Annotated in this window: 107 protein-coding genes and 1 riboswitch (2 of these 108 only partly in view); of the genes, 62 read left to right on the plus strand and 45 right to left on the minus strand. The window is 69.4% G+C overall.

Annotation, left to right across the window (positions count from 1 at the left end):
* Positions 1–603, plus strand: the 3' portion of a protein-coding gene (locus GVV86_RS00265) for a redox-sensing transcriptional repressor Rex (RefSeq protein WP_159800724.1). 111 nt of this gene lie to the left of the window's left edge; only the last 603 of its 714 coding nucleotides appear in the window; its start codon lies beyond the left edge, outside the window; its stop codon occupies positions 601–603.
* Between the two features lie 10 nt (positions 604–613).
* On the opposite strand, the gene GVV86_RS00270 is transcribed toward GVV86_RS00265, so the two are convergent.
* Positions 614–1,360 (minus strand): hypothetical protein, encoded by a 747-nt coding sequence (locus tag GVV86_RS00270; protein ID WP_159800726.1) that lies wholly within the window; start codon positions 1,358–1,360, stop codon positions 614–616.
* Positions 1,361–1,610: 250 nt separating this feature from the next.
* Positions 1,611–2,162 carry a YceI family protein gene (locus GVV86_RS00275; RefSeq protein WP_159617842.1) on the minus strand — a complete coding sequence of 184 codons (552 nt, stop codon included), beginning with the start codon at positions 2,160–2,162 and terminating at the stop codon, positions 1,611–1,613.
* A 172-nt stretch (positions 2,163–2,334) separates the two neighbouring features.
* Between GVV86_RS00275 and GVV86_RS00280 the strand changes: the two genes are divergently transcribed.
* Genes GVV86_RS00280 through ccsB form a run of 5 tightly spaced genes read left to right on the plus strand, consistent with a single transcriptional unit; the run spans position 2,335 to position 7,256 of the window.
* Entirely contained in the window at positions 2,335–3,006 is a 672-nt protein-coding gene (locus GVV86_RS00280) for a histidine phosphatase family protein (RefSeq protein WP_159800728.1), read from the plus strand.
* Positions 3,007–3,054: 48 nt separating this feature from the next.
* Entirely contained in the window at positions 3,055–3,666 is a 612-nt protein-coding gene (locus GVV86_RS00285) for a TlpA family protein disulfide reductase (protein ID WP_246669849.1), read from the plus strand.
* 6 nt (positions 3,667–3,672) lie between these two features.
* Complete coding sequence (locus GVV86_RS00290; protein ID WP_246669821.1) at positions 3,673–4,470, plus strand: cytochrome c biogenesis CcdA family protein; 798 nt, start codon at positions 3,673–3,675, stop codon at positions 4,468–4,470.
* 51 nt (positions 4,471–4,521) lie between these two features.
* Complete coding sequence (resB, locus tag GVV86_RS00295; protein WP_246669822.1) at positions 4,522–6,234, plus strand: cytochrome c biogenesis protein ResB; 1,713 nt, start codon at positions 4,522–4,524, stop codon at positions 6,232–6,234.
* A complete protein-coding gene (gene ccsB / locus GVV86_RS00300) occupies positions 6,231–7,256 on the plus strand; it encodes a c-type cytochrome biogenesis protein CcsB (RefSeq protein ID WP_159800730.1) in 1,026 nt (341 codons plus the stop codon). The genes resB and ccsB overlap by 4 nt, the downstream gene beginning before the upstream one ends.
* A 132-nt stretch (positions 7,257–7,388) precedes the next feature.
* Here ccsB and GVV86_RS00305 read toward each other — a convergent pair whose 3' ends face one another.
* A complete protein-coding gene (locus GVV86_RS00305) occupies positions 7,389–7,910 on the minus strand; it encodes a PLD nuclease N-terminal domain-containing protein (protein WP_159800732.1) in 522 nt (173 codons plus the stop codon).
* Positions 7,911–7,940: 30 nt separating this feature from the next.
* Here GVV86_RS00305 and GVV86_RS00310 point away from each other — a divergent pair, with 30 nt between their 5' ends.
* The gene (locus tag GVV86_RS00310) at positions 7,941–8,240 is read left to right on the plus strand and encodes a DUF4229 domain-containing protein (protein WP_159617838.1); all 300 of its coding nucleotides are present in this window, start codon (positions 7,941–7,943) and stop codon (positions 8,238–8,240) included.
* A gap of 18 nt (positions 8,241–8,258) precedes the next feature.
* Here GVV86_RS00310 and GVV86_RS00315 read toward each other — a convergent pair whose 3' ends face one another.
* The 4 genes from GVV86_RS00315 to GVV86_RS00330 all read right to left on the minus strand — a co-directional run bounded on the left by GVV86_RS00315 (position 8,259) and on the right by GVV86_RS00330 (position 11,791).
* Positions 8,259–9,143, minus strand: coding sequence for a 1,4-dihydroxy-2-naphthoate polyprenyltransferase (locus GVV86_RS00315; protein WP_159800734.1), 885 nt, complete (start codon positions 9,141–9,143; stop codon positions 8,259–8,261).
* Positions 9,144–9,209: 66 nt separating this feature from the next.
* Positions 9,210–10,346 carry an AMP-binding protein gene (locus tag GVV86_RS00320; RefSeq protein ID WP_159800736.1) on the minus strand — a complete coding sequence of 379 codons (1,137 nt, stop codon included), beginning with the start codon at positions 10,344–10,346 and terminating at the stop codon, positions 9,210–9,212.
* Positions 10,347–10,353: 7 nt separating this feature from the next.
* The gene (locus tag GVV86_RS00325; protein ID WP_159800738.1) at positions 10,354–11,307 is read right to left on the minus strand and encodes a 1,4-dihydroxy-2-naphthoyl-CoA synthase; all 954 of its coding nucleotides are present in this window, start codon (positions 11,305–11,307) and stop codon (positions 10,354–10,356) included.
* A gap of 46 nt (positions 11,308–11,353) precedes the next feature.
* Entirely contained in the window at positions 11,354–11,791 is a 438-nt protein-coding gene (locus tag GVV86_RS00330; RefSeq protein ID WP_159617834.1) for a VOC family protein, read from the minus strand.
* A 678-nt stretch (positions 11,792–12,469) separates the two neighbouring features.
* On the opposite strand from GVV86_RS00330, the gene GVV86_RS00335 reads away from it, so the two are divergent.
* The 6 genes from GVV86_RS00335 (at position 12,470) to GVV86_RS00360 (ending at position 17,532) form a co-directional block, all read left to right on the plus strand.
* Positions 12,470–13,036, plus strand: a complete 567-nt coding sequence (locus GVV86_RS00335) for a dihydrofolate reductase family protein (protein WP_159617833.1) — start codon at positions 12,470–12,472, stop codon at positions 13,034–13,036.
* A gap of 9 nt (positions 13,037–13,045) precedes the next feature.
* Positions 13,046–13,684 (plus strand): class I SAM-dependent methyltransferase, encoded by a 639-nt coding sequence (locus GVV86_RS00340; RefSeq protein WP_159800740.1) that lies wholly within the window; start codon positions 13,046–13,048, stop codon positions 13,682–13,684.
* Positions 13,685–13,927: 243 nt separating this feature from the next.
* Entirely contained in the window at positions 13,928–15,136 is a 1,209-nt protein-coding gene (locus GVV86_RS00345) for a thiolase family protein (RefSeq protein ID WP_159617831.1), read from the plus strand.
* Positions 15,136–15,918: an enoyl-CoA hydratase/isomerase family protein gene (locus GVV86_RS00350; protein WP_159800742.1), complete on the plus strand. Its 783-nt coding sequence runs from the start codon at positions 15,136–15,138 to the stop codon at positions 15,916–15,918. The genes GVV86_RS00345 and GVV86_RS00350 overlap by 1 nt, the downstream gene beginning before the upstream one ends.
* Positions 15,915–16,766, plus strand: coding sequence for a 3-hydroxyacyl-CoA dehydrogenase family protein (locus GVV86_RS00355; protein ID WP_159800744.1), 852 nt, complete (start codon positions 15,915–15,917; stop codon positions 16,764–16,766). Before GVV86_RS00350 ends, GVV86_RS00355 begins: the two co-directional genes overlap by 4 nt.
* Positions 16,767–16,797: 31 nt before the next feature.
* Positions 16,798–17,532 carry a tyrosine-protein phosphatase gene (locus GVV86_RS00360; RefSeq protein ID WP_159800746.1) on the plus strand — a complete coding sequence of 245 codons (735 nt, stop codon included), beginning with the start codon at positions 16,798–16,800 and terminating at the stop codon, positions 17,530–17,532.
* A 32-nt stretch (positions 17,533–17,564) separates the two neighbouring features.
* Here the strand turns inward: GVV86_RS00360 and GVV86_RS00365 are convergent, their stop codons facing one another.
* From GVV86_RS00365 to GVV86_RS00375, 3 genes are all read right to left on the minus strand, one after another.
* On the minus strand, positions 17,565–18,482 hold the full coding sequence (locus tag GVV86_RS00365) for an SGNH/GDSL hydrolase family protein (protein ID WP_159800748.1): 918 nt from the start codon (positions 18,480–18,482) through the stop codon (positions 17,565–17,567).
* Positions 18,483–18,514: 32 nt separating this feature from the next.
* Positions 18,515–19,258, minus strand: a complete 744-nt coding sequence (locus GVV86_RS00370; RefSeq protein WP_159800750.1) for a hypothetical protein — start codon at positions 19,256–19,258, stop codon at positions 18,515–18,517.
* A 443-nt stretch (positions 19,259–19,701) separates the two neighbouring features.
* A complete protein-coding gene (locus GVV86_RS00375) occupies positions 19,702–20,061 on the minus strand; it encodes a PaaI family thioesterase (RefSeq protein WP_159801162.1) in 360 nt (119 codons plus the stop codon).
* Between the two features lie 196 nt (positions 20,062–20,257).
* Here GVV86_RS00375 and paaZ point away from each other — a divergent pair, with 196 nt between their 5' ends.
* Positions 20,258–22,345, plus strand: coding sequence for a phenylacetic acid degradation bifunctional protein PaaZ (paaZ, locus tag GVV86_RS00380; RefSeq protein WP_159800752.1), 2,088 nt, complete (start codon positions 20,258–20,260; stop codon positions 22,343–22,345).
* Positions 22,346–22,440: 95 nt separating this feature from the next.
* On the opposite strand, the gene GVV86_RS00385 is transcribed toward paaZ, so the two are convergent.
* From GVV86_RS00385 to GVV86_RS00395, 3 genes are read right to left on the minus strand one after another with little or no spacing between them, the layout of a single operon-like run.
* On the minus strand, positions 22,441–23,058 hold the full coding sequence (locus GVV86_RS00385) for a TetR/AcrR family transcriptional regulator (protein WP_159617823.1): 618 nt from the start codon (positions 23,056–23,058) through the stop codon (positions 22,441–22,443).
* 27 nt (positions 23,059–23,085) lie between these two features.
* Complete coding sequence (gene paaK, locus GVV86_RS00390) at positions 23,086–24,426, minus strand: phenylacetate--CoA ligase PaaK (RefSeq protein ID WP_159800754.1); 1,341 nt, start codon at positions 24,424–24,426, stop codon at positions 23,086–23,088.
* On the minus strand, positions 24,423–24,923 hold the full coding sequence (locus tag GVV86_RS00395; RefSeq protein ID WP_159800756.1) for a hotdog fold thioesterase: 501 nt from the start codon (positions 24,921–24,923) through the stop codon (positions 24,423–24,425). Before GVV86_RS00395 ends, paaK begins: the two co-directional genes overlap by 4 nt.
* Before the next feature lie 138 nt (positions 24,924–25,061).
* On the opposite strand from GVV86_RS00395, the gene GVV86_RS00400 reads away from it, so the two are divergent.
* The 4 genes from GVV86_RS00400 to GVV86_RS00415 all read left to right on the plus strand — a co-directional run bounded on the left by GVV86_RS00400 (position 25,062) and on the right by GVV86_RS00415 (position 27,345).
* Complete coding sequence (locus tag GVV86_RS00400) at positions 25,062–25,673, plus strand: PadR family transcriptional regulator (RefSeq protein WP_159800758.1); 612 nt, start codon at positions 25,062–25,064, stop codon at positions 25,671–25,673.
* Positions 25,670–26,125 carry a hypothetical protein gene (locus GVV86_RS00405; protein WP_159800760.1) on the plus strand — a complete coding sequence of 152 codons (456 nt, stop codon included), beginning with the start codon at positions 25,670–25,672 and terminating at the stop codon, positions 26,123–26,125. The genes GVV86_RS00400 and GVV86_RS00405 overlap by 4 nt, the downstream gene beginning before the upstream one ends.
* A gap of 161 nt (positions 26,126–26,286) precedes the next feature.
* Positions 26,287–26,880 (plus strand): dihydrofolate reductase family protein, encoded by a 594-nt coding sequence (locus tag GVV86_RS00410; protein WP_159800762.1) that lies wholly within the window; start codon positions 26,287–26,289, stop codon positions 26,878–26,880.
* Between the two features lie 171 nt (positions 26,881–27,051).
* Positions 27,052–27,345 carry a DUF1540 domain-containing protein gene (locus GVV86_RS00415; RefSeq protein WP_120168038.1) on the plus strand — a complete coding sequence of 98 codons (294 nt, stop codon included), beginning with the start codon at positions 27,052–27,054 and terminating at the stop codon, positions 27,343–27,345.
* 137 nt (positions 27,346–27,482) lie between these two features.
* Here the strand turns inward: GVV86_RS00415 and GVV86_RS00420 are convergent, their stop codons facing one another.
* On the minus strand, positions 27,483–29,675 hold the full coding sequence (locus GVV86_RS00420; RefSeq protein WP_159800764.1) for a S9 family peptidase: 2,193 nt from the start codon (positions 29,673–29,675) through the stop codon (positions 27,483–27,485).
* A gap of 199 nt (positions 29,676–29,874) precedes the next feature.
* On the opposite strand from GVV86_RS00420, the gene paaA reads away from it, so the two are divergent.
* Genes paaA through GVV86_RS00450 form a run of 6 tightly spaced genes read left to right on the plus strand, consistent with a single transcriptional unit; the run spans position 29,875 to position 34,532 of the window.
* Positions 29,875–30,861 (plus strand): 1,2-phenylacetyl-CoA epoxidase subunit PaaA, encoded by a 987-nt coding sequence (gene paaA, locus GVV86_RS00425; RefSeq protein ID WP_159800766.1) that lies wholly within the window; start codon positions 29,875–29,877, stop codon positions 30,859–30,861.
* Positions 30,858–31,205 carry a 1,2-phenylacetyl-CoA epoxidase subunit PaaB gene (paaB, locus tag GVV86_RS00430; protein WP_159800768.1) on the plus strand — a complete coding sequence of 116 codons (348 nt, stop codon included), beginning with the start codon at positions 30,858–30,860 and terminating at the stop codon, positions 31,203–31,205. Before paaA ends, paaB begins: the two co-directional genes overlap by 4 nt.
* The gene (paaC, locus tag GVV86_RS00435; RefSeq protein WP_159800770.1) at positions 31,202–32,026 is read left to right on the plus strand and encodes a 1,2-phenylacetyl-CoA epoxidase subunit PaaC; all 825 of its coding nucleotides are present in this window, start codon (positions 31,202–31,204) and stop codon (positions 32,024–32,026) included. The genes paaB and paaC overlap by 4 nt, the downstream gene beginning before the upstream one ends.
* Before the next feature lie 5 nt (positions 32,027–32,031).
* Positions 32,032–32,562 carry a 1,2-phenylacetyl-CoA epoxidase subunit PaaD gene (gene paaD / locus GVV86_RS00440; protein WP_159617813.1) on the plus strand — a complete coding sequence of 177 codons (531 nt, stop codon included), beginning with the start codon at positions 32,032–32,034 and terminating at the stop codon, positions 32,560–32,562.
* A 1-nt stretch (position 32,563) separates the two neighbouring features.
* Entirely contained in the window at positions 32,564–33,724 is a 1,161-nt protein-coding gene (gene paaE, locus GVV86_RS00445) for a 1,2-phenylacetyl-CoA epoxidase subunit PaaE (protein WP_159800772.1), read from the plus strand.
* 25 nt (positions 33,725–33,749) lie between these two features.
* On the plus strand, positions 33,750–34,532 hold the full coding sequence (locus GVV86_RS00450) for an enoyl-CoA hydratase/isomerase family protein (protein ID WP_159801164.1): 783 nt from the start codon (positions 33,750–33,752) through the stop codon (positions 34,530–34,532).
* Between the two features lie 80 nt (positions 34,533–34,612).
* Here GVV86_RS00450 and GVV86_RS00455 read toward each other — a convergent pair whose 3' ends face one another.
* A complete protein-coding gene (locus GVV86_RS00455; RefSeq protein WP_120167838.1) occupies positions 34,613–35,056 on the minus strand; it encodes an Lrp/AsnC family transcriptional regulator in 444 nt (147 codons plus the stop codon).
* Between the two features lie 208 nt (positions 35,057–35,264).
* Here GVV86_RS00455 and GVV86_RS00460 point away from each other — a divergent pair, with 208 nt between their 5' ends.
* The 3 genes from GVV86_RS00460 to GVV86_RS00470 are packed head-to-tail and all read left to right on the plus strand — an operon-like array spanning position 35,265 to position 39,036.
* The gene (locus GVV86_RS00460) at positions 35,265–36,395 is read left to right on the plus strand and encodes a thiamine pyrophosphate-dependent enzyme (protein WP_159800774.1); all 1,131 of its coding nucleotides are present in this window, start codon (positions 35,265–35,267) and stop codon (positions 36,393–36,395) included.
* The gene (locus tag GVV86_RS00465) at positions 36,392–37,501 is read left to right on the plus strand and encodes an alpha-ketoacid dehydrogenase subunit beta (RefSeq protein ID WP_159617810.1); all 1,110 of its coding nucleotides are present in this window, start codon (positions 36,392–36,394) and stop codon (positions 37,499–37,501) included. Before GVV86_RS00460 ends, GVV86_RS00465 begins: the two co-directional genes overlap by 4 nt.
* Positions 37,498–39,036, plus strand: coding sequence for a dihydrolipoamide acetyltransferase family protein (locus GVV86_RS00470; protein ID WP_159800776.1), 1,539 nt, complete (start codon positions 37,498–37,500; stop codon positions 39,034–39,036). Before GVV86_RS00465 ends, GVV86_RS00470 begins: the two co-directional genes overlap by 4 nt.
* Before the next feature lie 62 nt (positions 39,037–39,098).
* Here GVV86_RS00470 and GVV86_RS00475 read toward each other — a convergent pair whose 3' ends face one another.
* Positions 39,099–39,896, minus strand: coding sequence for an NYN domain-containing protein (locus tag GVV86_RS00475; protein WP_246669850.1), 798 nt, complete (start codon positions 39,894–39,896; stop codon positions 39,099–39,101).
* A 173-nt stretch (positions 39,897–40,069) separates the two neighbouring features.
* Here GVV86_RS00475 and GVV86_RS00480 point away from each other — a divergent pair, with 173 nt between their 5' ends.
* Positions 40,070–41,566: an ATP-binding protein gene (locus GVV86_RS00480; protein WP_159800780.1), complete on the plus strand. Its 1,497-nt coding sequence runs from the start codon at positions 40,070–40,072 to the stop codon at positions 41,564–41,566.
* Between the two features lie 60 nt (positions 41,567–41,626).
* A complete protein-coding gene (locus tag GVV86_RS00485; protein ID WP_246669823.1) occupies positions 41,627–42,490 on the plus strand; it encodes an MBL fold metallo-hydrolase in 864 nt (287 codons plus the stop codon).
* Here GVV86_RS00485 and GVV86_RS00490 read toward each other — a convergent pair.
* Entirely contained in the window at positions 42,481–43,440 is a 960-nt protein-coding gene (locus GVV86_RS00490; RefSeq protein WP_159617806.1) for a phosphatase PAP2 family protein, read from the minus strand. The two genes, GVV86_RS00485 and GVV86_RS00490, sit on opposite strands and share 10 nt — an antisense overlap.
* Before the next feature lie 160 nt (positions 43,441–43,600).
* Between GVV86_RS00490 and GVV86_RS00495 the strand changes: the two genes are divergently transcribed.
* Positions 43,601–44,620 carry an o-succinylbenzoate synthase gene (locus tag GVV86_RS00495; RefSeq protein ID WP_159800782.1) on the plus strand — a complete coding sequence of 340 codons (1,020 nt, stop codon included), beginning with the start codon at positions 43,601–43,603 and terminating at the stop codon, positions 44,618–44,620.
* Positions 44,621–44,632: 12 nt separating this feature from the next.
* Here the strand turns inward: GVV86_RS00495 and GVV86_RS00500 are convergent, their stop codons facing one another.
* Positions 44,633–45,325 carry an aspartate/glutamate racemase family protein gene (locus tag GVV86_RS00500; protein WP_159800784.1) on the minus strand — a complete coding sequence of 231 codons (693 nt, stop codon included), beginning with the start codon at positions 45,323–45,325 and terminating at the stop codon, positions 44,633–44,635.
* A 191-nt stretch (positions 45,326–45,516) separates the two neighbouring features.
* On the opposite strand from GVV86_RS00500, the gene GVV86_RS00505 reads away from it, so the two are divergent.
* A complete protein-coding gene (locus GVV86_RS00505; RefSeq protein WP_159800786.1) occupies positions 45,517–47,574 on the plus strand; it encodes a PhoX family protein in 2,058 nt (685 codons plus the stop codon).
* Between the two features lie 12 nt (positions 47,575–47,586).
* Here GVV86_RS00505 and GVV86_RS00510 read toward each other — a convergent pair whose 3' ends face one another.
* Both GVV86_RS00510 and GVV86_RS00515 read right to left on the minus strand, forming a co-directional pair.
* Positions 47,587–48,195, minus strand: coding sequence for a flavodoxin family protein (locus GVV86_RS00510; RefSeq protein ID WP_159800788.1), 609 nt, complete (start codon positions 48,193–48,195; stop codon positions 47,587–47,589).
* 128 nt (positions 48,196–48,323) lie between these two features.
* Positions 48,324–49,094 (minus strand): CHRD domain-containing protein, encoded by a 771-nt coding sequence (locus GVV86_RS00515; protein ID WP_159617801.1) that lies wholly within the window; start codon positions 49,092–49,094, stop codon positions 48,324–48,326.
* Positions 49,095–49,320: 226 nt separating this feature from the next.
* On the opposite strand from GVV86_RS00515, the gene GVV86_RS00520 reads away from it, so the two are divergent.
* On the plus strand, positions 49,321–49,602 hold the full coding sequence (locus GVV86_RS00520) for a hypothetical protein (protein ID WP_159617800.1): 282 nt from the start codon (positions 49,321–49,323) through the stop codon (positions 49,600–49,602).
* 107 nt (positions 49,603–49,709) lie between these two features.
* Here the strand turns inward: GVV86_RS00520 and GVV86_RS00525 are convergent, their stop codons facing one another.
* The 5 genes from GVV86_RS00525 to GVV86_RS00545 form a co-directional block, all read right to left on the minus strand.
* Positions 49,710–50,048 carry a YnfA family protein gene (locus tag GVV86_RS00525; protein ID WP_159617799.1) on the minus strand — a complete coding sequence of 113 codons (339 nt, stop codon included), beginning with the start codon at positions 50,046–50,048 and terminating at the stop codon, positions 49,710–49,712.
* 406 nt (positions 50,049–50,454) lie between these two features.
* Positions 50,455–50,769, minus strand: a complete 315-nt coding sequence (locus GVV86_RS00530; protein WP_159617798.1) for a DMT family transporter — start codon at positions 50,767–50,769, stop codon at positions 50,455–50,457.
* A gap of 10 nt (positions 50,770–50,779) precedes the next feature.
* Positions 50,780–50,848: riboswitch (guanidine-III (ykkC-III) riboswitch) on the minus strand.
* A gap of 124 nt (positions 50,849–50,972) precedes the next feature.
* Positions 50,973–51,371 carry a RidA family protein gene (locus GVV86_RS00535; protein WP_201291314.1) on the minus strand — a complete coding sequence of 133 codons (399 nt, stop codon included), beginning with the start codon at positions 51,369–51,371 and terminating at the stop codon, positions 50,973–50,975.
* 176 nt (positions 51,372–51,547) lie between these two features.
* Positions 51,548–52,225: an MBL fold metallo-hydrolase gene (locus GVV86_RS00540; protein WP_159800790.1), complete on the minus strand. Its 678-nt coding sequence runs from the start codon at positions 52,223–52,225 to the stop codon at positions 51,548–51,550.
* The gene (locus GVV86_RS00545; RefSeq protein ID WP_159800792.1) at positions 52,222–53,364 is read right to left on the minus strand and encodes an S-(hydroxymethyl)mycothiol dehydrogenase; all 1,143 of its coding nucleotides are present in this window, start codon (positions 53,362–53,364) and stop codon (positions 52,222–52,224) included. Before GVV86_RS00545 ends, GVV86_RS00540 begins: the two co-directional genes overlap by 4 nt.
* Before the next feature lie 208 nt (positions 53,365–53,572).
* Here GVV86_RS00545 and GVV86_RS00550 point away from each other — a divergent pair, with 208 nt between their 5' ends.
* The 3 genes from GVV86_RS00550 to GVV86_RS00560 all read left to right on the plus strand — a co-directional run bounded on the left by GVV86_RS00550 (position 53,573) and on the right by GVV86_RS00560 (position 59,913).
* Positions 53,573–56,644, plus strand: coding sequence for an AfsR/SARP family transcriptional regulator (locus GVV86_RS00550; protein ID WP_159800794.1), 3,072 nt, complete (start codon positions 53,573–53,575; stop codon positions 56,642–56,644).
* Between the two features lie 100 nt (positions 56,645–56,744).
* A complete protein-coding gene (locus GVV86_RS00555; RefSeq protein ID WP_159800796.1) occupies positions 56,745–57,797 on the plus strand; it encodes a class I SAM-dependent methyltransferase in 1,053 nt (350 codons plus the stop codon).
* A gap of 298 nt (positions 57,798–58,095) precedes the next feature.
* Positions 58,096–59,913 carry an immune inhibitor A domain-containing protein gene (locus GVV86_RS00560; RefSeq protein WP_343033049.1) on the plus strand — a complete coding sequence of 606 codons (1,818 nt, stop codon included), beginning with the start codon at positions 58,096–58,098 and terminating at the stop codon, positions 59,911–59,913.
* Positions 59,914–59,975: 62 nt separating this feature from the next.
* Here GVV86_RS00560 and GVV86_RS00565 read toward each other — a convergent pair whose 3' ends face one another.
* The gene (locus tag GVV86_RS00565; RefSeq protein WP_246669824.1) at positions 59,976–60,233 is read right to left on the minus strand and encodes a hypothetical protein; all 258 of its coding nucleotides are present in this window, start codon (positions 60,231–60,233) and stop codon (positions 59,976–59,978) included.
* A 241-nt stretch (positions 60,234–60,474) separates the two neighbouring features.
* Between GVV86_RS00565 and GVV86_RS00570 the strand changes: the two genes are divergently transcribed.
* On the plus strand, positions 60,475–61,014 hold the full coding sequence (locus GVV86_RS00570; protein WP_159800797.1) for a DinB family protein: 540 nt from the start codon (positions 60,475–60,477) through the stop codon (positions 61,012–61,014).
* A gap of 96 nt (positions 61,015–61,110) precedes the next feature.
* Positions 61,111–62,829 (plus strand): 2-succinyl-5-enolpyruvyl-6-hydroxy-3-cyclohexene-1-carboxylic-acid synthase, encoded by a 1,719-nt coding sequence (gene menD, locus GVV86_RS00575; RefSeq protein ID WP_159800799.1) that lies wholly within the window; start codon positions 61,111–61,113, stop codon positions 62,827–62,829.
* Here the strand turns inward: menD and GVV86_RS00580 are convergent.
* The 4 genes from GVV86_RS00580 to GVV86_RS00595 form a co-directional block, all read right to left on the minus strand.
* Positions 62,826–63,602, minus strand: a complete 777-nt coding sequence (locus GVV86_RS00580) for an amino acid ABC transporter ATP-binding protein (RefSeq protein ID WP_159800801.1) — start codon at positions 63,600–63,602, stop codon at positions 62,826–62,828. The genes menD and GVV86_RS00580 overlap by 4 nt on opposite strands.
* Positions 63,602–64,387, minus strand: a complete 786-nt coding sequence (locus tag GVV86_RS00585) for an amino acid ABC transporter permease (RefSeq protein ID WP_159617789.1) — start codon at positions 64,385–64,387, stop codon at positions 63,602–63,604. Before GVV86_RS00585 ends, GVV86_RS00580 begins: the two co-directional genes overlap by 1 nt.
* A gap of 81 nt (positions 64,388–64,468) precedes the next feature.
* Positions 64,469–65,263 carry a transporter substrate-binding domain-containing protein gene (locus tag GVV86_RS00590; protein WP_159617788.1) on the minus strand — a complete coding sequence of 265 codons (795 nt, stop codon included), beginning with the start codon at positions 65,261–65,263 and terminating at the stop codon, positions 64,469–64,471.
* Between the two features lie 127 nt (positions 65,264–65,390).
* Entirely contained in the window at positions 65,391–66,731 is a 1,341-nt protein-coding gene (locus GVV86_RS00595; protein ID WP_159800803.1) for an isochorismate synthase, read from the minus strand.
* A 102-nt stretch (positions 66,732–66,833) separates the two neighbouring features.
* On the opposite strand from GVV86_RS00595, the gene GVV86_RS00600 reads away from it, so the two are divergent.
* From GVV86_RS00600 to GVV86_RS00615, 4 genes are all read left to right on the plus strand, one after another.
* Complete coding sequence (locus GVV86_RS00600; protein WP_159617786.1) at positions 66,834–67,601, plus strand: demethylmenaquinone methyltransferase; 768 nt, start codon at positions 66,834–66,836, stop codon at positions 67,599–67,601.
* Positions 67,601–68,917, plus strand: a complete 1,317-nt coding sequence (locus GVV86_RS00605) for a geranylgeranyl reductase family protein (protein WP_159800805.1) — start codon at positions 67,601–67,603, stop codon at positions 68,915–68,917. The genes GVV86_RS00600 and GVV86_RS00605 overlap by 1 nt, the downstream gene beginning before the upstream one ends.
* Positions 68,918–68,926: 9 nt before the next feature.
* Entirely contained in the window at positions 68,927–70,021 is a 1,095-nt protein-coding gene (locus tag GVV86_RS00610; RefSeq protein WP_246669825.1) for a polyprenyl synthetase family protein, read from the plus strand.
* A 453-nt stretch (positions 70,022–70,474) separates the two neighbouring features.
* The gene (locus GVV86_RS00615; protein WP_159800807.1) at positions 70,475–70,666 is read left to right on the plus strand and encodes a hypothetical protein; all 192 of its coding nucleotides are present in this window, start codon (positions 70,475–70,477) and stop codon (positions 70,664–70,666) included.
* A 215-nt stretch (positions 70,667–70,881) separates the two neighbouring features.
* Here the strand turns inward: GVV86_RS00615 and GVV86_RS00620 are convergent, their stop codons facing one another.
* From GVV86_RS00620 to GVV86_RS00665, 10 genes are all read right to left on the minus strand, one after another.
* The gene (locus GVV86_RS00620) at positions 70,882–71,259 is read right to left on the minus strand and encodes a hypothetical protein (RefSeq protein WP_159617783.1); all 378 of its coding nucleotides are present in this window, start codon (positions 71,257–71,259) and stop codon (positions 70,882–70,884) included.
* Positions 71,260–71,414: 155 nt separating this feature from the next.
* The gene (locus tag GVV86_RS00625) at positions 71,415–71,885 is read right to left on the minus strand and encodes an HIT family protein (RefSeq protein WP_159800809.1); all 471 of its coding nucleotides are present in this window, start codon (positions 71,883–71,885) and stop codon (positions 71,415–71,417) included.
* A 1-nt stretch (position 71,886) separates the two neighbouring features.
* A complete protein-coding gene (locus GVV86_RS00630) occupies positions 71,887–72,312 on the minus strand; it encodes a hypothetical protein (protein WP_120167907.1) in 426 nt (141 codons plus the stop codon).
* Positions 72,313–72,389: 77 nt separating this feature from the next.
* The gene (locus GVV86_RS00635; RefSeq protein WP_159617781.1) at positions 72,390–73,010 is read right to left on the minus strand and encodes a trimeric intracellular cation channel family protein; all 621 of its coding nucleotides are present in this window, start codon (positions 73,008–73,010) and stop codon (positions 72,390–72,392) included.
* A gap of 21 nt (positions 73,011–73,031) precedes the next feature.
* Complete coding sequence (locus GVV86_RS00640; RefSeq protein WP_159617780.1) at positions 73,032–73,460, minus strand: ATP-binding protein; 429 nt, start codon at positions 73,458–73,460, stop codon at positions 73,032–73,034.
* Positions 73,453–73,785 (minus strand): STAS domain-containing protein, encoded by a 333-nt coding sequence (locus GVV86_RS00645; RefSeq protein WP_120167913.1) that lies wholly within the window; start codon positions 73,783–73,785, stop codon positions 73,453–73,455. The genes GVV86_RS00640 and GVV86_RS00645 overlap by 8 nt, the downstream gene beginning before the upstream one ends.
* The gene (locus GVV86_RS00650; RefSeq protein ID WP_159800811.1) at positions 73,769–75,721 is read right to left on the minus strand and encodes a glycosyltransferase family 2 protein; all 1,953 of its coding nucleotides are present in this window, start codon (positions 75,719–75,721) and stop codon (positions 73,769–73,771) included. The genes GVV86_RS00645 and GVV86_RS00650 overlap by 17 nt, the downstream gene beginning before the upstream one ends.
* Positions 75,718–76,866, minus strand: a complete 1,149-nt coding sequence (locus GVV86_RS00655; RefSeq protein ID WP_159617778.1) for a PP2C family protein-serine/threonine phosphatase — start codon at positions 76,864–76,866, stop codon at positions 75,718–75,720. The genes GVV86_RS00650 and GVV86_RS00655 overlap by 4 nt, the downstream gene beginning before the upstream one ends.
* A gap of 125 nt (positions 76,867–76,991) precedes the next feature.
* The gene (locus tag GVV86_RS00660; protein ID WP_159800813.1) at positions 76,992–77,486 is read right to left on the minus strand and encodes a hypothetical protein; all 495 of its coding nucleotides are present in this window, start codon (positions 77,484–77,486) and stop codon (positions 76,992–76,994) included.
* Between the two features lie 144 nt (positions 77,487–77,630).
* Entirely contained in the window at positions 77,631–79,061 is a 1,431-nt protein-coding gene (locus tag GVV86_RS00665; RefSeq protein ID WP_159800815.1) for a PucR family transcriptional regulator, read from the minus strand.
* A 176-nt stretch (positions 79,062–79,237) separates the two neighbouring features.
* Between GVV86_RS00665 and GVV86_RS00670 the strand changes: the two genes are divergently transcribed.
* The 5 genes from GVV86_RS00670 to GVV86_RS00685 all read left to right on the plus strand — a co-directional run bounded on the left by GVV86_RS00670 (position 79,238) and on the right by GVV86_RS00685 (position 84,971).
* Positions 79,238–80,677, plus strand: coding sequence for an aminobutyraldehyde dehydrogenase (locus tag GVV86_RS00670; protein ID WP_201291315.1), 1,440 nt, complete (start codon positions 79,238–79,240; stop codon positions 80,675–80,677).
* A 10-nt stretch (positions 80,678–80,687) separates the two neighbouring features.
* A complete protein-coding gene (gabT, locus tag GVV86_RS00675; protein WP_159617775.1) occupies positions 80,688–82,055 on the plus strand; it encodes a 4-aminobutyrate--2-oxoglutarate transaminase in 1,368 nt (455 codons plus the stop codon).
* 302 nt (positions 82,056–82,357) lie between these two features.
* Positions 82,358–83,398: a nitroreductase family protein gene (locus GVV86_RS00680; protein WP_159800817.1), complete on the plus strand. Its 1,041-nt coding sequence runs from the start codon at positions 82,358–82,360 to the stop codon at positions 83,396–83,398.
* Entirely contained in the window at positions 83,395–83,916 is a 522-nt protein-coding gene (locus GVV86_RS18570) for a phenylacetate--CoA ligase family protein (RefSeq protein WP_246669826.1), read from the plus strand. The genes GVV86_RS00680 and GVV86_RS18570 overlap by 4 nt, the downstream gene beginning before the upstream one ends.
* Positions 83,913–84,971: a phenylacetate--CoA ligase family protein gene (locus GVV86_RS00685; protein ID WP_246669827.1), complete on the plus strand. Its 1,059-nt coding sequence runs from the start codon at positions 83,913–83,915 to the stop codon at positions 84,969–84,971. The genes GVV86_RS18570 and GVV86_RS00685 overlap by 4 nt, the downstream gene beginning before the upstream one ends.
* Positions 84,972–85,038: 67 nt before the next feature.
* Here GVV86_RS00685 and GVV86_RS00690 read toward each other — a convergent pair whose 3' ends face one another.
* Positions 85,039–85,791, minus strand: a complete 753-nt coding sequence (locus tag GVV86_RS00690; RefSeq protein WP_159800819.1) for a TetR/AcrR family transcriptional regulator — start codon at positions 85,789–85,791, stop codon at positions 85,039–85,041.
* A 132-nt stretch (positions 85,792–85,923) separates the two neighbouring features.
* Between GVV86_RS00690 and GVV86_RS00695 the strand changes: the two genes are divergently transcribed.
* The 5 genes from GVV86_RS00695 to GVV86_RS00715 all read left to right on the plus strand — a co-directional run bounded on the left by GVV86_RS00695 (position 85,924) and on the right by GVV86_RS00715 (position 93,503).
* A complete protein-coding gene (locus GVV86_RS00695) occupies positions 85,924–87,351 on the plus strand; it encodes a flavin monoamine oxidase family protein (protein WP_159800821.1) in 1,428 nt (475 codons plus the stop codon).
* Positions 87,348–88,892 carry an APC family permease gene (locus tag GVV86_RS00700; protein ID WP_159800823.1) on the plus strand — a complete coding sequence of 515 codons (1,545 nt, stop codon included), beginning with the start codon at positions 87,348–87,350 and terminating at the stop codon, positions 88,890–88,892. The genes GVV86_RS00695 and GVV86_RS00700 overlap by 4 nt, the downstream gene beginning before the upstream one ends.
* A 388-nt stretch (positions 88,893–89,280) precedes the next feature.
* On the plus strand, positions 89,281–90,300 hold the full coding sequence (locus GVV86_RS00705) for a glycosyltransferase family 4 protein (RefSeq protein WP_159800825.1): 1,020 nt from the start codon (positions 89,281–89,283) through the stop codon (positions 90,298–90,300).
* 98 nt (positions 90,301–90,398) lie between these two features.
* Complete coding sequence (locus tag GVV86_RS00710; protein ID WP_159800827.1) at positions 90,399–92,525, plus strand: amylo-alpha-1,6-glucosidase; 2,127 nt, start codon at positions 90,399–90,401, stop codon at positions 92,523–92,525.
* A 135-nt stretch (positions 92,526–92,660) separates the two neighbouring features.
* Positions 92,661–93,503: a universal stress protein gene (locus GVV86_RS00715; protein ID WP_159800829.1), complete on the plus strand. Its 843-nt coding sequence runs from the start codon at positions 92,661–92,663 to the stop codon at positions 93,501–93,503.
* 49 nt (positions 93,504–93,552) lie between these two features.
* Here the strand turns inward: GVV86_RS00715 and rarD are convergent, their stop codons facing one another.
* Positions 93,553–94,554 carry an EamA family transporter RarD gene (gene rarD / locus GVV86_RS00720; protein ID WP_246199716.1) on the minus strand — a complete coding sequence of 334 codons (1,002 nt, stop codon included), beginning with the start codon at positions 94,552–94,554 and terminating at the stop codon, positions 93,553–93,555.
* A gap of 169 nt (positions 94,555–94,723) precedes the next feature.
* Between rarD and GVV86_RS00725 the strand changes: the two genes are divergently transcribed.
* From GVV86_RS00725 to pntB, 6 genes are all read left to right on the plus strand, one after another.
* Positions 94,724–96,145: an FAD-dependent oxidoreductase gene (locus GVV86_RS00725; protein WP_159800831.1), complete on the plus strand. Its 1,422-nt coding sequence runs from the start codon at positions 94,724–94,726 to the stop codon at positions 96,143–96,145.
* A 59-nt stretch (positions 96,146–96,204) separates the two neighbouring features.
* Positions 96,205–97,533, plus strand: a complete 1,329-nt coding sequence (locus GVV86_RS00730) for a GAF domain-containing protein (RefSeq protein ID WP_159800833.1) — start codon at positions 96,205–96,207, stop codon at positions 97,531–97,533.
* A gap of 139 nt (positions 97,534–97,672) precedes the next feature.
* Entirely contained in the window at positions 97,673–99,196 is a 1,524-nt protein-coding gene (gene exaC, locus GVV86_RS00735; protein WP_159617764.1) for an acetaldehyde dehydrogenase ExaC, read from the plus strand.
* A gap of 9 nt (positions 99,197–99,205) precedes the next feature.
* Positions 99,206–99,631: a DUF779 domain-containing protein gene (locus tag GVV86_RS00740; RefSeq protein ID WP_159800835.1), complete on the plus strand. Its 426-nt coding sequence runs from the start codon at positions 99,206–99,208 to the stop codon at positions 99,629–99,631.
* A 205-nt stretch (positions 99,632–99,836) separates the two neighbouring features.
* A complete protein-coding gene (locus GVV86_RS00745) occupies positions 99,837–101,393 on the plus strand; it encodes a Re/Si-specific NAD(P)(+) transhydrogenase subunit alpha (RefSeq protein WP_159800836.1) in 1,557 nt (518 codons plus the stop codon).
* Positions 101,394–101,425: 32 nt separating this feature from the next.
* Positions 101,426–102,904, plus strand: a complete 1,479-nt coding sequence (gene pntB / locus GVV86_RS00750; protein WP_246199714.1) for a Re/Si-specific NAD(P)(+) transhydrogenase subunit beta — start codon at positions 101,426–101,428, stop codon at positions 102,902–102,904.
* Between the two features lie 50 nt (positions 102,905–102,954).
* Here the strand turns inward: pntB and GVV86_RS00755 are convergent, their stop codons facing one another.
* Positions 102,955–103,596: a TetR/AcrR family transcriptional regulator gene (locus GVV86_RS00755; RefSeq protein WP_159800838.1), complete on the minus strand. Its 642-nt coding sequence runs from the start codon at positions 103,594–103,596 to the stop codon at positions 102,955–102,957.
* Between the two features lie 134 nt (positions 103,597–103,730).
* Between GVV86_RS00755 and GVV86_RS00760 the strand changes: the two genes are divergently transcribed.
* Positions 103,731–104,774 carry an agmatine deiminase family protein gene (locus tag GVV86_RS00760; RefSeq protein WP_159800840.1) on the plus strand — a complete coding sequence of 348 codons (1,044 nt, stop codon included), beginning with the start codon at positions 103,731–103,733 and terminating at the stop codon, positions 104,772–104,774.
* Positions 104,774–106,495: an amidase gene (locus GVV86_RS00765; RefSeq protein ID WP_159800842.1), complete on the plus strand. Its 1,722-nt coding sequence runs from the start codon at positions 104,774–104,776 to the stop codon at positions 106,493–106,495. Before GVV86_RS00760 ends, GVV86_RS00765 begins: the two co-directional genes overlap by 1 nt.
* A 45-nt stretch (positions 106,496–106,540) precedes the next feature.
* Here the strand turns inward: GVV86_RS00765 and GVV86_RS00770 are convergent, their stop codons facing one another.
* Entirely contained in the window at positions 106,541–107,515 is a 975-nt protein-coding gene (locus GVV86_RS00770; RefSeq protein ID WP_159800844.1) for an aldo/keto reductase, read from the minus strand.
* 126 nt (positions 107,516–107,641) lie between these two features.
* Here GVV86_RS00770 and GVV86_RS00775 point away from each other — a divergent pair, with 126 nt between their 5' ends.
* From GVV86_RS00775 to GVV86_RS00785, 3 genes are all read left to right on the plus strand, one after another.
* The gene (locus GVV86_RS00775) at positions 107,642–108,280 is read left to right on the plus strand and encodes a TetR/AcrR family transcriptional regulator (RefSeq protein WP_159800846.1); all 639 of its coding nucleotides are present in this window, start codon (positions 107,642–107,644) and stop codon (positions 108,278–108,280) included.
* A 75-nt stretch (positions 108,281–108,355) separates the two neighbouring features.
* Entirely contained in the window at positions 108,356–110,902 is a 2,547-nt protein-coding gene (locus GVV86_RS00780) for an MMPL family transporter (protein ID WP_159800848.1), read from the plus strand.
* Between the two features lie 262 nt (positions 110,903–111,164).
* Positions 111,165–112,688 (plus strand): amino acid permease, encoded by a 1,524-nt coding sequence (locus tag GVV86_RS00785; protein WP_159800850.1) that lies wholly within the window; start codon positions 111,165–111,167, stop codon positions 112,686–112,688.
* 98 nt (positions 112,689–112,786) lie between these two features.
* Here the strand turns inward: GVV86_RS00785 and GVV86_RS00790 are convergent, their stop codons facing one another.
* Positions 112,787–112,807, minus strand: the end of a protein-coding gene (locus tag GVV86_RS00790; protein WP_159800852.1) for a catalase. It continues 1,467 nt past the right edge of the window; 21 of the gene's 1,488 nt are visible here — the last part of the coding sequence; its start codon lies beyond the right edge, outside the window; it ends in the stop codon at positions 112,787–112,789.

A 112,807-nucleotide genomic window follows, 5' to 3' on the forward strand; every position in this document is an offset into this window, starting at 1 on the left:
CTTCTGGCCGAGGGGATCGAACGGGTCTCCTCCGAGGTCCTCGCGGACGCCGCCGGAGTCAATTCGGCGATCCTGCGCAAGGATCTCTCCTACCTCGGTTCGTACGGCACCCGGGGCGTCGGCTACGACGTGCAGTACCTGAACCGCCAGATCTCCACCGCGCTGGGGCTCACCCTCGACTGGCGGGTGGCCATCATCGGCGTCGGCAACCTGGGCCGGGCGCTGGCGGGCTATACCGGGTTTGCCTCGCGCGGGTTCGAGATCGTCGCGCTGGTCGACGCGGACAAGATGATTGTCGGATCGGAGGTCGGCTGGCTGCGGGTGAGTGCCGTCGACGACCTTGAGACGGTCCTGGAACGGACCCGGGCGAACATGGCGGTCCTCGCGGTGCCGGCACCGGTCGCCCAACAGCTGTGCGACCGGCTGGTGGCCAGCGGGATCACCAGCATCCTCAGCTTCGCCCCCGTGGTGCTCCAGGTCCCTCCGCAGGTCCAGCTGCGGAAGGTCGACATGTCAACGGAGCTGCAGATTCTTGCCTACCACGCCCAGCGGGCGCAGGACGCGGCCATCGAGTCGATCACCGACGCCCGCTCGGCGCAGTAGGCGGCGGCCTTCAGTAGCGCGGAGCGGCGGGCTTGAAGTACTCGCCGGCGGGCTTCAGGTAGCACAGGACGACGCCGGCGACGACGAGGATCAGCACGAGGGTCGAAAGGAGACCGACCGGGGTGCCGCCTGCGAGGCCGAAGAGGAATCCGAGGACGGACAGGGCCGCCAGGACGGTCAGCGTGATTCGCGCCCAGTTCTTTCCCTTGCGGATCATGAACGCGAGCAGGACGTAGAGGGCGGCGAACAGAAGCCCGACGACGACACCTACGGTCGTGGCGATCCCGCTGACGGACTCGGGGGAGACCCCCGAGCTTTCGAACTGCTCAAGCTGTTGCGGGGTCAGGCTGGCCAGGGGATTGAGCGAGCTGACGACCGTGCTGACGAGCCCAAGGACGGCCGCCGCGATGATGAGCCAGAAGGCCAGGACCACCCGCTGGGGTGCGGGGCCCTTGGCGGTGGGCGGCATCGAGGCGGAGCCCGGGTACGCGTAGCCGGAGGGCTGGGCTGACTGGTAGCCGTACGGCTGCTGCCCATAACCCTGCTGCCCGGGGGAGGCCGGGGGATTCTGACCGTAGGACTGCGGAGCATTCTGCCCGTAAGCGGGCGGAGGGTTCTGCCCGTAGGCGGGCGGGGGGTTCTGCCCGGGGGACGGCGTCGGGTTCTGCCCGTACCGCGGCTGGCCCTCGTTCTGGCCGTACCGTGGCCCGTCCGGGTTCTGCGGGGTGGAGTTGGGGTTCTCGTCAGGTGTGCTCATTGCCGCATCCGTTCGTCAGGCGTGCAGGGTAGGACAAGCCGGCACCTGCCGTGTCGCGGCCCGCCGGATCTTGCGTTCACCCTACCGCGCCGGCGGGCAGAGTCGAGGGTTTGATCCGGCGCGCCCGGCGCTTCGGCACCGGCGTCCCGGCCGCGTGCTGAACGGAGCCGAACGCAGCGCGCCGCCGGCGTTCCCGAAGGCCCGCCGGCGGCGCAGTGTCAACCGGGTGGAAGACCCAGGCTGGAGTGGATCAGTTGGCCGAAGGTGCCACGAAGGCGGCGTCAACCGAGATGGTGACCTTGTCGCCGACGAGCACTCCGCCGGCTTCGAGGGCTGCGTTCCAGGTCAGGCCGAAGTCCTTGCGGGAGATCGTGGTCTGGCCCGAGATGCCCGCACGGGTGGCGCCGAAGGGATCCACAGCGACGCCGTTGAACTCGGCGTCAAGGACCACAGGCTTGGTGATGCCGCGGATCGTGAGATCCCCGGCGATCTTGTAGGTTTCACCCTTGGTCTCGACGGAGGTGGAGGTGAAGGTCATCTCCGGGAAAACCTCGGCGTCGAAGAAGTCGGCGCTGCGCACGTGGGCGTCGCGGTTCTCGTCACCGGACTGGAAGGACACGGTCTTGATGGTGGCGGTGACCTTCGAGTCCCCGAGCGAGGAGCCGACGACCATCGTGGCGTCGACGTCTGCGAAGCTGCCGCGGACCTTGCTGATGCCGGCGTGGCGCACAGTGAAGCCGATCTCGCTGTGTGAGGGGTCGAAGGACCAGGTGCCGGTGGTGAGGCCTGTGGGGATGCTCATGGATGTTTCTCCTTGATGGAAGCGGAAAGCTTATGACTATGTAAACATGTTTTTGCATGTTTTATTCCTCGGGGGTCCCGGTCCGCTCCCGGGGCGCGCTCCGAGGCTTCGAACCCTGCCGTGCGGGCTGTCCGGATTTAGTCCGGTGGCGGAACTCTGAGAAACTAGGCAGATGCCCCTTGCAACCGTCCACCTGGTGCGCCACGGTGAGGTCCACAACCCTGAGGGCGTCCTCTATGGACGCCTCCCCGAGTTCCACCTGTCCGAACTGGGACGCCGGATGGCGGACCAGATGGCCGCCCACTTCGAAAAGCGGCGCAGCGATGGGGCGAATATCGTCTACCTCGCGGCCTCCCCGCTGGTCCGGGCCCAGGAGACGGCGCAGCCGCTCGGGGTAGCCTTGGGCCTGCCCGTGCACACCGAGGAGCGCATCCTTGAGGCCGAGAACCGGTTCGAGGGGATGTCGAGGGTGAAGAACAGGCTGCGGAATCCCCGGTACTGGCCTTTGTTGACCAACCCCTTCCGCCCTTCCTGGGGGGAGCCGTACTCCCGCCAGGTCGAGCGCGTCATGGCCGCCGTACAGTTCGCCCGTACCCGAGCCCTGGAACTGGGCGGCGACGCGGACGGTCCGGTCGAGGCGGTCCTCGTCAGCCACCAGCTGCCCATCTGGGTGACGCGGCTGGCGGCTGAGCACCGCCGCCTCTGGCATGACCCCCGGCAGCGCGAATGCACCCTCACCTCGGTCACGTCGCTCGACTTCTCCGGCAGCGACATCACCCGCGTCCGGTACGAAGAGCCGTGCGCGGACCTGCTGCCCGGAGCGGCGAATATTCCGGGAGCATAGTAGAATTACTACACGCTGTAGAAATATCTGAAAGAAGCCGTGAAGCCTCTGATCCCCGCCCTGGCCCGCCGCCCGTGGTCCGCGTTCCGCGCCGCCGCGGTCCTCGGCGTCTCCGTTTCGCTCGGCCTCGCCGGCTGCGCGGCGGATGATCCGCTGGCCCAGCAGGCCGCCGCCGGGGACAACAAGAACTACATCGCCGGAGACGGCTCGGTCACCGAGTACGCAGCCTCCGACCGGGGGGAGCCCGTCGACCTCTCCGGGAAGCTTTTCGACGGCACCCAGGTGGCAAGCTCCGACTGGGCCGGCAAGGTGACCGTCCTCAACTTCTGGTACGCCGCCTGCGCCCCGTGCCGCAAGGAGGCCCCGGACCTCGTCGCACTCTCGGATGAATTCGGGCCGCAGGGAGCGCAGTTCTACGGAGTCAACATCCGCGACGAGCGGGCGACCGCGGAGGCCTTCGAGCGGAACTTCGAGATCCCCTACCCGAGCTTCAACGACAAGGACGGCGGCGTCCTGCTGGCAATGACGAGCTACGTCCCTCCGCAGGCGGTGCCCACCACCCTGGTCCTGGACAAAGAGGGCCGGGTGTCGGCGCGGATCCTGGGACTGGCCGAAAAGAGCACACTCAAGGCCCTCGTCCGCGATGCGCTCGGGGAGTAAGGCACCATGACCCCGGCACTGGCTGCGACCGTGGGGCGCGCCCTGGCTGCCGGCAACGCCTTTGCCGACGCCGTGCTGAGCGGATCGATGCTCCTCGCCCTCCCTGTCGCCCTGCTGGCCGGGCTCGTCTCCTTCGCCTCGCCCTGCGTGCTGCCCCTCGTGCCGGGCTACCTGGGCTACGTCACCGGACTGACCGGTGTGGACCTCGAGCAGCAGAAACGCGGCCGCATGTTCGCCGGCATCGCCCTGTTCGTCCTCGGCTTCTCCGCGGTCTTCATGGCCTACGGCACGCTGTTCGGCCAGCTCGGGGCCTGGCTGAGGGTCTCGCAGGACTGGCTGATCCAGCTGCTGGGCATCGTGGTGATTCTGCTCGGGATCGTCTTCCTCGGCGGCTTTGCCCTGTTCCAGCGGGAAAGCCGGCTCCACGCCCGCGTCCCTGCAGGCCTGTGGGGTGCGCCCCTGCTGGGCATGACCTTCGGACTGGGGTGGGCCCCGTGCATCGGCCCGACCCTCGGCGCGGTCCAGCTCCTCGCCATCTCAGGCGACGACGCGAGCGCGCTCCGGGGCGCCGTCCTCACCTTCGTGTACTGCCTCGGCCTGGGCCTGCCGTTCCTCTTCATCGCCCTGGGCATCCGGCGGGGAATGGGCGCGCTGCGGTTCTTCCGGCGCAACCGGCTGATCCTGCAGCGCTCCGGCGGAGGCCTGCTCATCCTTGTGGGAGGGTTGATGGTCACCGGTATCTGGAACAGCTGGATCACCAGCATCCAGGACCTGCTGGTCAGCAATGTGGTCCTTCCCATCTAACCCGTCCGCAGCACGACGCAGAAAAGCGATCCCCACGAGAAGCAGGTCACGTTGAACAAGGACACGGCACGTACCACGGGCGCGACGCCCGACGCCGCCCTGCCCGCGCTCGGATTCACCGGCACCCTGCGGTGGGCATGGAAGCAGCTCACGAGCATGCGCATCGCGTTGTTCCTGCTGCTGCTCCTGGCCGTCGCAGCCGTTCCCGGATCGCTCTTCCCCCAGCGCTCGGCGAATCCGGCCGTCGTCACCACCTACCTCCAGGACCACCCGGACAGCGGCCCGATCCTCGACTGGTTCCAGCTGTTCGACGTGTACTCCTCGGTGTGGTTCTCCTCCATCTACCTGCTGCTGTTCATCTCCCTGATCGGCTGCGTGACCCCGCGCGCCATCGCCCACGCCAAGGCCGTCCGGGCCAAGCCGCCGGCCACCCCACGGCGGCTCTCGCGCATGCCCGTGTACGGCACCCTGGAGATCCCCGCCGGGCAGACCCCCGGTGCCGCCATCACCCCGGCCTCCGCGGTGGCCGACGCCGCCGCGCTCCTGAAGAAGCGCGGCTACCGCGTCGACGTGCGCGACGCGGACGGCGATCGACCGTCCGTGGCGGCCGAGCGCGGGTTCAGCAAGGAACTCGGAAACCTCGTCTTCCACAGCTCCCTGATCGGGGTGCTGGTCAGCGTCGCCGTGGGAGGCCTGTTCGGCTACAACGGCCAGAAGGTGATCGTCGAGGGCGACACCTTCGTGAACACCCTGGTCGGCTACGACGCCTTCACGCCCGGCACGAATTTCTCCGATGACCAGCTCGAGCCCTACTCCATCCGCCTCGACGCCTTCGACGTGCAGTTCGACCGGGCCCAGGAGAGCCACTACGGCCAGCCCCTCGACTTCACCGCGAGCCTGACCACCCAAGACGGGCCCGACGCCGAGCCCAGGAAGCAGACCCTCAAGGTCAACGCCCCCATCGACATCGGCGGCACGAGCGTGTACCTGGTCGGCAACGGCTACGCCCCCGTGATCACCGTCCGCGACGGCGAGGGGAACATCGCCGTGCAGGGACCGGTGGTCACCATCCCCTCCGACGGGCTCTACACCTCACTGGCCGTGATCAAGGCCCCCGATGCCCGGCCGGACCAGCTCGGTTTCGTCGGATTCTTCCTCCCGACCGCCTTCGTCGACGAAAAGGGCGTTTCCTTCTCCCGCGACCCCGACCCCTTCAACCCCCAGCTCAACCTCAACTCCTACGCCGGGGACCTTGGCCTCGACGGCGGGGAACCGAAGAACGTCTACGTCCTCGACACCGACAACCTGACGGAGCTGAACAGCCGCAACAGCGACAACGGGGGCATCGTGCTGGGCCTGGGCGAGACCTACGACCTGCCCGAAGGGAAGGGATCCATCACCTTCGACGGGCTGAAGCGCTACATCGCCGTGGACATCCACCACGACCCGGCCCAGCTCGGGGCGCTGGTCTTTTCGGTCCTCGCCCTCGTGGGCCTGAGCGCCTCGCTGTTCATCGGCCGGCGGCGGGCTTGGGTGCGGTCCGGAGAGCACCCGGACGGGCGGGTCCTCATTGAGTACGGGCTGCTGGCCCGCGGGGAGGATCCGAGGCTTCCTGCCGAGGGTGCCGCGGTGGAGAAGCTACTGACCAGCCACTGGCTGGCGCACCCGGACAAAGCAGGGGAAAATCAATTGCAGCCCGCCGGGGCTACCGCCGCCGGAACGGGCGCCGGGACCGACGGCGACAACGGTAAGGACAACGAATGAAAAGCGTTAATGCCGAACTGGGCGCCACCAGCGAGCTCTTCATGCTCCTGGCCTCCATCGCCTATGTGGTGGCGCTGATCTTCTTTGTGCTCGACCTGGTGAAGTCGAGCCGCACCATCGGTGCCGTCGAGGCCCGGCTGGCCGCAGGCCAGGCTCAGGTCCCGGCGCAGGCAAAGGTCCTCGCCGGCGCCGGCGGCGCCTCCGCGCCCGCTCCTGCCGGCGCGGCCACGGCCGACACCTCGATGGACTACAGCGCCGGCCCCCGCCGGTCCTCGGCCCGGATCGCCGTGGCCCTGACCGTGGTCGCCACCGCCATCCACGGCGCCGCGGTCCTCACCCGCGGCATCGCCGCGGACCGGGTGCCCTGGGGCAACATGTACGAGTTCTGCACCACCGGTGCGCTCGTCGTCTCCCTGATCTTCCTGATCACCCTGACCCGCAAGGACCTGCGGTTCGTCGGATCCTTCGTGGTGGGCCTCGTGGTCATCATGCTCTGCGCCGCCACCGTGGGGTTCGCGACCCCCGTAGCCAACCTCATTCCCGCGCTGCAGAGCTACTGGCTGATCGTGCACGTCTCCATCGCCGTGGCCTCCTCGGCCCTGTTCACCCTCACCTTCGCCATGTCGGTGCTGCAGCTGGTCCAGACCTCCCGCGAAGCCCGCATCGCGGCCGGCGGGCCCGACAAGGCCGGCTTCATGCGGCTCGTGCCGCCGGCCCTCAGCCTGGAGAACCTCTCCTACCGCCTCAACGCCATCGCCTTCGTCGGCTGGACCTTCACCCTCATCGCCGGGGCAATCTGGGCTGAGGAGGCGTGGGGCCGGTACTGGGGCTGGGACACCAAGGAGGTCTGGACCTTCGTGATCTGGACCGTGTACGCCGGTTACCTGCACGCCCGCGCCACCAAGGGGTGGACCGGAACCCGAGCGGCCTGGCTCTCGATCGTCGGTTACCTGTGCATCGTCTTCAACTTCACCATCGTCAACATCTACTTCTCGGGGCTTCACAGCTACTCCGGCGTCTAAGCCGCGTAAGGCGCAGGCGGTACCGCAACAGAAAGCCGCACCCGCCCGTTCGTTGACCACGAGCGGGCGGGTGCGGCTTTTTCTCTGCGGCGGCTTGCCGGGTGTGTGGGGCTGCGGCCGGGGGGGCGCGGGCTACGGGTTGTTGGGCCGGTGCGCGCCCGTGCTGCCCGTCTCGTCGGCGTCGTCGTCGGGGTCGGTGGCCGGTGCGGGATCCGAACCGTGCGCGGGGGTGCCGCCGGCGGGGGCACCGCCCGCGGGGGTTCCCGCTGCGGAAGTGGCGGTTCCGCCGCCCTTCGCGCCGCCCTTCGACTGGGCTTCGCGGGCCTTGAGCTCCTCTTCCTTGCGTTTCAGTTCCTGCTCGCGGGCCTGCTGCCGGCGCCTGGTCTCGAGGTTCTGAAGGAACTGGGGATCGTCATCGGGCGCGGTCGGCTGCCGCGGGGCCGGGCGGGGAGGACGGGTGCCGCGCGTCGGCCGCGGCCTGCCGAACAGGAACCACAGGCCGGCTCCGACGAGGGGCACCACCAGGATCGTGATCAGCCAGGCGGGTTTCGAGATACTGCGTACCTCGTTGGATCGGGTCATGGCGCATTCGATCAGCGCGTAGACGATGACGGCGACTCCGAGGAGCACCAGGAACAGCAACAGGCGGGGCATACTCCAATTGTAGGCGAGTAAACTTGGAGGGTGCCCTTCCTCAAATTCACTGCCCTGCGCCTGCTCCTCGTCGTCGTCTTCTTTGTGATCTGCGTGGTTCTCGGGCTCGGTGCGGTGCTCTCCGCCGTCGTTGCCGCCATCCTCGCCTGGTGCGTGACCTACCTGTTCTTCCGCCCGCTGCGCGACGCCGCCGGCGCTTCCCTGCAGCGGCGGTTCAAGGACGGCGCCCCGCGGGCGAGCAACTTCATGGAGAAGGACGATGCCGCCGCGGAGGACTCTATCGACCCCAACGCCCCGGTGAACGCCGACCGCAGGCCGCGCGACGTCTGACCGGAGGTCTCCCTGCGCCTAGGCGAGGACCTCGGTGAGCACGATGCCGAGGGCGAACAGCAGGCTGAAGCCGAGGTTGATCAGGCTCGTCTGCTTGAGCACCGGGATGAGGCTGCGCCGTTTCTTGCCCTTGAGCATCAGCCAGCTGGGCATCAGGCCGGCCGGAACCAGCAGGAGCACCAGCAGCACCCACGGGTGGTTGTCGATGAGGAACAGCGGCAGCAGGACGGCCGCGGCCAGCATCATCACGTAACTGACCCTGGCCGTGCTGTCGCCCAGGCGCACCGCCAGGGTGAGCTTGCCGGCCTCCCGGTCGGTCGGGATGTCCCGGACATTGTTCGCCATCAGCAGCGCCATGGCGATCAGGCCGGTGCTGATTGCACCCACCCAGGCCGGTCCGCTCAGCTGACCGGCCTGCGTGTAGGTGGTGCCGAGGGTCGCGACGAGGCCGAAAAAGACGAAGACGAAGACGTCCCCGAGGCCCAGATACCCGTAGGGGTTCTTGCCTCCGGTGTAGCCCCAGGCCGCCGCGATGCAGCCGACGCCCACCAGCAGGAGGAACCAGGCCTGCGACAGGATGATCAGGGCCGCCCCCGCCACCATGGCGAGCGCGAAGCAGGCAAATGCCGCGTGCTTCACGTCACGGGCCCGGGCGGCGCCGGAGCCGGTGAGCCGTAGCGGGCCCACCCGGACGTCGTCGGTGCCGCGGATGCCGTCGGAGTAGTCGTTGGCGTAGTTGACGCCCACCTGCAGCAGCACCGCCACGGCCGCGGCGAGCACGGCGTTGAGCGGCCGGAATGCGCCGAGCCCGAACGCGGCGGCACTGCCGGCGATCACCGGCGCCAGGGCCATGGGCAGGGTGCGGGGGCGGGCTCCTTCAAGCCACTGAGCGGCAGTCGCCACGGTGTGTTCCTTCACTGGTTGTGCTGGCGGGCCGGTGGCCCGAAACGGTTGGCGCGGTGTCCGGCGCTAGGAGTCCCGCTGTTCGAGCAGCGCCCGGACGGACTGCCGGTCCGGCTTGCCCCCCGGCAGCAGCGGCATCGCCTCGAGGGCCAGGACGGTCTTGGGGGCGGCGTGGGCCCCGAGTTCCTCTGCGACGTGCCGGCGGACCACTTCGGCTTCCACGGTGCCGACCACCGCGGCGGCCACCGAGGTGCCCCACTCGGAACTCGTGATGCCGAGGACCAGGGCCTGGTTCACTCCGGAGATCCCTTCGATGACCTCCGCGACGACCGCCGCGGAGACCTTGAGGCCGCCGGTGACGATGACGTCGTCGAGGCGGCCGTGCACCTCGACGGTGCCGTCGGCCGTGAGCGCCCCGGCGTCGTCCGTCCGGAACCAGCGCCGGCCCGAGTTGAAGACGAACCGTTCACCGGTCAGCTCCGGGTCGCCCAGGTAGCCCTCGGCCAGCACGGGGCCGCTGATCCACAGCCGGCCGCCGTCCTCGCGGACCTCCACGCCGTCAAGGGGCCGCCCGTCGTAGACGCATCCGCCCGAGGTCTCGCTCATCCCGTACGTCTCCACAATGTTCAGGCCGTGCCGGCGGGCCTCGCCGCGCAGGCCAGATCCGAGCGGGGCGCCGCCCAGCAGGATCGCGTTGAACCGCTTGAGCGTCTTCAGGGTCTGCGGTGTGGGGTTCTGGAGGAGCCGGTGCAGCTGGGTCGGCACGAGGGAGGTGAACCGGACGCGGTCGGTCAGCTCGCCGGCCGCGGAGGTGAACGCGTCCGCCGTGAAGGCCGTGGCGGGGTCCATCGCCCAGGGCTCCGTCCCGGCGTACAGGGACCGGACGAGCACCTGGAAGCCCGCGACGTGATGCACGGGCAGGGTCAGCAGCCACTGGCCCTCGGCGCCCAGCGCGATCGCCGTCGCCATTGAGGACGCGGCGAGCGCATCGACGCTCAGCATTGTCTTCTTCGGCGCCCCGGTGGAACCGGAGGTGCTGAGCACGGCGGCGATCTCGTCGTTGGGCAGCTCGCCGGTGAAGTGCTGGCCGAGGGCGGCATGCGGTGCGACGGCCGGTCCCTCGCCGGCGAGGGAGGCCGCCAGGGGCTTCAGCAGTGCCTTCGGGTCGAACGCGGGAGGGGTGTAGATCGGCAGGAGTTCCATGCGCGTCCTAGAAGTAGTAGGGGAAGGCGGACCAGTCCGGGTCGCGTTTGGCGAGGAAGGCCTCCTTGCCCTCCACCGCCTCGTCGGTCATGTAGGCCAGCCGGGTGGCCTCGCCGGCGAAGACCTGCTGGCCGGCCAGGCCGTCATCGGCGAGGTTGAAGGCGAACTTCAGCATCCGGATGGCCTGGGGGCTCTGCCGGGCGATGTCCGCGGCGTACTCCAATGCCGTCCGCTCCAGGTCGTCGTGGTCGACGGCTTCATTGACCGCCCCCATGGCCACCATGTCCTCGGCCGAGTACTCCCGGGCCAGGAAGAAAATCTCGCGGGCCTTCTTCTGCCCGATCTGGCGTGCGAGCAGGGCCGAACCGTAGCCGGCGTCGAAGCTGCCCACGGTGGCGTCGGTCTGCTTGAAGCGGGCGTGCTCGCGGGAGGCGAGGGTCAGGTCGGCCACCACGTGCAGGCTGTGGCCGCCGCCTGCGGCCCAGCCGTTGACGACGGCGATGACGACCTTGGGCATGGTGCGGATGAGCCTCTGCACCTCGAGGATATGGAGCCGCCCGGCACGCGCCGGATCGATGCTTTCCTTCGTTTCGCCCTCCGCGTACCGGTACCCGTCGCGGCCGCGGATGCGCTGGTCGCCCCCGGAACAGAACGAGTGGCCGCCGTCCTTGGGGGAGGGCCCGTTGCCGGTGAGCAGCACCGTGGCGACGTCAGGGCTCATGCGGGCGTGGTCGAGGGCGCGGTACAACTCGTCGACGGTCCCGGGGCGGAAGGCGTTGCGCACCTCGGGGCGGTTGAAGGCGATGCGCACCGCGGGCAGGTCCCTGGGCACGCTGCCGTCGGCGGTCCGCTGGACCTGGCGGTGGTAGGTCAGGTCGGCCAAATCGTCGAACCCTGAGACGGTGCGCCACTGCTGCGGGTCGAAGGTATCGGAGACCTGGACGGGAAGATCGGATGTCACCAATCGAGTCTAACGGCGCGCAACCGCCCGGGCATGCCGCGGCGGCTCAGGAGATGCAGAACTCGTTGCCCTCCGGATCGGTCATGGTGTACCAGACGAGGGGCCCCTGGCTTGCCTCGTAAAGGAACCGGGCGCCGCGGGCCACCAGGGCCTCGCGCGCGGCGTCCTTGTCCGTCCCGGTCAGGTGGATGTCGAGGTGCACCCGGTTCTTGACGCTTTTCGGCTCGGGAACGGGTTGAAAGACCAGGCGCATCCGGTCTTTGCGCTCCAGTTCACCGGCCCTGCAGACCGCCGCCCCGCCCGTCCAGACGCGGGCGCCGTTGTGGGAAGTGACGTCGGACTCCTTGGCGTATCCGGCCGCCAGCATCTTGTCGATGAAGCCCTCGTCGACCGGTTCGACGATCCAGCCCAGGGTTTCGGCCCACCAGTCCGCCTGAGTATGGGGGTCGGCACAATCAATCGAGATCTGAATATTGTGTTCCATGCCGACACGGTAACGCCGGCTCCGGGGCCAGCGGAAGGAAACCGCGGACAGGCCGTGTCCTCAAATGCCGAACCGCCCCCGCGCATTTTCCGCGAATTGGGGTGCCCTCGCGGACACTGAGCACAACCGCCCGGTGGAGTGGGGAGGAGTCAAAAAAATGCTCCCGGCCCGCTCATTGTCCGGATCAGCCGGTGGTCGGCGATCAGTCATCTTTGCATTAGAGCGAAAACATTGGAAAAACTGCCGGGATACCCTGCCCCGGAATGTAGAAACCAATTCCTGGAGGGGGCATTATTCAGTCCGCGGAAAGTATCGCCTCTGCCGCCCGGAGAAACCGGTGCCCGGCAGCGGGAGCGCTCAGTTTGAGGACGGCACCGCGGCCGTCGGCAGTGCGCGCCGCCGCGACGTATGACGCTGTTCCACCCGGTGATGGTGAGGGGACGGTGATCGCCCAGTCGCGTTCAATCCCGCCGATGAGGCTCTCAAGCCGGTCCAGCCACTGCTTCCGGCACTGCCGAGCCCGGCCGCTCTTGCCACCACGTGAGGCGCTACGTTCCGCGCGAATCCGGTTCACCATCCGGCACCGGCCGGCGCACCCGGTGATGGCCCCTCGCCAGGTCCGGCCGGGGCCCGTAAAGTCCGCGGTGGCGGCAACAGGAGTCCGGCGTTGGAGGGATCATGGCAATTCTGGTTTTCACGGGGATCACCTCCCTGGACGGGTATGTCGCCGACGAGGCGGGCTCCTTCGACTGGAGCGTCCCCGACGAGGAGGTACACGCGTTCATCAATGACCTCCAGCGGGGCGTGGGCACGCACCTGTACGGTCGACGGCTCTATGAGGTGATGCTCGCCTGGGAAACCCTGGAGACGGCCGGCCACCCGGCCGCCATCGCCGACTTCGCGGACATCTGGCGGGGCACCGACAAGATCGTCTACTCGAGGACTCTGCCGGCCGTGGCCAGCGCCCGGACCCGGCTGGAGCGCACCTTCGACGCGGCGTCCGTGAGGCGCCTCAAAGCCGGCGCATCCCGGGACCTGGCCGTGGGAGGGCCGGGCCTCGCAGCCGGGGCGATCAGCGAAGGGCTCGTCGACGAGATCCACCAATTCATCTCCCCGGTCGTCGTGGGTGGCGGGACGCGGTTTCTGCCCGGCGGGGTGCGCCTGGACCTGGAGCTGTTCGATGAACGCCGGTTCCGCAACGGGGTCGTGTTCCTGCGCTACGGCGTCCGGAGTTCCACCGGCTAGCCTCGGTCCATGGAACCCGATGTCCTCGCCACCCGTGCCGCCTACGATCTCGTGGCGGACCGGTATGCCGACCTTCTGCGCTTTGAGCTCGACGGGCTTCCCCTCGAGCGCGCGCTGCTGGGCGCGTTAGCGGAGCTGGCCCGATCCAACGACGCCGGACCGCTGGTCGACGTCGGGTGCGGACCCGGCCGGATCACCGCCCATCTCGCCTCGCTGGGCGTCCCGGTGCGGGGGATCGACCCGTCGCCGGGGATGATTGCCGCCGCGCGCCGGGACCACCCGTCGCTCGCGTTCGAGGTGGGATCCATGGAGCGGCTGGACCTTGCCGACCGATCTGCGGCAGGCATTCTGGCCTGGTACTCGCTCATCCACATCCCGCCTCCGCGGCTGGAGGCGGTCCTTGCTGAATTTTCCTGCGTCCTGGTGCCGGACGGCCCGCTGCTCCTCGCCTTCCAGGCCGGGAATGAAAAGCGGCGGATCACCGAGGCCTACAGCAGCCGGGTCAGTCTCGACGCTTACCGGCTCGACCCGGCGGTCCTCACCGAGATGCTCTCCCGGCACGGGTTTGCGCTGGTTTCCTCAACCCGGCGGGAGCCGCGGGAGGGCGAGAAGACAGCTCAGGCTTTCCTCCTGGCCAGCAGGCGCTGACCAGCGGCGCCCCCCGTGCGGGCGCCGCTCGTCACCGGCGGGCGGCGGAGGCTGGCCCTCGGTCCCCGGCAATGCTTTGGCTCCATACCGGCGTCCCCGGCGGCCCCGCGGGGTGGGCCGTGCCGGTTGACCGGGGAAAACCGCCGTGCAATTCTTGATAGAGCTTTACAGAACGAGCGGTCGGTAATTCCGGATCCGCCCAGCCGTGCACCGGCCACCCGGCCCTGCGACATGGAGGCAGTCATGACCGAAGCATTTCTCGTGGGCGGAGTGCGCACTCCTGTCGGCCGGTACGGGGGAGGGCTCTCCCCGGTCCGGCCGGACGACCTGGCGGCCCTGGTCCTCCGCGAGCTTATCGGGCGGACGGGCATGGACCCCGGCGGCATCGACGAAGTGATCCTCGGAAACGCCAACGGCGCCGGCGAAGAGAACCGCAATGTCGCCCGGATGGCCGCGCTCCTTGCCGGCTTCCCGGACACCACGCCCGGCATCACGGTGAACAGGCTCTGCGCCTCCGGGCTTTCGGCGATCATCCAGGCGTCCCAGATGATCAAGTCGGGGGCGGCCGACGTCGTTGTCGCCGGCGGGGTCGAGTCGATGAGCCGTGCGCCCTGGGTGATGGAGAAGCCGGCCAAGGCCTACGCCCGACCGGGGGCCGTGTTCGACACGTCCATCGGGTGGCGGTTCACCAACCCGGAGTTCGCCGCCATGGACAAGGTCACCTACTCCATGCCGGAAACGGCGGAGGAGCTGGCCGAGCTTGACGGGATCACCCGCGACGACGCCGACGCCTTCGCGCTGCGCTCCCACCAGCGTGCGGTGGCGGCCACAGAGGCCGGACGGTTCGACGCGGAGCTGGTCTCGGTCCAGGTCAACGAGGGCAAGCGGTCCTACAATTTTGACGCCGACGAGGGCCCCCGGGCGGACACCAGCCTTGAGGCCCTCGCCGGACTCCGCCCGGTGGTCAAAAAGGGCGGAGTGGTCACCGCCGGCAACTCAAGCGCCCTCAACGACGGCGCCTCCGCGGTGATCGTTGCCTCCGAGGCCGCGCTGGAAAGGTTCTCCCTCACCCCGCGGGCCCGGATCCTCGACGGCGCCTCGGCCGGGGTGCCTCCGCACATCATGGGCATCGGTCCGGTCCCGGCCACCCGGAAGGTCCTCGAACGCACCGGCCTCTCCATCGGCGACCTCGGCGCCGTCGAGTTGAACGAGGCCTTCGCCACGCAGGCCCTCGCCTGCATCCGCCGGCTCAAGCTCGACGAGGACATCGTCAACCGCGACGGCGGGGCGATCGCCCTGGGACACCCCCTGGGGTCCTCCGGAGCGCGGATCGCCATCACCCTGATGGGCCGGATGGAGCGCGAACTCGGCCCGGGGGAGCGGCGGCTCGGCCTGGCCACCATGTGCGTCGGTGTGGGCCAGGGCACCGCGATGCTCATCGAGGCCGTGTGATGGAGTCCTTCGAAGCGCTGATGGTTGAGGAAGGCCCCGACCGGCTGCTCGTGCGGCTCAACCGGCCCGCTGTACGCAACGCGATCGACCGCCGGATGGTCGAGGAGCTCCACCAGCTGTGCTCCGGCCTTGAGGCGCACCCACGGGTGCTGATCCTGACCGGGACCGGGGGCGTCTTCGCCTCGGGAGCCGACATCGGCGAACTCCGGGAGCGCCGCCGCGACGACGCCCTCGCCGGAATCAACTCCACGCTGTTCACCCGGATCGCCCGCCTGCCGATGCCGGTGATCGCAGCCCTCGACGGGTACGCCCTCGGCGGCGGCGCCGAGCTGGCCTATGCCGCCGACTTCCGCATCGGCACCCCCGCCCTGAAGATCGGCAACCCGGAGACCGGGCTGGGGATCCTCGCGGCGGCCGGGGCGAGCTGGCGCCTTCGGGAACTCGTCGGGGAGCCCCTCGCGAAGGAGATCCTGCTGGCCGGGCGCGTCCTGGACGCCTCCGAGGCGCTCGCCGCGCGCCTTATCACCGAGATCCACGAACCCGACGCGCTGCTTGATGGCGCGCATGCGCTCGCCGACCGCATCGCGCGCCAGGACCCGCTCGCCGTCCGCCTCACCAAGAGCGTCTTTTCGGCACCGGCGGAGGCTCACCCGCTGATCGACCAGCTCGCCCAGGGCATCCTGTTCGAGTCCGAGGCGAAGTTCGAGCGGATGCAGCGCTTCCTTGACCGCAGGAACGGTGCCCAGCCGGCTTCCTCGGCCGCCGAGGGCGGCGAGCGATGAGCGTCCCGGCCCGGGTCGGGGTGCTCGGCGGAGGACGGATGGGCGCCGGCATCGCCCACGCGTTCGTCGTCGCCGGGGCCGACGTCGTCGTCGTGGAGCGTGACGATCCCGCCGCGCTGGCCGCCCACGGGCGGGTGTCCGGCGCCCTGCACAAGAGCGTGGAGCGCGGATCGACGGCGGAGCCGTTGCAGGCGCTGCTCGACCGGGTCCGGATCTCCACCGATTACGCCGCGTTCGCGGACTGCTCCCTCGTGGTCGAGGCCGTGCCCGAGGACGCCGGCCTGAAGGAGGCGGCCCTCGCCTCCGTGGAGGACCACCTCGCCGACGGCGCGTGGCTCGCGACGAACACCTCCTCGCTGTCGGTCGCCGGACTGGCCCGGGTGCTAAAGCGGCCCTCGGAGTTCTGCGGCCTCCACTTCTTCAACCCGGTGCCTGCCTCCACGCTGATCGAGGTGGTGCTCGGCCCCGGCACCTCGGAGGCCACCGCCGCGGCGGCACGCGGATGGGTCGAGGCCCTGGGGAAGACCCCGGTGGTGGTGCGTGACGCCCCCGGGTTCGCCAGTTCCCGGCTCGGGGTGGCTCTCGCCCTTGAGGCGATGCGGATGGTGGAGGAGGGGGTCGCCTCACCGGAGGACATCGACACCGCCATGGTCCTCGGCTACAAGCACCCGGTGGGCCCGCTGCGGACCACCGACATCGTGGGCCTCGACGTGCGGCTCGGCATCGCCGAATACCTCGAATCCACGCTGGGCGGGCGGTTCTCCCCGCCGCAGATCCTGCGGGACAAGGTGGCCCGGGGGGAGCTTGGCCGGAAGTCAGGCCGTGGTTTCTTCGAGTGGAACGGCTGACCCCGCGGCCCCCTCCGGGGATTCCCGGGGTATGACCCCGCCGGGAGCTGTCCAGCGCAGGGACGTCGGGTGGGAGGGCGCCGTGAACGCGCGCGACCTCGGCGGCGTGGCGGGCCGCGTCCTCCCCGGCCGGATCTACCGGATGGGACGCCGGGAATGGCTGACCGACCGCGGCTGGCAGCAGGCCTGGGACGACGGCGTGCGCACGGTCGTCGACCTCCGCAATCCCGGCGAAGTGGGCCGCCGCGCCTCCGATCCGGTACTGGGCGGGACGACGGCCGGGCGGTTCCTCGTCCGCAACCTGCCGACCGAGGACCCCTCCGACGCCGGGTTTCGGGCCCTGTGCGGGCCCTACCTGAACACTCCGCTTCACTACCGGGACAACCTGGAGCGGTGGCCCGGGAAATTCGCCGCGGTGGCCCGGGCCGTCGTCGCCGCGGCGGCCGGGGGCGTGATCGTCCACTGCGCGGCCGGGCGCGACCGCACCGGCATGGTGACGTCCCTGCTGCTCGCCGCGTGCGGGGTGCCGGCCGGGGACATCGCCGATGACTACGAGGTGGCCGTGCGGACCATGAACGAGCGCTACCGGACCCAGGCGGCGCCGCGGGAGAATCCCCGGAGTGCCGAGGAACTGTCGGCCTGGCTGCACCAGGCGCGGACCCACCTTCTGGAATTGCTTTCGACGCTCGACGCCGGGGCGTACCTCCGGGAGGCAGGCCTGAGCTCCGGTGAGCTTACCGCGCTGAGGACGCGGTTGACCCTCTGAGCCGGGCCGGCGCCTGCCCGGCCGCCCGGGCTCTACTGTGCGGGCCGCTCCCGCTGCAGGGCGGCCAGGTCAGCGCCGTCCCGCACGGCCGGGAGGTAGCCGGAGCGGTAGCCCTCGGCGTTGGGGTGGAGTCCGTCCGGTTCGCCGGCGCCGGTGATCCACGGTTCGGGCGCCCCCAGTCCGTGGGATCCAAAGCCTTCAGTCGTCGGAATCCACAGGAAGCCGTGAGCGGCGGACGCCTCCTCGAGGACGGCGTTGAGCGAGTCGGTTCCGGCGTTGAAGGCCTCCTGCGCCGGAAGGCTCAGGCCGTCCGCCGTGCCGAATTCGGGGGAGAACAGGTGGGGGTAGCCGGTCACAACGACCGCCGCCTCCGGGGCCGCCCTCCGGAGCTGCCCATAGAGGGCATCGAGGTCCCGGGCCAGGGCGGGCAGGACAAGCGCCGTCGTCTCCTCGATGAGGCGGCGGCATGACTCGAGGGGCGAGGCCGCGCAGGTTCCCGCCACCTGGCCGAACCCGGCGTCATTGCCTCCGGCCGACACGGTGACAAGATCGGTCTGCGGCCCGAGCGAGCCCTCCTTCACGAGTTGGGAGATCTGACCGGCGACGCTGGACGGCGCGGCGCCCGGGGCGGCGACGGCGCCGGCGCAGGTGCCGTCCGCGGCCAGCTCGACCGTGTCCTCGGCGTCGAGCAGGCCGGGCAGGCCGAGCGGCGAACGGCCGCACTGCTCCGAATAGGAGCCGGCGCCGAGGCCGGAGGCGTAGGAATCGCCGAGGGCGACGTAGGACAGGGGGGCCGGCGGAACGGGCGGTGCCGACGCTGCCGGGGAACAGGCGGACAGCGACGCTGCGAGCAACGCCGCTGTGAGCAACGGCGCCGGCAAAACGCCGCGGCCGCCCGGCTTCCCAGCCGGCCGGAGGGGCCGCACTGCGAAAGGGCGGCGTGTGGTCATGGCTTCCACGCTATCAAGGCCGGGAGGTCCGCTCAGCCGTTCTCCACCGCTGCGTTCCGGCGGGCCGCCCGCAGCCCCGCGAACGCGACGGTGCCGGCCCCGAGGGCCGCGGCGATTCCGGGGGCGCGGTAGCGGGGCAGGGTTCGCACCGCGGTTCCGGCGAGGCCCCATGCCACGGCCGCGGGATAGGCCGCGGAGACCGGGACGCGCCGGGTGACCGCGACGGAGGCGCCGGTCAGGGACGCGAGTAGGGCCGTTCCCCAGAAATCGGCGCCCGAGCGGGGTGCGCGGACGCCGCGGTCGATGAGGAGCTCGGTGACCGCCGCACCCGCCGCCAGGGTGATCCAGCCGCTGAACAGCCCGAACGGGACCCTTACCAGCCAGCGGGCGGGGGCCGATGTCCGTTCGGCCTTGTCCACCGGCGTGGCCCGCGCATAGCCGAGGAGCGCCGCGCAGGTCGTCGCGGCGATGAGCGGCAACTGAACCGCGGGCGAGGACGTCCTCACCCACAGTCCCGACAGGCCCACGGCCGCGGCCGCCGGGCCGCCGGTCCGGCGGAGCAACTGATTGCGGCGTTGGGCGGGAAGCGCCTGGTAGCCGGCGTACCCGAGGACCCCGGCGTAGATGGGGAACCAGATGGAGAAGGCGTAGTTGGCCGGAAGGACCCGGCTGGTGCTCACCCTGGCGTCCCCGTAGTCCCCGGTGGCGCCGCTGAGGATCCCTCCCGCCACGGCTGCCGCCACGGCGCACTGCCGAAGGAGGTCACGGTCGGGCATGGGCGGTCCTTCCGGGCCGGGGCAGGGCCCGTGGCTGGGCAGCCGGGCCGGGCGGCGCCGCCGGCCGGCGTCGGGGGTCGAGGATCCTGTCGGGAACGAATGGAGGTCCTGACCGGTACGGCACTGATGGGGGACATTGCCGGGGCCCGGTCAGGACCTCTACGCAAGGACTGTACAAGAGGCACCACCCCCCGCCGCAAGGGTCTCGACCGGGGAGTATCACGAAGGTCGAGAATATTCCGGCTCAACTATCACCCCTGTCCCACGGGTTTCCTTCCGTCACCCTTCGCGGGCCGAGCCCGGAGAAAGGAGTGCTCAACGTTACGCCGTGTGACATGCGCGGTACGCCCTGAGACCGAGGGGTCGCTGTTCATGGGAGTGCCGCCTGCGGGTCGCCGCCTCATTGCCGGCCTCGCTCCAGTGCAGCGCGTCGTCGGGTGGGCTCAGCCCGGGATGGGCCGGTCCAGCAGCAGGTTGGTGATCCGCATCGTGCACAGCCGCTGGCCGTCCTCGTTCTCGATGAGCACCTCGTGGGTGGTCAGGGTCCGTCCGAGGTGGATCGGCGTGGCCGTGACTGTGACCCGGCCCGAGCGGGCCGAGCGGTGGTGGGTGGCCGAGACGTCGACCCCGACGGCGGTCTTGCCCAGGGTGCTCGCGTGGATCACCGCGGCCCAGGATCCGACGGCCTCGCCGACGGCCAGCGAGGCCCCGCCGTGAAGCAGCCCGAAGGACTGCCGGTTGCCCTCGACGGGCATTGTTGCGACGACCTTCTCGACGGACTGCTCGAGGATCTCCACGCCCATGGCGACGTCCAGTTCACCGGGGACAATGCGCCACGGGGCCCGGGCCGCGTCGGGTGCTGAAGTTTCGCTCACTGGGGCTCCTTGGGGTGCGCTGGAAATGGCCGATCCTGTACGCTGGGGAAATATTACCGAACGTCCGTTCAGTTTATCCTCCGGGGGCGGCGGACGCGTTGAGATCAAGCTGAAAGGCGAGTCGATGACGACTGCTACCGCTGTGAGCACGGACATTGTCCCCAGCTTCATCGAGGACTCCTGGTGGGCTCCGGACCAGCAGGTCCTGGACAGTGGGAACTCCACCCGGGTCCGCGATGCAAGCACCGGCGAGGTCCTCGCCGTCGTCAGCACCGCAGGCCTCGATGTCGGCGCGGCCGTGCGGTTCGCGCGCTCGACCGGCCAGGCCGAACTCGGGAAGCTCACCTTCCACGAGCGGGCCCTGAAGCTCAAGGAACTCGCCCAGTTCCTCAACGGGCACCGGGAGCCGCTCTACGAGCTGTCGGCCCGGACCGGGGCCACCCGCGGCGACTCGATGGTCGACATCGACGGCGGCATCGGCGTCCTGTTCACCTTCGGCTCCAAGGGGCGGCGCGAGCTGCCCAACTCGCAGGTCATCGTCGACGGCCCGGCTGAAAACCTCTCCAAGGACGGCTCCTTCCTCGGCACCCACATCCACACCCGCATCCCCGGCGCCGCGGTGCAGATCAACGCCTTCAACTTCCCCGTCTGGGGCATGCTAGAAAAGCTCGCCCCCGCCTTCCTCGCCGGCGTCCCCACCATCGTCAAGCCCGCGACTCCGACCGGGTACCTCACGGCGGCCGTCGTGAAGCTGATCGTGCAGTCGAACATCCTGCCCAAGGGATCCCTCCAGCTCATCTCCGGACCGGCCCGGGACCTGCTCGACCACCTCGACTACCGCGACCTCGTCGCCTTCACCGGGTCCGCCTCGACTGCGAACCACCTCCGCTCCCACTCGAACGTGATGCACGGCGGCGTGCGTTTCAGCTCCGAGACGGATTCCCTTAACGCCGCGATCCTCGGGCCCGACGCGGTGCCGGGCACCCCGGAATTCGAGGCCTTCATCCGCTCCCTAGTCACCGAGGTCACCGTGAAGGCCGGGCAGAAGTGCACGGGCATCCGCCGCACCATCGTGCCCAAGGCCCTCGTCCAGGACGTGGTCGATGCCGCCCGCGCCCGCATCGAAGAGCGCGTCACCCTCGGCGACCCGCGGGCGGAGGGTGTCACCATGGGCGCGCTGGCGTCCCTCGAGCAGCTCGAGGGGGTGCGGGACGCGGTGCGGGAACTGATGTCCTCCGGCGGCGAACTGGCCCTTGGTTCGCTGGAGGCGCCGCCCGTGACCCGCGCCGACGGCACGGTCGGCCCTGCCGACGGCGGGGCGTTCATGGCGCCGGTGCTCCTCACCTGGGGCGACGTCGAAGCCGGTGCCCTGCACTCGGTGGAGGCGTTCGGGCCCGTCGCCTCGGTGATCGGCTACGACAACCCCGCCCATGCGGTCCACCTTGCCGCGCTCGGCTCCGGCTCTCTGGTCGCCACCGTGTGCACCAACGACCCGGCGGTGGCCCGCGAACTCGTCATCGGCATTGCGGCCCACCACGGACGCGTGCTGATGCTCAACCGGGAGGACGCCCGGTCCTCCACGGGGCACGGGTCCCCGGTGCCCCACCTCACCCACGGCGGCCCCGGCCGGGCCGGCGGCGGCGAGGAGCTCGGCGGGATGCGCTCGGTGCTCCACCACATGCAGCGCACGGCGCTCCAGGGCTCCCCGAACATGCTCACGGCGGTCACCGGCATCTGGCACACCGGGGCCGACCGCAACTTCGACGGCGTCCACCCGTTCCGCAAGAACCTGGCCGAACTGCGCCTCGGCGACGCCGTGCGCTCGGAGCTGCGGCAGGTGACCCTTGAGGACATCACGGCGTTCGCGGAGACCACGGGGGATAAGTTCTACGCCCACACCAACGAGGAGGCCGCCGCGGCCAACCCGTTCTTCCCGGGGATCGTGGCGCATGGGTACCTGCTGCTGTCCTGGGCGGCCGGGCTGTTCGTTGATCCGGCGCCGGGGCCGGTGCTGGCCAACTACGGGCTCGAGAACCTGCGCTTCCTCACCCCCGTTGCCGCCGGGGATTCGATCCGGGTGACCCTGACGGCCAAGCGCATCACCCCGCGCGAGACCGACGAGTACGGCGAGGTGGCCTGGGATGCGGTGCTCACCAACCAGTCCGACGAGATCGTGGCCACCTACGACGTGCTGACCCTCGTGGAGAAGTAGGGCTTTCCCGCTGGCGGGCCGCATGGGCGGCCCGCCGGAGCGGCCGCCGGTGTGGGCGGCTGCCGGCGCTGGACCGCATGCGCCGGGTGCCGGGCTCAGGGCCGGTGGTGCAGCCCGTCGAAGACCATGGTGATGACGTCGTCGGCCAGCTTGCCGGCGGTGAGCTGGCCGCCGGGTTTGTACCATTCGACGATCGAGTTGATCGTGCCGAACAGCAGCCGGGTGGTGGTCCGCGGGTCGATGTCGCTGCGCAGCGATCCCTCCGAGCGGGCCGCGTCGACGAGCGCCGCGACCTGCCGGTCGAAGGAGCGCCGGCGCTCAAGGGCGCCGCGCTCGACCTCCGTATTGCCGCGCAGGCGCAGCAGCAGGGTCACGAAAGGCAGCCGCTCGGTCAGGACGGCGATGGTGCCCCGGAGGACGAATTCGAGCCGCGCGTCGGCCCGTCCCGATGTCGCCCGGGGGTCGGCGAGGACCGCCTCAAGCCCGCCGAGGGCGTGTTCGAGGGCCAGCCGGAGGAGGTCGCCCTTCGAGGGGACGTGGTGGTAGATCGCGGACTTGCTGATGCCCAGGTTCTCGGCGAGCACCCCCATGGAGGTCGCCTCGTAGCCGTGCCGGTTGAAGACGTCCACGGCGATGGTGAGGACCGCCTGCTGGTCGTAGCCGGGACGCCCGCGGCGTCCGGGCGTGGTGGCCGGTACGTGAGTGCTCGCCATATCCGTCATTTTCGCATGAACGTTCGGTCACTCCGCGCCGGAGCGGGGCCGGAGGTCGTAGACCCGCTTGAGCTTCCCGCTCGAGCGCACCAGGGAGCCCTGCTCGACGACGGTCACGGTGCAGCTCGAGCCGATGTGGATCTTGATCTGCTCCCGCAGCGTGGCCGCGGCGTCGCGCGCCGCCTCCGCGGACACGCCGTCGCGCGGCTCCACCTTCACGTTCAGCTGGTCCATCCGCTGGCCCTCAGGGCGGGTGAGCTCAAGCTGGAAGTGCGGGCTCAGCGCCGGAATCCGCAGGGCGAGCTCCTCGACCTGGGTGGGGAACAGGTTGACGCCGCGCAGGATGATCATGTCGTCGCTGCGGCCGGTGATCCGGCCCATCCGGCGCATCCCGGGCCGGGCGGTGCCGGGCAGGAGCCGGGTCAGGTCGTGGGTGCGGTATCGGATGATCGGCAGGGCCTCCTTGGTCAGGGAGGTGAAGACGAGTTCGCCGGCTTCGCCGTCGGGCAGGACGGATTCGGTGAACGGGTCGACGATCTCGGGGCGGAAGTGGTCCTCCCAGATATGCGAGCCGTCCTTGCTCTCCACGCACTCACCGGCCACGCCCGGGCCCATGACCTCGGAGAGCCCGTAGATGTCGCAGGCATCGAAGCCCATGCGCTCCTCGAGCTCGTGGCGCATCTCCTCGGTCCAGGGTTCGGCGCCGAGCACGGCCGTCTTCAGGGAGGTCGAGCGGGGGTCGATGCCCGCGGCGGTCATGGCGTCGAGGATGGTGAGCAGGTAGGTGGGAGTGGCGAGGATGGCGTCGGGCTCGAAGTCGCGGATGAGCTGGATCTGCCGTTCGGTCTGGCCGCCGGACATCGGGATGACGGTGCACCCGAGCTTCTCGGCGCCGTAGTGGGCGCCGAGGCCGCCGGTGAAGAGCCCGTACCCATAGGCGTTGTGGACCTTCCACCCGGTCTTGACGCCGGAGGCGCGCAGCGACCGGGCCACCAGGGTGGCCCAGCGGTCGATGTCCCCGGCGGTGTACCCGACGACGGTGGGCTTGCCCGTGGTGCCCGAGGACGCGTGGATGCGGACCACCCGGTCCTGAGGGACAGCGAACATCCCGAAGGGGTAGGACCGGCGCAGGTCCTCCTTGGTCGTGAAGGGAAACTTTGCGAGGTCCGACAGCTCGCGCAGGTCCCCGGGGTGCACGCCTGCGTCGTCGAACTTCCGCCGGTACAGTTCCACCTTCTCGTACGCGAGCGCCACGGTGCGCTGCAGGCGCTCGAGCTGGAGCGATTCGATGCGGTCCCGGCTGTACTCCTCCTCGGGGTCGAGGGTTCCGGGAGCGGCCGCCGAGGCCTTGAGGGCTGTACCGGTCATGAGGGGTCCTTCGCCTTGGGGGGACGGGCGGGTGCGGGAACCGTGCGGGAGCGCCCGCGGAACTCGGCGACGGGCCGCCCCGCAGCGCCGTCGTGCGCGGTGATGGTGATGTCGTAGAGCCCGCTGCGGCCGGTGGCGGCCCGCCGTTCGGCGACCGCGGTCAGGACCTCGCCGGCCCGCACGGGGCTGAGGAAGGTGATGTCGGCCCCTGAGGCGACCGTCACCGTCCCGGCGTCCTGCGCCCCGGACGCGGAATCCGGCCCGGGCGAGGCGGGATTGCAGGCGAGGGCGAAGGCGGAATCCGCGAAGGCGAAGATCATTCCGCCGTGGGCGATGCCGAAGCCGTTGAGCATTTCCGGGCGCACCGTCATCGCGATCCGGGCCGAGCCCTCGCCGACCTCAAGCAGTTCTATGCCCAGCCAGGCCGAGGCGTGGTCCTCCGCGAGGATCTGGTGCCGCTGTGCCCCGGGCCCCGCCGCCCGGACGTCGCTGTCCATTCGTGCCGCCTTCCGAATTATTTACCGAATGTTCATTAGGTAATACCGGCCGACGGGCACTGTCAAGGCGGGGTGGGCGGAGGCCTTGCTTTTGAGCCGTTATATCTGTTAGATATAACTCTCGAAGGAGAGGACTCCATGTCGCGTACGGAGCAGACCCAGACCGCAGTGCTCGGCGCGCTGAGCGTGATGCCCATGACCGGATATGCGCTGCGGGAAGAGATCCGGTCCGTCCTCGGGCACTTCTGGAGCGAGAGTTTCGGCCAGATCTATCCGGCGCTCGCCGAACTTCAGCAGCAGGGCCTGGTCGAGCGCAGGGGTGCCGACAGGGCGCGGACTTCGGTCTTTGCCATCACTCCGGCAGGGACGGCGCGGCTCCGCGAACTGCTCTTGGAGCCGGCGCAGCCGGCCCGGCCGCGGAACGGACTGATGCTCCGGCTCTTCTTCGGCCGCCAGCTCGGGCCCGAGGCCTGCCGGCACCTCATCCGGGAGGCCCGGGAGGAAGCGGAGGCGCGGTTGGCCGAGCTTGCACTGGCACGCCGCGAATCGCAGGAGGCCCCGCACGCCCAGGACCGCCCATACTGGCTCCTCACAATCTCCGCAGGCGAGCATGCGGCCCGGGCGGCCATCGCCTGGGCCGACGAAGCCCTCGAGGCCCTTGAAACTCTGTCCGACTCGACAGCGCCCCATGCTGCCGCAGAACCACCCGCAGTTTCCAAGACAGCCCATCCTGCGAGGGAGCAGCAATGAACGCTTTCCCCTTTCCAGTCCTCCGGGGCGCCCCAACCCCTCAACGGACGGCGGCCGCTGCGGCGGCCGGTTTCTCGGTCATCGCGGCCTTCCAGGCATCCCTCGCACTCGGAGCGCCCTTCGGGGAGGCCGCATTCGGCGGCTCCAGCAGCGGCAAACTGCCCCCGGGACTGCGTGCGGCCAGCGCCGTTTCCATGGTGGTGTGGCTGCTGGCGGCCCTGACGGTCCTGGCCCGGGGCCGTCCGGGGCCGGTTCCGGCGGGCAGGGCCCTCCGCTGGGGAGTCCGCGGACTCATCGTCCTGCTTGCGGCAGGGACCCTGCTGAACGCAGCTTCGTCGAGTCCCTGGGAGCGGTTCTTCTGGGCGCCGCTTGCGCTCGTCCTGCTGCTTCTGTGCCTGCGCCTTGACCGTCACCGCGGAGCGCACGGGAACGCGGACGGCCCTGCGGCCTGAGCGGGCGGCGCCAAAGAGCCCGCAGCCTTCACCCAAAGTCTGTCATCCCCTGTTGGGAACGTAGCGGCTGTGGTTCACTGCGGAGACGAGGGTGCGCAGCACGGCAGGAGCGGAAGACGCGCCGATGAGCCACCCCGTTGGAGACTCAGGAGGTCGGTCCGGTGGGCATTGTGAGCTGCGGTGTGGCGGTGTCGCTGGACGGGTTTGTCGCCGGCCCGCGCCAGAGCCTTGAGGATCCCCTGGGCGAGGGCGGTGAACGCCTGCACACCTGGATGTTCGACCACCCGGAGGAGCACGCCGCCCAGCGGGAGGAGCTGCTCTCCCACGGCGCGTACGTGATGGGCCGGAATATGTTCGGGCCCGTGCGGGGTGCCTGGGATGAACCCTGGCGGGGCTGGTGGGGTGAGGATCCGCCGTACCACGCGCCGGTGTTCGTCCTGACCCATTACCCCCGGGAGCCGGTGGTGATGGAGGGAGGGACCACTTTCCTCTTCGTCACCGACGGCGTGGCGGCTGCTGTGGAGCAGGCGAAGGCGGCGGCCGGCAGCGGCTCCGTCGGCGTCGGCGGGGGCGCCTCCACCATTAACCAGTGCCTGGCCGCGGGCGTGATCGACGAACTGACCCTGCATGTGCCGCCGGTCCTGCTGTCCGCCGGTGAACGGCTCTTCGCCGGCGTCGGGGACTTTGAGTTCGCGATTGTGCGGACACGGAGCACACCCCATGTCACCTCCACTACCTACAGGGTGGTCCGTTAGGGACCGCCCCGGCCCGCAGGCCAATAGGTCAGGTAAAAATGCGCATATTCTCCGGGTTCAAAGCCCTCCAGCGGTGCTAGGTTTTTCGGAAGAAGGGTGTGCTGTGGCCGCCGGACCTCCGGCGTCGCCGGCACCTGGAATTCCCGGATTGTGCCCACCCAGGAGGAAGTCATGACGGACCATGTAGCCAACGTTTCCGCGTGCGATGTGGAAACCTGCTCCTTCAACCACCACCACGACTGCACCGCCTTCGCCATCACCGTCGGCGGCAGCCCCGAGCACGCTAGCTGCTCGACGTTCATCGACACGTCGGCCAGCGGCGGGCTGCCGAAGGTGCTGGCGCACGTCGGTGCCTGCCAGCGCTCCGAGTGCCAGTTCAACGACCACCTGCTGTGCGATGCGGAGAACGTGCGCGTCGGCCCGGGCGCTGAGGCCGCCGACTGCCTCACCTACCAGCCCCGGTAGCGGCCCGCGGGGTCCCGGCGAATGGGGCAGTGTGCCCCCGGCGCCGCATCGAGGACGCAGCACTTACTGCCCGGGGCCGAACCTCCGGTAATTAGTGCGTCCTCGACGGAGGAGGAGGCCGTCCCAGGCGGCAGGCCCTAGTCCCGCGCGTCGGCGAAGGGCCGGACCTCGGCGGCGCCCAGGGCATCGGCGGCGAAGGCGTAGTCCCATGCCACGTCCTTCCACCGGGCGTACCGGCCGCTGGCGCCGCCGTGGCCGCCGTCCATCTCCGTCTTGAGCACGATCGGCTCGGAGCCCGTGGTCTTCTCCCGCAGTTCCGCAACCCACTTCGCCGGCTCGACGTACAGCACCCGGGTGTCGTTGAAGCTCGTCACGGCGGCGATGCGCGGGTAGTCAGCGGTGCGGACGTTCTCGTACGGCGTGTACTCCTTCATGTACCGGTACACCTCGGGGTCGGTGATCGGATTGCCCCACTCCTCCCACTCCAGCGCCGACAGCGGCAGCTCCGGGTCGAGGATGGTGGTGAGGGCGTCGACGAACGGCACCTGGGCCACGATGGCCCGGTACTTCTCGGGGGCGAGATTCGCAACGGCGCCCATGAGCAGGCCGCCCGCGGAGCCGCCCATCGCGGCGATGCGCCGCCGGTCCACCCAGCCGGAGGTCACCAGGTGGTCCGTCGCGTCGACGAAGTCCGTGAAGGTGTTCTTCTTGTTCAGCTTCTTGCCCTGCTCGTACCAGGTGCGGCCCATCTCGCCGCCGCCGCGGACGTGTGCGACGACGTAGATGATGCCGCGGTCGAGCAGGGACAGCCGCGCTACGGAAAAACCGGGGTCCATGCTGACCTCGTAGCTGCCGTAGGCGTAGACCAGGGCCGGGTTGGATCCGTCCTGCCGCAGGTCCGCCCGCCGCAGGACCGAGAGCGGAAGCAGCGTGCCGTCGGCGGCCTTCGCCCACTGGCGTTCGGCCACGTAGCGCTCCGGCCGGTAGCCGCCGAGTACCTCGGTCTCCTTGCGCAGCGCCAGCTCCCCGGTGGCCAGGACGTAGTCGTAGATCCGCGGAGGGGTCAGGAAGGAGGTGTAGGACAGGCGGATGATCGGAGAGTCGAACTCGGCATTGGCGAGGTTGCTCGTAATCAGCTCCTCCTCGAAGGCGGGCTCCGCGGCCGCGGCCTGGGCCGGCGTCCCGAGGCCCTCGAGGTCGAGGACCTGGACGCGTTCCGTGGTGTCCCGGCGGACCGAGAGTACCAGGTGGGTGCGGGTGACCGCGGCTCCGTTGACCCGGACGGCGTCGTCGTGCGGGACCACCGTCGTCCACTGCTGGTCCTTGAGCGGACGGGAGAACTCAGAGGCGGCCACCAGGCTCACCATTGAGTTCTTGGCGTCGCGGTTGTGCGTCAGGACGTAGTGAAGCACTCCGTCCAGCCGCACCGGCTCCGCCTCGTACAGGATCCGCTCGTCCCGGGAGATCAGCGGAGTCAGCTCGGCGCCCGGGGTCATCAGGTCGAGGACCCGGTATTCGCTGTACTCGGAGGAGCCGACGCTGATCAGCAGCTGCGTGCGGTCGGCGGAGAGCTCGAAGCCGGTCCACATGGCGACGTCGTCCTCCTGGTAGAGGACCTCATCCTCCTCCACCGGGGTGCCCAGAGTGTGGACCTTGACCTGGAAGGGGCGCCAGGAGTCATCGACGACGGTGTAGAAGACCCGGGTGCCGTCGGGGGAGAAGCCGAGGCCGTAGAAGACGTTGGACACCTCGTCGGGCAGCTGGTCACCCGACTCGAGGTCCTTGACGCGCAGGGTGAACCGCTCGTCGCCGGCGTTGTCCTCGCAGTAGGCAAGGAGAGTGCCGTCCTCGCTGACGGCGAGCCCGCCGAGGGAGAAGAAGGGCTTGCCCTCGGCCAGGACGTTCCCGTCGAGGAGGACCTGTTCGCCCTCGACCGGACGGCCGGGCACCACCTCGGGGGGAGTCCAGTCGGCGGCGAGGTCGCCGGTGTCCACGGCGGCAACGCGGCACTGGATGCCGTACTGCTTGCCCTCCTCGGTGCGCGAGTAGTACCACCAGCCCTTCTTGCGGGCCGGAACCGAGAGGTCGGTCTCCTGGGTGCGGTTCTTGATCTCGGTGAAGATCCGCTCCCGCAGCTGCTCCTGGCCGCGGGTGACGGCCTCCGTGTAGGCGTTCTCCGCGGTGAGGTGCGCGGTCACCTCCGGGTTGTCCTTTTCCCGCAGCCACTCGTAGGAATCGGTGAAGGTGTCGCCGTGGTGGGTGCGCTCCACCGGCATTTTCTTCGCGGCGGGCGGGCGGGGGACGGCATCCACGGGGGTCTCGGCAGTCATGGGTCCATCTTGCCAGAAGCGCGCGGAGGGACCCGGGCTCGCAGTTGCCCCGCTTGGCGGGCCGCAACCCGGGCCGCGGAGGGGTGCCCGGCAGGCTCCCGGCGGAGGATTTGGTGTTGACGCCCTCCCGGCACGCCGCATATCCTGAACGAACGGTCGGTAATTATTCTTGGCACGTTCCGCACAGTGAGGTGACCCCATGGCAGCACCAGCAGCGACCCAGCACGGCAGCCCGGACGTCGACGCCGCCGGCCAGCAGCTGTTCGACGAGCTGATGGCCCAGGACTCCCGCGTTGAACCGCGGGACTGGATGCCCGAGGCGTACCGGAAGTCCCTCACGCGGCAGATTTCCCAGCATGCCCACTCCGAGATCATCGGCATGCAGCCCGAGGCCAATTGGATCACCCGCGCGCCGTCCCTGAAGCGCAAGGCCATCCTGATGGCCAAGGTCCAGGACGAGGCCGGTCACGGGCTGTACCTCTACTCCGCCGCCGAAACCCTCGGCACCCCGCGCGACAAGATGACCGAGGACCTGATCGCCGGCAAGGCCCGGTACTCGAGCATCTTCAACTACCCCGTGCTGACGTGGGCCGACATCGGCGCGATCGGTTGGCTCGTCGACGGCGCCGCCATCTGCAACCAGGTCCCCCTGTGCCGGGCCTCCTATGGACCCTACGGCCGGGCGATGGTGCGCATCTGCAAGGAAGAGTCCTTCCATCAGCGGCAGGGCTTCGAGATCCTGCTCGAACTCGCCAACGGTACCCAGGCCCAGCGCGACATGGCCCAGGACGCCATCAACCGCTGGTATGCGCCCTCGCTCATGATGTTCGGCCCGCCGGACGACGACTCGCCGAACTCCAAGCAGTCGATGGCCTGGAACATCAAGCGCTTCTCCAACGACGAGCTGCGCTCGCGCTTCGTGGGCATGATCGCCGAGCAGGTGAAGGCCCTCGGGCTCGCCCTTCCCGACCCGGACGTGCGCTTCAACGAGGACACCGGCAAGTGGGAGCACGGCCCGCTTGACTGGGAGGAGTTCAAGGAGGTCCTCGCCGGCCGCGGCCCCTGCAACGCCCAGCGCATGGAGCGCCGCCGCGAGGCTCACGAGGACGGCGCCTGGGTGCGCGAGGCAGCGGCGGCCTACGCCGACAAGCAGGCCCGCAGGGCCACAGCGACGGAGGCAGCATGACCGGCGGATCCACAACCGGCGACGACGGCTCGACGGCCCCGGCCGCAGGGCCCGCGGAAAAGCGGCAGCCCTGGCCGCTGTGGGAGGTGTTCGTGCGGTCCTCGCGCGGGCTCTCCCACGTCCACGCCGGCTCCCTCCACGCGCCCGACGCCGACTTGGCGCTGCGCAACGCCCGCGACCTCTACACCCGGCGCAACGAGGGCCTGAGCCTGTGGGTGGTGCCGTCCTCGGCCATCATCACCAGCGACCCGTCCGCGAAGGAGCAGTTCTTCGAATCCCCGCAGGGCAAGGACTACCGGCACGCCACCTACTACACCAAGAGCGAAGGGGTGAAGCACCTGTGAGCGAGGCCAACGCCAGCGCCACCCGCATTACCCCGGGCAACGCGCTGCGCCCCGAGGACATTGCCGCCTCGGACGCCGTGCCCTCCCCGGAGGCCGCGGAGTACGCGCTGTGGCTCGGGGACGACTCGCTGATCCTCGCCCAGCGCCTCGGCTGGTGGATCTCCCGCGCCCCCGAGCTCGAAGAGGACGTGGCGCTGGCCAATATTGCCCTCGACCTCATCGGACACGCCCGCTCCTTCCTCACCTACGCCGGCCACGCGTCGGGCCGGACCGAAGACGACCTCGCCTACTTCCGCCGCGAGCCCGAGTTCCGCTCCGCGCACCTGTTCGAACAGCCCAACGGTGACTTCGCCCGCACCATCGCCCGCCAGTTCGTGGTCGCCCACTACCAGTGGGAGCTGTACTCGCGCCTTCAGCACTCACCCGACGCCACTCTCGCCGCGATCGCCGCCAAGGCCGTCAAGGAGGTCGACTACCACCGCGACCACAGCCTCCAGTGGGTGCTGCGCCTGGCCCAGGGGACCGAGGAGTCCCGCCGCCGCATGATTGCCGGGCTGAAGCTGACCTGGCCCTACGTCGAGGAACTGTTCGCGGACGAGCCCCTGATCGATGCCCTTGGCGGCGTGGCCGTCCGACCCAGCAGCCTGCGGGAGCCCTTCGATACCGCGGTCGCCGCGGTGCTCGCCGAAGCCGACGTCGAGGTCCCCGCCGTGCCCGGCGCCACGGGCGGTGGCCGCCGCGGCATCCACAGCGAGCACCTCGGCTACATCCTCGCCGAACTCCAGGTCCTCGCCCGCGAGCACCCCGACGCCTCCTGGTAGCCCTCATGAGCACCGACACCCGCACCTCCACCTCGGCGCACCGGCCGGCCGATCCGGCCGCCGCCGCCGTCTGGGACATCGCCGCCACCGTCTGCGACCCGGAGATCCCCGTGCTCACCATCGAGGACCTGGGCGTCCTCCGGGACGCCCGCGTCGGTCCGGGCGGAACCGGAACCACCGTGGTCATCACGCCCACCTACTCGGGCTGCCCCGCCATGGACGCCATCCGCGACGACGTGCTCGCCGCCCTCAGTGCCCACGGCTACGCGGACGCCCGGGTGGAACTGGTGCTCGCTCCGGCCTGGACCACTGACTGGATGACCGAGGACGGCAAGGCCAAACTGAACCGGTACGGCATCGCCCCGCCCACGGGGAAGGCGGCGGCCGGGCCCGTGCGGGTGGGCCTGAGCGTTAAATGCCCCCAGTGCTCCTCACTGAACACCCGCGAGCTCACCCGCTTCGGCTCCACCTCCTGCAAGGCGCTCTACGTCTGCCAGGACTGCCGGGAACCCTTCGACTACTTCAAGGTGCTCTGACATGGCCGTTACCTTCGCCCCGACCAACAAGCGGCGCACCGCCTTCAACGAACTCACCGTGGCCGAGGTGCGCCGGCTGACCGAGGACGCCGTCGAGGTGACCTTCGCCGTGCCGGCGGACCTGGCCGGTAAATACGACTACGTTCCCGGCCAGTACGTGGCGCTGCGGACCACGCTCGACATCGACGGCGAGCCGAAGGAAGTGCGCCGCAGCTACTCCATCTGCGCCGAACCGCGCCCGGGGGAGATCCGGGTGGCGATCAAGCGGGATTTGGGCGGGGTGTTTTCCAGCTGGGCCAACGAGTCCCTCAAGGCGGGGGACCGGCTCGACGTGATGAGCCCCATGGGCCAGTTCATCTCCAAGCACGAAATGACTGAGCTGAACCACCCCGAGAAAATCGACACCGCGACCCAGAACAGCTTCGTCGCCGTGGCAGCCGGTTCCGGCATCACCCCGGTCATCTCCATTGCGCGCTCGGTCCTCGCCGCCGGGGAGAACGTCCGCTTCGACCTCATCTACGCCAACAAGGCGGCGATGGATGTGATGTTTCTCGAGGACCTCGCCGACCTCAAGGACCGCTACCCGGCCCGGTTCGCCGTCCACCATGTGCTCTCCCGCGAACAGCGGATCTCGCCGCTGCTCTCGGGCCGGATCGACGCCGAGAAGCTGCAGGCCCTGCTGGGGGGCGTGCTGCGCACGGATGACGTCGACGAATGGTTCCTCTGCGGGCCCTTCGAACTCGTGCAGCTGTGCCGGGACACCCTCGCCGAGCGGGGCGTGCCGGCCGAGAAGATCCGCTTCGAGCTGTTCAGCACCGGCGAACCGGCCCGCCCGGAGGGCCAGACCGGGCGGCCCGTCCGGCCGGCCGACAACGGCGAGAACTACACCATCTCCTTCCGCCTCGACGGGCTGCAGGGCACCGTCGAAAGCCCCACCCACGCCCGGGAATCCCTGCTCAACGCCGCCCTGCGGGTGCGCCCCGACGTGCCCTTCGCATGTGCCGGCGGGGTCTGCGGAACCTGCCGTGCAAAGATCGTCTCGGGCACCGTGGAAATGGAAGAGAACTACGCCCTGGAGCCCGACGAACTGGCCAAGGGGTACGTCCTGACCTGTCAGGCCCGCCCCACCAGCGACGCCGTGTCGGTGGACTACGACGCCTAGGAGAGGCATGACCCTGCAGGACACCATGATTTCGCTTGAGCTCAACGACGGCGTCGCCGAGATCACCCTCAACGCCCCCTACAAGCTCAACGCCCTCGACGAGCAGGCGCTCGCGGACCTGTCCCGGGCGTACGACGAGGCCGAGGCGGCCGCCGCCGACGGGTCCGTCCGCGCACTGCTGCTGCGCGGGGAGGGCCGCGCCTTCTGCGCCGGCCGCGACATCTCCGGGGTCTCCCCGGACACCGACGATGCCGACGCCTACCTCGCCGGGCTGGTCACCCCGCTGCTGAAGAAGATGTCCGCCTTCCCGGCGCCGACCTTCGCGGCCGCCCAGGGCGCGTGCCTCGGCGTCGGGCTGGGCCTGCTCATCGCCACCGATGTCGTCTACGCCGCCGAGAACGCCAAGATCGGTTCGCCGTTCGCCAACCTTGGGGCCACCCTCGACTCGGGCGGCCACTGGCTCTTCACCGAGCGCCTCGGCGCCCACCGCACCCTCGACCTGATCTACACCGCCGAGCTGATGAGCGGTGCCGAGGCCGTGCGGTCGGGCCTGTTCAGCCGCTCGCTGCCCGCCGGCGACCTCCTGGAAACCACCCGCGCCACCGCGGCCCGGGTGGCCACGGGGGCCACCGGGGCCTTCCGCGCCTCCAAGCAGCTGGTAGCCGAGATCCGCGACCGGCGGCTGGGGCTGTGGGCGGCCGTGGACCAGGAGAACGCGGCCCAGGCCGCCCTCTGCCGGACGCCGGACTACGCCGAGGGGTTCACCGCCTTCCAGGAGAAGCGCGCGCCCCGTTTCGCCGGGCGGTAGCGGCACCGGCCTGGGTGCCTCGATGCCGCGGCAGCCCGCGGCACCTCGGCACCCAGGCACACCGGGAGCTGGTCCGCGCCCTACCGGGTGTCGAGGTCCTCGAACACCAGGAAGGTCTGGGTGTCGAGGACGCCCGGCATCGACTGAAGCCGGTCGAAGATCACCCGGCGGAGGTCGAGGTTGTCCTCGGCGCGCACCAGCAGGATCACGTCGAAGTCCCCGCCGACCAGGGCGATGTGGTGGATTTCGGGGATCTCCCTCAGCTTCTCCCGGAGCTCCCGCCAGGAGTGCTGGCGCACCTTCAGGGTCACATACGCCGAGGATTTCAGCCCGGCCTTCACTGGGTCCACCAGGGCCGTGAACTTCGTCAGCACCCCCTCTTCGGTGAGACGGGAGATCCGCGAGTAGGCGTGGGCCCGTGAGATGTGGACGTTCTCGGCGAGCGAAGTGACCGACTGCCGTCCGTCCCGGGTCAGCTCGGCCAGAATCCTGCGGTCAACCTCGTCCAACAGGCCATCGGCCATCTGTCTCTCTCCGCTCCTGTAATCCAGCTCACATGCACCGTTCGTCTCCGATCCGGCCCCTCAGGAGTCAATCCTTCCAGACTTTCCGCATTTGATGGATACGAAATGCATCCCGAAGCGATACTAAGGTGACACAGCATCCAATACTGCCTTCTGCGATCCGCGGGCGGCGCCGACGCTGTCGAGGACACGGCCAACGGAGGCGGACATGACGATTCCAACGAACAGCGACTCCACCCGAACGGAGGGCGGGGCCGACACGCAGCTGCTGCCCTCGCCGGTTCCGGTGCAGCTGATCGACCACCACGGGGAGGCCCGCTCCGACGCCCGCTACGCGCTTCCGGACCCCCGGGCCCTCCTGGCGGGATACGCGCGGCTGATCTCGGGCCGGCGCATCAACGACCAGGCCAACGCCCTGGTACGCCAGGGGCGCCTTGCCGTCTACCCCTCCTCCCACGGGCAGGAGGCCTGCCAGGTGTCCGCGGCCCTCGTCCTGCAGTCCCAGGACTGGCTGTTCCCCACCTACCGCGACACCGTCGCCGTCATCACCCGGGGCGTGGATCCGCTGGAGGTCTTCACCCTCCTGCGCGGCGACTGGCACTCGGGCTACGACCCCTACGAACTGCACGTCGCCCCGCAGGCCACCCCGCTGGCCACGCAGCTGCTCCACGCCGTCGGCGTCGCCCACGCCGCCAAGCTGCGCGGCGAGGACACCGTGGTCCTTGCCCTGTGCGGCGACGGGGCAACCAGCGAGGGCGACTTCCACGAGGCGCTGAACTTCGCCGCCGTGTTCCACGTTCCGGTGGTGTTCTTCGTGCAGAACAACGAATACGCCATCTCGGTGCCGCTGAAGAGCCAGTCCGTGGCGCCGTCCCTGGCCCACAAGGCAATCGGCTACGGCATGCCGGGGGAGCGGGTGGACGGCAACGACCTCGCCGCGCTCCTGTCGGTGCTCGGTGCGGCCGTCGACTCCGCCCGCAGCTGCGGCGGGCCGGCCCTGATCGAGGCCCACACGTACCGCATGCAGGCCCACACCAACGCCGACGACGCCACGCGGTACCGGTCCGCCGAGGACGTCGACAAGTGGATCCCGAAGGACCCGATCAGCAGGCTGCGCACCTACCTGCGCGGGATGTCCCTGCTCGACGACGCCGAGGAGGAGCGGTTCGCCGCCGACGCCGAAGCCCTCGCGGCCTCGATCCGCGCCGGGCTCAACGCCGACGTCGAGGTCGACCCGCAGGAGTTGTTCGCCCACGTCTACACTCAGAAAACAGCGCAGCTCCGGGAGCAGGCCGACCTGCTGCGCGACGAGCTCTCACGTGAGGCGGTCCAGCCATGACCCAGATCTCTGAACGCGCGGCGGCCCCGGTGAAGGCGCCCGACCGGCCCGCCGACCCGTCGGCGGCCCAGTCCGAGGCCACAGTCCCGTCCGCGGCGACGGCCGTGACCTTCGCCAAGGCCCTCAACACCGCCCTTGCCGACGCCATGGAGGCGGACGGTTCGGTGCTGATGTTCGGCGAGGACGTCGGGCCCCTCGGCGGAGTCTTCCGGATCACCGACGGGCTGACCGCCCGCTTCGGCCCCGGGCGCTGCTTCGACACCCCGCTGGCCGAGGCCGGGATCATGGGCATGGCCGTCGGGATGGCGATGAACGGCATGCGCCCGGTCGTGGAGATGCAGTTCGACGCCTTCGCCTACCCGGCCTTCGAGCAGGTGGTCAGCCACGTCGCCAAACTGCCCAACCGCACCAAGGGCCGGGTGCTGCTGCCCATGGTCATCCGCATTCCCTACGCCGGCGGCATCGGCGGGGTGGAACACCACTGCGATTCCTCCGAGTCCTACTACGCGCACACCCCCGGCCTCACGGTCCTCGCCCCGGCCACGGTCCGCGACGCCTACCTCATGCTGCGCGAGGCGATCGCCCTGCCGGATCCCGTCGTCTTCCTCGAACCGAAGAAGCTGTACTGGTCCAAGGAGGTCGTCGACCTCGGGGAGCTGCGCCGCACCTTCGAGGACGGCTCCGCGCCGCGGACCATCGGCAGCGCCGTCGTCGCCCGTTCCGGCACCGACGCGACCCTGATCGCCTACGGCCCCTCTGTGCCCACCGCCATGGCCGCCGCGGCGGCCGCCGCCGAGGAGGGCCGGTCGCTTGAGGTCATCGACGTCCGCTCTCTCGTACCCTTCGACGACGAGACGGTGTGCGCGAGCGTGCGCCGCACCGGGCGGGCCGTGGTGATCGCCGAAACTCCGGGATTCGCCTCGGTCGCCGCGGAGATCGTCGCCCGGGTCCAGGAGCGGTGCTTCCACTCCCTGGCCGCGCCGGTCCGGCGCGTCACCGGATTCGATATCCCCTATCCGGCACCCAAGCTGGAGCATCACTTCCTGCCCAGTGTCGACCGGATCCTCGACACCGTTGACGAGCTGCAGTGGGAGGACGGGCAATGAGCACCGAAGCGCTGCCGGCGTCCCTGCAGGTGTTCCGTTTGCCCGATCTCGGTGAGGGCCTGACCGAGGCCGAACTGGTCAACTGGCTGGTCAAGGAGGGCGATGAGGTCCGCGTCGACCAGCCGGTCGCCGAGGTCGAGACGGCCAAGGCCGTCGTCGAGGTGCCCTGCCCCTACGCCGGCACCATCGCGGTGCTGCACGGGGCGGCAGGGGAGACCCTCGACGTCGGCGCCCCCCTGATCTCCGTCCGGGCCGCCGGCGCACCGGCGGCAGAAGAGCCCGCCGTCCAGCCGCCAGCCGCCGGTGCCGCCCCGCGCGTTGACCCCGTCGCCGGAACCAGCGCCGGGCCGGAGGCCGAAACCTACCGGAACGAGGAGCGGGCCGGCATCTCGACCGCCGCCGCGGCCGCCGCAGCACCGGAGCCGGAGCAGGGTTCAGGGAACGTCCTGATCGGCTACGGCACCCCCGGCGGCAGCACGGGGAAGCGGACCCGTGCGCGCCGGACCGCCGGTGCATCGCCGCGCCCGGCCACCCAGGCCACCCCGGGGCCCGCGGCCCCGGCGCCGACCAGCGGGCGGAGCGCCGTGCAGGCCGTGCGCTGCATCTCGCCCCTGGTCCGCCGGATGGCGCTCGAGGGCGGGCTGGTGCTGCGGGAGCTCACCGGAAGCGGCCCCGACGGGCTGATCCTGCGCCGGGATGTCGAGGCGGCGCTCGCCGGCCGCGGAACCGGCACCCTCGCCGCCCTGGACAGAGAACGGCCGGGGATGGAACGGCCGGCGGTGGAGGCGCCCACGGCGGAGCAGCCGGCGTCCGGCACCGACCAGCGGTCCGGACTTGCCGTCCTCGAGCGCGTCCCCCTGCGCGGGATGCGCAGGACGATCGCCGACACCCTCTCGCGCAGCCGCCGTGAGATCCCGGAGGCGACGGTGTGGGTTGACGTGGACGCCACCGCCCTGCTGGACCTGCGGGCCTCGCTGAAGTCCGAGGGCGGCGCCCCTGGCCTGCTGGCGTTCATCGCGCGGTTCGTCGTAGCCGGGCTGGCGAAATATCCCGAACTCAATACCCGCGTCCTCACCGGTGAGGACGGCTCCCAGGAGCTCCTGACCGTCGAGGGCATTAACCTCGGGGTTGCCGCCCAGACCGACCGCGGCCTCGTGGTGCCCAGCATCCGGAGGGCCGACCTGCTCAACGCCCGGGCCCTGGATGCCGAGATCCGCCGCCTGACCGAAGCCGCCCGCGCCGGGAAGGCCACTCCGGCGGAGCTGACCACCGGGACCTTCACGCTGAACAACTACGGCGTCTTCGGGGTGGACGGCAGCGCCGCGATCATCAACCACCCGGAGTCGGCGATCCTCGGCGTCGGACGGATCATCGACCGGCCCTGGGTTGTCGACGGGGCGCTGGCGGTGCGGAAGGTCACCGAGCTGACCTTGACCTTCGACCACCGGGTCTGCGACGGCGGGACCGCCGGCGGGTTCCTGCGGTTCGTGGCCGACGCGATGGAGAACCCCGCCCGGCTGCTGGCCGACCTGTAGCGGAGCGTTCCCGGCGGCGGCGACCGGCCTCGCGGAGTCCGTGGAGCCGGCCCCGCGGGAGCTCAGGCGGGAACCATCTCCGGGACGGGCTTCGGCTCGACGTGGCGGATCATGCGCAGGCCGCAGTTTTCCTCGACCAGGGCCCCAAGGCTCCGGTACTGGAAGCTCTTGCTCGTGATTCCGGGCCACCGCTTGCGCAGGAGCATGCCCAGGCGGGCCCCATTGACCCGGCCGTCGATGAGCAGTTCGGGATCCGCACCGACCAGCGAGAGGATGGCCTCCCGGTATTCGGCCAGGGTCGGCGGTGGCGCGGGCTGTGCGTCAGCCGCCGGCGCCGGTGCAGGCGGCTCAGGAACCGCGACGACGTGGAACTGGTCCGCGGCCGACCGGAGCATGCTGCTGACGGCCCCGACGTCGGGACCGGAGGTCGTCACCACGATCACATACTTGCCCAGCGCATGCAGCCGCCGCACCAGCGGGACATACCCGCCGTCTCCGCTGACGATCACGAAAACCTCGATCCACGGCGCCTCGGCAGCGACCCGGAGCGCGTCGACCACGAGCTCGATATCGGCTGCGTTCTTGATGTCCTGGCTGAAGGAGAAGATCTGAACCGGCTCGACGCCATGCCCGAGCAGCTGGCGGCGGTAGGTGCCCATCTCAGCCCGCCCCCAGTTCGCGTAGGCCCGGGCCACCGCAGTCAGCGCTCCAACTCCGCTGTCGCGGACGAGCTGGCCAATGTCCTTGATGATCGAGCCCACGGGAACGGAGGTTGGGTGCCCGGAAACCCCGCCGTAAAGATTCTCCATGTCCAGGAAAACCGCAACGTTCCGCCGGGGTGGTGTTCCGCCGGGTTCCATAGTCACCTGTCCTGGTTGGAGCGGAAGGAATTACCTCATATGGCGTATTCAGGTATTTGAAGAAAGTAGCCCACATGTTTCAGGTGTGACTAGAGCTAATTGGATATGAAATTCATTTCCCGGTGCCGGAACCATGCCGTTCGGCGACGGAACGCCGCTGGTAGTCTCTGCCCATGGATGAATCAATGGGGAAATTTCTGTCCGACTTCGCTGCCCTGGTGGAGCTGGCGCAGGCGCAGGGACCGCGCGGTCCCCAGGGTGAACAGCTTGTCCCGCTCCTGAGCGAACACCTCGGGCGCCCGGCACCCGAGGTTCCGGTGGTCCTCGAACAGGTTCCCTCCCACCGCTTCGTGGATCTCGACATCGTCCTGGCCGGAGAGGCCGGAAAGGACCCGGACGCCCGGCTTGTCGGCATCGGCGGGGGAGACCAGCGCCACCATTTATCCCTGAGCGACATGCTCCAGCAGCAGCAGTTCTTCCCGCGGCTTCCGCTCTCCCAGCCCGACTACACGAACGTGGCCGTGGGGCCCGACGCTCAGCGGCAGGCGGTGGCGCTGGGCGTCTGGCTGTTCACCCGGGACGGGGTCCCGCTGGTCGTGCTCCAGCGCAGCGCGAGCCCCCAGTACGGCCGGATGACCGCATCGCTCGAGGTCCTCTCGCCCGACCCCGGCGCAACGGACTCGTTCCTCGCCGAGCTGCGCCGGCAGCTGCAGAGCGACAGCGTGCTCAAGGGCCAGGTGATCTCCCTGACGATGGACGACTACGGGCAGGGCAGCGCCGGCGTCACCTTCCACCACCGCCCGGCCCTCGGGGAGGCGGACGTCATCCTGCCCGAAGGCCTTCTGCAGAAGATCTCCGAGCATGCGGTGGGCGTCGCCGCGCACCGTGCGGCACTCAAGGCCCTGGACCAGCACCTCAAGCGCGGAATCCTGCTGTACGGGCCGCCGGGAACGGGAAAGACCCACACCGTGCGCTACCTGCTCGGAAGGACCGGGGGGACGACGGCGATCCTGCTCTCCGGCGGCACCCTTGCCTTCGTGAGCGAGGCCGCCCGGATGGCCCGCGCCCTTCAGCCCTCGGTGGTGGTCCTTGAGGACTGCGATCTGATCGCCGAGGACCGCAGCTACGGCCACGGCCCGCAGCCCCTGCTGTTCGAGGTGCTCGATGCCATGGACGGACTGGACGATGACGCCGACGTCACTTTCGTCCTGACGACGAACCGGGTGGACATGCTCGAGCGGGCGCTGGCCGAGCGTCCGGGCCGGGTCGATCTCGCGGTGAACATCCCGCTGCCCTCCGAGCGCGAGCGCATCGAGCTGCTCCGCCTTTACTCACGCAGGATCCGCTTCAGCGAGGAGGCGCTGGCCGCGGCCGCCGCGCGCATCGAAGGAACCACCGCCTCCTTCGTCCGGGAGCTTGTGCGCCGGGCGGTTCTCGGGGCCCAGCTCGCCGGCGCCGACGTCTCCGACGTCCATCTCGGGGCCGCGGTGGAGGAGCTGATGGCCGACGGCGCCACCCTGACCCGCAGCCTGCTCGGGAGCCAGCACCGCCCGAACTCCCCGGCCGGGCAGGGCTATCCTCCGGGTCCCGGCACCGCGCCGGGCCCGGGGTTCTTTCCGGGGCAGGAGTTCCCGCCGGGGGACTGGGCCCACCACGGCCCCGTGGGATGAGTCCCGTCGGAGCCCGGGGCTCCTAGACTGGAAGTCCATCGCCTATGGAGAGGGAACTTCGTGTCCGCTATACCCGATGCCCCGGGGCAGGAAGCGTCGTGGCAGGAACCGGCGCCCGGCATCCGCGTTCTTTCACTGCCCGGATTCGCCGCGAACGTCGGCTTCGTCCTCGGTTCCGAGCGCGGGCTGATCATCGACACCGGGGCCGGGCCCCGGCAGGCGGAGCAGATTCTGCGCAGGGTCCGGGAGGTGACGGACCTGCCGCTGGCCGCCGTCATCACCCACGCCCACGGCGACCACTACTTCGGCAACAGCTACCTTGCCGCGCACGGCGTCGAGCAGATCTGGGCCACCTCGCGCTGCAGCGAGGCAATGCTCGAGGGCGGCGAGCAGCAGCGTGCCCTCGTCGCCGGCGTCGAACCCGAGATGGCCGCCGGAAAAGGCCCGCACACCGACCTCGCGGCAGCGACCCGCCTGGTCGAGGGCAAGCCGGTGGACCTCGACCTGGGCGGCATCCAGGTCACCCTGTTCCATCTCGGCCGCGGCCACACCGACCACGACCTCTTGGTGGGCGCCGGCAACGTGCTCTTCACCGGTGACCTCGTCGAAGAGGGCGCCGACCCGGCCTTCGAGGACTCGTTTCCCAGCGACTGGATCCGGACGCTCGGAAAGATCACGGCGCTCGAGGACCTCTACGACGTCTTCGTTCCCGGGCATGGGGCGCCGGTGGACGTGCGGTTCGTCGGCACGCAGATGGAAAAGATGCGTGCGGCCATCCGGGTCACCAAGATCGCCATGGACGAGGCCTCCATCGACATGACCAAGGCGGTCCCGCTCCTGCCCTACGGTCCGGAGCGGTCACGGGTGCTGCTGGACAGGCTCCGGACCCTCGCCCATTGGAAGTGGCTCTCCCGTCAGCCCTGAGCGCCGGGCCGCGCGGCGGCTTTGTGGGGGTGCGGGCGGTCCCCGGTGATCCGGGCCTGAGAGGTGAAGAGCCAGCCGGCCGCTCCGGCCAGGGTGAAGCCGGTGCCCACGATCGAGGCAAGGCCGGCCCAGAAGAACAAGGGCACGCGCGCCGTCCCGGGGATAGGTGCCGGACCAATCTGCTGCACCATGACATAGAGCAGCGCGGACAGCACCAGGCCTGCCAGGCCGGCCACCCAGCAGAGCGCGAGCCACCAGCGCGACGACGCCCAGTGACGGCCGAAGCCGGGCCACACGTTCCACTCGTTGCCGGTGCGCATCACCAGCAGGCCGCCCAGGAGCGTCCACGCCCCCACGACGAGGAGGGCGGCGATCACGTCGGCCGGGCGGTGCCACAGGTTGACGAAGGTCGCGGCGCCGGCCAGCACCGAATAGATCCCGCCGCCGGCTGCAATGAGCGGGCGCCAGCGCGGCGAGGACACAAGGAAGACCGCAGCCACCGCGGACGCCGCCAGCGTCGTATGCCCCGAGGGTAATGAATTGAAATCGAGGGTGGGCACGCCGCGGTCGGGGCGGTCGAGCACCATGTTCTTCAGGATCTGGGTGGTGAGGTTGGCGCCGGCCATGGCGCCGAGGGCTAGAAGCGCCGCGGCCCAGCGGCGCCGCACCAGCGTGACGAACAGGAGGGTCGCCGCGGCGATGACCACGGAGATCAGCGGCAGGTTGTCGAGGAAGCGGAGAAACGGCAGGGCGCCGTCCGGGGCGGCGGTATCGGCCTCCGCCCATGCCGATTCATCGGCGAACTGTCCGGTGGTGGTCCGAACGAACAACCAGTAGGTCCAGCCGAGGGCCGTGAAGCACGCCGCTGCGCCCAGAACGAACAGCTGGGGGCTGCGTGCCGCCCTGGCCCGCCGACGGGTCCACCGAAGAGGTCCTCGTTGCAAGGTCATTCACCAACTGTTCCATATCCGGCTGAAAGTTCCTGAATTGCCCCGCCATCCCGTCGAGTCCGCAGTTCACCACGTTGTGCGGGGATGAAAGCGTGGTGAGCTGCTGTTTCGGCGGCAGCGACGGCGCGTCGGGCACTCCAGCGCCACGTAGCCTAGACGCGTGAGCACATCCGACCCCCACGCCCCCTTCCTCCCCCCGCTGGCAGAGCTTCGGGAGCGTGCGCGCGTCGTCACCGTGCCCATGCGGGTCCGGTTCCGGGGCGTGCTGGTCCGGGAAGCGCTTCTGATCGAGGGGCCCGTCGGCTGGAGCGAGTTCTCCCCGTTCCCCGAATACGGAGACCGTGAAGCGGCGAGCTGGCTGCGCTCGGCGCTTGAGGCGGGGTGGCATGGATTCCCGGAGCCGGTGCGGCAGCAGGTGCCGGTGAACGCCACGGTCCCGGCAGTGCCCGTGGCCCGTGTCGAGGAGATCCTCGCCCGGTTCGACGGCGTCGGCGCGGTGAAGGTCAAGGTCGCCGAACGGGGCCAGGACCTTGCCCAGGACCTTTCCCGGGTGGCCGAGGTGCGCCGGCTGCTGCCCTCCGCGGCTCTCCGCGTCGACGCGAACGGTGGCTGGACCGAAAGCGAGGCGCTGACTGCGCTGACCGAGCTCGCCCAACACCGGCTCGAATACGCCGAACAGCCCGTGGCCGACATCCCGGGGCTGCGCGCGGTGCGCAATGAGCTGCGCCGGCGGGAGGTGCCAGTGCTCATCGCCGCCGACGAGAGCGTGCGGCGCGAGGAGGACCCGCTGCGGGTCGCCCGGGAGGACGCCGCCGACCTCCTTGTGATCAAGGCCGCCCCCCTCGGGGGAGTGCGCAGGGCGCTGGACCTCGTGGCCCGGGCGGGGCTGCCCGCCGTCGTCAGTTCCGCGCTCGACACCTCCGTGGGCATCCGTGCCGGGGTGGCCCTCGCCGCGGCGCTGCCGGAGCTTCCCTACGCCTGCGGACTCGCCACGGTCTCCCTCATGGAGGGCGACGTCACCGATGAACCGCTGGTGCCCGACGGCGGGTTCCTCCCGGTCCGTCGGGTCACCGCGTCCCCGGCTCTGCTGGAGGCCTTCGCCGCGCCGGCGGACCGGCGGCAGTGGTGGCTTGACCGGCTTGAGCGGGTCCACCGGGTGCTCGCCGCGGCCGGGGGCTGAGGCGACCCGGAATCACCCGGCGAGGGCCGCCGTCACGGCCGCCTCCGCGTGAAGGCGGGTGGTGGCGAATACCGGCAGCTCCGAATCGCCCTGCCCGATCAGCAGCTCGATCTCCGTGCAGCCCAGGATGATGCCCCCGGCACCCCGTCCGGCCAGGTCCTTCATCACCGCATGGTACCTGCGCCGCGATTCGTCCCGGATGTCACCGAGCACCAGTTCGTCGTAGATGACGGCGTTCACCACCGCCTGGTCTTCGGGGCCGGGAAGCAGCACCTCGAGTCCGTGGGCGGCGAGGCGGTCCACGTAAAAGGCCTGCTCCATGGTGAATCTCGTTCCGAGCAGACCCACCGTCCGGAGTCCTGCATCAAGGACCGCACGGGCCGTGACGTCGCCCAGATGGAGAAACGGGATGGACACTGCGTCCTCGATGGCTGCCGCGACCTTATGCATGGTGTTCGTGCAGAGCACCAGCAGGTCGGCGCCCGCTTGCTCGATCCGCCGCGCCTCCCCGGCGAGGATCTCGCCCGCCCGCTGCCACTCACCCTGGGCCTGGAGGCGTTCGATCTGCGCGAAGTCCACGGAGATCAGGACGCAGGAGGCGGAGTGCAGGCCGCCGAGCCGGTCGCGGACTCCCTCATTGATGAGCGAGTAGTAGAGCGCCGAGCTTTCCCAGCTCATCCCGCCGAGCAGGCCGATGCGTTTCATGCGCCCACCGTAGCGGACCGGGTGCGGGCCGGTCTTTCGGTTACGCGGGGGTGTTCCATATGAGACCGGTGGGTCAAGTGTTTCGTCAGGGTTTCTTGCCCGTTCACCGGCGGGAACGGAGGAGGTCGGTTTCCACCGCCAAGGTCGGACGAGAGTCCAACGCCAGTTCGTCCCCTTGGAAGGCACACCCCATGAGTGAAACCACCCGCCGGATGCTCCCCATGCTCGGACACACCAAAGGCAAGCGAAGCGCCGTCACCTGTGCCCTGAAGTGCGACAACGCCTGTGCGTCTGCGGTCTGCAACACCTCGGAGAACAACTACTTCCGCGACGTCGTCTCGGCCGAGTTTTCCCGGCGTAACCTGCTGGGCGCCGGCGCCGCGGGGGCCCTGACCCTGCTGGTGGGCTCGGCCGCCGGGCCCGGGACGGGGCTTCCACAGGCGGTCGCCCTGGGCGGGCCGCGCAGCAAGCTCACCTTCACGCCCATCGCGCCCGTGGACGCCCTGATCGATGACATGACGGTTCCTGCCGGCTTCACCTGGAAGCCGGTCATCCGCTGGGGCGATCCGCTGTTCTCCAACTCACCCGCCTTCGACGCCGGAAACCAGAGCGCGGCCGCTCAGGCCCTCCAGTTCGGCTACAACTGCGACTACACCGACATCCTCACCCTGCCCGGCAGCAAGGGACGCCGTGCGGTCCTGTTCGCCAACCATGAGTACACCAACGAGGCCATCATGGTGCCGCCGAGCCTTCTCCCCGCCGAGGTGCGCGGGATCGGCAAGGCTGCCCATGGGCTGTCCGTCGTCGAGCTTGAACGCAAGAACACGGCGAAGCCGTGGAGCTACGTTCAGGGCGCACCCCGAAACCGGCGCTTCCTCACCACGACCCCCTACGAACTCACCGGTCCTGCCGCGGGATCCGACCTGGTGAAAACCATCGACGACCCGGCCGGCCGCACGGTGCTGGGCACGCTGGGGAACTGTGCGGGCGGCACCACCCCGTGGGGCACGATCCTCTCCGGCGAGGAGAACTTCAACGGGTACTTCGTCAGCGCCGGAACCAGCGCCGGGGACCGCCGGTACGGTCTCGGCTCCAAGCCCACCGTCCGCCGCTGGGAACTCGATGAGGCCCGCTTCGATACGCGGATACCGGGCTACGAGAACGAGAAGCACCGCTTCGGCTACATCGTGGAGGTCGACCCGTTCGATCCCACCTCCACCCCCCGCAAGCATTCGGCGCTGGGGCGCTTCAAGCACGAGGGCGCGAACGTGACCGTCGCTCCCGACGGCCGGGTGGTTGCCTACTCCGGGGACGACGAGCGGTTCGATTACCTCTACAAGTTCGTCTCCACGAATCCGGTCCAGCCCGGGAACACCCCCGAGGCCCGGCGCGCGAACATGTCACTGCTCTCCCAGGGCTCGCTGTACGTCGCGCGGTTCCAAGGCAACTCCGTGCCCGAGATCAACGGCACCGGGGCGCTGCCGGCCGACGGCGCGTTCGACGGCGTCGGGGAGTGGCTGCCGCTGCTGCTGGACAACGAATCGGCGGTGCCGGGGATGAGCGCGGCCGAGGTGGCGGTCTTCACACGCCTCGCCGCCGATAAGGTGGGCCCCACCAAGATGGACCGGTGCGAGGACGTCGAACCGAACCCGGCGACCGGCAGGGTGTACGTGGCCTGCACCAACAACACCAACCGGGGAACCGGCACCAACGCGGCGGCGGACGAGGCGAACCCGCGGACCGCCAACCGCGACGGCCACGTGGTGGAGCTGACGGAGGCCGGCGGGGACGCCACGGCCACGCGCTTCACCTGGAACCTGCTGCTGGTGTGCGGCGACCCGGCGAAGAATTCTACGGCGTACTTCAGCGGATATCCCGCAGACAAGGTCTCCCCGATCAGCTGCCCCGACAACCTCGCCTTCGATTCGGTGGGCAACTTGTGGATCTCCACGGACGGTCAGCCGGGCACCATCGGCTACTGCGACGGCCTGTTCAAGGTGGGCCTCGACGGCGCCGAGCGGGGGCGGGTCGAGCAGTTCCTTGCCGTGCCGCGCGACGCCGAGACCTGCGGGCCCATCATCCACGACGACGAACGCTCGGTCTTCGTTGCGGTCCAGCACCCGGGGGAGGACGGCACCTGGGCGGCCCAGGTGTCCCGGTTCCCGGATTACGTGCCCGCCGGCGTTCAGCCGGCCCCCGGCCAGGGTGCGCTTCCCCGGCCCTCGGTGGTGCAGGTCTACCGGGGCTGAGCCCGCCGGGCGTTACCCGGCCGGGTAGGGGTGGTCGCGGAGCAGGCGGGCTAGGTGGGCGGCGTTGCGGGCGACACCGGCCGTGGTGGCCGCCACCTTCTCCGGTACGGCGTCGAGGTCCTGGTAGTCGACCGTCTGCATCGCCTCGCCGACCCAGTAGGTGCCGCCCTGGGCCGGGATGCTGAAGCCGACGTCGTTCAGGGCCTGCAGCATGTCGGCGATGGTCTTGTGCGCGCCGTCCTCGTTGCCCACGACGGCGACCACACCCACCTTCTGGTACATGGTCGGACGGCCTGCGTCGTCGGTTTCGGAAAGCTCGGCGTCGAGGCGCTCCACCACCCGCTGGGCGATGCTGCACGGGTGGCCCATCCAGATGGGGGTGGAGAGGACCAGGATGTCGGCGGCGAGGATCTGGGCCCGGATGGCGGGCCAGTCGTCGCCGGCGCCCATATCCGTCTGCACACCGGGCAGTACGTTGTAATCCACGACGCGCACGGTGGATCCCGTGACGCCATGGAGGGCCAGCTGATCAAGGACGTGGTGGGCCATCCGATCGCTGCTTGAGGGTGCAGGGGAAGGCGAGAGGGAACAGATCAGTGCGACGGCGGAGAGTTCGGTCATGGCGGTCCTTTCCGGGGAGTGGCGGCGGGGATTATCGGGTTAAACGGTCCGGCCACCGCAGCGGGGGAACACTGCGGTGGCCGGTGTCGACGCTCTGTCAGAGGTAAGCGTCAATCGTGCGGTGTTGCTTAGGCCTGATCGGCGCTGCGGCGGCGGACCATGTAGGTTCCGCCTGCTGCTGCGGCCAGGACGAGGCCACCGCCGAGGGCGAGGGCGCCGACGTTGGATCCGGTCTCCTGGGTGGCTCCCGTGTCAGCGCCACCGTTGGGCATCGCGCCCATCTGCGAGGCGACAAGGGTTCCACACAGTGCCGGTGAGGTTGCTGCCAGCGGAAGGTCCGGGGTCAGGTCGCTCTTGGCTTCCTGGGCTTCGGGGCTCAGCGTTGCGGGGTCAAGGCCGTGGACGACGACGACGGCGGTGCCGGCTTCGAGGGAGGCCTTGGTCTCGGCGTTGAGGTCGATCTCACGCTGGATGGTGTAGCTGCCGCCCTGGCCGCCGAGCTTGACGTTCAGGCCCTCTTCGGGGCTGGTGGCGCCGGAGGTGGTCAGCGTGGTGAGGATGCCGCCGTAGGAGGGTGCGCCTTCAGTGGTGCTGATGACACCGTCGCCGTTTTCATCGGCTGCGGGGGTCGGGCAGACACCCTCGGCGCCGCCGTGGATGTGCTGGACGTGGGGGTAGGGCCCGTCCATGAAGGTCTCGGCCAGGCCGGAGACCTGCAGGTTGACCATTGCCTTGTCGCCGGTGACATCCACGGTGATGGTGCCTGCGCCGGTGCTGCCGTTGAGCTGGCCGAGGGTGGAGGAGTAGGAGCCGTCCGCCGCCAGGGCGGGGGCGGCGGAGAGCGCCAGCATGCCGAGGGCGAGGGAGGGTACTGCGAGGAGCCGCATGTTCTTGTTCATGGAGATCAATTTCCTTCACTGTGCGGTGAGCGCACATCTTGGGATGTGCTTATAGGGTGTTCGGCGGGCCCTGCAAAGTGGATTGGTTGTTTCGGGAAATAACCAAAAAATATTCAGCAGCCTTACCTTGTTCTGCATGTTACGGCTGTTTTCCGGCAAAAAACTTTTCCCTGTTACAGGTGATTCGGTTGTTGCGGATGGTGCCGGGGTGCAGGACCATATCCCTATGGAATCGCTGAGCGCCGACGTCATCGACCTGCAGGAGGCCGCGGAAGGCCGGGAGCAGGGCCGGGCGGGTGATCTCGAAGAACTGGAGACGCTGCGGCTGCGGCGGGTACAGATCCTCCTCGATGCGCGCCTTGCCTGTGAGAAGGCGGAGGCGAGCGGGAAGGACGCCGGTCCGGGCACGGCCCAGAGCCGGTTATGCGAGGCCGTTAGGGCACTGGAGGAGGTTGACGACCTGCTGTTCAGTGCCAGGCTCCGCCGGGCGGCTCCACTCGCCGGATAGCCCGCCGGCCCACGACGCCGCTGCCGGGGACGCACCCGACCGTGCTTCCCGGCAGCGGCCCTCCCGGCGGCGCAGCCGGGCCCCGCGCCCTGAAGCGCCCTCCGCCGCTAGGAGACAGGGACCCGCGGCGCGAACATGATGATGGCCACGCCGGCAAGGCACACGCCGGCCCCGAGGATGTCCCACCGGTCCGGCCGGAAGCCGTCGAGCGCGACGCCCCAGGCGAGCGAGCCCGCCACGAACACCCCGCCGTAGGCGGCCAGGATCCTCCCGAAGTGGGGATCGGGCTGGAGGGTCGCTAGGAAGCCGTACACGCCCAGCGCGATCAGGCCGATGCCCGCCCACCACCAGGGGCGGCCTTCACGCACCGCCTGCCACACCATCCAGGCCCCGCCGATCTCAGCGACCGCGGCCAGGGCGAAGAGCACCACCACTTTCAGGATCATCCCCTTAGTGTCGCCCATTCCGCGGAACTGGGGATGGGGGAGGAACCGAAGCCAACGCCGGCCGGTCCCAGATGGCGGCCGGGTACCTTGAATTGCCATCTCTCAGGCCGTCCCTCAGCTCATGACCACCGAGCAGGTCCAGGCCTCCGATGTCGTGATCACCATAGGTGGCGGGGATGTGTGCCCGGACTTTCCCGGCAAGCGCTACGAGGACTGGGAGTTGGCCGATCCCCGGGGCCGGCCCCTCGAGGAGGTCCGCGCCATCCGTGATGACGTCCGGGCCCGGGTCGAAAATCTCCTGGCCGGGCTGTTCCCGGCCGGCGCCCAGAGGGCCGACGCGCGTCCACGCCTGTCCCGGACATCCCAGCACGGGTCCGAAGGAAGGACCGAACCGCCAACAGTACGGTCAGTGGATGAGCTTGAGCCCAATGATGCCGCCGATGATCATCGTCAGGAAGACGATCTTCAGCAGCGACGCCGGCTCGGTTCCGGTGGCCATGGCGTAAATGATCGTCAGCGACGCGCCGATCCCGACCCACACGGCGTAGGACGTGCCTACGGGCAGCGTGCGCATGGCATAGGCCAGGCCGGCCATGCTGGCAAGGATGGAGACGACGAAGACGATGGTCGGCCCCATCCGGCTCAGGCCGTCCGACTTGCCCAGCGCCGTCGCCCAGACCGCCTCCAGGACACCGGAAATCACGAGCACGATCCACGCCATCACAGACTCCTCCGGGCCGTCTTGTCGCACACCGGGTACGGCACCCATCGTCCGGGAGCGCCCTGCTGGGCCGCTCCCTCCCATTTAGTCACGCCCGGGGCGAAACCTCCAAGGTGCTGCGCCGCACGGACACCGCGCAGGCCTGGCGCGCGGCCGGCGCCTCCTGCAGGTATGTGGGCGGATCCCGTCTGGGTTCTTTCGTCCTACTTCGTGAGGTCCACGTGGGCGGCGATCTCCACCAGCTGGTCGGGAAGCGCCAGATCGGTCACGCCCCAGGCATTGCTGGCGGGCCGGTAGTCGCCGAAATACTCCTTGTGGAGCGCTCCAAAGGTGGCGAAGTTCTCGCGGAAGTCCCGCAGGAAGACGTTCGTTTCAACGATCTGGTCGCGCCTGGCATGAAAGTGCGCCAGTACATGGTCGATGTTTTCGAACGTCACCCGGACCTGCGCGCCGAAGTCTCCGACGTGAAGGAAGTTGCCCTCCAGATCGTGGGACAGCTGCCCGGATATCCTCAAGTTAGTCCCGACCCGCAACCCCTGGCAGTAACCGAACGCGTCTTCCCAGGGGAGGCCAAAGCTGAAGACCGAATCCGTATTTTCCATCTCGTGTCCCATCTGATCGTGAAGGTCAATGGGCGCGCCGATGGGTTGCCTCCGTCAGCACCCCATCCGGTCTCGGACGTGGGTTCAGTTCCAGTCCGATAACTTCACCATAGGTACGGCATCCGGCCCGGAGAAGGGATGGAGCTTCGTTGGTGGAATGTGACGGGCCCCGGGCGTCAGTGCCCCCGGTCGATCCACTCCTGCAGGTGCGGGGCCTCCGCCCCGATGGTCGTGGAGTCGCCGTGGCCGGTCAGCACCTCGGTGGCCGCCGGGAGGGTGAGCAGCCGGGTCCGGATCGACTCGATGATGGTGCCGAAGTCGCTGTAGGACCGCCCGGTGGCGCCGGGCCCGCCCGAGAAGAGGGTGTCACCGGAGAAGAGCACCCCGTCGGGTCCCAGGCCGGGAGCCCGGAAGCAGACCGACCCAGGGGAGTGGCCGGAGGTATGCAGGGCGGTGAGTTCCACCCCGCCCACGGAAAACACGTCGCCGTCGGTAATCTCAGCGTCGGCGGCGGTGTCCGGATGCACCTGCTCCCACAGCATGGTGTCGGCCGGGTGCAGGTGGACCGGCGCGCCCAGCCTCGCCGCGACGTCCCGGACGGCCCGGATGTGGTCGTCGTGGCCGTGGGTGAGCAGGACCGCCTTGACGGTGCGTCCGTTGACGGCGTCCACGACGGCCTGAGGGTCGTGGGCGGGGTCGATCACCACGCATTCCTGATCATCACCGACGATCCACACGTTGTTGTCCACCTCCCACGTGCCGCCGTCGAGGGAGAACGTTCCGGAGGTCACCAGGTGCTCGACGCGGACCCGGCCCGTGGCGTCGGTGCGCGGGGATGCCGGACCGGCGCTCACCGTGCGGCCTCCGTCTGGGCTGCGGCAGCGGAGGCCGATCGGCTGTCGGTGATTTCCACGACGGAGCGCAGCACCTTGCCGGTCTTCATCTTCTCGAAGGCGGGCTCCACGTCGCCGAGTCCGATCCGCTCCGAGACGAAGCCGTCGAGGTCCAGCCGGCCCAGCCGGTACTGATCCACCAGCATGGGCAGGTCCCGGGAGGGCAGGGTGTCCCCGTACCAGGCCGACTTGATCGATCCGCCGCGGCCGAAGACCTGGTCGAGCGGAATCTCCCAGGTGGTGCCGGGGTCAGGGACGCCGACGAGGACCAACCGCCCGGCGAGATCGCGCGCCTCGAAGGCCTGCCGAAAGGTGGCGGCGATCCCGACGGCGTCGATGACGACGTCGGCGCCGAAGCCGCCGGTGAGTTCCCGGATCGCCTCGACGGGGTCCTGTTCCCTGGAGTTCACGGTGTGCGTCGCGCCGAAGGAGCGGGCGGTGGCGAGCTTGTCGTCGTCGAGGTCCACGGCGATGATCGTCGTGGCGCCGGCCAGCTGAGCCCCGGCGACCGCGGCCGTACCGACACCGCCGCAGCCGATGACGGCCACGGACTCGCCGCGCTGCACGGCACCGGTGTTGAGCACCGCGCCGATGCCGGCCATCACGCCGCAGCCGAGCAGGCCCACGGCCGCGTACTGATGCTCCGCAAGGTCGCCTTCGATCTTCGTGCACTGTCCCGCGGCGACGAGGGTCTTCTCGGCGAAGGCGCCGATGCCCAGTGCGGGGGACAGCTCGGTGCCGTCGAGCAGGGTCATCTTCTGCGTGGCGTTATGGGTGTTGAAGCAGTACCAGGGCTGGCCCTTGCGGCAGGCCCGGCACTGCCCGCACACGGCACGCCAGTTCAGGATCACCCGATCCCCGGGGGCCACCTCCGTGACGCCCTCGCCGACCGCGGAGACGACGCCGGTCGCCTCGTGCCCAAGCAGGTAGGGGAAATCGTCGCCCACCGCACCGACCTTGTAGTGATGGTCCGTCTGGCAGACCCCGCAGGTGAGCACGTCGACCAGCGCCTCACCGGGCCCCGGATCGGGAACCAGGATGGTCTCAACGGCGGCGGGCCCGTTCTTGGCCCGTACGACGACGGCTTGAACCTCATGCATGGAAATCCCTTTCGGCTGGAGGAGAGCCCACCGGGCCCGCAGTGCCGTTCCCTGTGGAGAAACTCGTCTTCCCCACACTACTGAAGACCAGCGGACGCACGCATGATGCCACCTTCACGAGACGAGGAGCCTTGACGTCGCGCCCCTATTGACGCCCTCGGAATGCGGTTCGACGATTGAAGCTCCACAGCGCGGCGTCGGAAAGATCATGGAGCACGATTTCGGGACCAGCCAGGTGAGGGAACGCCCGCACGATGACGGCCGCGTGGCTTACCGGTTGCTCGGACCGCTGGCAGTGACCGTTCGGGGGCGGCTGCTCCCCCTCGGGGGCCTCCGCCGCCGGGCCGTCCTGGCACTCCTGCTCGTCGCCCGGGGGGCATCCGTGGGCGAGGACGCAATCATCGATGCCGTCTGGGGGGATAATCCGCCGAGGGATGCACGCAACGGTCTCCAAAGCCATATCTCGAGACTGCGTGCATCGTGGGTACAGGCGGCCCCTGACCTGGAATGCCCGGTGCTGCGCACCCCTGGCGGTTACCGTCTGGCGATGACAGGCAGCGACGTCGACGTGGACGAGGTGACCTCCTCCGTGGCTGCCGCAGCACAATCGCTGGATTCCCGTCCGGCCTCCGCTGTCTCGTTGCTCCTCCGCGCACTGGCTTGTTGGCGGGGCCGGCCGCTGCAGGAGTTCGCCGGTCTGCCCGGCTGGCCGGATTCCGCGCTGGCCGCAGAGCAGCTCCATCTTGATGCACTGCACCGGAGGATCACCGAGGATCTGGTCGAAGCCCGCCTCGCGGCAGGGCTGTACGACGAGGCGCTGCCGGACCTGCGCCGGATGACGGCGCAGGATGTTCTGAGCGAGAGGCCGCACCGCCTGCTGGCCCTGGGGTTGTACCGCGGCGGGAAACCCACCGAGGCGTTGGATACGCTCCGCGGATACCGGGCGCGCCTGGCCGAAGAGGCCGGATTGGATCCTTCGGCGGAGCTCGGCGCACTGGAAGCCAACATCCTGGCGCAGCACCCCGCTCTGGAACCGCAGCGCGGTAGGTCTACCACTAATGCCCCGCGGCCTCCGCGGGCCTGGCTGAGCCCTCCGGCCCCGCTGCTCGGCCGGGATGCCGATCTGCGGCGGGTGCGGGACGCCATGGCCGTGTCACCGCTGGTGACGGTGACCGGCACGGGAGGGGTGGGGAAGACGCGGTTGGCCATGGAAGTTGTCTCCGCCATGGCACGGGACCCCGATGCGTTCCCCGTGGTGGTGCTGGAGCTTTCGTCCCTGCGCCGTGGTGACAGCATTGACCCGGTTCTTGCCGGCATGCTCGGCGTTCGTCCGGGCCCGGAGGAACCGCTCGGGAAAATCCTCGTGGATTACCTGAGGACCCGGCGGCTTGTCCTGGTGCTCGACAACTGTGAGCACCTGCTCGGCGAGGTCGCGGACCTCCTCGAGCGGGTGCTCAGTGATGGCCCTGCCCTGACGGTCCTGGCCACCAGCCGGGAGCGGCTTGGGCTCCGGTCCGAGCAGGTGGTTCCGCTGGGACCGCTCTCCACCCACAACGAAGCACAGGATTCCACGGAGGCGCCGGCCCAGGGGCATCGATCGGTGGCAGCGCGGCTCTTCGAACAACGCGCGCGGCGGGTCCAGGATGACTTCACGCTTGACGAGCGAACCCTTCCCGCCGTCGACGAGTTGTGCCGCCGCCTCGACGGCCTTCCCCTGGCGATCGAACTCGCCGCCGGTCAGGTGCGGACCCTTGGTGTGATGGGCCTGCGGGACCGGCTCGACGACCGGCTGGATCTGCTGTCCCTGCCGCGGCAGTCGTCGCTGCGGACAGTCATCGACAGGTCCTACGCGCTGCTCACGGCTCCGGAAAGAGCGATGTTCGCCGGGCTGTCGGTATTCGACGGTGGGTTCACCCTCGAGGCCGCCGAGCGGGTCGCCGGCGGGACCCTTGCCGGGTGCTCGACGGTCAAGGCCCTCACCCGTCTGGTCGACGCGTCCATGGTCTCGGTCCGCCAGGACAGGAGTGGACGCCTCCGCTACTCGTTGCTCGAGACCCTCCGCGCCTACGCCGCCGAACGGCTCGCGGCGGATACGGCGGCCGGCGGTGCGGAGCTTTCGCACACCGCGTGGGTCGTGGAACTCGTGGAGGAAGCCGAGGGTGCTCTCGAGGGACCCGATGAGGCGCAGTGGGTCGGAATCCTGGAAGCCGAACTGCCCAATATCCGCACGGCGTGGCAGGGATGTATCAGCCGGTCCGACCTCACGGCGGCCGCAAGGATCACAGTCGCCCTGGCGAACTACGCGCAGATCCACGAACAGTCCGAACTGTGGCCCTGGGCCCGGGCCCTGGCGGTCCATCCCGACCTGGCAGGACATCCCCTTTCCGTGGCCGTCCAGAGCGCGGCTGCGCAGGCCGCCTGCCTGCAGGGTGATCTCGATGAAGCGGAGCGGCTCCTGGTTGCAGCGCGGCAGACCCTCAAGGCCCACCCGCAGGTCTCACAACGGGCATGGCTGTGCCCGGCGTCGGCGAACATCGTGGCGATCTTCAGGGGCTCCTACCTCGAGGCGGAAAGACTTGCCCGTGAAGCCTTCGATGCCCCGTCCGTCTCGCCGCTGTGGAGGGTCATCCTGCTGGCGGACATCGCCCTGGCCCGGCTGTACCGCGGCGATGTCGAGGGCGCGCGCGACGCCGTGACCCCCTGTGTCCGGCTCGCGGCCGCCGTTGGCTGCCCCGCCGGACGCTCGTTCGCTTACTTCGTCGACGGGGAGGTGGCGCTGGTCGACGACCCCGACAGGGCTGCCACCGCTCTGGAGGAGGCGGTGGCAGCCGCCCGGACCGTGAAGGCGGGCTACGTAGAAGGCGTTGCGATGGTCTCCCTTCTCTCCGGCGCCATGCGGGGGCGGGACTACGGCCGTGCGGCCGCGGCGTTCCCTGCCGTCATCGAGCACTGGCAGCGCTCGGGCATGTGGGTCCAGCAGTGGACCACGCTGCGCCTGCTGGCCGAACTGCTCACCGACCTCGATCGGCCCCGGCCCGCCGTCGTCCTGCTGTCCGCGGCCGAGTGCGCACCCGAAGCGTCGGTTGTCGGAGGCCCAGAGGCAGACCGCGCCGCGGAGCGGTGGGTGCATCTGGCCCGCTGCCTCGGTCCGTCGGACACCACGCGTTGCGTGGCCATTGGCTCGGCGCTGACCCGGTCCGAGGCAATTGCCTACGCGCTCGGCACCGCCGTTCCCCAGGCGCGCGAGGCGGCCGGAAGCCGAGGCGCCACCCGTCAGTGAGGTGACCGTCGGGGTGGCATGCCGGTTTGTCAGCCGATGGTGCGTGACCTGCAAGGGTCTCCTGCGACCGTGGTTCCACCACCTCAACAAAGGAGTTTCCGTGACTATCAATGAAACCGAGCTGAACGCCCTGACCGCACAGCTGGCCACCGAGCTTGCAGGCGCGTGGGGGGTCGTCTCAGTCCATCTGGGGGTGCGGCAGGGCCTCTACCGGGCCCTCTCCGCCGGCCCCGCGAGTGCAGGCGAACTGGCTGGGCGGACCGGCACCAACGAACGCCTGCTTCAGGAATGGCTGGTGGGCCAGTCCCTGGCCGGATACATCACCGCGGATCCCGACGGCCGGTACAGCCTCTCGCCGGAACAGGGCATGGTTCTGGCTGTCGAGGAATCACCGGCATACCTTGGCGGCCTCACCGAGGTGCTTGCCGCCACGGTCCAGGGGCAGCAACGCATCGACGCCGCGTTCAGCTCGGACGGAGCGTTGGCCTGGGGAGACCAGAATCCGGGGCTGTTCGACGGCTTCGACCGCTCGTTCGGTCCGGTATACCGTGCGTGCCTCTTCAGCCAATGGCTTCCGGCGCTCTCGGGGATCGAGTCCAAACTGGCCGCAGGCGCCAGTGTTGCCGACATCGGCGCCGGGCATGCGACGGCGTTGACGCTCATGGCTGCCGAGTACCCGGCCTCGCGGTTCGTCGCGGTCGACCTGCACCAGGGCTCGTTGGACGCGGCGGCCAAGAAGGCGGCGGCAGAAGGAGTGGCAGGCCGGATCCGGATGGAAAACGCCTCCGGAGCCGAGTACGGGGGAGGGCCGTATGACCTGATCACCTTCTTCGACTCCCTTCACGACATGGGGGACCCGGAACGGGTGATCGCGCACGCTGCCCGGCAGGTGGCCGAGGACGGCTCCGTGATGGCCGTTGAACCGATGACCGCCGAGGGCCCCGACGACGCGGCGGGATTGTTCGCCGCGCGGCTGTTCTACCCCAGCTCGGCGATGCTCTGCACCCCTTCGGCGCTGGCCGGCGGCACAACGGCCCTCGGCAATCAGGTCCCGGACGAAACGTGGGCGTACCTGTTCCACCGCAATGGGTTCACATCCTTCCGCCGCGTGGCCCAGACGCCGTTCAACCGCGTCTTCGAAGCACGCCGCTGAAGCCTGCAGGAATCCGCGCCCCCCCTAATCGCTGCCGCCGGCGGCCGTCAGGGGGGGGGGCGCGGATGGGCGCCACCCAGGATGACACCTACCCCTGACCGCAGCCGCGCACTATACAAAGCCGGCCGCATTTCGGCTAGGGGATATAGAAAAAGTGGCTCGTAGTGAAAACAAGGCGGGAAACCGGTGAAGCGCGGTGTTACCGTCCTCCCAGAACGTGTGCTTAGGCAACAGGTTCGCCACGGCGGCCTCCATCACGGAGCTCCGCCCAGCTGGGACATTTCACTAAGGAGAACCCTTGAATTCCACTACCCCTCCACGGCGGATGCGGCGCGCGATGGCGCTCGCCGTCACCGGCGCCGTCGTGCTCGCCCCCGTGAGTGCGTATGCCGCTCCCGGCTCCGATCCGGTCTCACCGTCAACCACCTCCTCACCCGGTGCCGACGGCGCACCCCCCAAGTCCGACGACCGCTCCGACCCGGTGGCCGACGCCCGCCGCGACCTCAACCAGAAGGCGGTGGAGAAGGTCATCTCCGGCGAGGCCAAGGTTGAGAACCGCAACGGCTCTCGAGCCGTCCGGGTCGCTCCGGGCCAGTGGGCCGAGTACGGGCTGACCGGCAGCGACCAGATCCTCTCCTTCCTCGTGGACTTCGGCGACCAGGTCGACCCCCGCTACCCGACCTCCGCGCCCGGTCCGAAGCGCAACACCATCAAGGAACCGAACCGAGCGGTGGACAACTCCACCTACTGGGCGCCACGCTTCGACCGGGCGCACTTCCTGGACATGTTCTTCAGCGGGGACGGCGAATCCCTCAAGGGCGTCTACGAGGAGATGTCCAGCGGCCGCTACACGGTCGACGGCGATGTGAGCGACTGGGTGACGGTCCCCTTCAACTCGGCCAGCTACGGCGAAACCGAGAGCCAGGCCGACATGACCCGGTTCGTGCAGGACACCGCCAATGCCTGGTACGACTCGCAGCTCGCCGCCGGGAAGACCCCCGCCGAGATCGACGCGTACCTGGCCACCTTCGACCAGTGGGACCGCTACGACTACGACAAGGACGGCGACTTCAACGAAGCCGACGGCTACATCGACCATTTCCAGGCCATCCACGCCGGCGAGGGCGAGGAAGCCGGGGCGCCCTCGTCTGCCATCTGGTCCCACCGCTGGGCCGTCGGCCAGGCCGGCCGGGGCACCTCAGGGCCCGCGGCGAACCCCTATGGCGGCATTAAGATCGGCAACTCCAACCTCTGGATCCGGGATTACACCACTGAGCCCGAGAACGGCGGCCTCGGAGTCTTCGCCCACGAATACGGCCACGACCTCGGCCTGCCCGACCTCTATGACACCAGCGGCGGCGAGAACGGCACCGGCTTCTGGACTCTCATGAGTTCCGGCTCCTGGCTGGGCCACGGCAAGGGCTCGATTGGCACCACCCCGAACCACATGGGAGCGTGGGAGAAGATCCAGCTCGGGTGGCTCGACTATGAGGTGGCCACGGCCGGCCGCGCCTCGACCCACACCATTGGTCCGTCCTTCCATGCGACGAAGGCCCCGCAGGCCGTCGTCGTGAACCTGCCCAAGGACGCGGCGGGCAAGAGCCGCTTCTACATCGCCGAGAACCGCCAGTACCTCGGCTACGACGGGATGCTCGCCACCGGCCCGTATAACTTCGGCTGGAGCCTGAGCGCCCCGGACACCGTGGAGCACTACACCTACCAGGACGGCCTGAGCATCACCTACTGGAACACCGCGCAGCGCAACAACAACACGCGCCAGCACCCGGGCGAGGGCCTCGCCCTGCCCGTGGACGCCCACCCGAAGCCACTGACCTGGTCTGACGGCACGGTGGTGCGCAACCGCATCCAGAGTTACGACGCCACCTTCGGTCGCCAGGCCACCGATCCGCTCAGCCTCCACCGCGAGCAGGCGACCGGCATGACGACGCTCACCGCGCCGTCGCAGCCGGGCGTCCCCCGCTTCGATGACACCAATCCCAACGCCTACTACGATCCGGCGAACCCGCAGGGCTCCGTCATCGTCGCCGGTACGGGCACCAGCATCGAAGTGATCCAGTCCAACCCGAACGGAATGCTCACCCTCCAGGTACGCTGACCCGCCGGGCACTGGCAAGGAGCCGGGAGGATTCTCCCGGCTCCTTCTGCGTTCATCGACGGTCAGCTGAGCGGGCGGATGGCCACGCCGTCCTCCCAGTGGAACAGGCGGCGTCCCTTTCCCCCGTCCAGCTCCACCCAGAGCACACTGGCATCCTCGACCAGGGCATCGACCACCCCGCGCACCGAACGGCCGTTGCCGAGTTCGACGACGACCGCGTCTCCGGCGCTCAGCTCCTGCCAGCGGCCCCGCGCGGCGGCGGCACCGTCCACGGACGACCAGGCCTCCGGCCGGCCGCGTTCAATACTCCTGGAAAGCAATTCGGCTCCTCTCAACGGACCTACGGCTCAACGGACATACGGCGCAAACCCGTGCCAGCCTGACAGGCAAAGATGAGCGTCTCCTGAGCCGCCGCTGGGAATCTCCCCACCTCCGGGCGGAGACCGCTGCCTCCGGATCGTCCGCCCGCCGGATCCGGCTCCGCTGCCGACATTGCCCCGCAGGCCCCGGCTCCGCTGCCGACATTGCCCCCGCAGGCCCCGGCGCGTAGAGTTCCCGCGCATGACCACCGTTGATGACCAGGGCCGGGTTGAACCTCCGCTCGCAGGCACCGAAGCCGAGACCCTGCTCGGTTACCTCGATTACCAACGCGCCACCCTTGCCTGGAAGGCGGGCGGACTCGACGCGGCGGGGCTGTCCGCCACGGTCGGCGTCTCGGCCCTGACCCTCGGAGGCCTGCTCAAGCACATGTCCTTCGTCGAGGACCACTGGTTCACCTATACCCTGCACGGACAGGACCGGCAGCCGCCGTGGGACGCAGTGGACTGGAAGACCGACCCCGACTGGGAGTGGCACTCCGCCGCCGGTGACGCCCCCGGTGAGCTCCTGTCCCTCTGGGAAGGGACGGTGGGACGGTCCCGCTCGCTGACCACCCAGGCGATTCGCGCGGGAGGGCTGGACCAGCGTGCCCAGCGCCCCTGGGCCAGCGGCGAGGCGCCGAGCCTGCGCTGGATCCTCGTCCACATGATCGAGGAGTACGCCCGGCACAACGGCCACGCCGACCTGCTGCGGGAATCCGTCGACGGAAGCACCGGAGAGTAACCCGGTACCTCTGTGGCCCGGCCGGCCCCACCGCGGCGCCGGCCACCCGAGGGGGCGGGCGGCGGGCGGCTGCCCCGAGCGTGGAAGTATTGGGGAATGAGCGATTCCCTTCCATCCCTCGAAGCGGCGCGGCGTGCGGTGACGGCCCTGGCCGGAGGGGGTGTGCACGACGTCGTCGTCGCCCCCGGCTCCCGCAGCGCACCGCTGGCCTACGCGCTGGCCGAGGCGGAGGCCGCCGGGCAGCTGACGCTCCATGTGCGCATCGACGAGCGCTCGGCCGGGTTCACGGCGCTGGGCCTGGCCCTGGGCGGGAAGCGGCCCGCGGCGGTGCTGACGACCTCGGGCACTGCCGTCGGGGAACTCCTGCCGGCCGTCATGGAGGCCAACCACGCGGCCGTGCCGCTGGTGGTGCTCTCGGCGGACCGGCCCGAGGAACTGCGCGGAACCGGCGCCAACCAGACGACGCAGCAGCCGGGCCTGTTCGGCAGCCACGTCCGGTGCGCCTTCGACGTGCCGGCGGGGGAGGACCCCGGGCCCTTCGTGGCCCGCGCGGTGCGCGAGGCCTGCGGCGGCGGAGCACCGGCAGGGCCGGTCCAGCTCAACCTTGCCTTCCGGGACCCGCTGGTACCGGCCGGGGACGCCTGGGACGCGCCGGTCGCAGCGCCGGCACTCCCGCACGATGCCGCGGCGGTGCCGTCGGTCGGCGGAGACGGCGCGGCCGGCTCCGCGGAGGCCCTCCAGGACGGAGAACGCCGGGCACCCTCAGCGCCGGCGTCCGGCGGCCCCGTCGTCGTGGCCGGCCACGGTGCCGGTGAGCTGGCGGCGGTCTTCGCCGCCCACCTCGGGCTGCCGCTGCTGGCCGAGCCGTCCTCCAATGCCCGGTTCGGCACCAGCGCCATCGCACCCTACCGCCTGCTCCTCGGGCACCTGGGCGCCGGCATCACCCGGGTGGTGGTCTTCGGCCGCCCGACGCTGTCCCGGCCGGTGGCCGCGCTGCTGGCCCGTACCGACATCGAGCGGGCACTCTACCTTCCGGAACCGGCGGCGTGGTTCGAGCCGGGCCGCCGCCCCGAGCGCATCATCGACAACCTTCCCGACCTCCTCGAGTTCGCCGGCCCGGCGGCGCCGGGCTGGCTTGAGGCCTGGCGCTCCGCCGGTGCGGCCGCCGATGCGGCCATCGCCACCCTGCTCGCCGGCGAGGAGGGCCTCACCGGTCCCGCCGTCGCCGAGGCCGTCTGGGAGCAGACGGACGGGTTCCTGGTGCTCGGCTCATCGAACCCCATTCGGGACGTCGACCTCACCGCAGCTCCGGGCTGGCACCCGCTCGAGGTGTTCGCCAACCGCGGGCTGGCAGGCATTGACGGCACGGTGTCGACGGCCACCGGCATTGCCCTGGCCACCGGGGTGCCCACCCGGGTGCTGATGGGCGACCTGACCTTCCTTCACGACGCAGGCGGGCTGCTCATTGGCGCAGGGGAGGCCGAGCCCGACCTGCAGCTGGTGGTGCTGAACGATCACGGCGGCGGGATCTTCGGCCTGCTTGAACACGGGGAGCCCGCGACGAAGGCACGCTACGGGGCCGCCGTGGAGCGGCTCTTCGGGACGCCGCAGCAGGTGGACCTGGCGGCGCTGGCCGCGGCGTACGGGGTGGCCTTCGAACGGGTCACCACGCTGCAGGGCCTTGAAACGGCAATGGAGCGGCCCCTCAGGGGCCGCTCCATTATCGAAGTCCAGGCGGACCGGCAGTCGCTGCGGGCGCTGCACGGCCGGATCCGGGATGCCGTCGATGCGGCATTCCGGGCGGTGGAGGGTTAGAGCACCTTCGAGAGGAACTCTTTGGTGCGCTCGTGCTGAGGGTTGCCGAGGACGTCCTCGGGCTTGCCCTGCTCCACCACGACGCCGCCGTCCATGAACACCACGCGGTCCCCGACCTCGCGGGCGAAACCCATCTCGTGGGTGACGACCATCATGGTCATGCCCTCCCGGGCCAGCTGCTTCATGACCTCGAGGACGTCGCCGACGAGCTCCGGGTCCAGTGCACTGGTGGGCTCGTCGAAGAGCATCATGTCAGGATCCATCGACAGCGCCCGCGCGATGGCGACACGCTGCTGCTGGCCTCCGGAGAGCTGCGCGGGGAAGGCATCCGCCTTCTCCGCGAGGCCGACCTTGGCCAGGTTTCGCCGGGCGACCTCGATGGCCTCTGACTTGCTGCGCTTCTTGGCGCGCTGCTGGGCGAGGGTCAGGTTGGCGAGCACGCTGAGGTGCGGGAACAGGTTGAACTGCTGGAAGACCATCCCGATGCGCGTGCGCATCTTGTCCAGGTCGGTCTCCTCATCGGTGATGTCGACGCCTTCGATTATGACGGTGCCCGTGGTCGGCTCCTCCAGCCGGTTCACGCAGCGCAGCAGCGTGGACTTGCCGGAGCCGGACGGCCCGATCACGCACACCACCTCGCCCTGGTCGACGTGGAAGTCGATGCCCTTGAGGACCTCATTGCTGCCGAAGCTCTTGCACAGGGCGCGGACGTCGATCGCCGGTTCGGTGGTGCTCACTGCGGAGGCACCCTTTGACGAACTGGTCACTGCCATCACCGGCCTCTCTTGTTGTGTCGTTCAAGTTTCGCGACAAGCTGCGTCAGCGGCAAGGTGATCGCGAGGTACATCAGGGCGGCGACCACCAGCGGGGTGGCGTTGGCCTGGCTCGTCACCGAGTCCCGGGCGAACACCGTGAGCTCGCGTTCGCCCAGGGCCATGCCGGCGATGAACAGCAGCGAGGTGTCCTTGATCAGGATCACCAGTTCGTTGGTCAACGGCGGGGTGATGATCCGAAACGCCTGGGGCAGCACGACGGACACCATGGTCCACGCCGGGTTCATGCCCAGCGAGCGGGCCGCCTCGACCTGGCCTTTGGGGACGGCCTCGATTCCCGCCCGGATCGTCTCGGCGATGTAGGCGGCCGCGACGACGATCAGTGCCATCAGGCCCGCTCCGGCGCTGCCTCCCGGCGGGCGCCACTGGAAGGCGATGGGGATGGCGAAGGCGAAGCCGAAGATCACCAGCAGCGCCGGAAGTCCCCGGAAGAGTTCGATGTAGGCGGTTGCGAACCAGCGGTAGGGCAGGACCGGGGACAGCTTCATGAGGGCCAGCAGGAGCCCGAGGAACAGCCCGCCGACGAACGCGATCGCCGTGTAGAGAATGGTGTTCCTGGCCGCGATGACGACGATTTCAGGGAATGTTTCCGCCGCTACTTCAAGGTTGAAGAAGTAGGAGCCGATCGTGTCCCAGTCGGCGAGGAGAACGACGACGAGGACCACGAGGATAAAGACCGCGTAAAGAACGCCTTGGACGAGGCGCCGGCGCGTAGAGGCTTTCACGCTGGGATGTACCTTCCTTCAGGAGATGGCGCGCTGGTGCCCCGGCGGCGTGCGGCCACCGGGGCACCAGCGGTGGTTTTTCTACTCCGCGAAGTAGGTGTCGTAGATTTCCTGGTACCTGCCGTTGTCGCGCAGGGTGGACAGCTGCTCGTCGACGGCGGAGACGAGGTCCTCGCTGCCTTCCTTGGCGAAGGCGAAACCGTACTGTTCGTCAGTCTTGTACTCCTCGGCGATGGTGAACGCGCCTTCTTCGGTGTGCCCGATGTTCACGGGCAGGTCCTGGAGCAGGGCGTCGACGTTGCCGGCCTGGATGGCGGCGTACATCTCCGCGTCGGACGGGAACGCGACGACCTTGGTGTCCGCAGGGACGTTCTCGCGGGTGTAGGTCTCCCCGGTGGTGCCCTGCTGGACGCCGACCGACTTGCCGGCGAGGTCATCGATGGACGCGACGTCCGAGTCGGCCGGTACCAGCAGTGACTGCAGCGAGTCGTAGTACGGCTCGGAGAACGTGAGGTTTTCCGCGCGCTCTTCGGTGATCGTGATGGCGCTGGCGCCGACGTCGCACTGCCCGGCGGCGATGACCGCGCCGCTCTGAAGTCCGTCGAAGCCGACGTCCTGGACATCGAGCTCAAGATCGAGGCCCGTGGCGATCTCGCGCATCAGATCGATATCGAAGCCGGTGTACTCGCCGTTTTCCTCGAACTCGAACGGGGGGTACGGAATATCGGAGCAGACGGTCAGGGCGCCGTCCTTCACCAGGTTGAGGCCGCCCGCCTCGCCTGAATCGCCTGCTTCATCGGAGCCGCCGCCGCAGGCGCTCAGCGCCAGCGTTCCGGCGGCCAGTGCGGCCAGCATTGCGGTTTTCTTGGAAGACATCGGATACCTCTGCTTTTGGACGGGTAGGAAAGGTCGTGTTGATTCTAACTGCACAAGAGATGTGCGTCACAGGCTACAGGAGATGCGTATTGGTAACCAAGCACTTTCCCAGGGCAATACGGCCGAGCTACCGGGAGAGGCCCAGCGCCTCGATCATCGGGCGGAATTTGCTCCACGTTTCGGCCAGTTCGGCCTGCGGTTGTGAGCCCTCGACGATTCCGCACCCTGCATACAGCCGCACCCGGGTGCTGCTTTCAATCACCGCGCCTCGCAGCGCGATGCCCCATTCGCCGTTGCCTTCGGCGTCGATCCAGCCGACCGGTCCGGCGTACGGTCCGCGCTCAAGGTGTTCAAGCTCACGGATCAGCGCGCCGGCAACGGTCGTCGGAGTGCCGCAGACCGCGGCCGTGGGGTGCAGCGCCTCGACCAGGGCGAGCGAGGTCGGCACCTCGCCGCCGCCGTCCCGGGTCAGCCGGGCCCGGACGTCCGAGGCCAGATGCCAGACATTGGGCAGCTGCAGCACGAAGGGCTCGCTGTGGGAGGTCATCGAGTCGGTGAACGGTTCAAGCTGGCGGGTCAGAGAGTCGATGGCGATCGAGTGCTCGTGGAGCTGCTTCGCCGACCCGGCAAGCACCCGCTCGGCATACCCCGGATCATCCGCCGGGGCTCCCGCGCGGTCGAGGGTGCCGGCGAGCACGCGGGCCTGCGCCGTCGAATCCTCAACCTTGATCAGCATTTCCGGGGTGGAGCCGATCAGCCCGTCCACGGAGTAGGTCCAGCAGTCCTCGTACCGCACCGCCAGCTCACGCAGGACCTGCGCCGTGGCGACTGGGGATCCGAGTTCGGCCACCACGTCGCGGGCCAGGACCACTTTGCTCAGCTCCCCGGCCTGGATCCGCCGCACCCCGCCGGCCACCGCCTCAAGGTACTGCTCCTCGGTGAGCACCCCCGGGGCGAGCCGGTCCTCGGGGTGCGGGGCCCGGGCGGGATCCACCTCCTCGAGGTAGGCGGCCAGGGCCGCCTCCGCTGCTTCGGCGCTCAGCTCGGTGTCGGCGTCGTTCGAGATATAGGTCAACCAGCTCTGCCCGTCGCGGCAGCCGATGATGATTTCCGGCACGATCAGCCGCGAGGCGTGCCGTGAGGTCTTCGAGAAGGCAAAGGAGCCGAACGCCACCAGACCGGTGCCCGGGACAGTGAGGCCGTTGACCACCTCGGCCGATTCCAGTTCCCTCCGCCACCACCGCTGCGCCTCCGCGAAGCGGTCCGGGCCGGAGGTGGTGAAACGGGTCACCTCGCCGAAGGCGACAAGGCCGCCTCCGCGCCGGATCCAGGTATGGGCGTCGTTGCGGACCACGTAATCGAGAAGACCCGTCTCGGGTTCGATCCGCCCCCGGGGGATGGTGATGCTTCTCAGGCCGCCCGCGCGCCCGGGTGCCGGGGCAAGCACGGCAGGAAAGGGATTGCTCATGATGATCCAAGCCTACTCCGGTGCGCAGGTGCGGCTTCCGGGGTGGGGCCCGTCCCGGCGGCCGCGGTCGGGTGGGCCGGTTTTGTTTGAGACAATGGGCGGGTGAACCGTGCATCACTGGAAAAGCGCCCTGATGAAGTAGCAGCCATGTTCGACGGCGTCGCGCCCCGGTACGACGTGGTCAACGATGTGCTCTCCCTCGGGCAGACGCACCGCTGGCGGCGCCTCGTGGTGCAGGCGGTGGGTGCCGAGCCGGGACAGCGGGTCCTCGACCTTGCCGCCGGGACGGGCACCTCCAGCGAGCCCTATGCGGACAACGGCATCCACGTCGTCGCCTGTGATTTCTCCCTCGGCATGCTCACCGTGGGCAAGCGCCGCCGCCCCGACATCGACTTCGTCGCCGGGGACGCCACAAACCTGCCGTTCGCCGACAACTCCTTTGACGCCACCACCATCTCCTTCGGGCTGCGCAACGTCAATGAGCCGCGCAAGGCCCTCGAGGAGATGCTTCGGGTCACCAAGCCCGGCGGCCGGCTCGTCATCGCCGAGTTCTCCCAGCCCACCGTGGCGCTGTGGCGGAACCTCTACACCGAATACCTGATGCGCGCCCTGCCGGCGATCGCCGAGAAGGTCAGCTCCAACCCCGACGCCTACGTGTACCTGGCCGAGTCCATCCGGGCCTGGCCGAACCAGGATGAGCTGGCCGCCTGGATCACCGGAAGCGGCTGGGGCGAGGTGGCCTACCGCAACCTCAACGGCGGGATCGTCGCCATTCACCGCGCGGTCAAACCGGGCGGGACGCCACGGCCCTCAGCGGCGCCCGCCGCCCGCGCGCGGCTCCGCCGCCGCAGCACCCGGGCAGTCAACTAGTGTCAGTCCTCATTGTCGGGGCTGGCCCCGCAGGTTCCACCGCCGCCTACTACCTCGCCCGGGCCGGCATCGAGGTCACCGTCCTTGAGAAGACGTATTTCCCGCGGGAGAAGGTCTGCGGCGACGGACTCACGCCGCGCGCGGTGCGTGAAATTCAGCTTCTTGGCCTCCCGCACGACGAAGCGGACGGCTGGCGGCGTAATAAGGGCCTGCGCCTGCTCGCCGGCGGCCGCACCGTCGAGGTCCCCTGGCCCGAGCTGAGCGACTTCCCCGGGTACGGGCTGGTGCGCACCCGCCTCGGCTTCGACGAGGCCCTCGCCGGCCACGCCCGCGCGGCCGGCGCCACCATCCTCGAGGGACATTCGGTCTCCGCGGCCGTCCGGGACGAGACGGGCCGGGTCACCGGCGTCACCGCGAACCTGCTCGACGACGGTGGCCGGAAGACGGGTGAGTCGCGCACCTTCTCCGCCGACGTCGTCCTTGCCGCCGACGGAAACTCCACCCGCACCGCCGTCAGCCTCGGGATGGCCAAACGCGACGACCGGCCCCTCGGCGTCGCCGTGCGCACCTACTTCACCAGCCCCCGGCACGACGACGACTGGATGGAGGGCTGGCTTGAACTGCCCGACGCCACCGGGCGCCCGCTGCCCGGCTACGGGTGGGTCTTCGGGGTGGGCGACGGCACCTCCAACGTCGGGCTGGGCATCCTTAACTCCTCGTCGGAGTTTGGGAAGCTCGACTACAAGCAGGTCCTCCGGGACTGGACCGCAGGCATGCCGGCCGAGTGGGGGTTCACCCCCGACAACCAGGTCGGGGAGATCCGTGGGGCCGCCCTGCCCATGGGCTTCAACCGGACCCCGCATTACAGCCCCGGCCTGCTGCTGCTCGGCGACGCCGGCGGTATGGTTTCCCCCTTCAACGGCGAGGGCATCTCCTACGCCATGGAATCGGCGCGCTTCGCCGCGGAGTTCATCAACTCGGCCCAGGATGTCACCTCCCTCGCCGGAAGGGACCAGGTCCTCACCGGCTACGCCCCGCACATCCGGTCCCAATGGGGGAGCCACTTCACGCTCGGCCGGGTGTTCGCCCAGCTGATCGGTAAACCGGCCATCCTGCGGCTGGCCCTGCGCACCGGGATGCCGATTCCGCTGCTCATGCGTTTCGTGGTGAGGATGCTCGCCAACCTCACCGACGCCGGCGGGCGCGGCTTTGAAGACCGGGTGATCCACCTGCTCGAAGCGCTGGTGCCGCCCACCGCGAATCAGCCGCTGGCCCCCCGCGGTACCCGTGCGTCATCCGCCACCCCACTTGGTTAGGCTTATACAGTGACTTCCTCCTTCGACTCCGGCATGACCAGCGTGGAAAACGGCACGCTCGACACCGCTGAGAACCCGGACGACGGCCTTTCAGCCTTCAAGCTGCCGCCGGGGTTCGCGCTCATCGCCGACGATCCCGACCTTGGCCCGGCCGTCTCCTCCTGCCTGACCGAGGTGGAAAAGCAGCTCCGCGGGGCCATTGCCAGCGCCGATCGGCTGGCCGATGCAACCTCCCGCCACCTGGTGGAGGCTGGCGGCAAGCGCATCCGCCCGCTCCTGACGCTCCTGGCGTCCCACCTTGGCGACCCCGGCCGGCCCGAGGTGGTCCAGGCCGCCGTCGTCGTCGAGCTGACCCACCTGGCCACCCTCTACCACGACGACGTGATGGACTCGGCGCCCTACCGCCGGGGCGCCCCCACGGCACACGAGGTGTGGGGCAACACCGTGGCCATCCTCACCGGAGACCTGATCTTCGCGCGGGCCTCGATCCTGGTGTCCGAACTCGGCGGAGAGGCGCTCGGGATCCAGGCCCGCACCTTCGAGCGGCTGTGCCTGGGGCAGCTCCACGAGACCGTGGGGCCGCGCGAGAATCAGGATCCGCTCGAGCACTACCTCTCGGTCATCGCCGACAAGACCGGCTCCCTCGTGGCCGCCTCGGGCCAGCTGGGTGCGCTGTTTGCCAACACCTCCCAGGAAGTCATCGACGTCATGGTGGAGTACGGCGAGAAGGTCGGGGTGGCCTTCCAGCTTGCCGACGACGTCATCGACGTCACCGGGCTGAAGGTAACCTCCGGTAAGTCGCCCGGCACCGACCTGCGCGAGGGCGTGCCGACCCTTCCGGTCATCCTGCTGCGGCGCGCCGCCGCCGCCGGCGACACTTCGGCCGCGGACGTGCTGGCCCTCGTCGACGGCGACCTCAGCTCCGATGAGGCGCTCGAGGAGGCAGTGTCCGCAGTGCGTGCGCACCCGCAGACGCAGGAGGCCTGGGCGTTCGCCCAGCGCTGGGCCGATGACGCCGTCGCCGCCCTGGAGCCCCTGCCCGAGAGCGTCGTGAAGCAGGCCCTCACGAGCTTCGCGCAGGCTGTCGTCAGCCGGGACGTGTAACCCTCGAGAGCTCACCGGCCCTCGGCCGGCCGCTCCGCCGGTTCGATCCGGGCCTGCTCCCCGTCGGCTCCCCGCGTGAATTCGACGTCGACGGTGTCGCCGGGGTCGAGGTGGCCGGGATGGCGAATCCCAGTGAAACGGCGCCGGCCTGCGGCGGGATGTACGCTTCGCCGATCCGGATGATTTCTCGCTCACCGTTGACCACGGTCCGGCGAAGTTGCCGGGACAGATTGCGGCGTCCGGCTGGATCAGTTCCACGAGCGACTGGCTGCTCGAGGCCGAGCCGGGGATCTGCCGGTGAAGTCCCGAGATGATCCCTGCAGTCACCCCGCTGCCCAGTCAAGGATGGGCGGGCGCGCGAAAGGCCCTGATCCGTTGCGAAGCTGAGCACCGCTGCCGGTGCCGCCCGGTCGGGGGCGAACGCTCCCGGGCCGGCGGCGGGGTCCGGCTGCCGTGCTGCAGCCACCGGCGGGGCCGGTGGCTGCCCTGGGCGGGACCGGTGCCCCTCCCGCGGCGGCGGGCCGGGGCGGCTATGCCGCGGACGCGGTCGGGAGGGTCGATACGCTCGACGATCTCCTGGAATTCGGCATCCAAGAAATCATCATCGAGGTACATCAATTCGAGGAACTCGGACACCGTGAATGATTCACGGGACTCGACGGAATGCATCAACATTGAAACCCCTGCAGAATCAGCTTTCAATTACACAATGGCCGCACATGTTTTTGCCGCCCGGGTCCTCCGGGACACCTCTTTTAATAGCACCGGAAGGTGCCGGACTGCAAGAGTCCGGCACCCGGAGGGTGGCCCGGCACCGGACTGCAGGGGGCCGGTGCCGGACGACGCGGCTGGTGCCGCTCCTAGTGCGGCGCCGAGCACCCCTCCAGCAGCTGAATGCCGTGCTCGGTCTGGCGGTGGACCAGCACCGAGCCCTGGGAGTCGCAAATCGCGTTGACGAGCAGGGCATAGCCCTCACCGCTCTGGAAATTGCCGCTCTCGCCGGCGACGCCGATACCCTGGATGGTTCCGGGGGGAACGAGGACCCAGGACTGGGGCCCGCCGGGGAAGACACTGGGCAGCCACACCCAGTTGCCCTTGATGACCGGCCCGGTCGTACAGTTCGACCCGCACGCGGCCGGGGGCCGGGATACGTTCACGCAGTCGAGTGCGTTTGCGGCTGTGGGGATGAAAACAAAAGCGGCAGCCAGTCCGGCCGCGGCAAGGGACTTTTTGAGCATGGCAACTCCGTCGATAGCAGTGCTGAATACGACGAGACCAGATTTGACCGCCGCAATTTCTTCCGGCGAGCCCCCTGCGAACAAATAATACCGACGGCGCGATCTACGTCAATACAAATGTCGAGACTATTATCGAAAATTTTTTCCGCTGCCTGCTACAGGGCGGCGCGGAGTTCCCGTGCTTTCCGGGCGCGCACCTCAGGGTCGACGATGGGGCGTTTCGGGGTGAAATAGAAACCGTCATCGTGCCACCGCGGCAGGACGTGCTGGTGGTAGTGCCAGACGTGCTGGCTGCCCGCGGGCTCGTTGTGCTGGCGGGTAGAGACGCCGTCGGGCTGCCACGCCCGCTTGATCGCCACGGCGAGGTCGCGGGTGAGGAGCATGATGCGCGAGGCCACGTCGTCGGGAAGTTCATACAGCAGTTCGAAGTGGGCGCGCGGGGTGATCAGCACGTGGCCGGGATTCGGCGCGAATCCGTGCGAGGCGATGAAGGCGAGGGCGAGGTCGTCCGCATAGATGACGTCCCCGGGCCGGCAGAGGTTGCGCGGGTTATCGAAGTTTCCGCGGGCCAGATCGCAGAAGGGGCACTGGTAGCCCTCAGGGGCGTGATTGACGAACCCGGACATCTCAGTCCTCGTCGGTGTCTTCGAACACCCACTCGAACAGGTCCAGGACATACTCGCTGAACGTTCCCTCTTCGCTCTGCCACTCACCGCGGGCATTGTTGCGGCGCCAGATGATCGGGTCGGGCACCGACAGCTGGTCGGCGCGCATTCCCCAGGTGTACTGCTCGTCCTCGTCCTCAAGGAACAGCAGGAAGCCGTCTTCGATCTCGAGCTCGTCCGGGTCCCAGAAAAAGTGGAATGCCTCCATGATGTCCTCGGTCGCCCCGACCGCGAGGTAGAACTCACGCAGCGCCAGGGGCAGCTGGAAATCCTTCCCCTCCATCAGCTCGTCGATCTCGGCCGGCGAGAGGCCGTCCTCCTCTTCCCACTGGTCGTCAAAGTAGGCAGGAACCAGGGCGCGGAACTTGTCCAGGAACAGCTCGGTCACGAAAAACTCCAGATGGGATTGGGGGAAGGCTCCATCCTATCCTCCAATGCGGGGCCCGGTGACCGGCCCGCTGCCGCCTAGGTCCGCGCCGCGAGCGGTGCCCGCCACCCGTACCGCCAGGACAGCAGGCGCAGCACAAAGACGACGGACGCGGCCGCGGTGCCGGTGAACAGGTTGAACCACCCGGCCCCGACGAGAAGCGCCACGACGGCGGCGCCGAGCATGGCGGGGAGCGCGTAGATGTCGCGCGGGTCGAACAGCTGCGGCACCTCATTGGCCACCACATCCCGCAGCAGGCCGCCACCCACCCCGGTCGTCACGCCGAGCAGGACGGCGGCAACCGGGTTGAGGCCGAAATCCAGTGCCTTGACGGTCCCGGTGACGCAGAACAGGGCAAGCCCGCCGGCGTCGAAGATGACCACGACCCGCTTGATCCGTTCCACCCCCGCCACGGTGAAGTAGACCAGCACCGTCGCCAGCAGGGGAGGAATGAGGTAGGCCGGGTTGCTGAATGCCGCCGGCGGGGTGTCGATGATGACGTCGCGCGCGACGCCGCCGCCGAGGCCCGCGAGGGAGGCAAGCAGCAGGGAGCCCACGAGGTCGAAGCCCTTGCGTGCAGCCAGCAGGGAGCCTGAGACGGCGAAGAAGAAGACGCCCAGCAGGTCAAGGATCAGGGCGATCTGGGACGCGGCGGTCATGAAGTCCTTTTCAGGGGTGGGTCAGGCCGGGGTTTCGATCTCCCGCGAGAGCACCCAGGTCTTCGTTTCGCCCCGCAGTTCCACGGTGATCGTGGTCATCAGCGCCTCGATCAGGGCCAGGCCCCGGCCGCTCTCCTCGTCGTCGTCCGGCAGGGAGGCCGACGGCATCTTCGGCGAGGGCACGGCACCGATCTCCGAGATGCGGGCCTGCAGCACCGAGGCCATGACGGTCAGGGTGACGGCCAGCCGGAGCTCGCCGCCGGGCACCGCGACGCCGTGCTGCACCACGTTCGAGGCGGACTCGATCACCGCGGTGGTGAAGGCCATCTGGTCGAGTTCGGGAACGAAGGAGGCGATCTCCCAGATCCGGTCGAGCTCGGTGTGGAGCTCGTCGATCGCCTCGGGGGTCGCGGGCGCCTGGTAGGCGCGCTGCGCGAGCACCTCAGTCATTGGAGAAAGCGCCTTCGGCCGTGGCATGCGGGGTCAGGACCCGGTTCATGCTGGTCAGCTCCAGGACCATCTTCACCTGGGGCTGCACGCAGGCGATGCGGAGGTCTCCGCCGGCCTGGCGGGCCATCTTCAGGCAGCCGATCAGGGCGCCCAGGCCCGAGGAGTCGATGAAGTCGGTGGCCAGCATATTGAGCACGATGCGCTTGTTTCCCGCCGAGACTACCTCGCCGACCACCTCGCGCAGCTTCGGCGCCGCAACCATATTGAGCCGCCCGGTGCCGGACACCTCGGTGTAGGAGTCCTTTTGTTCAGTGCTGAACCGCATCTACGCTCCTCGTTTCGGGGGTGAACCCCTTGTACTTTACTGCCTTGATCAGCACACTGAGGACCAGCAGGTCGAAGGCCACCCAGGCCACGTTGACGAGGGTCCCGATCGGCTCGTTGAGCCCGGCCACAAGCCGGACCACCCCGACGACAAGTGCTGCGGCGAGCAGCGCCATCACGATCAGCTGCGGCCGGATCAGGTCCCAGCGGGGTCCGGATTCCTGACGGGTCTTGGGGGTGACGGCGAAGCCCAGCGGGCGCCCGAACCACACGTTGCGGGCCGCCGTCGTGCAGGCCCGGATCCAGGTCGGGAACAGCGCCAGGCTGTACTGCTGGCCGCGCCAGGTGGGGATGCCCCGGCCGGTGACCGCGAACAGCAGCTGGTTGACCACCATGAACGGCACGAAGCGGAGGAAGAACTCGGAACTGATCCCGGTCACCGGAAGCACGCCGAGGGTGAGGTAGATGACCGGGGCGGCGAAGTAGACGACGGCCGCGAAGCCGCTGAGGTAGGACCACATCGTCGCGAAGTACATCAGGCGCTGCGCCAGTCCCAGGCCGCGGCGGACCAGCGGATTCTCCCGCAGCAGGACCTGGATGGTGCCCTGCGCCCAGCGCAGCCGCTGCGTCAGCATTGTCGAAAGGTCCTCGGGGGCCAGGCCGGTGGCGAGTATTTCGTGGTGGTAGACGCTCTGCCAGCCCATCGCATGCATCCCCATGGAGGTGGCCATGTCCTCGGTGACGGAGATGGTCGCCATCGGCATGATCGGCTGGGCCTCCGCGGAGCGCTCGATCGAGAGGGCGTCGAGGACCCCCTGGACCGACTCCAGGGCCGCCAGCGGGGACAGGTCGCGGTGGGACATGCGTTCGATCGCGCCGTCCAGTTCGCCCCCGTCAGGAAGGGCGGCTTCCGTACCCTGTTCGAGGGCCGCAATGTCGGCCAGGTCGGCCTCGAGCGATGAGAAGTCGGCGCCGACCAGGGACTGCACGGCCTCGTCGACGGTCCGGCGCACCCGGTAGGTGACCTCGCTGAGGGACACGCCCGCGCGCAGTTCCGCCCGCGCACGCTCCGTTGCCGACTCGACGTCGTCGAGCAGCCCCGCGACCAGGGGGTCGGCCGCCTCGGGCGATCTGCGGGCCCGGCGCAGGGCGGTCCGGGAGGCCTTCAGGGCCCTGGTGACGCCCTGCTCGACCTCCTTGACGTAGCCGGCCAGGCCGAGCTGCATGAGTGCCTCGCGCCGCAGGACGGCATTGGATCCGCAGAAGAAGGCCGCGTTCCAGCCGTCCTTGCCCTGCTGGATCGGTCCGTAGAACAGCGGGGCCTGGCTGCCCAGCGGGTCATCGTCGGGCACATTCGCGAAGTACTGCGGGGTCTGCACCAGGGCCATCCGCCGGTTGTTGAAGTAGCCGAGGGTCTTCTCGAGGATCGCGGGATCGGGTACCTGGTCGGCGTCGAGGATCAGCAGGAACTCGCCCTGGGTCTCCATGAGTGCGTTGTTGAGGTTGCCTGCCTTGGCGTGCCGGGGCCGGTCCGCCCAGTCCGGGCCCCGCGTGAGGTAGCCGAGGCCATGCTGCCGCGCGAGCTCCCGCACCTCCTCGCGTCCTCCGTCGTCGAGGATCCAGGTGCTGTGCGGGTGCCGGATGGCCTTCGCCGCGAGTGCCGTCTCCAGCACCATCTCCGGAGGCTCGTTGTAGGTGGTGATGAAGACGTCGACAGTGGCATCGGCGGGGGCGGGCGGGGCCGTGCGCTGCTTCTTCTTCCACACGGTCAGCCCGAACAGCCCGACGTCGATCAGGCTGTAGGTCTCCGCGGCCACCAGGGGAACCGCGATCCACCAGGCGTCCCAGTTGAGGGATTCCAGCCAGCGCCATGCGAGATAGTTGATGCCCAGCAGGACGGTCAGGACCACCAGGAGGCGGGTGGGCAGGTGCCTCACCCGGCCCGCTCCGCCGCGCGGAGGTTCTCGGCTTCACCGGTAGCGCCGGTGGCCTTCCGGCGGAGGATGACGACGGTGACGTCGTCGTCGACCTCGGGCACGTCGGCGAGCCCGAGCAGCGTCTCGCAGGCCTGTGCGGCGCTCCCGCTCGAATGGACCACCCGGGCCATCGCTGCGGTGAACTCATCGATCGTGGGGTAGGCGTCGAGCAGGCCGTCGCTGATGACGGCGAGGGTGTCTCCGGGGGCCAGGACCAGCCGGCCCGGTGTCCAGGTCTGCCCGGCCCACGCCCCGACGGGCGGACCGCCGGGGGAGAGGCGGATGCAGTCGCCTCCCGCGGTGATGTGAAGTGCGAGGCCGTGGCCGGCGTCGACGTAGTCGACAATGCCGGTGGAGGTGTTGAACCGGGCGTGGAAGAGGGTCACGAAGGATCCGGCCTTGTCGAGGTCCGGCTCGGTGGCCCGGGCGGCGGCGTTGAACGCCGCATCGATGTTCGACTGGTTGGAGACCGACCGCATGACCGCTCGGACGGTGGCGGCGATCAGGGCCGCTCCCATGCCCTTGCCCATGGCGTCGGCGACGGTGAGGTGGAGCCCGTCGGCGGTCCGGTACCAGTCGTAGAAGTCCCCGCCGACGCTGCGGGAGGGACGGAACTGGCCGGCCAGGTCGTAGTCGTCGAGGGAGAGCGCATCACGGGGCAGCAGGCTCTGCTGGACTTCGGCCGCGCGGCGCCGCTCGGTGGCGTTGGCCTCCTCGACGGCGCTCTGCCGGTTCTGGCGGCGGAAGATCGAGTTGAGGCGCGCAACGAGTTCGCGGGGGCTGAACGGCTTGGAGATGTAGTCGTCGGCTCCGGTTTCGAGGCCCGTCAGCCGTTCGATCTCGTCGGTGCGGGCGGTGATCATGAGGATGTAGGCATCGGAGAAGGTGCGCACCTCCCTGCAGATTTCGATGCCGTCGCCGTCGGGCAGGTTGAGGTCCAGGGTGATCAGGTCGACCCCCAGGCGAGCGGCCAGGAGTCCATCCCTGGCGGTTCCCGCCTCGGTCACGTCGAAGCCCTGCATGGTGAGGATCTGCACCAGGAGGCTCCGGATATCGGCGTCGTCTTCTACAACCAGGGCACGGCGTCGATCCGGAGCGTCAGTCATGTCCCTCATTAAACGCTACGGCCAGAGCTGGCCGTGCAGCGGTGCAGTACGTCGTGTCGTCGCGCGAATGAGGGGCACGACGGCGGTCGGCGCCGGTGCCCCTCATTCATTCCAGCAGCAGCTGGCTAGGCGGCGGGCTCGGGTGCGGGCTCGGGGGCGGGTGCGGGCTCCGGTGCCGGCTCGGGGGCGGGCTCGGGTGCCGGCTCGGGAGCGGGCTCCGGCTCGGGTGCCGGCGGCACGACCACTACCGGAGGCTTCGGCTTGTCGATGTTCTTCTGGTAGCCCTTGGAGTGCAGGTGGGCCGCCTCGGAGTTCGACGTTCCAGGCGCCTTGGCCTTGGCGGCGGCGGCGACGGGGTTGGCCTTGGCGGCCCCAGGTGCCTTGGCGGCGGCGAGGGTCTTGGCAGCGGCAACCGGAGCCTTGGCCTTGGCTGTTGCAGCAACCGGGTTGGCCTTGGCGACGGTGGAGTTGGAGGTTCCGGCAGGCTTGGCCTTGGCGGCGGCGGCGACGGGGTTGGCTTTCGCCGTGGCGGACGGAGCCGCACTTGCAGCTCCCGCTCCGAGGGTCAGTGCGAGCATGCCGGTGAGACCGGCAGCGGCGATCTTCTGTACAACGTTCACGAATACCTCACTTCGGGTGAGCCGGCCCAGCGCCGGCTCTTCCATCGACGGTATTCGCCTCTTCCCCTGTCAGTCCGCGGATTGCGGTAAAGCTGTGGACTTACTCGGCCAATCCTTACGAACCTGCGCTTTTCCTGCGCTTGGCTACCGCAGTGCCCGCACATTGAGGGCGAGGTAGAGGTGCACCCGATCGGCGGTGACCGCCGGGTCATAACCGGTCAGGTCCGCGATCTGCTGAAGGCGGTACCGCACGGTATTGCGGTGCAGCTGGAGGGCGTCGGCGACGGCGGCCACCGACCCGTTGAGCGCCAGGTACCTTTCGAGGGTGGTGATCAGCCCACCGCTGTGTTTTGCGTCGAAGTCAACCAGCGGAGACAGGGCCTCGGCGGCGAGATCGGCAAGGGGAACGTCCTCGCTGGAGAGCAGCAGCGAGGTGAGGCTGAGCCGGTTCGGCGGGTTGACCGGCCCGCCCCTGGTCAGGGACTCCCGGGCCTCGAAGTAGCTCCACCGCAGCCCGTTGGGCTGGGCGTAGGCGCCGCCGATGCCCACCCGCGCCGTGAACCCGGCCGCGTGGAGGTAGGCGCCCAGCCGGGCCCCCAGTCCGGCGCCGTCCGGTTCGGGGGCCAAAACGAGCAGCCGGTCATCGAGCAGGGCTGTGAGGACGCCGGCGCAGTCCTCGGGCAGCGGCAGGGTCCGCAGGGCTTTACGCTGCCCCGACGCGACCTCTACGGCCACCACCATGTGCCGGCCGGCGCAGTCCAGGCCGGTGCTGCCCAGGCGGGCGACGGCGTCGGGCCCGGCGAGTGCGCCGCGCACGATGTCCTGCAGGAGCTGTCCGGCGGTGACCCGTTCGCCCGCCCGGCGGCGGGCCTGGTTGCTCAGTTCCACGCTGATCAGGCTCTGGGCATAGTCGACGATCGCAGCCGGGGCGTACGGTTCGGCGATGACCAGGGTGCACCGGTCCTTAAGCCCGGTCGCCACCGGAACCCGGTGCCAGCTCCGGTCCGTTCCGGCGGGCTCCGTGCCGGCCGGTGCCCGCCCGCCCGCGATGCGTGTGCCGTACTGGAAGAGGGCCACATCCGTGCCGAGCATGCCCGCCAGTTCCTCGAGCAGGCGGGACAGCCCGCCGCCACCCAGCAGGGCCGCAGCGAGCACCTGGTGGCCCCTGAGGAGGTCCTCGAGCCGCGAATAATGGTCTGCGGAGTGGGAATCGGCAACGATCTTGCCAATGGCGATGAAGGGCGTTTCGTAGGGGACCTCGAAGACCGGCAGCTCCACCCGGTGTGCCTCCTCGAGCAGGGCCGGCGGGATGCGCTGATGGGACAGGCCCACCCCGAAGCCGACGGCGAGGCCTCCGGCCTCGGAGACCCGGCGCACGAATCGGCGCTGCGCGGCGGGAGTCGTCTGCCGCACCCCCGTGGTCAGGACCACCTCGCCGCCGCTGAGAAACGGCAGCGGATCCTCGAGTTCGGTCACCGCGACCCAGCCGATCGGTGTGTCCGACGCAGTGGCGCCGCCGGCGGGGATAAGGCGGAGGCTGGAGACGGCCAGCAGATCTGCAAGGGAGATTGCCATGAAACTGTCCTAGGATTGGGTTGTGCGCCTGCATGAAGGAACCTTGAGGATCCTGTGCAAGAGTACCTAGTGAACCGTGAGCTCCGACGGATAGGGTCAGCATAAATTTGGCGCCCGATCCGCAACGCCGGCAATTTCGGCCGCACCGGCGGCGGCCCAACCCCGCAATGAAAGGGATGAACGCTGTGGTCCAGACCCTGCAGAACTACATCAACGGCGAATTCGTCGACGCCGCCGGCACCGAGCTGCTCGACATCGTCAACCCGACCAACGGTGAACTGGTGGCCAAGGCGCCGGTCTCCGTCGCCTCCGACATCGACGCCGCCATGGCCGCCGCCAAGCAGGCCTTCACCTCGTGGAAGCACGTCCCGCCAAGCCAGCGGCAGCTGATGCTGCTGCGCCTCGCCGACGCCCTCGAGGCGAACAGCGAGGAACTCGTCGAGGCCCAGCACCGCAACACCGGCCAGGTGCGCGAAATGATCGCCGCCGAGGAGGTCTCCGCCGGAGCCGACCAGCTGCGCTTCTTCGCCGGAGCGGCCCGCCTGCTCGAAGGCAAGTCAGCCGGCGAATACCTGGAGGGGCACACCTCCTACGTCCGCCGCGAGCCGATCGGCGTCGTCGCCCAGGTCGCGCCCTGGAACTACCCCCTGCTCATGGCCGTCTGGAAGATCGGGCCGGCCCTGGCCGCCGGCAACACCGTCGTCCTCAAGCCCAGCGACACCACCCCGGAGTCCACCCTCGTCCTCGCCCGGCTGACCCAGGACATCCTGCCGGCCGGCGTGCTGAACGTCGTCCTCGGCAACGGGGAAACCGGCGCGGCCATGGTCGAGCACAAGATCCCGGGCCTGGTCTCGATCACAGGCTCCGTCCGGGCGGGCATCGCAGTGGCCACCGGTGCGGCCAAGGGCCTCAAGCGCGCACACCTTGAACTGGGCGGCAAGGCGCCGGCCGTCGTCTTCGCCGACGCCGACCTGAAGAAGTCCGCGGCGGCCATTGCCGAATTCGCCTTCTTCAACGCCGGGCAGGACTGCACCGCCATCACGCGCGTCCTGGTCCAGGAAGCGGCCCACGACGAACTCGTGGCCGCAATGGTCGAGCACACCAAGACGCTCAAGACCGGCAGCCAGGACGACAGCGAGAACTACTTCGGACCGCTGAACAACATCAACCACTTCAACGCCGTCAACGCCGTCATGGACGCCCTGCCGGCACACTGCTCCGTCGCCACCGGTGGCAAGCGCGCCGGCGACAAGGGGTACTTCTTCGAGCCCACCATCATTACCGGCGCGAAGCAGGAGGATGACATCGTCCAGAAGGAAACCTTCGGCCCGATCATCACGGTGCAGAAGTTCCTCACCGAGGCCGAAGCCATTGAGATGGCCAACGACGTCGAGTACGCCCTGGCCTCCAGCGTGTGGACGACCGACCACGGAACCGCGATGCGGACCTCCCGCGACCTCGACTTCGGGGCCGTGTGGATCAACACGCACATCATGCTTACCGCCGAGATGCCGCACGGCGGCTTCAAGAGCTCCGGCTACGGCAAGGACCTCTCGATGTACGGCGTCGAAGACTACACCCGCATCAAGCACGTGATGACCGTGCTGGATGCCTAGGAGGGACACCATGACAACACTTCCAGCAGTTCAGCCGACCTTCCGTCTGGAGCAGAAGCGGCAGCTGACGGGCCCCTTCCCCGGCCCGCAGTCCGCTGCCCTCGACGCCCGCCGCGGCGCCGTCGTCGCCAAGGGGGTGGCCTCCGGCGTGCCGGTCTACGCCGCGGACGCCGACGGCGGCATCCTCCGCGACGTCGACGGCAACTCGTTCATCGACCTTGGCTCGGGAATCGCCGTCACCAGCGTCGGCGCCTCTGATCCGGCCGTCGTGCAGGCCGTGCAGGAGCAGGTGGGGCACTTCACCCACACCTGCTTCATGGTCACCCCGTACGAGGGGTACATTGCGGTCGCCGAGCAGCTCGCCGAGCTGACCCCCGGCGACTTCGAGAAGCGCACCGTGCTGTTCAACTCCGGTGCCGAAGCCGTGGAGAACGCGGTCAAGGTGGCGCGCCTTGCCACCGGCCGCAACGCCGTCGTCGCGTTCGACCACGCCTACCACGGGCGCACCAACCTCACGATGGCGCTCACCGCGAAGTCGATGCCGTACAAGACCAATTTCGGTCCGTTCGCCCCCGAGGTGTACCGGATGCCGATGAGCTACCCGTACCGCGAGGAAAACCCCTCGATCAGCGGTGCCGAGGCGGCAAAGCGCGCCATCACCATGATTGAAAAGCAGCTGGGCGGCGACGCCGTGGCTGCGATCATCATTGAACCGATCCAGGGCGAGGGCGGCTTCATCGTTCCCGCCGAGGGGTTCCTGCCGGCGCTCGCGGCCTGGGCCAAGGACAACGGCGTCGTCTTCATCGCCGACGAGGTCCAGTCCGGGTTCTGCCGCACCGGCGAGTGGTTCGCCGTGAACCACGAGGGCGTCGTGCCCGACATCATCACCATGGCCAAGGGCATCGCGGGCGGGATGCCGCTGTCGGCGATCACCGGCCGGGCCGACCTGCTCGACGCCGTCCACCCCGGCGGCCTCGGCGGCACCTACGGCGGCAACCCCGTCGCGTGCGCGGCGGCCCTCGCCGCGATCGGCACCATGAAGGAACAGAACCTGGCCGGGCGCGCCCGCGCCATCGAGGGCATCGTCGTGCCGCGCTTCACCGCGCTGCAGGAGGAGCTCGGCGAGGCCGGCATCATCGGCGAGGTCCGCGGCCGCGGCGCGATGCTCGCCATCGAATTCGTGAAGCCGGGGACCACCACGCCCAACCCGGAGGCCACCAAGGCCATCGCGGCGGCGTGCCTCAAGGAAGGGGTCATCATCCTGACCTGCGGCACCTACGGCAACGTAATCCGGCTGCTGCCGCCGCTGGTCATCGGCGATGAACTGCTGCGCGACGGCCTGGACGTCCTCGAAGGGGCCATCCGCGCCGCCGTCTAAACCGGCGCACGGCGCCGTCCACAGCCAAATCCGCGGGGCCGGCGCCTCCGCGACTCCGCAGATCACCACGTTCTTCCTCCGGGATAGCGTGGTGATCTGCGTTTTCGGCGGAGGCGGTGCGATAACGCCTCGTCGAATGTGCAGTTAACCCCGCCACGAGGGCGGAATTACGTGGTGAGCTGCAGTTTCGGCGGGCGGGGGACGGGCAGAAAATTGAATCGCCGTCACTCCTGTCACCACCGGCCTAAAACTGCCCCCGCAAATCCTCCCCGGAAAGCCGCGGGCCACACTAGGGTGAGGGCATGTTGGAATCCGAGGCGTGGGGGGCCATTCTTGAGGACGCCCACCGATATCCGTCACCGCACAATTCGCAGCCGATAAAAATCCGGCTGCGCAGCTCAACGCAGGCGGCTCTTTATTATGATCTGGATCTAGGGCTGCCCGCGGAAGCTTATGGAATTCCCTTCGGCTACGTCTGCGCAGGCGTTTTCCTTGAGTCGCTCCGGGTCTGCGCGCAGGCCCGCGGATATGAGGTCCGGGAGGACCTTCAGCACCGTGAGATGGACTTCGGGGCGCAGGACCGGCTGCACCTTCTCGGTGAGGTCACCCTGGTGCCCCGGACTCCCCATGCCGACGACCTTGCCGACTACGAGGCGTTCCTGGCCCGGCAGACCTCCCGCCGGCCCTACGACAACACCCTGGTGTCGCCCGCTGCCGTCGCGGACGCCGAGGACACCGCCCGGCGGCACGGGCAGGTGTTCCGCAGCTCCAGCGATCCCGCGCTCGTCCGGGCCCTCGTCCACGTCAATCAGGCCACGCTGTTCGACGACCTGCGCAACGATGCCGTGCACCGGGAGATCCTCACCTGGCTCCGTTTCTCGCGCGCCGAGGCGAAGGAGCGCGGGGACGGCCTGAGCGCGGAAACGATGCTGATGCCCGGACCGGTGCTGCGGTTCGCCATGCGGAACCGGGGGCTGTGGGATGCGCCGGTGGTCGGCGCTCTCATCCGCAGGATCTATCTGAACACCATGCGCGGGGTGCGCCAGCTGGGCTGGCTGGAGGGACCCTTCGACGGGCCGGCCGACTATGTGGAGGCCGGCCGTACGTTCATGCGGGTGTGGCTGGGTTTCACCCGCCGCAATATCTACCTGCACCCCTTCGGCACAGTGATCACCAATCCCCGCTCGCACGCCGAGTTCGTGAAGGCCGCCGGCGTCAACGAGTCCGACGGACGGATGGCCTGGATGCTCTTCCGCTTCGGCCACAGCGCCCGCCCGCCGGCGGCGCACCGCCGCGCCGCATCCGCAATGATTCTTCCCTCGGGCCAGGAGCTGCACCCATGAAAAAGCTGTTGATCTTCGCCTTCCTCGCCGTCCACGAGCGGTTCGTCCGGCTGTTCATGCCCCGGGTCTCCACGCACAAGCTGCTCCTGCTCCCCGGCATCGAGTCCTTCCGCTGGACGCTCGGGCGGTGGCGCGCGTGGCGGACCTTCGAGCTGGCGGCACGACGGGTTCCCGCCTACCGGCAGTTCCTGGAGAAGCAGGACTTTCCGGGCCGCCTGCCGGGCAACGGCAGGGTCTCCGACGAGTTCGCGCGGATCCCGGAAATGGACAAGGACAGCTACATCCGGCCCTGGACCACCGAGGACCGCTGCCTGGGCGGGAAACTGCCCCGCCGCGGCGTGGTGGTCGACGAATCCTCGGGAAGCTCCGGTGTTCCCACCAGCTGGGTCCGGGGTCCGGACGAGCGCGAGGCCACCCGCCAGCTGCTCCAGCTGGGCTTCGCCCGGACCGCCGCCGCGCTGGACAAGCAGCCGTTCGTCCTCAACGCATTTTCCCTGGGGGCCTGGGCACCGGCATGAATGTCTCCTCGTCCCTGACCGAGGTCACCATGATCAAGTCGATCGGCCCTGACAAGGACAAGATCATTGCCACCATGCGGGAGTTCGGCACAGGATTCACCTACATCATCCTGAGCTACCCGCCCTTCCTGAAGGCCCTGTTCGAGGACCCCCGGCTGCCCTGGCAGGAGTACGATATCGTCGCGGCGTTCGGCGGCGAGGGCATCAGTGAGAACATGCGCGCCCACATCAACCGCTACACGCACGGTACGTTCGGCTCCTACGGCGCCTCCGACCTGGAGATCAACCTGGCTATCGAAACCGACTTTTCGGTGGCGCTGCGCCAGGCCGTCGACCGGAACCCGGAGCTTGCGGCGCGCATCACCAGGCAGGAAGAGTACGGCGTGCTGCCGATGATCTTCCAGTTCAATCCCTACGGCTACCTGATCGAGACCAACGACGCCGGCGAACTGCTGGTGACGATCGTGCGCCGGGAGAACATCAACCCCCGGATCCGCTACAACATCCACGACCGCGGCCATGTGATGCGGGTGCGCGAGCTGAAGCCGATCCTGCGCGAGTACGGCCTCGAGGGTGTCCTGCGTGAGCAGCTGCTGGACCTGCCGCTGCTGTTCCACTACGGCCGCTCCGATCTGTCGGTGGACTTCAACGGCGCCGTCGTGGCTCCCGATGCGCTGCGGGACGTCATCTACAACGAGCCGGCGCTGCTCGACGCCGTCGAGAACCACCGCCTGATCAGCTACGAGGACGCGGCGGGCAACCGCCAGCTGCACGTCGCACTGCAGCTGACCCGGCACGCCAGCGAGTCCGGGGCCCTGGACGTCGAGCGGTACCGCCCGCATGTGCTCGCCGAGCTGCGCCGGATGAACGGGGATTTCAACAACGCCATCCGAACAGCCCCCGTTTCCACCCTGCCGACCATCGCCTTCTATCCCTACCGGACCGGTCCCTTCACGGACGACGGACGCAAGCTCAAGAACGAGTACGTCTGGCAGCTGGACGCGGACGACGTCGGGGAGTGGGACCTCGACTTCTCCTACGCCGCGCAGCCCTGACCGCAGCGCGGCCACGCACGCCGGCCCTCCCGCCGGATGCGCACCTAACCACGCTCCGCCCCGCCGGTTACGTGGAAAGCTGCCGTTTCAGGCCGGTGATGAGCGCCTCGAGGCCCGTGCTGAACGCAACATCGGCAGCGTTGCTCCCCTCCTCCGCAGAATCGTCCGCACCGCCGCCGGAGGAGCCGCCCTCGACGCCGGCGGAGGCAGCGGCATCGGACGAGGCGCCGCCTTGGCCTGTGGCGCGGGCCGCGCTGCGGACGGCCGAGGTGAATACCGGGAACTCCGGCCCCAGGGCGCCGGAGTCGAAGATGTTGCTGGGCGCCGAAACATCCAGCGCCGAACCGTAGATGAAGGACTCAAGCGCGACGATGGCCGGCACCACGCGTTCCTCGGGCCAGCCGGCGGCCAGGAAGCCCCGGGCAACCTCCTCGTACATCCGCAGCGTCTCCGCCGCGTCGGTGACGGGCATGACGGCGATGACCGGCACCAGGGGCGCGTGCCGGGCGAACACCTCCCGGTAGGACCACGCCCAGCGGCGGACCGCCTCGTCCCACGGCTCGGTGGCGAAGGCGCTGAAATCCACCATGGTCATCACATGGTCCTGCACCCAGCGCAGCACTTCCTGCTTGGAACTCGCATGGTTGTACACGGCCGACGGAGCGACCCGGAGGCGGCGGGCCAGGGCCGACATGGTGAGTCCCTCATAGCCCTCGGCGGCGATCTGCGCGACGGCGGCGGAGGTGATGCGCTCCCGGGAGAGCACCCCCCGCGGGGGCCGTCCGGCGCGCCGCGGTGTTCCCTGCGCAGCTGCAGTCATTCGAGCGGCTCCCATCCGTTGTTCGAAATTATCCTACGGCCCTTCCCAAAGGCGGGCCGGTTCGCTAAAGTCCTCACAGTAAATGAATACCATTCATTTTGTGGCGGACGTCACCGCCGCCGTAAGGAGACCATGAAAACGATTGAACGCGACGTCGTCGTGATCGGCGCAGGGCCGTCGGGCCTGACCGCCGCGCGTGAACTGCGCAGGGCCGGCCACACGGTGGCGGTCCTCGAAGCGAGGGACCGGGTCGGAGGGCGCACCCACACCGACGTCATCGACGGCGCCACCCTCGAGGTCGGCGGGCAGTGGGTCTCACCCGACCAGACCGCCCTGAAGGACCTGCTCGAGGAACTCGGCCTCGAGACCTACTCCCGCTACCGCGACGGGGAGTCGGTCTACATCGGAGCCGACGGCACCGCCAGGCGCTACACGGGGGAGTGGTTCCCGGTGGGGGAGCACACCCGGACCGAGATGGAGCGCCTGACGGCACTGCTCGATCAGCTGGTGGAGGAAGCCGGGCCCGAGGCGCCCTGGGAGCACCCGCTCGCCCGTGAGCTCGACACCGAGTCCTTCGCCTCCTGGCTGCGCCGGCATTCCGACGACGAGGAGGCCTGCAACAACATCGGGCTCTTCATTGCCGGCGGGATGCTCACCAAGCCCGCCCACTCCTTCTCTGCGCTGCAGGCCGTGCTCATGGCCGCGACCGCCGGATCCTTCTCCAACCTCGTTGACGAGAACTTCATCCTCGACAAGCGGGTGGTCGGCGGCATGCAGGAGGTCTCCAAGCGCATGGCGGCCGAGCTCGGCGACGACGTGTTCCTCAATGCCCCGGTCCGCACCCTGCGCTGGAGCGGCGGGACGGACGGCGGCCCCACCAGCGTGACCGCCGTCTCCGAGAGCCTCACGGTGCACGCCCGGCGCTGCATCGTGGCCGTGCCGCCGAACCTCTACTCCCGGATCTCCTACGACCCGCCGCTGCCCCGGCTGCAGCACCAGATGCACCAGCACCAGTCGCTGGGCCTGGTCATCAAGGTCCATGCCGTCTACGCCACGCCGTTCTGGCGCGCCGCAGGGCTCTCCGGCACCGGTTTCGGCGCCGGCTCCATCGTGCAGGAGGTGTACGACAACACCAATCACGGCGACGCCAGGGGAACCCTCGTCGGATTCGTCTCCGACGAGAAGGCCGACGCGATGTTCGAACTGCCGCCGGAGGAGCGGCGGCAGCGGATCCTCGGATCCATCGCCGCCTTCCTGGGCCCCGAGGCCCTGACCCCCGAGGTCTACTACGAATCCGACTGGGCCTCCGAGGAATGGACCCGCGGCGCCTACGCCTCAAGCTACGACCTCGGTGGCCTGAGCCGGTACGGCCGCCACCAGCACACGCCCGTGGGGCCGATCCACTGGTCCTGCTCGGACATCGCCGCCGAGGGCTACCAGCATGTCGACGGGGCGGTCCGCATGGGCCGGCGCACCGCACAGACCATCAGCAGCATCCTTGCTCCACCGCCCGGCACCGCTTCCGGTCCGGGTTCCCTCTTCACGAAGGTGACCCAATGAGCACAGACGTACGCACGACCGGCCAGGGGACAGGCCTCAGCAGGAAGGGCCTCAGTGCGGGCGCGGTCGGCCTGCTGGGCGCCGTCGTCATCGGCGTCTCAAGCATCGCCCCTGCGTACACGCTGACCGCGGCCCTTGGCCCCACAGTCGCCGAGGTGGGGGTGAACCTCCCGGCCATCTTCCTCGTCGGCTTCGTCCCCATGCTCCTGGTGGCCCTCGGCTACCGCGAACTGAACAAGGCGATGCCCGACTCGGGCACCTCGTTCACCTGGGCCACCCGTGCCTTCGGCCCGTGGATCGGCTGGATGGCAGGGTGGGGCGCGATCGCCGCGACGATCATCGTCCTGTCGAACCTGGCCGCCGTCGCCGTCGACTTTTTCTACCTGATGCTCGCCCAGCTCACCGGCAATGAGGCGCTCGCCGACCTGACCCTGAACCTGCCGGTCAACATCGTCACCACCCTGGTCTTCATCGCGGCGGCCTGCTGGGTCTCCTACCGGGGCATGGAAACGATCAAGACGGTCCAGTACGTGCTCGTCACCTTCCAGCTCATCGTCCTGGCCTGGTTCGCCATCGCGGCGTTCGCGCACGTGGCCAACGGCTCGGCCTTCGACGCCACCCCGATCAGCGCCGAATGGTTCAACCCGTTCGCGGTCGGGTCATTCTCAGCCTTCGCCGCCGGCGTCTCGCTGTCGATCTTCATCTACTGGGGCTGGGACGTCTGCCTCACGATGAACGAGGAAGCGACGAATCCCAAGAAGACCCCGGGCCGTGCAGCGGGCGTCACCATCGTCGTCATCATGGCCATCTACCTGATCGTGGCGCTGGCCACGCTGTCCTTCGCCGGCGTCGGCGACGGCGAACTCGGCGCGGGCAACCCCGACAACCAGGGCAGCATCTTCGCCGCGCTAGCCGGGCCGGTCATGGGCCCGTTCGCCATCCTGATGTCGATGGCCGTCCTGAGCAGCTCGGCGTCCTCGCTGCAGTCGACTTTCGTCTCGCCGGCCCGCACGCTGCTCGCCATGGGCCACTACGACGCGCTGCCGCCCAAGTACGGCACGGTCAGCCCCCGCTACAAGTCCCCGCGCTACGCCACGGTCGCCGCGGCCGTCGCCGCCGCCGGGTTCTACGTGGTGACACGGGTGCTGTCCGAGAACGCCCTGTGGGACACGATCACCGCCCTTGGCATGATGATCTGCTTCTACTACGGCGTCACCGCCCTGGCCTGCGTCTGGTACTTCCGCGCCGAGGCCTTCCGCGGAGCGGGCAACTTCCTCAGCAAGTTCCTCGCTCCGCTGCTGGGCGGGGTCATCCTCCTGGTGATGTTCGTCAAGACCGCAATTGACTCGATGGACCCGGCCTACGGCTCGGGCTCGGAGGTCGGCGGCATCGGTATGGTGTTCATTCTCGGAATCGGCGTGCTCCTGCTCGGCGCCGTGCTCATGGGCATCCAGTACCGGCGCAATCCCGGCTTCTTCAAGGGCGCGGGGCTGCGCAAGGGCACCTCCCAAAACGCGTTCGATGACGTCCTGACCGACTGAGCGCCGAACGACCGAGCGCCGAACGACCGAGCGCCGAACGACCGAGCGCCGAACGACCGAGCGCCGAACGACTGAGTACCGCGACCGGGCCGCCGGCGGATCCTCCCTGGGGGGTCCGCCGGCGGCCTCCGCCGTTAGAGCCGCCGGTCGCCGCCGGCACTGCTGATTCGGTACGCCTCCTGCGGGCTCGACGCAGTCCGTCAGGAGGCTTACTATCGACGTACGGAACGCCCCGGAGGGCTTCGACGTACCGCGCGCCGCCGCTGACCGCTGGACGGCGCGGCCGCCGATCCCGACCGGTGGGCCACTGCCGGAGAGCCCCTTTCGGGGGCCGCGGCCGCTGGGCCACCACCCTCCAGAGGGGCCGGCCAGTGCGAGGCGAGTCATCATGCGGATCGGGTTGATTACAGGACCGTGGCTTCCGGTTCCGCCGGAAGGGTACGGCGGTGTCGAGCTGATGGTCGACTCCCTCGCCCGGGGGCTCACCGAAGCCGGCCACGAGGTGCTGCTGGCCGCACCGGCGGACAGCAGGTGTCCGGTCCCGCTGCTTCCGGACACAGAGGTGTCGGATCCGTCGACCCTGGGGATCACCGGCTCGGAACTATCCCACGTCGCCCGTTCCTATGCTGGGCTCGCCGAGGTCGACCTCATTCATGACCACACCCCGACCGGACCTTTATACCGGCACCGGCCTCCGCGCGTCGCGGTGGTGGCAACCATCCACAACCGGCTGACTCCGGCCAACCGGGAGTTGTACCGGGCCGCAGCCCAGGACACCGCCCTCGTTGCGATCTCCCGCAGCCAGCTCAGCGGGTCGCCGGACATCCGGGTGGCCGCGGTCATCCACCATGGCATCGACGTTGCCAAGGTGCCGGTCGGCCGGGGCGGGGGCGGCTATGTCTGTTTCCTCGGACGGATGTGCGCCGAGAAGGGGGTTGTCCAAGCGATTCGAACCGCCCGGGCCGCAGGACTTCCCCTGAGGATCGCGGCAAAGATGCGCGAAGCCGTCGAACTTCAATACTTCCGCGATGCCGTTGAACCGGTCCTGGGGCCGAATGAGGAGTTCCTGGGTGAAGTTGGCGACGGCGACAAATATGCCCTCCTTGGGGATGCAATCGCACTGCTCAACCCGATCCAGTGGCCGGAACCTTTCGGGCTGGTGACAATCGAGGCCCTGGCCACCGGCACGCCGGTTGTCGCCACGCCGCTGGGAGCTGTACCGGAAATCGTTGAGCCCGGCGTGACGGGCTATCTCGCCGATACCCCGGGTGCGCTCGCGCCGCTCCTGGCACGCGCCGCGGGACTTGACCGGGCCGTCATCCGGGCCCGCGCCGAGGAGCGCTTCAGCGCCGGGCGGATGGTCGATGAGCATCTGGCCCTATATCTGCAGACAGCGGCGGCGGGGTGAACCGCGGCCTATTGCCGCGCAATCCGGGGTGCGGGACCATGGACACGGGCGACGGCCCAACGACTTGTCGGTAGCGGGATATCGATCGGGAGCGGTCCATGACCGGATGGAATGCGGATAATGCTGCGGGCTCACCGGGCCTCGGCGCCGTCACTCTTGTCGAAGGTTCCTCATTCTGCATCTCGGCCCAGAGCGGGGACATCCTTCCGGGCCTTCCCCAGGGGGCGTTCTATCAGGACACCCGCATCCTGTCGCGATGGCAGCTGACCGTGGACGGCTCCCCGCTGGAACCCCTGACCGCGCGCACCCGGGAACCCTACCGCGCGGTCTTTGTCGGCAGGCCGAGCGGAATCGACGGCGCCGACAGCCCCATCGTGGTGGAACACGAGCGTGAGGTCGGCCCCGGGCTGCGCGATGACATCCGGCTCCGCAACTTCTCCCAGCGGCAGGTCAACTGCCGGATCCAGATCCTGATCGACGCCGACCTCAGCGACCTGTTCGAGGTGAAGGGTGGAAGGATTCCCGCTTCAAAGGAAGGCGTACGGCAGGTCCGCGGCGACGAACTGCGGATCGAAGCGGTGCGGAACGAATCCCAGAGGGGGGTCGCGGTCAGCGCACCCGGAGCGGTCGTCACCGAGGGGTCGCTCCTCTTCCTGGCGGAACTCGAACCGCGGGGGTCGTGGTCGGCCCGGATCATCAGCACGCCCCTCGTCGAGGGGGTAGGCCCGGACGAGCCGTTTTCCCCGACCGCGGGGTCCGTGCACCATGTAGCGGCCCGGCGGCATGCCGACTGGGAGCGCGAGGTGCCGCGCCTCGCCGTCAGCGAACGGAACCTGGAACGCGTCCTCACCCGCAGCCAGGAGGACCTCGGTGCGCTGAGGATCTTCGATCCCGACGACCCCGGCCGTGCCGCAGTGGCGGCGGGCGCACCGTGGTTCATGGCGCTGTTCGGCAGGGACTCCCTCATCTCCTCCTACATGGCACTGACGGTGGATCCCACCCTGGCCACCGGCACCCTCCAGACGCTGGCGTCGATGCAGGGGGAGAAGGTTGACCGGGCAACGGAGGAGGAACCCGGGAGGATCCTGCACGAGGTCCGGCTGGGAACCGGCGGCGGGCTGGCACTGGGGCATAATCGTGCGTACTACGGCACCGCCGACGCCACCCCCCTGTTCGTGGCCCTCCTCGGAGAGTTGGGCCGGTGGGGACTGGCCAGCGACCTGCTCTCGGTTCTGCTGCCCCATGCCGACCGCGCACTGGAATGGGTGGAGCGGTACGGCGACCGCGACGGCGACGGCTTCGTCGAGTACGGGCGGAGGAACAACCACGGACTCGTGAACCAGGGCTGGAAGGACTCCTGGGACGGCATCAACTTCGCCGACGGGTCCCTGGCCGAGGCGCCGCTGGCGCTTTGTGAGGTGCAGGCCTATGTCTACAGCGCCTACCTCGGCCGGGCACTTCTGGCGCGGCAGCTCGGCGATGACACGGGCGCCGCGAAATGGGCGCACAAGGCGGCGTACCTCAAGGCGGAGTTCAACGACCGGTTCTGGCTGCCGGATCGGGGCTACTTCGCGGTGGCGCTGGACAAGGACAAGAAACCCGTGGACGCCTGCGCCTCCAACATGGGCCACTGCCTGTGGCTTGGCATCGTCGATGCCGACAAGGCGCCCCTCGTGGTCGAGCGGCTCATGTCCGAGGAGATGTTCACGGGATGGGGGATCCGCACCCTCGCCTCCGATATGGGCGCCTACAACCCGGTCAGCTATCACAACGGCTCCGTCTGGCCGCACGACACCACCCTGGTCGCCGCGGGCATCATGAGGTACGGCTTCGTCGAGGAAGCGGTGAGGGTCGCCCGGGGCCTGTTCGACGCCGCCGAGTACTTCGACGGCCGGCCGCCCGAGCTTTTCTGCGGTTTCGCCCGCGACGAGTTCGCCGAGCCGGTTCCCTTCCCCACGTCGTGTTCCCCGCAGGCCTGGGCGTCGGCAGCCCCGGTCCACCTTCTGCGCACGCTCCTGCGTTTCGACCCGCTTCTGCCGCAGGGCGAGGTGTGCCTGGCCCCGGTGCTGCCGGAGGAATTCGGAAGCGTCAGCGCAGGGAACGTGCGCCTCGGCGCCTCCCGCATCACCGTGCGCGGCGAGGCAGGCAGCGGGACAATCGAAGGACTTCCGGCGGGTGTAAAACACCGCCCCGCGCCCCGCGGTCCGCTGGAGGACCTCATCTAGGGCGCCGTCCTGCCGCCTGACGGCACCGTTCCACCGCGGTCAAGGCCGCGCCGGGCAGGGGATAGAGTGAAAGCCATCCTGCGCCGGCGCGGCCTTTCCGCTGCTCCGGGGCACCCTCCGAACGAAGGAAACCCCGTGCGCTACGTTGTCGGATACACGGAAAACGACCGCGGCCAGGACGCCCTCGCGCTGGCGACCTCGCTGGCCTCCACCCAAGGGGCGCAGGTCGACCTGGTCACCGTGCTCAACCGGCCGCGCTCCGGCGGTGCCGCCCCCGGCACGGACCGCGCCGAGACCGCCCTGGCCCAGGCCGCCGCCGGCAGCCCCGGCCACGTGGCCGTACAGACTCATGTGAGGACGGCCGATTCGTTCGCCGAGGGCCTGCTCGAGGCCGCCCGCGAGTTCGAGGCGGAGCTGATCGTGATCGGCGCCTCGAGCAACGGACTGCTGCGGCGCTTCACGGTGGGCAGCGTCGCCAACGCGGTCCTTCACTCCTCGCCGGTGCCGGTGGCGCTCGCGCCGCGCGGCTACCGCCACCGGGACACCATCTCGCGCATGTCCTGCGCCGTGGGCACCCGGGCCGGTGCCGGGGCGGTGCTCGACGTCGCCGTGGAGTCCGCCGCCCGCCACGGGGTGCCGCTCCGCCTGATCTCGCTGGTGGCCCTGGATGTGAGCGATCCGTCGGACTCGGGGGAGGCCGTGAACCAGGCCCACCAGCACGCCAACACGGTGCTCATCAAGGCCGTCGAGCAGCTTCCGCAGGGTCACGAGGCCACCATCGCCGTCGCCCACGGCAGGACCATCGAGCAGGCGATCGACGACGTCGAATGGGACGCCGGCGAACTGGTGATCGTCGGCTCGAGCCGCCTCGCCCAGCACAGCCAGCTGTTCCTGGGCTCCACGGCCAACAAGATGCTGCGCGCCCTGCCGGTGCCGATGGTCGTGGTGCCGCGCGACTGGAACCTCGCGGCGGCCTGACCCGCCGGCCGGAAGCCCCCGGAAGGGGGCCGGCCCGGGAGGCGGCTGCCTAGGAGGAGGCCGGTGCGGTCTGCCCGGCCGGTGCGGGGCCGCCGGCGGGAAGGGATCCGCCGGACCCCTTGCGCGGGCGGGCGGAGCGCACGGCGCGCAGCATATCGATGGTCAGCAGCACCAGGCCCGACCAGACGAGTCCGAAACCGACCCAGCGCTCCGGCGGCATCTCCTCCCCGAAGACGAACAGGGCCACCAGGAACTGCAGGATCGGGGCGAGGTACTGGAGCAGGCCGATGGTGCTCAGGGGCAGGCGGCGTGCGGCCGCGCCGAAGAAGATCAGGGGGACCGCGGTGATGACCCCGGAGGCCGCCATAATCCAGAAGTGCCCGGGGCCCTCGGTGGTGAGCGTAGCGGCGCCGGTCGCGCCCAGCCAGATCATCACCGCGGCGGCGACCGGGGTGAGCAGCGCCGTTTCGATGCTCAGGCTCGACACCGGGTCGACGCGGGGCCCGACGCGCTTCTTGACGAAGCCGTACAAGCCGAAGGTGAACGCGAGGATCAGGGCGATCCACGGGACGGAGCCGTAGCCGACGGCGAGGACGATGACGGCGACGAAGCCCAGCCCGATGGCCACCCACTGAAGGCGGCGCAGCTTCTCCCGGAGCACGATGACCCCGAGCAGCACCGAGACGATCGGGTTGATGAAGTAGCCGAGGGCCGCCTCGATCGCGTGCCCGGTGGTGACACCGTAGGTGTAGGTCAGCCAGTTCACGGCGATGAGGGCGCCGGCCACGGCGAGGGTTCCAACGATGCCCGGAGCGCGCACCGCCGCCAGCACGGTGTGCCAGGCACGGGTCGCGGTCAGCAGCAGGACGCAGAAGATCAGCGACCACAGGACGCGGTTCGCGACGATTTCCACCGCGCCGGCCGGGTGGAGGATGAGGAAGTAGAGCGGGAGCAGGCCCCAGAGGCCGTACGCGCCGATGCCGTAGAAGATGCCGAGTGAATTCTCACTGCGGGCCGGTCGTTGAGTTTTTACCGCTGTCGCATCACTCACACGGTGAGGAACCGTTTCGGACCGGGATTTATTCCCGTCGAGCCGAAGTGAGATCCACACCACTGGTTTAGCCCCCTGCGCCGCACTGATTTAGAATAGATAGACGTGCGCAAATTGGGCGCACCGACCGGTTACCTTGAGTGTTTCCACCACGGAAGAAGGCAAATCAGTGTCTACCTCAGCTGCGGGCCGTCCGCTGCGGGTCGCGATCATCGGAGCCGGCCCCGCCGGTGTGTATGCCGCGGACATCCTGACGAAATCCCACCAGGTCCAGGGAGGGGATTTCGAGGTCAGCATCGACCTCTTCGACCAGTACCCGGCCCCCTACGGCCTCATCCGGTACGGCGTGGCCCCCGACCACCCGCGGATCAAGGGCATCGTCAACGCGCTGCACAAGGTGCTCGACCGCGGTGACATCCGGTTCCTGGGCAACGTGAACTACGGCCGTGACCTCACGCTTTCGGACTTCCGCCGCTTCTACGACGCCGTCATCTTCGCCACAGGCGCCGTCAAAGACGCCGACCTCAACATCCCCGGCATCGACCTCGAGGGTTCCTTCGGCGGCGCGGACTTCGTCTCCTGGTACGACGGACACCCCGACGTCGGCCGCGACTGGCCCCTCGAGGCTCGGGAGATCGCCGTCATCGGCAACGGCAACGTTGCACTGGACGTCGCCCGCATGCTCTCCAAGCACGCCGACGACCTGCTGACCACCGAAATTCCCGACAACGTCTACGAGGGCCTTCGGCGTTCGCCCGTCACCGACGTCCACGTCTTTGGGCGGCGCGGCCCGGCGCAGGTCAAGTTCACCCCGCTCGAGCTGCGCGAGCTGTCCCACTCGCGCGACGTCGACATCGTCCTCTACCCGGAGGATTTCGACTTCGACGAGGCCTCCGAGAAGCAGATCGCGACGAACAACCAGACCAAAACCATGGTCAAGACCCTTACGAACTGGCTGGTCGAGGACGAACCCACTGGCGCCTCCCGCCGGCTGCACCTGCACTTCCTGCACACCCCGGTGGAGATCTACGATTCGCCGGAAACCCCGGGCAGGGTGGCTGGTATCCGGTTCGAGCGCACCGAACTGACCGGCGAGGGCACCGTCCGCGGCACCGGAAGCTTCATCGATTACCCGGTGCAGGCCGTCTACCGGGCCGTGGGCTACTTCGGCTTGGAACTGCCCGAGGTCGGCTTCGACTCCAGGCGCGGGGTGATCCCCAACGAGGGCGGGCGCGTCATCGATCAGGAAGGCAACCCGGTCCCGGGCATCTACGCCACCGGGTGGATCAAGCGCGGCCCCGTCGGGCTCATCGGCCACACCAAGGGCGACGCCCTGGAGACCATCGGCTTCCTGCTCGAGGACCGGCTCAACCTGCCGGCGGCCGAGGACCCCTCGGAGGACGCCATTATCGACCTGCTCGAATCCCGCGGCGTCCAGTACACCACGTGGGAGGGCTGGCTGCGCCTGGACGCGCACGAGCTGAAGCTCGGAGCCAACTTCGTCAACACCACGGAGAACGGCGAACTCGTCCGCGAACGGGTCAAGCTCGTCCCGCGCGAGGACATGATCGCCATATCGCGCGGGGAGTGACCTCGGTTACACTGTGAGTCCCGCCCCCTGCGCGGCGGGACTCATGATGTGGAGTGCCGATGTCGCCGTTCCGACCGACCTCCTCGGGGGACCTTACATCCCGAGTCGTGCAGCAGCGTGCCTTCGATGCGCACAGCGCGCTTGGCCGCGATGAGCCGCCCGAAGGCAGCCTGAGGCGCGTCGTCCACGACTCGTGGCTGCGGTCGATGGACCATCTCTCAAACCCGGAGCGCGCCGGTGCCCGCCTGTCCTATACGCAGGACGAGCTGGTGGCCTACCGCGAGAGCCACCCGCTGGCAGCCGTGATGCCCGTGATCGACCGGCTCCTCATCCAGCCCAGCCGGGACAGCGGGCTGCTGGTCGCCGTTGGCGATGAGCACGGCAGGCTCCTGTGGGTGCACGGCGACCGCTCCTCGCTGCGCCGGGCCGAGGGCATGATGTTCATGGAGGGCGCCGACTGGTCGGAGGCCACCGTCGGCACCAGCGCCCCCGGAACCGCGCTGGCCCTCGACAGCAGCGTCCAGATCGCCGGCGCCGAACACTTCAGCCCGCAGGCCCATCCCTGGAGCTGCACCGCAGTGCCGCTGCACGACCCCGATTCCGGCACCGTCCTGGGCGTCGTCGACATCACCGGAGCCTCCGAGGCCGTCGCCGGGCACACACTCTCCCTCGTCCAGGCGAGCGTTGCCGCAGCCGAAGCGCAGCTGACCATCCAGCGACTGCGCAGCAGGCTCTCCCCGTCCCGCCGGCCCGCCGACCGGGGTGCACCGCAGTCGCTCTACCGCAGCAGTTTGCAGATCCTCGGCACCGACTACGGACTGCTCCACGCCGGGGGCAGGGCAAGCGAACTGACGCTGCGCCACGCCGAACTCCTTGCCCTGCTCGCGATGCACACCGAGGGCCTCAGCGCCGAACAGCTAGCCGTGATGGCCTACCCGGAGCACGCCTCGGTGACCACGGTCCGCGCCGAGATGCTGCGCCTGCGCAAGGCCCTCGGCCAGCACGGGGGCGCCCTGATGCCGGCGTCGCGGCCGTACCGGCTGCCGCAGGAACTCATCCTCGATGCGGTGCAGGTGCTGAACCACCTGCACCGGGGCTCCCACCGACTGGCCCTGGCGATCTACAAGGGCCAGGTGCTTCCGCGCTCCCAGGCCCCGGCGATCACCCGCCTGCGCGGGGAGATCAGCTTCCTGCTGCGGGACGCGGTCCTCAACGACGGCGGGGCCGAGGCCCTGCTGCAGTACCTGCAGCTGCCCGAGGCCGAGTACGACGCCGATGCCTGGATGACCGCTTTGAAGGTGCTTCCGGCACGCTCCCCCCGCCGGTCGGCGGTGGTGGCCCACATCGAACGCCTCGAGCGGGAACTGGGCAGCGACTGGCACCGCTGACGGCCGTTCGTTGAACCCTGCGGGGTCTTCGGCGGCCCCTGCGGCGGGCGGTGCAACGTCGGTGCAACGTGCCGCGTCCTAGGCTCGGGGCGTGGACGAAGGCGTCCACCGGAGTTTCCAACGCCCAAGGAGTTACACAATGACTGTTTACGCCCAGCCTGGCCAGGACGGATCCAAGGTCAGTTTCAAGCCCCGGTACGAAAACTGGATCGGCGGTGAATGGGCTGCCCCCATCAAGGGCCAGTACTTCGAGAATGTATCGCCGGTCAACGGAAAGGTTTTCTGCGAGGTTGCCCGCAGCACGGCCGAGGACATCGACCTCGCCCTCGACGCGGCCCATAAGGCGGCACCGGCGTGGGGGAAGACCCCGGTCGCTGACCGGGCGCTGGTCCTGAACCGGATCGCCGACCGCATCGAGGAGAACCTCGAGATGCTCGCCGTCGCCGAGACCTGGGACAACGGCAAGCCGGTCCGGGAGACCCTCGCCGCCGATCTGCCGCTCGCGGCCGATCACTTCCGCTACTTCGCCAGCGCCGTCCGCGCCCAGGAGGGCGGGATCTCCCAGCTCGACGACGACACCACGGCCTACCACTTCCACGAGCCCCTCGGCGTCGTGGGCCAGATCATCCCCTGGAACTTCCCGATCCTCATGGCGGTCTGGAAGCTGGCCCCCGCCCTCGCCGCCGGCAACGCCGTCGTGATCAAGCCGGCCGAGCAAACGCCGGCGTCGATCCTCGTGCTCATGGAGCTGATCAGCGACATCCTCCCTCCGGGCGTGGTCAACGTCGTCAACGGCTTCGGCGTCGAGGCCGGCAAGCCCCTGGCCTCCTCCAAGCGCATCCGCAAGATCGCCTTCACCGGCGAGACCACCACGGGCCGGCTGATCAGCCAGTATGCGAGCCAGAACCTCATCCCGGTCACCCTCGAACTGGGCGGGAAGAGCCCGAACATCTTCTTCTCCGACATCGCGGAGAAGAACGACGCGTTCTACGACAAGGCGCTCGAAGGGTTCGCCCTGTTCGCCTTCAACCAGGGCGAGGTCTGCACCTGCCCCTCGCGGGCGCTGGTCCAGGGCTCGATCTACGACTCCTTCATGTCCGACGCCGTGGCCCGGGTGGAGAAGATGGTGCAGGGCAACCCGCTCGACACCGACACCCAGGTCGGCGCGCAGGCCTCGAACGACCAGCTGGAGAAGATCCTCTCCTACTTCGACATCGGGGCCCAGGAGGGCGCCAAGGTCCTGATCGGCGGCGAGCGCATGATGCTCGACGGCGACCTCGCCGAGGGCTTCTACGTCAAGCCCACCATCTTCGAGGGCACCAACTCGATGCGTGTGTTCCAGGAGGAGATCTTCGGCCCGGTGGTCTCGGTGACCCGGTTCAACGACTACGCCGAAGCCATGGAGATCGCCAATGACACCCTCTACGGGCTCGGCGCCGGCGTCTGGTCGCGCAACGGCAACGTGGCCTACCGCGCGGGCCGCGAGATCCAGGCGGGCCGGGTGTGGGTCAACAACTACCACGCCTACCCGGCGGGGGCGGCCTTTGGCGGCTACAAGTCCTCCGGGATCGGCCGCGAGAACCACGCCATGATGCTCGACCACTACCAGCAGACCAAGAACCTCCTGGTCAGCTACTCCGAGAACAAGCTCGGCTTCTTCTAGGAACGCGCCGTGACACTCGAAGCGTCGGTGGTGATCCCGGGGGAGGACTTCTCCCGGGTCGCCCTCACCCAGGAGGCCACCGAGCTGCTGCGCAAGCTCTGGGACCTCCACGGGCCGCTGATGTTCCACCAGTCCGGGGGCTGCTGCGACGGGTCTTCGCCAATGTGCTATCCGGAGGGGGAGTTCCTGACGGCCGAGGCGGACATCCTGCTCGGCGTCCTCGACATCTCCGACGAGGACGACGGCGGTGAGCCCGCCGGTGGCGCCTCCGGGAACGGCGGGAAGCCGATCGGATTCTGGATGTCCCGGGAGCAGTTCGAGTACTGGAAGCACACCCACCTCACCGTCGACGTGGTGCCGGGGCGGGGGAGCGGCTTTTCGGTGGAGGCGCCCGAGGGCAAGCGGTTCCTCATCCGGTCCAGGCTGATGCCCTAGGGCACCGCCCAGGGCGCAGTGCACCCGACGGGAGTCTCCGGCACGGCCGGGGGCTCCCGTCGGTCGCCTGTCCGGCTGGTCCGGCGGATGCCGCCTGCGGCTGATTCTGCCGCGGCTGACGCTGCCTGGCGGGTTGTCTTTCCGGAATCCGCCACCGGACCGGCTTCCGGCCTTACACTTCCCTCAACACTGCGCGAGGAGAGACGTGACACGTATTGGCATCGTGGCCGAAATGGGCCAGGAGACCCGGGTGGCGGCAACGCCTGCCACGGTGAGGCAGCTGCTGGAACTGGGCTACGACGTCGTCGTTGAGAAGGGCGCGGGGGAGTCGGCCTCGTTCCGGGATGACGCGTACGCCGAAGCCGGTGCCCTCATCGTGGGCGCCAACGATGCATGGGGCAGCGAGGTGGTGCTGAAGGTGACCCCGCCCACCGCGGACGAGATCCATCGGCTGGCCGGGGGCGCAACCCTGATTGGCATGCTGAGTCCGGGCCTGCGGCCGGCGCTGGTGGAGGCCCTGGCGGGGCGGCCGATCACCGCGCTCGCCCTGGATGCGGTGCCGCGGATCTCCCGGGCGCAGTCCATGGATGTCCTCAGTTCGATGGCGAATATCGCCGGCTACCGGGCGGTCATCGAGGCCGCACACGAGTTCGGCCGGTTCTTCACCGGGCAGGTGACGGCAGCGGGTAAGGTGCCGCCGGCCAAGGTGCTCGTCGCCGGAGCCGGTGTGGCGGGCCTCTCCGCGATCGGAGCCGCAAGCAGCCTCGGCGCGATCGTGCGCGCAACGGACCCGCGGCCCGAGGTGGCAGACCAGGTGAAGTCCATCGGCGGAACCTACCTCCCGGTCGAGGTCGGCGAGGAAATGACGTCTTCCGACGGGTATGCCAGGGCCACCAGCGATGCCTACAACGCCCGGGCGGCCGAAATCTACACCGACCAGGCCCGCGATGTGGACATCATCATCACCACCGCGCTTATCCCCGGACGTCCCGCGCCGAGGCTGCTCACGGCGGCGGATGTGGCGGGCATGCGTCCAGGCAGCGTGATCGTCGACATGGCGGCCGGGCAGGGCGGGAACGTCGAGGGCTCGGTCGCCGGGGAACGGGTGGTCACGGACAACGGCGTGGTGATCCTGGGCTACACGGATCTCCCGGCCCGCCTGCCGGCGCAGGCCTCCCAGCTGTACGGGACGAACCTTTTGAACCTGCTGCGGCTCCTGACCAAGGACAAGGACGGGCAGCTGGAAATCGACTTCGACGACGTGGTGCAGCGCTCGGTCACCGTGGTGCGGAACGGGGAGAAGACCTGGCCGCCGCCACCGGTCCAGGTCTCTGCGGCGCCGGCTCAGACCGCCCGGGCCGAGGGAACCGCTGCCACACCCGCTGCGGCGAAGCCGGGGCTCAGCGCTGCCGGCAAGGCCGGCCTTCTCGCTGCGGGCATCGCGGTGCTGTTCCTGGTCAACGCAGTGGCGCCGGCGCCGCTGCCGCAGCACTTCACGGTGCTGATGCTCTCGGTCGTGGTGGGCTTCTATGTGATCGGGAAGGTCCATCACGCGCTTCACACACCGCTGATGTCGGTCACCAACGCCATTTCGGGAATCATCGTGATCGGGGCGCTGCTCCAGGTCACCTCGAGCGACCCCCTGGTGCAGGTCCTCGCCGCCGCCGCGGTCCTGCTGGCGAGCATCAACATCTTCGGCGGTTTCGCCGTCACCCGGCGCATGCTCGGAATGTTCGCCCGCGGCGATCGGTCACGACCATGACCCCGGGAGCAGCACTATCGAGGAGTGTAGACGTGTCGAATGCTGTTTCCGGGCCGTTCACCGCAGAGTCCGTTGCCGGTGCGGCCTATCTCGTCGCGGCCCTGCTGTTCATCCTCAGCCTTGCCGGACTGAGCAGGCATGAGAAGGCCCGGGCCGGAGTGCTCTACGGCATCGCCGGCATGGCGCTTGCGCTGGCGGCCACCATCTGGCTGACCCTGGGCGGTGTCCTGGGCACGGCGCGGGGCTCGACCGGCCTGGTCCTGCTCGCCGCCGCCGTCCTGGTCGGCGGCGGCATCGGGCTCTGGCGCGCCCGCGTGGTGGAAATGACCGGCATGCCTGAACTCATCGCCCTGCTCCACAGCTTCGTCGGCCTCGCTGCGGTCCTGGTCGGCTGGAACGGGCACCTCCAGGCGCCCGCCCTGGCCGGGGATCTGATGGCGGTTCACCATGCCGAGGTGTTCATCGGCGTGTTCATCGGGGCGGTGACGTTCACCGGGTCGATCGTCGCGTTCCTCAAACTTTCGGCCCGGATGAAGTCCGCCCCGCTGATGCTGCCGGGGAAGAACGCCATCAACCTCGGCGCCCTCGCCGCGTTCGTCGCCCTGACCGTCTGGTACGTCAACGACTCCCGGCTGGAGCTGCTCATCGCTGTCACGTTGCTTGCCTTCGGGCTGGGCTGGCACCTCGTGGCGTCCATCGGGGGCGGAGACATGCCCGTCGTCGTTTCGATGCTCAACAGCTACTCCGGGTGGGCCGCGGCCGCGGCGGGTTTCCTGCTCAACAACGACCTGCTCATCATCACCGGCGCCCTGGTCGGATCCTCCGGCGCCTACCTTTCCTACATCATGTGCCGGGCGATGAACCGTTCGTTCATCTCCGTGATCGCCGGCGGCTTCGGCATCGCACCACCTGCAACAATGGACGCCGAGCAGGGTGAGTACCGCGAAATCACGGCCGCGCAGACCGCCGAGCTGCTCCTCGACGCCTCACGTGTGGTGATCACCCCCGGGTACGGCATGGCAGTGGCCCAGGCCCAGTACCCCGTGGCCGAACTCGCCCACCAGCTGCGCGCCCGCGGGGTGGACGTCCGATTCGGCATCCACCCGGTCGCCGGGCGCCTGCCCGGACACATGAACGTCCTGCTCGCCGAGGCCCGGGTCCCCTACGACATTGTGCTGGAGATGGACGAGATCAACAACGACTTCGACGGGACCTCGGTGGTCCTCGTGATCGGGGCCAACGACACCGTGAACCCGGCCGCGGCCGAGGACCCCGGCAGCCCCATCGCGGGCATGCCCGTGCTGCGGGTCTGGGAAGCGGACCATGTCGTCGTCTTCAAGCGCTCAATGGCAGCAGGCTACGCCGGCGTGCAGAACCCCCTGTTCTTCCGCGACAACTCCTCCATGCTCTTCGGCGACGCCAAACAACGCGTCGAGGACATTCTCCGCAGCCTTCCGGAGGACTCCCTGCCGTCCCCGCTGGCCGGCTCAACCGCACCCGGCCAGCACTGATCCTGGGTCCACGGGCCGGGCCCGCCGGCCGGGCCGCTGCCGCGCCGGGATCAGGGCTGCGGGAGGCCGCCGGGGACCAGTGAGCCGCGCGCTGCCCCGACCATGCCCTCGACTGCGCGGGCCAGGTGCACGCCGCGGTCGGTGACCCCGTCCCAGCGCACCAGCGCCTGGGCGTTCAGGCCGTCGATCATGCCCAGGATCTGCCAGGCGACGGACTCCGCGTCCGGGGTCTCGAACTGCCCGGCCGCGATTCCCGCCTCGACGACGTCCTGCAGCACCGCCTGCCAGGCGTCCATCTGGACGCGCACGCTGGCCGCGAGGGCCTCGTTGCGGCGGCCGAGAGTCCAGGCCTCAACCCAGACCGCCGTCACGTCCAGGCGCGCCCCGTCTAGCAGCGTGTCCAGGAGCAGGGCGAGACGCTGCGGCGGCTCAGGGAGCCGGGCCAGCAGGGCGGCGACCTCCGCCGTTTCGGCCGCGACGATGGTGGCGAAGGTGTCCGCCACCAGCGCGTCGACGTTGGGCTGGTAGTGCGCGACGAGGCCGGAGGCCACGCCCACCCGCGCGGCCACACTGCGCAGCGTGATCGCGGCAAGGCCCCGCTCCAGGGCCAGTTCGCGGGCGGCTTCGGCGATTTCGGCGGCGCGCTCGGACGGTGCTTTCCGGGCCGCGCGCTTCGGGGGAGTGCTTGACATCACGCTTTAGTCTAAAGTAGTTTGCAACTCTATTGATCGCTTGATCAATAACAGGATGTGCAGTGCCGCCGCAGAACCGCCGAGGGCCCTCCGGCCCCGGTGCCGGACGGCCGCACGGGATGAAGGAGCCGCGAATGGCCTGGAGGATGCCGGCCGAGACCGCACCCCACGAACGCACCTGGATGGCCTTCCCCCGGGCGGGGCTGACGCTCGGCGCGGACGCCGCGTCGGCGGCCGAAGCCTACGCGGCGTGGACCGCCGTCGCGCACGCGGTCGCGGAGTTCGAACCGGTCACCATGGCGGTCGACCCCAGCGAAATGGTGCGCGCCCGGAACCTGCTCGGCAGCGGCATTGAGCTCCACGAGGTTCCCCTCGATGAGTTCTGGATGCGCGACGTCGGGCCGACCTTCGTGCTCGACGACGAGCGCCCCGGCGTCCTCGGCGCGGTGGACTGGACCTTCAACGGCTGGGGCGCCCCCGCCTGGTCCGAGTGGGAGAAGAGCGCGGAAATGGCCCGCGTGGTCGCAGCGCAGAGCGGCGCCGAGCTCATCAGCTCGATGCTGGTCAACGAGGGCGGGGCAATCCATGTCGACGGCGCCGGAACGGTCCTCGTCACCGAGACGGTCCAGCTGGATCCGGGCCGGAACCCGTACGCGGACAAGGCCCGCGTTGAGGCGGAGCTGGCGCGCACGATCGGCGCCACGAAGACCATCTGGGTGCCCCGCGGCCTCACCCGCGACTACGAGGACCTCGGCACCCGCGGACACATCGACATGGTCGCCACCCTGCCCTCACCCGGCCGGGTCCTGCTGCACCTCCAGTCCGACCCCGGGCACCCCGACTTCGAGGTCAGCCGCACCCTGTCGGCCTTCTTCGAGACCCAGACGGACGCCGCAGGCAAGCCCTTCGAAATCGTTCCGCTGCCGGCGCCTGCCACCCTCCGCGACGGGGAAGGGTTCGTCGACTGGAGCTACGTCAACCACCTCGTGGTCAACGGCGGGGTGATCGCCTGCGGCTACGGGGAAGAACGGGCCGACGCGCTGGCCGCGGAGATTCTCGCGGAGGCCTACCCCGGACGGCGGGTGGTGACGGTGGATGCCCGGCCGATCCTTGCCCGGGGCGGGGGCATCCACTGCATCACCCAGCAGCAGCCGGCACTGCGCGGAGGGAACGCCTGATGGCCCGGTTCGACGTCGTCGAGGCCTCTCTTGCGCAGCTCCGCTCCGCCCTGGAGGCCGGGGAGACGAGCAGCGAGGACCTGACCCGGGCGTACCTCGCGCGGATCGAAGCGTACGACCGGGGCGGCCCCCGGCTGAACGCGGTCGTGGTGTCCAGCCCACAAGCCCTTGACGACGCCCGGGCCTCCGACGAACGGAGGGCCCGCGGCGCCGTGCTCGGACCGCTGGACGGCATCCCGTACACCGCCAAGGACAGCTACCTGGCCAGGGGGCTCACGGCAGCCGCCGGCTCCCCGGCCTTCGAACACCTGACCGCCCAGCGCGACGCCTTCACCATCGAACGCCTCCGGGGCGCCGGCGCGGTCCTGATCGGGCTGACCAACATGCCCCCGATGGCCAACGGCGGCATGCAGCGCGGACTGTACGGGCGCGCCGAAAGCCCCTACAACGCCGACTACCTCCCCGCCGCCTTCGCTTCAGGGTCCTCCAACGGCTCGGGCACGGCGACCGCGGCGAGCTTCGCGGCCTTCGGCCTCGGCGAGGAAACCTGGTCCAGTGGACGGGCGCCGGCCTCAAACAACGCCCTGTGCGCCTACACGCCCTCCCGGGGAGTGATCTCGGTGCGCGGCAACTGGCCGCTGGTCCCCACCATGGACGTGGTCGTTCCGCACACCCGTTCCATGGCCGACCTGCTCGAACTGCTCGACGTGATCGTCGCCGACGACGCCGAGACCCGCGGTGACTTCTGGCGGGCCCAGCCGTGGGTGGAGATCCCGCCCGTGTCGGCCCTGCGCCCGCCGTCCTACCCGGCGCTCGCCCCGGCAGGGGCCGACGGCGCCCGGGCGGCGTTGAAGGGCCGGCGCTTCGGGGTGCCCCGCATGTACATCAACGCCGATCCGGAGGCCGGCACCGGGGAGAACCCGGGCATCGGCGGGCCCACCGGGCGGCGCATCGAGACGCGCCCGTCCGTGATCGCCCTGTGGGAGGCTGCCCGCCGCGACCTCGAGGCCGCCGGCGCCGAGGTGGTGGAAGTCGACTTCCCCGTGGTCTCCAACTACGAGGGTGACCGCCCCGGCGCCCCCACCCTCGCCACCCGCGGACTGGTCAGCCCCGGCTACCTTGAGCGCGAAATCACCGACCTCTCGTCGTGGGCGTGGGATGACTTCCTGAAGGCCAACGGCGATCCGGCCCTCAACAGCCTGGCGGCGGTCGACGGCGCGGCGATCTTCCCGGCCCCCGAGGGCGCGCTGCCGGACCGCTACGACGGGTTCGACGACGACATCGCCACCTATCCGGCGCGCGTGCGCGACCACCCGGTGGAGTCATTCCTTGCGATCCCGCACCTGGCCGAGGGTTTGCGCGGGCTCGAGGAAACCCGCCGCCTAGACCTTGAGGAGTGGATGGAGCGCCTCGGCCTCGACGCCGTGGTCTTCCCCGCCGCCGCCGACGTCGGACCGGCCGACATGGACGTCAATCCGGCCTCGGCCGACCTGGGGTGGCGCAACGGCGTCTGGGTCGCCAACGGCAACCTGGTGCCGCGGCACCTGGGCATCCCCACCGTGACCGTTCCAATGGGCACGATGGCCGACACCGGCATGCCCGTGGGCCTCACCTTCGCCGGCCGGGCCTACGACGACGCCGCCCTCCTGCGGCTCGCCGCCGCCTTCGAGGCGACCGGCCGCCGCCGCACCCCGCCGCCGAGGACCCCGCCGCTGGGCTGAGTCCGGCGGCGGGACCCGGCCGCGACCTCCGGCTGGGGCCGCGGGTCAGCGGTTCACCGTCGACATATCCGCGTACCGGTCCCCGACCGGAGCAGCGACGGCGCTGAGCGCGGCGAGGTGATCGCCTGAGAGCTCGAGGGCCTCGGCGGCGATGTTCTCCTCGAGGTGCTCGATCCTGCGGGTGCCCGGAATGGGTGCGAGGTCACCGCCCTGGGCGAGCAGCCAGGCGAGGACCACCTGCCCGGGGGTCGCTCCGAGCTTTTTTGCCACGGCATCGACCTGTTCGACGATCCGGATGTTCGCTTCGAGATTGTCCCCCGCGAAACGCGGGTTGTAGCGCCGGACGTCCGCCTCGTCGAGCTGGTCGAGGCTGCGGATGGTCCCGGTAAGGAATCCGCGGCCCAGTGGCGAGTACGGAACGAACCCGATTCCGAGTTCTCGCACCAGCGGGAGGACCTCCTGCTCGGGGTCGCGGGTCCACAGGGAGTATTCGGTCTGCAGCGCCGTCACGGGGTGCACGGCGTGGGCGCGGCGGAGAGTGGCCGGGGCCGCCTCGGAAAGGCCGATATGCCGGATCTTCCCCTGCGCTACGAGGTCGGCCAGGGCGCCCATGGTCTCCTCGACGGGCACGGCGGGGTCCATCCGGTGCTGGTAGTAGAGGTCGATGTAGTCGGTGCGGAGGCGCCGCAGCGACCCCTCGACGGCCAGGCGCACGTTCGCCGGGCTGCCGTCGAGGCCCCGCTCGCCCGAGGCGGTGTGGCGGATGACGCCGAACTTGGTGGCGATCACCACCTGATCCCGCCGGTCGGCGAAAGCGCGGCCCAGCAGTTCCTCGTTCGTGTAGGGACCATAGATCTCGGCCGTGTCGAAGAAGGTGATGCCCAGCTCGAGCGCCCGGTGGAGAGTCCGCACGGCGGCATCGTCGTCGCTGCCGCTGCCGGTGTAGAAAGCCGACATTCCCATGCAACCGAGGCCCAGCCGCGAGACCTCAAGGTCCTGTCCCAGGGTGAGGTGCTTCATCTCAACGCCTTTCGGTGAGGTTTTCGGGCAAGCCTAGACCGGTGCGGCGGGCCCGGTCTCCTGTCCGCCTGTCTTCCGCCGGAATATTTCTTGCACAGTGTGCAAATTTTGGCGTAGCCTCGAAGCGTGCAAACGGTAGAGGACGCGGCGGAGCCCCTGGAGCCTGTGGGGCGTCGGGAACAGAACAAGATCGACACCCGCCGGGCGATCGCCGAGGCCGCGCTCACCCTGGCCCGCAGCAAGGGGGCCGGATCGTTCACCGTGGACCAGATCGCGGCCCGGGCCGGGGTCTCCCGGCGCACCTTCTTCAACTACTTCCACAGTGCCGAGGAAGCCCTGAACGTCAGCACCGAATCCTTCCTCGAACTCGCGATCTCCAGCTTCTCCCGGCGCCCGGCGGGGGAGCCGCTGCTCGACGCCATGATCGCCGCGCTCGCCGCCACCGCCAAGGTCCAGGACCTCGCGGTGCATGGAGAGCTCTTCCGGATGGCCGCAGGCAGCCCGGAGCTGCTGCGGGCCCAGCTGCACGCCTGGGAACGGGCGGAAACCCGGATCATCGAGGCCGTCACCCACCACCTCCAGGGCGGCGCGTCCCCCCTCTATGTCAGCGCCCTCGTCGGTTCGGTGCTCTCCTGCGCCAAGGCGGCGATGCACGACTGGGCCGCCGACGACCCCGACCGGCACGGGGATGCCGGGGCCGCCCTCGAGGAACGCATGGTGCTGGCCCTCTCAATGCTCCGGGACGGCTTCGCACACCCCGCCTGATCAGCACCCGCCGACCCCACCCACCTCCGCCACCCAACCTCCTCACCCCACCTCCGTCACCCAAGGACACTTCCCATGGCATTTCTGCTCTACCGGCTCGGCAAGTTCGCCTACCGCAGGCGGTGGTGGGTCGTCTCCGCCTGGCTGACCATCATGGTGGCCGTGGGGGCCTCCGCCGTCTTCTTCTCCGGCACCCTCACCAACAACTTCTCCATCCCCGGCACCGAGTCCCAGCGCGTCGCGGACCAGCTGCGGCGCGAACTGCCCGAGGCCGTCGGAGGCACCGGGACCGTCGTCTTCCGGACCGAGAACGGCGCGGCCTTCACCCCGGACCAGGAGTCCGCGGTCCGGGAGGCCCTCGCCGGCGTCGCCGGCCTCGACGGCGTGAGGTCGGTCGTCGACCCCTTCGCCGTGACGGAGCAGCTCGAAGGCGGAAGGGCCGAACTCGAGACCGGCAGGGCCGAACTCGCCTCCGGTGAGGAGCAGCTCGAGGCCGGCCGGGCCAGGCTTGAGCAGGGCCAGCGGGAGCTCGACGCCCAGCGCGGCCAGCTCGCCCAGAACGCGCCCTCCCTGCCTGCTCCTGCGCTGGAGGCCGCCCGGGCCCAGCTGGCCGCGGGGCAGGAGCGCCTCGACGCCGGCCGGGCCGAGCTTGAGGGCAGCGCCGCCGAGCTCGAACAGGGACGGACCAAACTCGAACTGGCCGAACGCCGCCTTGAGGCCTCCTCCGGTGTCCGGCTGGTGGCCGACGACCGCTCCGCCGCCGTCGCCAGCGTGCAGTTCGAGAAGTCCATCAACGCCGTGTCCCCGGAGCTGCGCGAAGCGGTGCAGGAGGAAGCCGCAACCGCCGCCGGCGGCGGCGTCACCGTGGACTACAGCAAGGACATCGTCGAAGACGTCTCCGAGATCTTCGGCTACGCCGAGATCATCGGCCTGCTCGTCGCCGCCCTGGTCCTGATCCTCATGCTCGGTACGCTCGTCGCCGCCGGCCTGCCGCTCCTGATGGCCGTGATCGGCGTCGGCGTCGGCGTGGGCATCACCTTCGCCCTGTCCGGAATCATCGAGATGAACAGCATCTCCCCGGTCCTGGCGCTGATGCTGGGCCTGGCCGTGGGCATCGACTACTCCCTGTTCATCGTGAACCGGCACCGCACGCAGCTCCTGCACGGGATGGGCCTTGAGGAGTCGGTCGGCCGGGCCACGGGCACCGCCGGCAACGCCGTGCTTTTCGCCGGGCTCACCGTCGTGGTGGCACTGGCAGCGCTCGCCGTGCCCGGCCTGCCGTTCCTCACCGTCATGGGCCTGTCCGCCGCGGGAACTGTCGCCGTCTCGGTGCTCGTGGCCCTGACCCTCACCCCCGCGCTGCTCGCCGTTCTCGGCACCCGGCTCATCTCCGCGCGGGCGTGGGCCCGCCATGCCCGCCGGTCCGGCGGAACCTCTTCGGAGGAGGAGCAGCGGGACCAGGACCGGCGGGCCGAGCGCGGCCGCGGCTGGGGCGGCCTCGTCACCCGCAGGCCCGCACTCACCCTCGTGGCCGGCATCCTGCTGCTCGGCGCCATCGCCGTGCCCGCCGCCCAGCTGCGGGTCGGCCTGCCCGACGGCGGATCCGAACCCGCCGACTCCACCGCCTTCCAGGCCTACAGCACCGTCGACGAGAAGTTCGGCGAGGGCGCCAACGGGCCGCTGATCGTCGTCGGGGCGATGCCCGCGACCGACAGCGCGGCCGACCTGGCCGAACTGCAGCTCGACGTCAACGACCTGCTGGCGGACATCCCGGACGTCGCCGCCTCAATCCCCGCCTCGGTGAGCGCCGACGGGCGCACCGCCGTTTTCCAGGTGCTCCCGGAGGAGGGGCCGGCCAGCGAATCCACCGAGGACCTCGTCCGCACCCTGCGCGCCTCCTCCGACGGCATCGAGGACACGACCGGCGTCTCCGTGTCGGTGACAGGCCAAACGGCCGCGAACATCGATGTCTCGGCCCGGCTGATGGAGGCCATGCCGCTGTACCTGGGCATCGTCGTCGGGCTGTCGCTGATCCTGCTCCTGCTGGTGTTCCGCTCGGTGCTCGTGCCGCTCATCGCCACCGCGGGGTTCCTGCTCTCCCTGCTTGCGAGCTTCGGGGCGACCGTGGCGATCTACCAGTGGGGCTGGTTCGGTGACCTCTTCGGCGTAACCAACCCCGGGCCGATCCTGAGCTTCCTGCCCATCATCCTGATCGGGGTGCTGTTCGGCCTCGCCATGGACTACCAGATGTTCCTCGTCTCGGGGATGCGCGAGGCGTACGTCCACGGCGGTAGCGCCCGGGCCGCGGTGCGGGTCGGCTTCAGCCACGGCGCACGGGTGGTGACGGCCGCGGCGATCATCATGGTGTCGGTGTTCGCCGGCTTCGTGTTCTCCCACCTCACCATGGTCCGGCCGATCGGTTTCGGGCTGGCCTTCGGCGTGCTCCTCGACGCCTTCGTGGTGCGCATGACCCTCGTGCCCGCCGCGATGTACCTGCTGGGCCGGAAGGCCTGGTGGCTGCCGCGCTGGCTCGACCGCATCCTGCCCGACGTCGACGTCGAGGGCGCGAAGCTCAGCCCGCGGCCCGAGCCGCAGCGGGAGGCCGTGCCGGCAGCGGGCTGACCGCCGGGCGCACTCCTTCGCGGCCGAAGGGCCCGAAAGCGACCGCCGCACCGGATATATCCGGCGCGGCGGTCGTTTTAGTATGTAGCGGCCGCTTTCGGCGTCGTGGACGGTCTCCGAATGCTCTCCAGGCGACCACATGGTGGCCCCCGTTAACCATCTCACCATGTGGACGAATTCCATCCCAGCCGCTGGACCTCAATACGCTTGTCTGGGCAGTTTTCCCTTGACTGCCGCCCCCTTCTGTGAAAGATGCAGGCCATTGAACCTTTTGCGCACAAAATCGATTGAGCAGTCGATAGCAGACTCAGACGAAAAGGGGCGCAGGCTCAAGCGTTCCCTGAACACGTGGGACCTCATGATCATGGGCGTTGCCGTAGCAGTGGGCGCGGGGATCTTCTCCGTCGGGGCCCAGGCGGCGGCGTTCAACGCCGGACCGGCCGTTACCATCTCCTTCGTACTCGCCGCGATCACCTGCGCGCTGGCCATCATGTGCTACGCCGAGTTCGCCACTGCGATCCCCGTGGCCGGCAGCGCGTATGTCTTCACCTACGCCACCATGGGCGAACTCGTCGCCTGGGTGATCGGCTGGAACCTCATCCTCGAGCTCCTCATGGCCGCGGCCGTCATCGCGAAGTTCTGGGGAATCTACCTCAGCGACCTGTTCGCGGTGCTCAACCTCGACGTGCCCTCGGAGATCAGCTTCTTCGGGCTTCCCCTCTACTGGGGGCCGCTGCTGATCGTCGCCATCTTCACCGCTGTGCTGGTGCTGGGCACCAAGCTCTCGGCCCGCGTGAACAGCGTCTTTACCGTCATTAAGATCGCGATCGTCCTGTTCGTCATCGTCGTCGGGTTCTTCTACGTCAGCCCGGAGAACTACACGCCGTTCGTGCCGGAATCCCAGCCGCCGGCCGACGCCGAGGCCAAGTGGGCCGACCAGCCCTTCCTGTCCTTCCTCTCCGGAGCCACCCCGTCGGCGTTCGGCTTCACCGGAATCATCTCCGGCGCCGCGCTGGTCTTCTTCGCCTTCATCGGGTTCGACGTCGTCGCGACCTCGGCCGAAGAGGTCAAGAACCCGAGCCGGACCCTGCCGCGGGGCATCTTCGCCGGCCTCGCCGTCGTCACGGTGCTCTACATCCTCGTGACCCTCGTGGTCACCGGCATGGTCTCCCACACCGAGCTCGGCGAGTCGGGCGCCCCGTCCCTGGCCACGGCCTTCCAGCTCGTCGGCGCCGACTGGGCCGCCGGGGTCATCTCGATCGGCAGCCTCATCGGCCTGACCACCGTCATCATGGTGCTGCTCATGGGCCTGGCCCGGGTGGTCTTCGCCCTCAGCCGCGACGGCCTCATGCCCCGCTTCCTGAGCCGCACCTCCGAGAAGCGCGGCACGCCGGCGCGCACGCAGATCCTCTGCGGCGTCGTCGTCGCCCTGCTCGCGGGGTTCACCCAGGTCGAGATCCTCGCAGAGATGATCAACATCGGTACCCTCTCCGCCTTCATCATGGTCAGCGTCGGCATCCTCGTGCTGCGGCGCAAGCGACCTGACCTGTTGCCGGCGTTCCGGGTGCCATTCGGCAAGATCATTCCGATCGCGTCGGCACTGCTGTGCATCTACCTGATGCTCAACCTCGCCACGATCACCTGGGTGTTCTTCGCCGTGTGGCTGGTCGCCGGATTCGCCATCTACTTCGCATACGGCTACCGCCACTCCCAGCTCAACGCGAAGACCCCGGCGGGCCAGGCCGGGCCGGACGCCAACGAGATGGTTGGCGCCGGGACGCGCTGACCGCCTCCGGTCACGACGGACGCACCCCGAAACGACGAACGCACCCGGAAAACCGGGTGCGTTCGTCGTTTTCTGGCGCGTACGGCGCGGACGGGCTCCTAGTACAGGGCCGCTTCCGA

This window comes from Arthrobacter zhaoguopingii (genome assembly GCF_009828595.1).
Classification (GTDB): domain Bacteria; phylum Actinomycetota; class Actinomycetes; order Actinomycetales; family Micrococcaceae; genus Arthrobacter_D; species Arthrobacter_D zhaoguopingii.

Bases quoted from the DNA above. Each gene is read 5' to 3' on its own strand.
- GVV86_RS00270 (WP_159800726.1), bottom strand. From the start codon at position 1,360: ATGAGCACACCTGACGAGAACCCCAACTCCACCCCGCAGAACCCGGAC.
- GVV86_RS00275 (WP_159617842.1), bottom strand. From the start codon at position 2,162: ATGAGCATCCCCACAGGCCTCACCACCGGCACCTGGTCCTTCGACCCC.
- GVV86_RS00280 (WP_159800728.1), top strand. From the start codon at position 2,335: ATGCCCCTTGCAACCGTCCACCTGGTGCGCCACGGTGAGGTCCACAAC.
- GVV86_RS00290 (WP_246669821.1), top strand. From the start codon at position 3,673: ATGACCCCGGCACTGGCTGCGACCGTGGGGCGCGCCCTGGCTGCCGGC.
- ccsB (WP_159800730.1), top strand. From the start codon at position 6,231: ATGAAAAGCGTTAATGCCGAACTGGGCGCCACCAGCGAGCTCTTCATG.
- GVV86_RS00305 (WP_159800732.1), bottom strand. From the start codon at position 7,910: ATGCCCCGCCTGTTGCTGTTCCTGGTGCTCCTCGGAGTCGCCGTCATC.
- GVV86_RS00320 (WP_159800736.1), bottom strand. From the start codon at position 10,346: ATGGAACTCCTGCCGATCTACACCCCTCCCGCGTTCGACCCGAAGGCA.
- GVV86_RS00330 (WP_159617834.1), bottom strand. From the start codon at position 11,791: ATGGAACACAATATTCAGATCTCGATTGATTGTGCCGACCCCCATACT.
- GVV86_RS00335 (WP_159617833.1), top strand. From the start codon at position 12,470: ATGGCAATTCTGGTTTTCACGGGGATCACCTCCCTGGACGGGTATGTC.
- GVV86_RS00340 (WP_159800740.1), top strand. From the start codon at position 13,046: ATGGAACCCGATGTCCTCGCCACCCGTGCCGCCTACGATCTCGTGGCG.
- GVV86_RS00345 (WP_159617831.1), top strand. From the start codon at position 13,928: ATGACCGAAGCATTTCTCGTGGGCGGAGTGCGCACTCCTGTCGGCCGG.
- GVV86_RS00350 (WP_159800742.1), top strand. From the start codon at position 15,136: ATGGAGTCCTTCGAAGCGCTGATGGTTGAGGAAGGCCCCGACCGGCTG.
- GVV86_RS00355 (WP_159800744.1), top strand. From the start codon at position 15,915: ATGAGCGTCCCGGCCCGGGTCGGGGTGCTCGGCGGAGGACGGATGGGC.
- GVV86_RS00360 (WP_159800746.1), top strand. From the start codon at position 16,798: ATGACCCCGCCGGGAGCTGTCCAGCGCAGGGACGTCGGGTGGGAGGGC.
- GVV86_RS00365 (WP_159800748.1), bottom strand. From the start codon at position 18,482: ATGACCACACGCCGCCCTTTCGCAGTGCGGCCCCTCCGGCCGGCTGGG.
- GVV86_RS00370 (WP_159800750.1), bottom strand. From the start codon at position 19,258: ATGCCCGACCGTGACCTCCTTCGGCAGTGCGCCGTGGCGGCAGCCGTG.
- GVV86_RS00375 (WP_159801162.1), bottom strand. From the start codon at position 20,061: ATGGGCGTGGAGATCCTCGAGCAGTCCGTCGAGAAGGTCGTCGCAACA.
- paaZ (WP_159800752.1), top strand. From the start codon at position 20,258: ATGACGACTGCTACCGCTGTGAGCACGGACATTGTCCCCAGCTTCATC.
- GVV86_RS00385 (WP_159617823.1), bottom strand. From the start codon at position 23,058: ATGGCGAGCACTCACGTACCGGCCACCACGCCCGGACGCCGCGGGCGT.
- paaK (WP_159800754.1), bottom strand. From the start codon at position 24,426: ATGACCGGTACAGCCCTCAAGGCCTCGGCGGCCGCTCCCGGAACCCTC.
- GVV86_RS00395 (WP_159800756.1), bottom strand. From the start codon at position 24,923: ATGGACAGCGACGTCCGGGCGGCGGGGCCCGGGGCACAGCGGCACCAG.
- GVV86_RS00400 (WP_159800758.1), top strand. From the start codon at position 25,062: ATGTCGCGTACGGAGCAGACCCAGACCGCAGTGCTCGGCGCGCTGAGC.
- GVV86_RS00405 (WP_159800760.1), top strand. From the start codon at position 25,670: ATGAACGCTTTCCCCTTTCCAGTCCTCCGGGGCGCCCCAACCCCTCAA.
- GVV86_RS00415 (WP_120168038.1), top strand. From the start codon at position 27,052: ATGACGGACCATGTAGCCAACGTTTCCGCGTGCGATGTGGAAACCTGC.
- GVV86_RS00420 (WP_159800764.1), bottom strand. From the start codon at position 29,675: ATGACTGCCGAGACCCCCGTGGATGCCGTCCCCCGCCCGCCCGCCGCG.
- paaA (WP_159800766.1), top strand. From the start codon at position 29,875: ATGGCAGCACCAGCAGCGACCCAGCACGGCAGCCCGGACGTCGACGCC.
- paaB (WP_159800768.1), top strand. From the start codon at position 30,858: ATGACCGGCGGATCCACAACCGGCGACGACGGCTCGACGGCCCCGGCC.
- paaD (WP_159617813.1), top strand. From the start codon at position 32,032: ATGAGCACCGACACCCGCACCTCCACCTCGGCGCACCGGCCGGCCGAT.
- paaE (WP_159800772.1), top strand. From the start codon at position 32,564: ATGGCCGTTACCTTCGCCCCGACCAACAAGCGGCGCACCGCCTTCAAC.
- GVV86_RS00450 (WP_159801164.1), top strand. From the start codon at position 33,750: ATGATTTCGCTTGAGCTCAACGACGGCGTCGCCGAGATCACCCTCAAC.
- GVV86_RS00455 (WP_120167838.1), bottom strand. From the start codon at position 35,056: ATGGCCGATGGCCTGTTGGACGAGGTTGACCGCAGGATTCTGGCCGAG.
- GVV86_RS00460 (WP_159800774.1), top strand. From the start codon at position 35,265: ATGACGATTCCAACGAACAGCGACTCCACCCGAACGGAGGGCGGGGCC.
- GVV86_RS00465 (WP_159617810.1), top strand. From the start codon at position 36,392: ATGACCCAGATCTCTGAACGCGCGGCGGCCCCGGTGAAGGCGCCCGAC.
- GVV86_RS00470 (WP_159800776.1), top strand. From the start codon at position 37,498: ATGAGCACCGAAGCGCTGCCGGCGTCCCTGCAGGTGTTCCGTTTGCCC.
- GVV86_RS00475 (WP_246669850.1), bottom strand. From the start codon at position 39,896: ATGGAACCCGGCGGAACACCACCCCGGCGGAACGTTGCGGTTTTCCTG.
- GVV86_RS00480 (WP_159800780.1), top strand. From the start codon at position 40,070: ATGGATGAATCAATGGGGAAATTTCTGTCCGACTTCGCTGCCCTGGTG.
- GVV86_RS00490 (WP_159617806.1), bottom strand. From the start codon at position 43,440: ATGACCTTGCAACGAGGACCTCTTCGGTGGACCCGTCGGCGGGCCAGG.
- GVV86_RS00500 (WP_159800784.1), bottom strand. From the start codon at position 45,325: ATGAAACGCATCGGCCTGCTCGGCGGGATGAGCTGGGAAAGCTCGGCG.
- GVV86_RS00505 (WP_159800786.1), top strand. From the start codon at position 45,517: ATGAGTGAAACCACCCGCCGGATGCTCCCCATGCTCGGACACACCAAA.
- GVV86_RS00510 (WP_159800788.1), bottom strand. From the start codon at position 48,195: ATGACCGAACTCTCCGCCGTCGCACTGATCTGTTCCCTCTCGCCTTCC.
- GVV86_RS00515 (WP_159617801.1), bottom strand. From the start codon at position 49,094: ATGAACAAGAACATGCGGCTCCTCGCAGTACCCTCCCTCGCCCTCGGC.
- GVV86_RS00520 (WP_159617800.1), top strand. From the start codon at position 49,321: ATGGAATCGCTGAGCGCCGACGTCATCGACCTGCAGGAGGCCGCGGAA.
- GVV86_RS00525 (WP_159617799.1), bottom strand. From the start codon at position 50,048: ATGATCCTGAAAGTGGTGGTGCTCTTCGCCCTGGCCGCGGTCGCTGAG.
- GVV86_RS00530 (WP_159617798.1), bottom strand. From the start codon at position 50,769: ATGGCGTGGATCGTGCTCGTGATTTCCGGTGTCCTGGAGGCGGTCTGG.
- GVV86_RS00535 (WP_201291314.1), bottom strand. From the start codon at position 51,371: ATGGAAAATACGGATTCGGTCTTCAGCTTTGGCCTCCCCTGGGAAGAC.
- GVV86_RS00545 (WP_159800792.1), bottom strand. From the start codon at position 53,364: ATGCATGAGGTTCAAGCCGTCGTCGTACGGGCCAAGAACGGGCCCGCC.
- GVV86_RS00550 (WP_159800794.1), top strand. From the start codon at position 53,573: ATGGAGCACGATTTCGGGACCAGCCAGGTGAGGGAACGCCCGCACGAT.
- GVV86_RS00570 (WP_159800797.1), top strand. From the start codon at position 60,475: ATGACCACCGTTGATGACCAGGGCCGGGTTGAACCTCCGCTCGCAGGC.
- menD (WP_159800799.1), top strand. From the start codon at position 61,111: ATGAGCGATTCCCTTCCATCCCTCGAAGCGGCGCGGCGTGCGGTGACG.
- GVV86_RS00580 (WP_159800801.1), bottom strand. From the start codon at position 63,602: ATGGCAGTGACCAGTTCGTCAAAGGGTGCCTCCGCAGTGAGCACCACC.
- GVV86_RS00590 (WP_159617788.1), bottom strand. From the start codon at position 65,263: ATGTCTTCCAAGAAAACCGCAATGCTGGCCGCACTGGCCGCCGGAACG.
- GVV86_RS00595 (WP_159800803.1), bottom strand. From the start codon at position 66,731: ATGAGCAATCCCTTTCCTGCCGTGCTTGCCCCGGCACCCGGGCGCGCG.
- GVV86_RS00620 (WP_159617783.1), bottom strand. From the start codon at position 71,259: ATGCTCAAAAAGTCCCTTGCCGCGGCCGGACTGGCTGCCGCTTTTGTT.
- GVV86_RS00625 (WP_159800809.1), bottom strand. From the start codon at position 71,885: ATGTCCGGGTTCGTCAATCACGCCCCTGAGGGCTACCAGTGCCCCTTC.
- GVV86_RS00635 (WP_159617781.1), bottom strand. From the start codon at position 73,010: ATGACCGCCGCGTCCCAGATCGCCCTGATCCTTGACCTGCTGGGCGTC.
- GVV86_RS00640 (WP_159617780.1), bottom strand. From the start codon at position 73,460: ATGACTGAGGTGCTCGCGCAGCGCGCCTACCAGGCGCCCGCGACCCCC.
- GVV86_RS00645 (WP_120167913.1), bottom strand. From the start codon at position 73,785: ATGCGGTTCAGCACTGAACAAAAGGACTCCTACACCGAGGTGTCCGGC.
- GVV86_RS00655 (WP_159617778.1), bottom strand. From the start codon at position 76,866: ATGACTGACGCTCCGGATCGACGCCGTGCCCTGGTTGTAGAAGACGAC.
- GVV86_RS00665 (WP_159800815.1), bottom strand. From the start codon at position 79,061: ATGGCAATCTCCCTTGCAGATCTGCTGGCCGTCTCCAGCCTCCGCCTT.
- GVV86_RS00670 (WP_201291315.1), top strand. From the start codon at position 79,238: ATGAACGCTGTGGTCCAGACCCTGCAGAACTACATCAACGGCGAATTC.
- gabT (WP_159617775.1), top strand. From the start codon at position 80,688: ATGACAACACTTCCAGCAGTTCAGCCGACCTTCCGTCTGGAGCAGAAG.
- GVV86_RS00680 (WP_159800817.1), top strand. From the start codon at position 82,358: ATGTTGGAATCCGAGGCGTGGGGGGCCATTCTTGAGGACGCCCACCGA.
- GVV86_RS18570 (WP_246669826.1), top strand. From the start codon at position 83,395: ATGAAAAAGCTGTTGATCTTCGCCTTCCTCGCCGTCCACGAGCGGTTC.
- GVV86_RS00685 (WP_246669827.1), top strand. From the start codon at position 83,913: ATGAATGTCTCCTCGTCCCTGACCGAGGTCACCATGATCAAGTCGATC.
- GVV86_RS00690 (WP_159800819.1), bottom strand. From the start codon at position 85,791: ATGACTGCAGCTGCGCAGGGAACACCGCGGCGCGCCGGACGGCCCCCG.
- GVV86_RS00695 (WP_159800821.1), top strand. From the start codon at position 85,924: ATGAAAACGATTGAACGCGACGTCGTCGTGATCGGCGCAGGGCCGTCG.
- GVV86_RS00700 (WP_159800823.1), top strand. From the start codon at position 87,348: ATGAGCACAGACGTACGCACGACCGGCCAGGGGACAGGCCTCAGCAGG.
- GVV86_RS00705 (WP_159800825.1), top strand. From the start codon at position 89,281: ATGCGGATCGGGTTGATTACAGGACCGTGGCTTCCGGTTCCGCCGGAA.
- GVV86_RS00710 (WP_159800827.1), top strand. From the start codon at position 90,399: ATGACCGGATGGAATGCGGATAATGCTGCGGGCTCACCGGGCCTCGGC.
- GVV86_RS00730 (WP_159800833.1), top strand. From the start codon at position 96,205: ATGTCGCCGTTCCGACCGACCTCCTCGGGGGACCTTACATCCCGAGTC.
- exaC (WP_159617764.1), top strand. From the start codon at position 97,673: ATGACTGTTTACGCCCAGCCTGGCCAGGACGGATCCAAGGTCAGTTTC.
- GVV86_RS00755 (WP_159800838.1), bottom strand. From the start codon at position 103,596: ATGTCAAGCACTCCCCCGAAGCGCGCGGCCCGGAAAGCACCGTCCGAG.
- GVV86_RS00760 (WP_159800840.1), top strand. From the start codon at position 103,731: ATGGCCTGGAGGATGCCGGCCGAGACCGCACCCCACGAACGCACCTGG.
- GVV86_RS00765 (WP_159800842.1), top strand. From the start codon at position 104,774: ATGGCCCGGTTCGACGTCGTCGAGGCCTCTCTTGCGCAGCTCCGCTCC.
- GVV86_RS00770 (WP_159800844.1), bottom strand. From the start codon at position 107,515: ATGAAGCACCTCACCCTGGGACAGGACCTTGAGGTCTCGCGGCTGGGC.
- GVV86_RS00780 (WP_159800848.1), top strand. From the start codon at position 108,356: ATGGCATTTCTGCTCTACCGGCTCGGCAAGTTCGCCTACCGCAGGCGG.